The sequence below is a fragment of the Streptomyces sp. CB01881 genome (assembly GCF_002953255.1).
In the GTDB taxonomy this organism is placed as follows: domain Bacteria; phylum Actinomycetota; class Actinomycetes; order Streptomycetales; family Streptomycetaceae; genus Kitasatospora.
The window spans coordinates 1158703-1274045 of sequence record NZ_CP026498.1; the positions used below are offsets into that span (position 1 = coordinate 1158703).

At 73.9% G+C, this 115343-nt stretch carries 90 protein-coding genes (1 of these 90 running past the window's edge); 64 read left to right on the forward strand and 26 right to left on the reverse strand.

Annotation, left to right across the window (positions count from 1 at the left end; translation table 11 throughout):
• Positions 1-7588 (reverse strand): SDR family NAD(P)-dependent oxidoreductase (locus C2142_RS05105; protein WP_194235755.1); only part of this gene is annotated, 7588 nt, incomplete at its 3' end.
• A 908-nt stretch (positions 7589-8496) separates the two neighbouring features.
• Between C2142_RS05105 and C2142_RS05110 the strand changes: the two genes are divergently transcribed.
• From C2142_RS05110 to C2142_RS05130, 5 genes are all read left to right on the forward strand, one after another.
• Positions 8497-10098 carry an acyl-CoA carboxylase subunit beta gene (locus C2142_RS05110; protein WP_148641277.1) on the forward strand — a complete coding sequence of 534 codons (1602 nt, stop codon included), beginning with the start codon at positions 8497-8499 and terminating at the stop codon, positions 10096-10098.
• Positions 10099-10174: 76 nt separating this feature from the next.
• Entirely contained in the window at positions 10175-10378 is a 204-nt protein-coding gene (locus C2142_RS05115) for an acyl-CoA carboxylase subunit epsilon (protein WP_148641278.1), read from the forward strand.
• Between the two features lie 111 nt (positions 10379-10489).
• Positions 10490-11167 (forward strand): TetR/AcrR family transcriptional regulator, encoded by a 678-nt coding sequence (locus tag C2142_RS05120; RefSeq protein ID WP_148641279.1) that lies wholly within the window; start codon positions 10490-10492, stop codon positions 11165-11167.
• A gap of 136 nt (positions 11168-11303) precedes the next feature.
• Entirely contained in the window at positions 11304-11498 is a 195-nt protein-coding gene (locus C2142_RS05125; protein WP_148641280.1) for a DUF1918 domain-containing protein, read from the forward strand.
• 49 nt (positions 11499-11547) lie between these two features.
• A complete protein-coding gene (locus tag C2142_RS05130) occupies positions 11548-12321 on the forward strand; it encodes a DedA family protein (protein ID WP_148641281.1) in 774 nt (257 codons plus the stop codon).
• Here C2142_RS05130 and C2142_RS05135 read toward each other — a convergent pair.
• Positions 12318-13058 carry a PIG-L deacetylase family protein gene (locus tag C2142_RS05135; protein ID WP_148641282.1) on the reverse strand — a complete coding sequence of 247 codons (741 nt, stop codon included), beginning with the start codon at positions 13056-13058 and terminating at the stop codon, positions 12318-12320. The genes C2142_RS05130 and C2142_RS05135 overlap by 4 nt on opposite strands.
• 243 nt (positions 13059-13301) lie before the next feature.
• Here C2142_RS05135 and C2142_RS05140 point away from each other — a divergent pair, with 243 nt between their 5' ends.
• Positions 13302-14321 carry an NADP-dependent oxidoreductase gene (locus tag C2142_RS05140; RefSeq protein WP_148641283.1) on the forward strand — a complete coding sequence of 340 codons (1020 nt, stop codon included), beginning with the start codon at positions 13302-13304 and terminating at the stop codon, positions 14319-14321.
• Positions 14322-14409: 88 nt separating this feature from the next.
• Positions 14410-14802 (forward strand): MerR family transcriptional regulator, encoded by a 393-nt coding sequence (locus C2142_RS05145; protein WP_148641284.1) that lies wholly within the window; start codon positions 14410-14412, stop codon positions 14800-14802.
• Between the two features lie 11 nt (positions 14803-14813).
• On the opposite strand, the gene C2142_RS05150 is transcribed toward C2142_RS05145, so the two are convergent.
• The gene (locus C2142_RS05150; protein WP_148641285.1) at positions 14814-15446 is read right to left on the reverse strand and encodes a TetR/AcrR family transcriptional regulator; all 633 of its coding nucleotides are present in this window, start codon (positions 15444-15446) and stop codon (positions 14814-14816) included.
• A gap of 111 nt (positions 15447-15557) precedes the next feature.
• Between C2142_RS05150 and C2142_RS05155 the strand changes: the two genes are divergently transcribed.
• Both C2142_RS05155 and C2142_RS05160 read left to right on the forward strand, forming a co-directional pair.
• Positions 15558-16352, forward strand: a complete 795-nt coding sequence (locus tag C2142_RS05155) for a hypothetical protein (RefSeq protein WP_148642193.1) — start codon at positions 15558-15560, stop codon at positions 16350-16352.
• Between the two features lie 69 nt (positions 16353-16421).
• On the forward strand, positions 16422-17933 hold the full coding sequence (locus C2142_RS05160) for a serine hydrolase domain-containing protein (protein ID WP_148641286.1): 1512 nt from the start codon (positions 16422-16424) through the stop codon (positions 17931-17933).
• 42 nt (positions 17934-17975) lie between these two features.
• On the opposite strand, the gene C2142_RS05165 is transcribed toward C2142_RS05160, so the two are convergent.
• Positions 17976-18692 (reverse strand): DUF2625 domain-containing protein, encoded by a 717-nt coding sequence (locus C2142_RS05165; protein WP_148641287.1) that lies wholly within the window; start codon positions 18690-18692, stop codon positions 17976-17978.
• A gap of 107 nt (positions 18693-18799) precedes the next feature.
• Between C2142_RS05165 and C2142_RS05170 the strand changes: the two genes are divergently transcribed.
• Together C2142_RS05170 and C2142_RS05175 are read left to right on the forward strand one after the other, a co-directional pair.
• Positions 18800-19414 (forward strand): helix-turn-helix domain-containing protein, encoded by a 615-nt coding sequence (locus C2142_RS05170; RefSeq protein ID WP_148641288.1) that lies wholly within the window; start codon positions 18800-18802, stop codon positions 19412-19414.
• Complete coding sequence (locus tag C2142_RS05175; protein ID WP_148641289.1) at positions 19411-20700, forward strand: MFS transporter; 1290 nt, start codon at positions 19411-19413, stop codon at positions 20698-20700. The genes C2142_RS05170 and C2142_RS05175 overlap by 4 nt, the downstream gene beginning before the upstream one ends.
• 263 nt (positions 20701-20963) lie before the next feature.
• Here the strand turns inward: C2142_RS05175 and C2142_RS05180 are convergent, their stop codons facing one another.
• The gene (locus tag C2142_RS05180) at positions 20964-21539 is read right to left on the reverse strand and encodes an NAD(P)H-dependent oxidoreductase (RefSeq protein ID WP_148641290.1); all 576 of its coding nucleotides are present in this window, start codon (positions 21537-21539) and stop codon (positions 20964-20966) included.
• Positions 21540-21667: 128 nt separating this feature from the next.
• On the opposite strand from C2142_RS05180, the gene C2142_RS05185 reads away from it, so the two are divergent.
• Positions 21668-22264 (forward strand): MarR family winged helix-turn-helix transcriptional regulator, encoded by a 597-nt coding sequence (locus tag C2142_RS05185; protein WP_206670892.1) that lies wholly within the window; start codon positions 21668-21670, stop codon positions 22262-22264.
• Here C2142_RS05185 and C2142_RS05190 read toward each other — a convergent pair.
• Positions 22239-24077 (reverse strand): glycoside hydrolase family 15 protein, encoded by a 1839-nt coding sequence (locus tag C2142_RS05190; RefSeq protein WP_148641291.1) that lies wholly within the window; start codon positions 24075-24077, stop codon positions 22239-22241. The two genes, C2142_RS05185 and C2142_RS05190, sit on opposite strands and share 26 nt — an antisense overlap.
• 263 nt (positions 24078-24340) lie before the next feature.
• On the opposite strand from C2142_RS05190, the gene C2142_RS05195 reads away from it, so the two are divergent.
• A complete protein-coding gene (locus C2142_RS05195; RefSeq protein ID WP_148641292.1) occupies positions 24341-25285 on the forward strand; it encodes a DUF5996 family protein in 945 nt (314 codons plus the stop codon).
• A gap of 5 nt (positions 25286-25290) precedes the next feature.
• Here C2142_RS05195 and C2142_RS05200 read toward each other — a convergent pair whose 3' ends face one another.
• Positions 25291-25650: a UBP-type zinc finger domain-containing protein gene (locus C2142_RS05200; RefSeq protein WP_148641293.1), complete on the reverse strand. Its 360-nt coding sequence runs from the start codon at positions 25648-25650 to the stop codon at positions 25291-25293.
• Positions 25651-25883: 233 nt separating this feature from the next.
• On the opposite strand from C2142_RS05200, the gene C2142_RS05205 reads away from it, so the two are divergent.
• The 5 genes from C2142_RS05205 (at position 25884) to C2142_RS05225 (ending at position 32901) form a co-directional block, all read left to right on the forward strand.
• Positions 25884-26792 (forward strand): NAD(+)/NADH kinase, encoded by a 909-nt coding sequence (locus C2142_RS05205; RefSeq protein ID WP_241002388.1) that lies wholly within the window; start codon positions 25884-25886, stop codon positions 26790-26792.
• Positions 26793-27251: 459 nt separating this feature from the next.
• Positions 27252-27716 (forward strand): helix-turn-helix transcriptional regulator, encoded by a 465-nt coding sequence (locus C2142_RS05210; RefSeq protein ID WP_148641295.1) that lies wholly within the window; start codon positions 27252-27254, stop codon positions 27714-27716.
• 10 nt (positions 27717-27726) lie between these two features.
• Positions 27727-28134: a VOC family protein gene (locus C2142_RS05215; protein ID WP_148641296.1), complete on the forward strand. Its 408-nt coding sequence runs from the start codon at positions 27727-27729 to the stop codon at positions 28132-28134.
• Positions 28135-28445: 311 nt separating this feature from the next.
• Entirely contained in the window at positions 28446-30776 is a 2331-nt protein-coding gene (locus C2142_RS05220) for a collagenase (protein ID WP_241002389.1), read from the forward strand.
• A 130-nt stretch (positions 30777-30906) separates the two neighbouring features.
• Positions 30907-32901 carry an FUSC family protein gene (locus tag C2142_RS05225; protein ID WP_241002390.1) on the forward strand — a complete coding sequence of 665 codons (1995 nt, stop codon included), beginning with the start codon at positions 30907-30909 and terminating at the stop codon, positions 32899-32901.
• A gap of 125 nt (positions 32902-33026) precedes the next feature.
• Here C2142_RS05225 and C2142_RS05230 read toward each other — a convergent pair whose 3' ends face one another.
• Positions 33027-33479: a DUF1801 domain-containing protein gene (locus C2142_RS05230; protein WP_148641297.1), complete on the reverse strand. Its 453-nt coding sequence runs from the start codon at positions 33477-33479 to the stop codon at positions 33027-33029.
• A gap of 196 nt (positions 33480-33675) precedes the next feature.
• Complete coding sequence (locus tag C2142_RS05235; RefSeq protein WP_148641298.1) at positions 33676-35094, reverse strand: amidase; 1419 nt, start codon at positions 35092-35094, stop codon at positions 33676-33678.
• Between the two features lie 134 nt (positions 35095-35228).
• Between C2142_RS05235 and C2142_RS05240 the strand changes: the two genes are divergently transcribed.
• The 10 genes from C2142_RS05240 (at position 35229) to C2142_RS05285 (ending at position 47503) form a co-directional block, all read left to right on the forward strand.
• The gene (locus C2142_RS05240; RefSeq protein WP_148641299.1) at positions 35229-35783 is read left to right on the forward strand and encodes a hypothetical protein; all 555 of its coding nucleotides are present in this window, start codon (positions 35229-35231) and stop codon (positions 35781-35783) included.
• Positions 35784-35825: 42 nt separating this feature from the next.
• Positions 35826-36794 (forward strand): carbohydrate kinase, encoded by a 969-nt coding sequence (locus tag C2142_RS05245; RefSeq protein ID WP_148641300.1) that lies wholly within the window; start codon positions 35826-35828, stop codon positions 36792-36794.
• A gap of 389 nt (positions 36795-37183) precedes the next feature.
• Positions 37184-38977 carry a beta-galactosidase family protein gene (locus C2142_RS05250; RefSeq protein ID WP_148641301.1) on the forward strand — a complete coding sequence of 598 codons (1794 nt, stop codon included), beginning with the start codon at positions 37184-37186 and terminating at the stop codon, positions 38975-38977.
• 238 nt (positions 38978-39215) lie between these two features.
• The gene (locus tag C2142_RS05255; protein ID WP_148641302.1) at positions 39216-39563 is read left to right on the forward strand and encodes a GntR family transcriptional regulator; all 348 of its coding nucleotides are present in this window, start codon (positions 39216-39218) and stop codon (positions 39561-39563) included.
• Positions 39560-40594: a DUF1648 domain-containing protein gene (locus tag C2142_RS05260; RefSeq protein ID WP_241002391.1), complete on the forward strand. Its 1035-nt coding sequence runs from the start codon at positions 39560-39562 to the stop codon at positions 40592-40594. Before C2142_RS05255 ends, C2142_RS05260 begins: the two co-directional genes overlap by 4 nt.
• A gap of 320 nt (positions 40595-40914) precedes the next feature.
• A complete protein-coding gene (locus tag C2142_RS05265) occupies positions 40915-42993 on the forward strand; it encodes a SpoIIE family protein phosphatase (protein ID WP_148641303.1) in 2079 nt (692 codons plus the stop codon).
• A gap of 117 nt (positions 42994-43110) precedes the next feature.
• A complete protein-coding gene (locus C2142_RS05270) occupies positions 43111-44019 on the forward strand; it encodes an Lrp/AsnC family transcriptional regulator (RefSeq protein ID WP_148641304.1) in 909 nt (302 codons plus the stop codon).
• Positions 44020-44169: 150 nt separating this feature from the next.
• Positions 44170-45609 (forward strand): APC family permease, encoded by a 1440-nt coding sequence (locus C2142_RS05275; protein WP_194235756.1) that lies wholly within the window; start codon positions 44170-44172, stop codon positions 45607-45609.
• Entirely contained in the window at positions 45606-47252 is a 1647-nt protein-coding gene (locus tag C2142_RS05280) for an amidohydrolase (protein ID WP_194235757.1), read from the forward strand. The genes C2142_RS05275 and C2142_RS05280 overlap by 4 nt, the downstream gene beginning before the upstream one ends.
• A 26-nt stretch (positions 47253-47278) precedes the next feature.
• Positions 47279-47503 carry a hypothetical protein gene (locus tag C2142_RS05285; RefSeq protein ID WP_148641305.1) on the forward strand — a complete coding sequence of 75 codons (225 nt, stop codon included), beginning with the start codon at positions 47279-47281 and terminating at the stop codon, positions 47501-47503.
• 109 nt (positions 47504-47612) lie between these two features.
• On the opposite strand, the gene glmS is transcribed toward C2142_RS05285, so the two are convergent.
• Together glmS and C2142_RS05295 are read right to left on the reverse strand one after the other, a co-directional pair.
• Entirely contained in the window at positions 47613-49439 is a 1827-nt protein-coding gene (gene glmS / locus C2142_RS05290) for a glutamine--fructose-6-phosphate transaminase (isomerizing) (protein WP_148641306.1), read from the reverse strand.
• 54 nt (positions 49440-49493) lie between these two features.
• The gene (locus C2142_RS05295; protein ID WP_148641307.1) at positions 49494-49796 is read right to left on the reverse strand and encodes a hypothetical protein; all 303 of its coding nucleotides are present in this window, start codon (positions 49794-49796) and stop codon (positions 49494-49496) included.
• A 237-nt stretch (positions 49797-50033) separates the two neighbouring features.
• On the opposite strand from C2142_RS05295, the gene asnB reads away from it, so the two are divergent.
• The 8 genes from asnB to C2142_RS05335 all read left to right on the forward strand — a co-directional run bounded on the left by asnB (position 50034) and on the right by C2142_RS05335 (position 61162).
• Complete coding sequence (gene asnB, locus C2142_RS05300) at positions 50034-51884, forward strand: asparagine synthase (glutamine-hydrolyzing) (RefSeq protein WP_148641308.1); 1851 nt, start codon at positions 50034-50036, stop codon at positions 51882-51884.
• Positions 51885-52099: 215 nt separating this feature from the next.
• Entirely contained in the window at positions 52100-53227 is a 1128-nt protein-coding gene (locus tag C2142_RS05305) for a hypothetical protein (RefSeq protein WP_148641309.1), read from the forward strand.
• 140 nt (positions 53228-53367) lie between these two features.
• Positions 53368-54789, forward strand: coding sequence for a pyridoxal-dependent decarboxylase (locus C2142_RS05310; protein ID WP_148641310.1), 1422 nt, complete (start codon positions 53368-53370; stop codon positions 54787-54789).
• A gap of 77 nt (positions 54790-54866) precedes the next feature.
• Entirely contained in the window at positions 54867-56303 is a 1437-nt protein-coding gene (locus C2142_RS05315) for a GNAT family N-acetyltransferase (protein ID WP_174315589.1), read from the forward strand.
• Positions 56304-56621: 318 nt separating this feature from the next.
• The gene (locus C2142_RS05320; RefSeq protein ID WP_148641311.1) at positions 56622-57884 is read left to right on the forward strand and encodes a MurT ligase domain-containing protein; all 1263 of its coding nucleotides are present in this window, start codon (positions 56622-56624) and stop codon (positions 57882-57884) included.
• A 43-nt stretch (positions 57885-57927) separates the two neighbouring features.
• Positions 57928-58656 (forward strand): glutamine amidotransferase, encoded by a 729-nt coding sequence (locus C2142_RS05325; RefSeq protein WP_148641312.1) that lies wholly within the window; start codon positions 57928-57930, stop codon positions 58654-58656.
• 361 nt (positions 58657-59017) lie between these two features.
• Complete coding sequence (locus C2142_RS05330; protein ID WP_148641313.1) at positions 59018-60043, forward strand: 6-phosphofructokinase; 1026 nt, start codon at positions 59018-59020, stop codon at positions 60041-60043.
• Positions 60044-60166: 123 nt separating this feature from the next.
• A complete protein-coding gene (locus C2142_RS05335; RefSeq protein ID WP_148641314.1) occupies positions 60167-61162 on the forward strand; it encodes a 2-hydroxyacid dehydrogenase in 996 nt (331 codons plus the stop codon).
• Positions 61163-61184: 22 nt separating this feature from the next.
• Here the strand turns inward: C2142_RS05335 and C2142_RS05340 are convergent, their stop codons facing one another.
• Positions 61185-61712 (reverse strand): RNA polymerase sigma factor, encoded by a 528-nt coding sequence (locus C2142_RS05340; protein ID WP_241002392.1) that lies wholly within the window; start codon positions 61710-61712, stop codon positions 61185-61187.
• Positions 61709-62959, reverse strand: a complete 1251-nt coding sequence (locus C2142_RS05345) for a protein kinase (RefSeq protein WP_241002393.1) — start codon at positions 62957-62959, stop codon at positions 61709-61711. The genes C2142_RS05340 and C2142_RS05345 overlap by 4 nt, the downstream gene beginning before the upstream one ends.
• 579 nt (positions 62960-63538) lie before the next feature.
• Between C2142_RS05345 and C2142_RS05350 the strand changes: the two genes are divergently transcribed.
• From C2142_RS05350 to ccrA, 4 genes are all read left to right on the forward strand, one after another.
• A complete protein-coding gene (locus C2142_RS05350) occupies positions 63539-72358 on the forward strand; it encodes a non-ribosomal peptide synthetase (protein ID WP_148641316.1) in 8820 nt (2939 codons plus the stop codon).
• Positions 72351-76139 carry a type I polyketide synthase gene (locus C2142_RS05355; RefSeq protein ID WP_148641317.1) on the forward strand — a complete coding sequence of 1263 codons (3789 nt, stop codon included), beginning with the start codon at positions 72351-72353 and terminating at the stop codon, positions 76137-76139. Before C2142_RS05350 ends, C2142_RS05355 begins: the two co-directional genes overlap by 8 nt.
• A gap of 26 nt (positions 76140-76165) precedes the next feature.
• A complete protein-coding gene (locus C2142_RS05360) occupies positions 76166-76381 on the forward strand; it encodes an MbtH family NRPS accessory protein (RefSeq protein WP_148641318.1) in 216 nt (71 codons plus the stop codon).
• Between the two features lie 83 nt (positions 76382-76464).
• Complete coding sequence (gene ccrA, locus C2142_RS05365; RefSeq protein WP_148642201.1) at positions 76465-77628, forward strand: crotonyl-CoA carboxylase/reductase; 1164 nt, start codon at positions 76465-76467, stop codon at positions 77626-77628.
• Here ccrA and C2142_RS05370 read toward each other — a convergent pair.
• From C2142_RS05370 to C2142_RS05380, 3 genes are read right to left on the reverse strand one after another with little or no spacing between them, the layout of a single operon-like run.
• The gene (locus tag C2142_RS05370; RefSeq protein WP_148641319.1) at positions 77612-78394 is read right to left on the reverse strand and encodes a 4'-phosphopantetheinyl transferase superfamily protein; all 783 of its coding nucleotides are present in this window, start codon (positions 78392-78394) and stop codon (positions 77612-77614) included. The two genes, ccrA and C2142_RS05370, sit on opposite strands and share 17 nt — an antisense overlap.
• Entirely contained in the window at positions 78391-79866 is a 1476-nt protein-coding gene (locus C2142_RS05375) for an AMP-binding protein (RefSeq protein ID WP_148641320.1), read from the reverse strand. The genes C2142_RS05370 and C2142_RS05375 overlap by 4 nt, the downstream gene beginning before the upstream one ends.
• Entirely contained in the window at positions 79866-80114 is a 249-nt protein-coding gene (locus tag C2142_RS05380; protein ID WP_148641321.1) for an acyl carrier protein, read from the reverse strand. Before C2142_RS05380 ends, C2142_RS05375 begins: the two co-directional genes overlap by 1 nt.
• A 351-nt stretch (positions 80115-80465) precedes the next feature.
• Between C2142_RS05380 and paaA the strand changes: the two genes are divergently transcribed.
• From paaA to C2142_RS05425, 9 genes are all read left to right on the forward strand, one after another.
• Positions 80466-81515 carry a 1,2-phenylacetyl-CoA epoxidase subunit PaaA gene (paaA, locus tag C2142_RS05385; RefSeq protein ID WP_148641322.1) on the forward strand — a complete coding sequence of 350 codons (1050 nt, stop codon included), beginning with the start codon at positions 80466-80468 and terminating at the stop codon, positions 81513-81515.
• On the forward strand, positions 81512-81856 hold the full coding sequence (gene paaB, locus C2142_RS05390; protein WP_148641323.1) for a 1,2-phenylacetyl-CoA epoxidase subunit PaaB: 345 nt from the start codon (positions 81512-81514) through the stop codon (positions 81854-81856). The genes paaA and paaB overlap by 4 nt, the downstream gene beginning before the upstream one ends.
• A complete protein-coding gene (gene paaC / locus C2142_RS05395; protein WP_148641324.1) occupies positions 81846-82646 on the forward strand; it encodes a 1,2-phenylacetyl-CoA epoxidase subunit PaaC in 801 nt (266 codons plus the stop codon). Before paaB ends, paaC begins: the two co-directional genes overlap by 11 nt.
• 86 nt (positions 82647-82732) lie before the next feature.
• Positions 82733-83242: a 1,2-phenylacetyl-CoA epoxidase subunit PaaD gene (gene paaD, locus C2142_RS05400; RefSeq protein ID WP_148641325.1), complete on the forward strand. Its 510-nt coding sequence runs from the start codon at positions 82733-82735 to the stop codon at positions 83240-83242.
• A gap of 6 nt (positions 83243-83248) precedes the next feature.
• Positions 83249-84346, forward strand: coding sequence for a 2Fe-2S iron-sulfur cluster-binding protein (locus tag C2142_RS05405; protein WP_148641326.1), 1098 nt, complete (start codon positions 83249-83251; stop codon positions 84344-84346).
• Positions 84347-84403: 57 nt separating this feature from the next.
• On the forward strand, positions 84404-85177 hold the full coding sequence (locus C2142_RS05410) for an SDR family oxidoreductase (RefSeq protein WP_148641327.1): 774 nt from the start codon (positions 84404-84406) through the stop codon (positions 85175-85177).
• A gap of 18 nt (positions 85178-85195) precedes the next feature.
• Positions 85196-86032 (forward strand): tryptophan 2,3-dioxygenase family protein, encoded by an 837-nt coding sequence (locus C2142_RS05415; protein ID WP_148641328.1) that lies wholly within the window; start codon positions 85196-85198, stop codon positions 86030-86032.
• On the forward strand, positions 86025-86954 hold the full coding sequence (locus C2142_RS05420; RefSeq protein WP_241002394.1) for an alpha/beta hydrolase: 930 nt from the start codon (positions 86025-86027) through the stop codon (positions 86952-86954). Before C2142_RS05415 ends, C2142_RS05420 begins: the two co-directional genes overlap by 8 nt.
• A gap of 80 nt (positions 86955-87034) precedes the next feature.
• Positions 87035-88246: an aminotransferase class V-fold PLP-dependent enzyme gene (locus C2142_RS05425; protein WP_241003116.1), complete on the forward strand. Its 1212-nt coding sequence runs from the start codon at positions 87035-87037 to the stop codon at positions 88244-88246.
• A gap of 675 nt (positions 88247-88921) precedes the next feature.
• On the opposite strand, the gene C2142_RS05430 is transcribed toward C2142_RS05425, so the two are convergent.
• The 4 genes from C2142_RS05430 to C2142_RS05445 are packed head-to-tail and all read right to left on the reverse strand — an operon-like array spanning position 88922 to position 93784.
• Entirely contained in the window at positions 88922-90403 is a 1482-nt protein-coding gene (locus tag C2142_RS05430; protein WP_148641330.1) for an ATP-binding cassette domain-containing protein, read from the reverse strand.
• Positions 90400-91251, reverse strand: coding sequence for an ABC transporter permease subunit (locus C2142_RS05435; protein WP_148641331.1), 852 nt, complete (start codon positions 91249-91251; stop codon positions 90400-90402). Before C2142_RS05435 ends, C2142_RS05430 begins: the two co-directional genes overlap by 4 nt.
• Positions 91248-92192 carry an ABC transporter permease gene (locus C2142_RS05440; protein ID WP_277347321.1) on the reverse strand — a complete coding sequence of 315 codons (945 nt, stop codon included), beginning with the start codon at positions 92190-92192 and terminating at the stop codon, positions 91248-91250. Before C2142_RS05440 ends, C2142_RS05435 begins: the two co-directional genes overlap by 4 nt.
• Before the next feature lie 32 nt (positions 92193-92224).
• Positions 92225-93784, reverse strand: a complete 1560-nt coding sequence (locus C2142_RS05445; protein WP_148641332.1) for an ABC transporter substrate-binding protein — start codon at positions 93782-93784, stop codon at positions 92225-92227.
• 391 nt (positions 93785-94175) lie between these two features.
• On the opposite strand from C2142_RS05445, the gene C2142_RS05450 reads away from it, so the two are divergent.
• The 9 genes from C2142_RS05450 (at position 94176) to C2142_RS05490 (ending at position 104170) form a co-directional block, all read left to right on the forward strand.
• Positions 94176-95165 (forward strand): TauD/TfdA family dioxygenase, encoded by a 990-nt coding sequence (locus C2142_RS05450; protein ID WP_148641333.1) that lies wholly within the window; start codon positions 94176-94178, stop codon positions 95163-95165.
• A gap of 53 nt (positions 95166-95218) precedes the next feature.
• The gene (locus C2142_RS05455; RefSeq protein ID WP_206670894.1) at positions 95219-96208 is read left to right on the forward strand and encodes an ornithine cyclodeaminase family protein; all 990 of its coding nucleotides are present in this window, start codon (positions 95219-95221) and stop codon (positions 96206-96208) included.
• Complete coding sequence (locus tag C2142_RS05460) at positions 96199-97536, forward strand: Y4yA family PLP-dependent enzyme (protein WP_148641334.1); 1338 nt, start codon at positions 96199-96201, stop codon at positions 97534-97536. Before C2142_RS05455 ends, C2142_RS05460 begins: the two co-directional genes overlap by 10 nt.
• A 37-nt stretch (positions 97537-97573) precedes the next feature.
• Entirely contained in the window at positions 97574-98605 is a 1032-nt protein-coding gene (locus C2142_RS05465; RefSeq protein WP_148641335.1) for a cysteine synthase family protein, read from the forward strand.
• Positions 98606-98628: 23 nt separating this feature from the next.
• Complete coding sequence (locus C2142_RS05470) at positions 98629-100056, forward strand: MATE family efflux transporter (RefSeq protein ID WP_148642205.1); 1428 nt, start codon at positions 98629-98631, stop codon at positions 100054-100056.
• Positions 100057-100265: 209 nt separating this feature from the next.
• Positions 100266-101225: an ATP-binding cassette domain-containing protein gene (locus C2142_RS05475; RefSeq protein ID WP_148641336.1), complete on the forward strand. Its 960-nt coding sequence runs from the start codon at positions 100266-100268 to the stop codon at positions 101223-101225.
• Entirely contained in the window at positions 101222-102070 is an 849-nt protein-coding gene (locus C2142_RS05480; protein WP_148641337.1) for an ABC transporter permease, read from the forward strand. Before C2142_RS05475 ends, C2142_RS05480 begins: the two co-directional genes overlap by 4 nt.
• Before the next feature lie 94 nt (positions 102071-102164).
• Positions 102165-103496 carry a sensor histidine kinase gene (locus C2142_RS05485; RefSeq protein ID WP_162002410.1) on the forward strand — a complete coding sequence of 444 codons (1332 nt, stop codon included), beginning with the start codon at positions 102165-102167 and terminating at the stop codon, positions 103494-103496.
• Complete coding sequence (locus tag C2142_RS05490; protein ID WP_148641338.1) at positions 103493-104170, forward strand: response regulator transcription factor; 678 nt, start codon at positions 103493-103495, stop codon at positions 104168-104170. The genes C2142_RS05485 and C2142_RS05490 overlap by 4 nt, the downstream gene beginning before the upstream one ends.
• Positions 104171-104448: 278 nt before the next feature.
• On the opposite strand, the gene C2142_RS05495 is transcribed toward C2142_RS05490, so the two are convergent.
• Complete coding sequence (locus C2142_RS05495; protein ID WP_148641339.1) at positions 104449-105621, reverse strand: CopD family protein; 1173 nt, start codon at positions 105619-105621, stop codon at positions 104449-104451.
• A gap of 842 nt (positions 105622-106463) precedes the next feature.
• Between C2142_RS05495 and C2142_RS05500 the strand changes: the two genes are divergently transcribed.
• The 4 genes from C2142_RS05500 to C2142_RS05515 all read left to right on the forward strand — a co-directional run bounded on the left by C2142_RS05500 (position 106464) and on the right by C2142_RS05515 (position 109237).
• Entirely contained in the window at positions 106464-107387 is a 924-nt protein-coding gene (locus C2142_RS05500; protein WP_148641340.1) for a MarR family transcriptional regulator, read from the forward strand.
• A 96-nt stretch (positions 107388-107483) separates the two neighbouring features.
• On the forward strand, positions 107484-107894 hold the full coding sequence (locus C2142_RS05505; RefSeq protein WP_162002411.1) for a roadblock/LC7 domain-containing protein: 411 nt from the start codon (positions 107484-107486) through the stop codon (positions 107892-107894).
• A 97-nt stretch (positions 107895-107991) separates the two neighbouring features.
• Positions 107992-108396 carry a hypothetical protein gene (locus C2142_RS05510; protein ID WP_148641342.1) on the forward strand — a complete coding sequence of 135 codons (405 nt, stop codon included), beginning with the start codon at positions 107992-107994 and terminating at the stop codon, positions 108394-108396.
• Between the two features lie 73 nt (positions 108397-108469).
• Complete coding sequence (locus C2142_RS05515; RefSeq protein ID WP_148641343.1) at positions 108470-109237, forward strand: helix-turn-helix domain-containing protein; 768 nt, start codon at positions 108470-108472, stop codon at positions 109235-109237.
• Between the two features lie 78 nt (positions 109238-109315).
• Here C2142_RS05515 and C2142_RS05520 read toward each other — a convergent pair whose 3' ends face one another.
• Together C2142_RS05520 and C2142_RS05525 are read right to left on the reverse strand one after the other, a co-directional pair.
• Positions 109316-109732: a VOC family protein gene (locus C2142_RS05520; protein WP_148641344.1), complete on the reverse strand. Its 417-nt coding sequence runs from the start codon at positions 109730-109732 to the stop codon at positions 109316-109318.
• 451 nt (positions 109733-110183) lie between these two features.
• Entirely contained in the window at positions 110184-111740 is a 1557-nt protein-coding gene (locus C2142_RS05525) for an MFS transporter (protein ID WP_148641345.1), read from the reverse strand.
• An 87-nt stretch (positions 111741-111827) separates the two neighbouring features.
• Between C2142_RS05525 and C2142_RS05530 the strand changes: the two genes are divergently transcribed.
• Together C2142_RS05530 and C2142_RS05535 are read left to right on the forward strand one after the other, a co-directional pair.
• Positions 111828-112259: a MarR family transcriptional regulator gene (locus C2142_RS05530; RefSeq protein WP_241002395.1), complete on the forward strand. Its 432-nt coding sequence runs from the start codon at positions 111828-111830 to the stop codon at positions 112257-112259.
• A 179-nt stretch (positions 112260-112438) separates the two neighbouring features.
• Positions 112439-113203 (forward strand): response regulator transcription factor, encoded by a 765-nt coding sequence (locus tag C2142_RS05535; protein ID WP_148641346.1) that lies wholly within the window; start codon positions 112439-112441, stop codon positions 113201-113203.
• 183 nt (positions 113204-113386) lie between these two features.
• On the opposite strand, the gene C2142_RS05540 is transcribed toward C2142_RS05535, so the two are convergent.
• The 3 genes in view from C2142_RS05540 to C2142_RS05550 are tightly spaced (at most 58 nt apart) and all read right to left on the reverse strand, a layout consistent with a single transcriptional unit that may run on beyond the window.
• Positions 113387-114211 carry a thioesterase family protein gene (locus C2142_RS05540; RefSeq protein ID WP_148641347.1) on the reverse strand — a complete coding sequence of 275 codons (825 nt, stop codon included), beginning with the start codon at positions 114209-114211 and terminating at the stop codon, positions 113387-113389.
• Positions 114212-114269: 58 nt separating this feature from the next.
• Complete coding sequence (locus tag C2142_RS05545) at positions 114270-114800, reverse strand: DUF4188 domain-containing protein (protein ID WP_148641348.1); 531 nt, start codon at positions 114798-114800, stop codon at positions 114270-114272.
• A 31-nt stretch (positions 114801-114831) separates the two neighbouring features.
• Positions 114832-115343: the 3' portion of a response regulator transcription factor gene (locus C2142_RS05550; RefSeq protein ID WP_148641349.1), read on the reverse strand. 259 nt of this gene lie beyond the right edge of the window; the window shows 512 of its 771 coding nt (coding positions 260-771); its start codon lies off the right edge, out of view; it ends in the stop codon at positions 114832-114834.

A 115343-nucleotide genomic window follows, 5' to 3' on the forward strand; every position in this document is an offset into this window, starting at 1 on the left:
ACGGCCCTTCCTCCACCGTCCGGCCCAGCAACTCCTCCGAACCACCACCCGCAACCACCACCGGCTCCGCGACAGCCACCGGCGCCGCAACCGGCACCGCAGCCGGAGCCACTACCGGCGCCGCAACCGGTGCCACGGACTCCCCGAGACCCAGCAGCTCGGTCAGCCGCTCCGCCTGGTTCTCCGAGAAGTACCCCGCCAACTCGTCGATCGTCCGGTACTCGAAGAACAACGTCCCCGGAATCGACTCGAAGTCCTTCCCCAGAAGACGCATCAACTCCATGATCTGGATCGACTCGATCCCGTACTCACCCAACTCCGCAGCAGCGTCGATCCGCCCCTTCGGAATCCGGAACACCTGCGACAGACGGTCCTTCAGATACTCCACCGTCCGGCCCAGCAACTCCTCCGAACCACCACCCGCAACCACCACCGGCTCCGCGACAGCCACCGGCGCCGCAACCGGCACCGCAGCCGGAGCCACTACCGGCGCCGCAACCGGTGCCACGGACTCCCCGAGACCCAGCAGCTCGGTCAGCCGCTCCGCCTGGTTCTCCGAGAAGTACCCCGCCAACTCGTCGATCGTCCGGTACTCGAAGAACAACGTCCCCGGAATCGACTCGAAGTCCTTCCCCAGAAGACGCATCAACTCCATGATCTGGATCGACTCGATCCCGTACTCACCCAACTCCGCAGCAGCGTCGATCCGCCCCTTCGGAATCCGGAACACCTGCGACAGACGGTCCTTCAGATACTCCACCGTCCGGCCCAGCAACTCCTCCGAACCACCACCCGCAGCCGGCACCGGCTCCGCGGCCACGGCGACGGGGACGGTCACGCGCGCCTGGACCGACGGGCGGACCGCCGCGGCGGCCACCGCCCGCGCCGCCGGGGCCTTCGGGGCCGCCTTGGCGCGGTCCGCGCCGGCCACCCGCAGCACCTTCTCGATCTTCGCCCGCTCGCCCTTGGTCACCACGACCTGGGTCTCGCCGGAGACCAGGATCTTCAGCAGCGCCTGGATGCCCTCGGCCGTCCTGAGGCCGCGCATGCCGGAGTAGTCGTAGTAGAGGGTCTTGGCGGTGCCGTCCTGCTCGATGTCGCCGAGCATCCCGCCCTCGTCCCAGTACGGCCAGTTGACCGAGATGCTCCGGCCGTGGCGCAGGCCCTCGGCCCGCAGCGCCTCCCGCTGGTGGGCGTAGGCGTCGAGGAAGCGGTTGGCGGCGGCGTAGCTGCCCTGCCCGAAGTCGCCGACGTAGGCGGCGATGGACGAGAAGAGGACGAAGAAGTCCAGCGGGTCCTGCCCGGTCAGCTCGTCCAGGTGGACGGTGCCGTGCAGCTTCGGCGCCAGGACGGCGTCGAAGTCGGCCTGGCCGGCCTCCATGACGCCCGTGCTGCCGACGATGCCGGCGCTGTGGAAGACGCCGTCCAGGCTGCCGAAGCGCTCCCGCGCCGCGGACAGGGCGCGGCCGACGTCGGCGCGGTCGGCCACGTCGCAGGCGAGGTAGAGGACCTCGGCCCCGGCCGCCTCCAGCGCGGCGAGCTTCTCCCGCCGCTCGGCGTCCGGCTCGCGGCGCCCGAGCAGGACGAGCCTGGCCCGGCACTGCTGGGCGAGGTAGGTCGCGAGGTGCAGCCCCAGCGCGCCGGCGCCGCCGCTGATCAGGTAGACGCCGCCCTCCTTCAGGGGCAGCGGCGAGGCCGCGGGCTTGCCGCCGGCGGTCCACGGCCGGAGGACCCGCTCGGAGCGGGTGGCACCGGTGTGCCGGATCTCGTGCCCGCCGCGGGCGGTGGGACCCTCGGTCAGGTGCAGTTCCCGCAGCACGCCGGCGGCGACGGCCTCGGCGACGGCGGCCGCGTCGAGCTGGAGGGTGTTCATCCGGAACAGGTGGTTGACGGGCGTCATGGCGCGGGCGAACCCGGAGAGTGCCTCCGCCGCCGCCCGGGCCGGCTCCTGCGCACCGGGGCCCTGCTCGCCCGGCAGCACGGCCAGGTACTGGATCTCGTGCTCGACGCCGGCCTGGTGCACGGCCCGGAAGAGGTGGCGCAGGCTCTCCAGCCCGAGGGTGAGGTCGGACTGACCGGGCGTCAGTGCCCAGAGGTCGGCGATCTCCCGGGGCAGCCGGCCGCGTTCGCCGAGCGTGCGCAGCAGGCGGTCGAAGTCGGCGCCGCTGCGGCGGTCGACGGTGAAGACGCCGGGGGACGGCTCCGCGAAGGCCTGGCCGGCCGTCACCCGGACGACGGGGCCGCGGCGGGCGGCCGCGATCCGTGCCGGGCGCGCCTCGTCGTCGTCGAGGACGAGCAGGACGCCGTCCGCGCCGGCGGGGGCGCCGGACTCCTGCGGGGTGCCCTCGGTCCAGCGCGGGACGTAGAGGTGCAGCTCCTCGTCCTTCTTGGCCGCGAACTCCTTGAAGACGAGGCCGGTGGCGCGCACGCACTCCGCGCCGCTCTCGTCGCAGATCGCCAGGTTGACGCTGACCGCGCCGTCGCGCGCGATCCGGTGGATCGTGGCGTGGCAGTAGGAGGTGCTCGGGATCGGGGCGAAGACGACGAGCTCTTCGAGGCTGAACGGGATCCTCAGCACGCCGTCCTGGTGGCCGATGCCGCGCAGGGTGTTGAGCGCGGCGTCGAAGAGCGAGGGGTGCATGGTGAAGGCGGGGTACTCGCCCTCCAGGCCGTCGCCGAGCACGATCCGGGCCAGTGCCTCGGTCTCGCCGCAGTGCAGCGTCTCGATGGCCTGGAAGGTCTCGCCGTAGCCGAAGCCCAGCTCCCGGAAGCTCGCGAAGATCTCCGCGTTCTCCTGGCGGCCGGTGCACCGTGCCAGGATGCCGGGGATGTCGATGCTGCCCCGCACCCGCGAGGGCTGCTCCGCGGCGTAGTTCGCGCGGCCCTGCGAGAACACCGTCCGCCTGCCGTCGGTCTCGGCGTAGACGAGGTAGTCCAGCGTGTCCTGCTTGAGCGGGCTCAGCTCGATGTTGACCGTCCGGGAGTCCTCCTCCATGACGATCGGGTGGCCCCAGATGATGTCCTGCAGCGTCACGGCGTCGGAGCCGCTGGACAGCCGGGCGGCCGTGTACGCCATCTCCATGTGGGCGACACCCGGGAGCAGGATCTTGCCGTCCACGACGTGGTCGCGGAGGAAGAACTCGTCCTTGGACAGCTGCTTGCCGAACCGCTGGGCCTGGAGCGTGGACTCGTTGGCGTCCAGCAGCGGGTGCAGGCGCGGGCGCGCGCCCTGGCCGGCCGCCGCGAGGGCGGGGCGGGGCGCGTCCGCCCCGGCCCAGTAGGTCTCGCGTGCGAAGGGGTAGCCGGGCAGCGACACGGGCAGCGGCGGCCGGTCGCCGAAGAGCCGCTCCCAGGCGAGCTCGTAGCCCTGGCAGTAGAGGTCGGCCAGGGCGCGGACGGTGTCCTGGTAGCGGCCGCGGTCGCCGGCCGCACCGGCGGCGCGCCCGATCAGCTCGTTGCCGTACTCGGTGAGGGCGACCTGGGGCTGGAAGTCCCGGCCGGCCGTCCCCCGGAAGAGCTGGGGGGCCTTCTTGCCGTCGAGGAACTGCTGGAGCAGCTGCGCGGCCTCCTCGCGGGTGGCGGCGACCAGCGCGCAGCGGTGCGCGAAGTGGTGCCGGCCGCCGAGCAGGGTGGCGCTGATCCCGTCGAGGCCGGGCTCCGCGGCTCCGCCGTCCTTCAGGAGGGCGAGCAGCTCCGCCGCCCTGGTCCGCAGCGTCTCGTCGGTCTTGGCGGAGAGCACGAGGAGCTGGGAGGGCCGGTCACCGGCGCCGGAGCGGACCGGTTCGGCCCGGTAACCCTCCACCACGACATGGGCGTTGGTGCCGCTGATGCCGAAGGAGCTGACCGCGCCGAGCCGCTTGCGGCCCGGTGCGTCCTTCCAGGGCCGCGCCTCCCGGTTGACGTAGAAGGGGCTGTCGGCCCAGTTGATGTAGTCGCTCTCCTGCTCGCAGTGCAGGCTCGCGGGCAGCGTCTCGTGCCGCAGGGCCTGCACCATCCCGATCAGGCTGACCACGCCGGAGGCGGCCAGGGTGTGCCCGACGTTGGTCTTGACCGAGGTCAGCGCGCAGTACTGCTTCTTGTCGGTGTAGCGGCCGAAGACGCCGGCGAGGGCGTTCACCTCGATGGGGTCGCCGAGGCGGGTGCCGGTGCCGTGCGCCACCACGTGGTCGATGCCGGCCGGGTCGATGCCGAACCGCTCGTAGACGGTGCCCAGCAGGGCGGCCTGCGCGGGCTGGCTGGGCGCGGTGATGCCGTTGGTCCGGCCGTCGTAGTTGACGCCGCTGGCCCGGATGACGGCGTGGATCCGGTCGCCGTCGGCGACCGCCTTCGCCAGGGGCTTCAGCACCACGACGGCGACGGCCTCGGCCATCACCAGGCCGTTGGCACGCTTGTCGAAGGCGTAGCAGACGCCGTCCTCCGACAGCATGCCGGACCGGGTCGCGTGCTCGAAGAACGTGGACGTCGACAGGAGGTTGACGCCCGCCGCGACCGCGGTGTCGCACTCGCCGGTGCGCAGGCTCAGGCAGGCCTGGTGCACGGCCGCCAGGCCCGCCGAGCAGGCCGTGTTGATGCTGAGCACCGGGCCCGAGAAGTTCAGGAAGTATCCGAGGCGGGCGGCCAGGATGCCGTCGTGGCCGGAGGTGAGCGTCTCCTCGTCCCCGGTGAGGCGCTGGTAGTCGCCCTGCTCGGCGCCGACGAACATGCCCATGGTGTTGTCGCGGAGCTGCCGGGCCCCGTAGCCGGCGTCCTCCAGGGCCCGCCAGGACTCCTGCAGCAGCAGGCGCTGCCGCGGGTCCATGGTCTCGGCCTCCTTGGGGGAGATCTCGAAGAACAGCGGGTCGAACTCGGCCGCGCCGGGCAGCCAGCCGCCCTTGACGCCGGTCACGTCGAGGGGGCCGCGCCAGCTCTCCAGCCGGTCCGCGGGTATCCGCCCGATCGCCTCCCGGCCCTCGGCAAGGAGGTTCCAGAACTCGTCGACCGTCCGGGCCTGCGGGAAGCGTCCGCTCATCCCGATGACCGCGATGGCGTCGTCGTCGGCGGAGGACGCACCGGGCGTGCCGGGGGCGGCGGGGGCCGCTTCGGCCCGGACGGCCCGGGGACCGGCCTCGGCAGCAGCCTCGGCGGCGGGGGCGTTGTCGGCGCGGGAGTTGTCGACGGGGGCGTCGGCCCCGGCGTTCCCGGCGTCCCCGGCGTTCCCGGCGGCCTCGGTGGCGGGGGCGCCGACGGCCTCCGTGTAGGTGCGCCGGACGGCGTCCCGGTGGTCGCGGACGAGGTGGTCCCGGAGCATCTCCAGCGTGAAGTAGGTGTAGAAGAGCTCGGGCGTGACGTCGATCCCGAAGTGCTCGCCCACCCGCAGGGCCAGTTGTGTGTTGCCGACTGAGTCGAACCCGAGGTCGGTCAGCCGGTCCTTCGGGTGGATCTCGTCCGCCGCGAGCTTCAGGACCCGGCCCGCGATGCTCCGGAGATCCGCCTCGACACTCTCTTCGACGCCCAAACCTGCCCACTCCCAGTGGCGTGCGTTGCCGCCCGCATCCGATGCTGGTTCTTCGTGCCCGGCCTCGTGCCGGGTCTCTTGGTGCCCGTCCTCTTCGTGCCGGGTCTCTTCGTGCTCGGCCGCTCCCTGCCCGGCCGCTGCGCCCCCGGCTGCCCCGGCCCCGGCCGGGGCCGGCACGCCGTCGGCGACGTCCGGGGTGATCCAGAAGCGCCGCCGGTCGAACGCGTAGGTCGGCAGGCGGAGCCTGCGCGCCCCGGCGGACCGGAAGAGGTCCGCCCAGGGGAGGCCGTCCCCCTTCGTGAACGCCTCGGCCAGCGCCAGGAGTTGTTCCGTGTACTCGTCCGCGGGGACCTCCGCGCCGAGGTGGAACGCCTTCGACACCTCGCGGCGCGGCCCCTCGGGGCCCGGCGCTGCGGCCTGCTCCCCGTCGGCCGGGGCCGGCTGCCCGGCGGAGCCCCGGTCGTGGAGGCAGTTCCTCGCCCGTCCGGCCTCCAGCAGGCGTTTCAGCTTCACCCGTAGCTCGTCGGCGCTGCGCACGACCAGCGCCGTCCGGCGGTCGAGGTGCTCGCGCCCGAGGAGGAGCGTGGCGCTGAGGTCCGTCAGGTCGACCCCGGGCCACTCCCGGTCGAGCCACCCGGCCAGGTCGCGGAGCCGCTGCTCCAGCGCCGTGGTGGTCCGGGCGGAGAGGCAGATCAGGTAGCCGGGGCGGGGCCGGCGGGTGGCCGCGGTGCGCGGCGGCGCCTCCTCCAGCACGACGTGCGCGTTGGTGCCGCCGAAGCCGAAGGAGCTGACGCCGGAGCGGCGGGGAAGGGGCTCACCCGCCTCCGAGAGCAGCGGCTTCCAGGGGCGCAGGGATTCCACGATGTGGAACGGCGTGCCCTCCAGACGGATGCGCGGGTTCAGGGCCCGGAAGTTGTGCAGGCCCGGCAGCTGCCCGTGGCCCATCGCCAGCAGGACCTTGATGAATCCGGCGATCCCCGCGGCGGCTTCCAGGTGGCCGATGTTCGGCTTCACCGAGCCCAGGCCGCAGTGGCCGGACGGCCCGGACTCCGCCTCCGTGCCCGTCCCGGACGCCTCGGCGTCGCCGCGGGCCGCCCGGAACCCCTTCACCAGGCCCTGGATCTCCACCGGGTCGCCGGTGGGCGTCCCCGTCCCGTGCGCCTCCACGTAGCCGATGGTGTCCGGGGAGATCCCGGCCCGGCGGATCGCGTCCGCGATGACCTGCGCCTGCGCCTCGTCGTTGGGGTAGGTCAGGGTGCGGGTGCGGCCGCTGTGGTTGGCGGCGCTGCCCTTGATGACGCCGTGGATGGTGTCGCCGTCGCGGACGGCGTCGGCGAGGGGCTTGAGCAGGACGAGGCCCGCGCCCTCCCCGCGGACGTAGCCGTCGGCCCGCTCGTCGAAGGTCTTGCAGGAGCCGGTGGGGGACAGCATGCCGGTCTTGGAGAAGGAGACGTTGCGCCCCGGGGTCAGCACCAGGTTGATCCCGCCGGCGAGCGCGACGCCGCACTCCTCCTGGTTCAGCGACCGGACGGCCAGGTGCAGGGCGTGCAGGGAGGCGGAGGACGCCGTGTCGACCGCCACGCTCGGCCCGCGGAAGTCGAAGAAGTGGGAGATCCGGTTGGCGATGACCGCGCCCGCGGTTCCCGTGGAGTGGTGCGCCGCGACCTCGCGCAGCTCCCGCTCCTGGAGTTCCTTGTAGTCCAGATTGTAGGAACCGAGGAAGACCCCGACACTCGTTCCCGCCAGCGCTTCGGGCCGCACCGCGGCGTCCTCGATACAGGACCAGGCGAGTTCCAGCATGATTCGCTGCTGCGGGTCCGTACTCTCCGCCTCCAGCGGGGAGAGACGGAAGAACGCCGCGTCGAAGGCGTCCACGTCCGTGAGGAAGCCGCCCCATTTGCTGACACCCCGACGCACCGGTCCGTCACCGGGATCGCCGTCCGGAGAAGGTAATTTCCTCCAGTCCCAACGGCTCCGGGGGACTTCGTCGATGTGTGACCGGCCGTGTTTCAGGTTGTCCCAGAACTGTTGGTAGTTCTCCGCCCCGGGAAACCTGCACGCTATGCCGATGACGGCAACGTCGTTCTTCTGCATGGGAAGACCCCTCTTGACATCCCCGGTGTCCCGGCCGTAACGGACGGCGGCCGTGGCGGTGCCACGGCCGCGGGCGCGCCTCGGTGTCGAGCGTCAATTGCACGTGCCGGAGCCGGAACTCCGCACGGGGATCAACAGGCACACCTCGCCGGCCTCATCGCCGGCATCCGCCGAACCGGTGCCTGGATCTCGCCTGACCACGCCTTTTTGGCGCGACGCAACCCGACCCGCCCTGGGTGACGATCAGTCGGATTACATGTCGGTTCGTGTTTTGATGCGCTCCCAACCGCCGCGGTCCTCTTTTGCGCAGCCGTCGGCCCGCGCTTGCCGAATGCCCACCAGATGTGGGGCATTCCGTCCGCCGGCAGTGCGGGACAGGTCCGCACGGGCCGGGTTAATCCGTGGTGTCCGGTGAGTCAAGACCCTGAGGTGACCGCTTCCGGCCATGCAGGACCCTCCCTCTCTTGTCGACACCATGGACATGCCCTTCCCGGAACAGAATCCTGCAAGATCTAACCGGGCGTCAAGTAAACGATTGGTGCTCTGTGCTGACGAAGGGTGGACAGGGAGCGACGGAATCCGTCCCCCGGGCCACTGCGACGGCCACCAACTTCCCGCCCTCGCAACCGATCCGATCCGGCCCCTCCGCCGCCGGATCACCGGGCGGCCGGCCCGAAGAATCCCGCCGACGAGCCGGCCCGGGGCATTCGACCGCTGATTTCGGGCGAAGGTGATGCGGTATCAGCCAGAGGACTCGACAACAGCCGCACAGGGCTGCGAACTTGATCAACAGTCCGACATCGCGCCTCCTGGTTCAGTAGTGTGCATGACCGAAGAAGTGTTCGCCCAGCGGAGCGGATCACCGCCTGCGGGCTCGGACGGTTCCCTCACCCTTGGAGTGGTTCGAGATGACGGTTGTGCATGAGGCGCCGGTCGGCGACGAGATCCCCGAGATCCCGGCCGACGCCCACGGGCGGGTCGCCGAGCTGCACGAACTGCGCGAGCAGGTCCGCCGCGGCCCCAGCGAGAAGGCCACCGAGGCCCAGCACGCCAAGGGCAAGCTGACCGCCCGCGAGCGGATCGACCTGCTGCTCGACGAGGGCTCGTTCCGCGAGGTGGAGCCGCTGCGCCGGCACCGCGCCACCGGCTTCGGCCTGGAGGCGAAGAAGCCGCACACCGACGGCGTCATCACCGGCTGGGGCACCGTCCACGGCCGCACCGTGTTCACCTACGCCCACGACTTCCGGATCTTCGGCGGCGCGCTGGGCGAGGCCCACGCCCAGAAGATCCACAAGATCATGGACATGGCCATCGCGGCCGGCGCCCCGCTGGTCTCCCTCAACGACGGCGCCGGCGCCCGCATCCAGGAGGGCGTCACCGCCCTGGCCGGCTACGGCGGCATCTTCCAGCGCAACACCCGCGCCTCCGGCGTCATCCCGCAGATCTCCGTGATGCTCGGCCCCTGCGCCGGCGGCGCCGCCTACTCCCCGGCGCTCACCGACTTCATCTTCATGGTCCGCGAGACCTCGCAGATGTTCATCACCGGCCCCGACGTCGTCCAGGCCGTCACCGGCGAGAAGATCAGCCAGAACGGCCTCGGCGGCGCCGACGTCCACTCCGGCGTCTCCGGCGTCTCCCACTTCGCCTACGACGACGAGCAGTCCTGCATCGAGGAGGTCCGCTACCTCCTGTCGCTGCTGCCCCAGAACAACCGCGAGATGCCGCCCACCGCCGTCAACGACGACCCCGTCGAGCGCCGCAACGACTCCCTCCTCGACCTGGTGCCCGCCGACGGCAACCGGCCCTACGACATGCGCAAGGTCATCGAGGAGATCGTCGACCACGGCGAGTACCTGGAGGTCCACGAGCGCTGGGCCACCAACGTGCTCTGCGTCCTGGCCCGCATCGACGGCCACGTCACCGGCATCATCGCCAACCAGCCCCAGTCGCTGGCCGGCGTCCTGGACATCAACGCCAGCGAGAAGGCCGCCCGCTTCGTCCAGATGTGCGACGCCTTCAACATCCCGCTGGTCACCATGCTCGACGTCCCCGGCTTCCTGCCCGGCGTCGACCAGGAACACGACGGCATCATCCGCCACGGCGCCAAGCTCCTCTACGCCTACTGCAACGCCACCGTGCCGCGCATCCAGCTCATCCTGCGCAAGGCCTACGGCGGCGCCTACATCGTCATGGACTCCCGCTCCATCGGCGCCGACCTCTCCTTCGCCTGGCCGACCAACGAGATCGCCGTGATGGGCGCCGAGGGCGCCGCCAACGTGATCTTCCGCCGCGACATCAACGGCGCCGAGGACCCCGAGGCCATGCGCGCCCAGAAGATCAAGGAATACAAGAGCGAGCTGATGCACCCGTACTACGCGGCCGAACGCGGCCTCGTCGACGACGTCATCGACCCCGCCGAGACCCGCCAGGTCCTCGCCTCCTCGCTCGCCATGCTCCGCACCAAGCACGCCGACCTGCCCAGCCGCAAGCACGGCAACCCGCCGATGTAGCAGCGCCGTTCAGCCGGCCTTCAGTTCCCGCGCCACCGTCCACCCACCACGCATCCGCCGGGGGAGAAACCGGATCATGGCCGTACCCGTCGAACCTCTCGTCCGCATCGTCCGTGGCTCGCTCTCCGACGAGGAGCTCGCCGCCCTGACCGCCGTGCTGATGGCCCGCGCGGCCGACCGGCAGGCCGCCGCCGCGCCGGTCGAGCCGATCGCCACCTGGCAGCGCCGGGAGCGCCGCCCGGCCTACTTCTCGCCGGTCAGCTGGCAGCAGGCCGCCTGAGGACGGCCCCGGCCCGCCGTTCACCGTCGCGGCCGGCGGGCCGAGGCCGGATGTGGCAGTACTCACGTTCGTGATTGGCCGCGGCGGCGCCGGATGCGGCACAGTGGCCCCATGAGCGCGGACACGAGGAGTCACCACGCCCCCGGGCAGCGCGCCGCCGGACGCCGGCGGCCGGTGCAGCAGCGCAGCCAGGAGCGCTACGGCCGGATCCTGGACGCCTGCGCCGGACTGCTCGACGAGGTCGGGGCCACCGCGCTCACCACCAAGGAGGTCGCGCACCGCGCCCAGGTGCCGATCGGCACGCTGTACCAGTTCTTCGCCGGCAAGGAGGACCTCCTGGCCGCGCTCGCCGGCCGCAACCTCGACCACTACCTCCAGCGCCTCGACCGGCGGCTGAGCACCGGGGTCCCGCCCGGGCCGGCCGGGTTCACCGACCTCGCCGTGGACGAGTTCGTGGCGATGAAGCGGACCGTGCCCGGCTTCGGCCAGGTGGACTTCGGGCTGGCCGACGCCGCCGTGCCCACCGGGGTCCGGGACGACCGGCACCTGATCGACGCCGAGCTGGACAACAACACCGCCGTCGCCCTGCGCCTCCAGGCACTCGGCGGCGAACTGTTCGCGGCGGCGGACCCGGCGGTGGTCACGCTGCGCCTGCGGGTGGCCCTGGAGGCGGCGGACGCCGTGCTCAAGCTCGCCTTCCGCTGCGACCCGGACGGCGACCCGGTCATGATCGCCGAGTCCAAGCGGCTGGTCCGCCGCTACCTCGCCGAACCCGCCGGCCCGCGCTGAGCGACGGCCCGGCCGACCGCGGCGCCGGTTCCCGCACCGGGCCTGCACACCACGCCGTTGCGAGCCCGCGCGGACCGCAGCAGAGTGGAAGCAGAACGGCCGCCCGCGCGGCCACCGCTACCCGAGGAGCAAGACCATGCACGCAGCGGTAGGTGACCAGCTCCACATCCACAGCAGGTCGGTGGGCATGGTCGACCAGAAGGGCGAGATCATCGAGGTGCGCGGCGCCGAGGGCGAGCCGCCGTACGTGGTCCGCTTCGAGGACGGCCACACGGGCCTGATCTACCCCGGTCCCGACTGCAACATCGAACCCCGCCAGGCGCTCCGCTGACCCAGGCGGCCACCACCCCGCGTGCCTGCGGCGCGGGGTGGTGACTCACGTGTCCGCCCCCGCCTCCGCCCCCGCCCCCGCACTGCCCGGCGCGCTCGCCGGGCTCGCACCACTGCTCGACCAGTACGGCTACCTGGCCGTGGCGCTCTTCGTCCTGCTCGACAACTGCGGCATCCCGGCGCCCGGCCAGACCGTCCTGGTGCTCGCCGCCGTCTACGCGGGCGCCGGGCACCTCAGCCTCGCCGCCGTCGTGGCGATCGCCTTCACCGCCGCGGTCGCCGGGAACAGCCTCGGCTACCTGATCGGCAGCACCGGCGGCCGCGCCTTCGTCCACCGCTGGGGCCGCTACGTCCTGCTCACCCCAGCCCGGATGGCGCGCGCCGACGGCTTCTTCGCCCGGCACGGCGGCAAGGTCGTCACGATCGCCCGCTTCGTGGACGGCCTGCGCCAGACCAACGGCATCATCGCCGGCACCACCGAGATGCCCTGGCGGCGGTTCCAGCCGTTCAACCTGCTCGGGGCTGCGCTCTGGGTCGGCGTCTGGTCCGCCTTCGGCTACCTGGCCGGCGCCAACATCGGCGCGGTGTACCGGACGGCGGTCCGCTACCAGCTCTGGCTGCTGATCGCCCTCGTCGTCCTCTGCGCGGCCCTCGTCGTCCGCCACCTGCTGCGCCGCCGCAGGCCGGACGGCGGACGGCGCGAGCAGGCGGACGAGAGCTCCGGGGGCCCGAAGGGCGGGCGCGCGGACGCAGGCCCGGACGCGGACGCGGGGTCCGAGGGCCGGGAATCCGAAGGCCCGGAGGGCGAACGCCCGGGGCCCTAGCGGAGCGGGAACACCTCGAACGGGACGGCGAAGCGCGTCCCGAGCCGGCTGCCGACGCCCCGGCCGAAGCCCTCCAGGAACTCGCGCGGGTCGCCCATCGCGCCGCCCAGTCCGGCCAGGTACGCCTTGTGCTCGGCCAGCGAGGCGACGCCCTGCTCGAAGTGGTCGGTGGTGTCCACGGCGTGCCGGGCGTCGGGCGAGGCGACCGCCCAGACCTCGCGCACGCCGTTCCACGGCTCGTGGCCCTCGGCCGTCAGCTCGCGGAACACCCACCGGTTGCCGGCGTCCCGCACCGCGTCCAGGGTGGCCCGGCCGACGGCGATGTGGTCGGCCTGGTTGAGGAAGGTCCCGCCGTACGTCTCGCGGAAGTTGCTGGTGATGACGATGTCCGGGCGGTGGCGGCGGACGGCTCGGGCGATGTCGCGGCGCAGCGGCAGCCCGTACTCCAGTACGCCGTCCGGGTGACCGAGGAACTCGACGGTGTCGACGCCGACCACGGCGGCCGAGGCGATCTGCTCGGCCTCGCGCAGCGGCCCGCACTCCTCGGGGCTCAGCGAGTCGATGCCGGCCTCGCCGCTGGTGACCATCAGATAGACGACCTTCTTGCCCTGCGACGTCCAACGGGCGACGGCGGCGGCGCCGCCGTACTCCATGTCGTCGGGGTGGGCGACGACCGCCAGTGCGGTCTGCCAGTCCTCGGTGACGTGCTCGAACGGCTCGGGGGCCTGCTCGCTCATGGTGGTGCTGCCTCTCCGTGGTGCACGCGGTGCAGTCGGCGCGGTCCTGGCGCCCATTGCAGTCATACGGTCGTACCGATGGTGACTCTAGAAGATCACCGATCCCCTCGTCCGCCGAACGCTCCGTCAGACTCCCTCCCACGAGGGCTCGCTGTGTCCTTGCCCCTGACCCGCAGGTCAGGGGTTAGCGTCCCGGCACCCGCAGCGGGACGGCCGCTGCCGTGTTCCTCCTGGAGTTCCACCATGCCGCTCCCGACCACCGCCCGCGAGGTCCGGCTCCGCACCGCCCCCGACGGGCTGCCCACCCCCGCACACTTCGCGCTCGTCGAGACCCCGCTCGCCGCGCCGGGCGGGGGCGAGGTGCTGGTCCGCAACCGCGCCTTCCTGGTCTTCCCCGGCCTGCGCACCCTCATCGGCGGCGAGCTGGGAGACCTCCCGCTCCCGCGGATCCTCCCCGGCCATGCGCTGTTCGGCCCCGCGCTCGGCGAGGTGCTGGCCGCACCGGCGGGCGGCCCGCTGCGCCCGGGCGACCTGGTCACCCACATGCAGGGCTGGCGGGACCACGCCGTGGGCGACGCGGCCGGGTTCACCCCGGTGGACGGCACGCTGCCGGACCCGGTCGCCCTGCTCTCCCCCGCCTCCGCCGGGTACGGCGGGCTGACCCGCTCGGCCGGCGTACGGGCGGGCGACGTCGTGCTGGTCACCGGGGCGGCGGGCGCGGTCGGCACGATCGCCGGACAGGTGGCCCGGCTGCTCGGCGCCTCGCGGGTGATCGGCACCACCGGCTCACCCGCCAAGGCGAAGCGGCTGACGGCGGAGCTCGGCTTCGACGCGGTGCTGGTCCGCGGTGCCGGGCCGATCGGCGAGCAGCTGGCCGGGGCCGCGCCGGACGGCATCGACGTGCTGCTGGACACCGTCGGCGGCGAGCAGCTCACCGCCGCCGTCGGCGCGGCCCGGCCGGGTGCACGGTTCGCCCTGGTCGGGGCGCTGGCCGGGCAGATGGCGCCGGACCGGCGCGGCGGCAGCTCCCCGGCGGTGGTCGACACCTTCCGGCTGCTCAGCCAGGGCGTCACGGTGCGCGGGTTCCGCGGCCAGGACCACCCCGGACTGGAGGCGGAGTGGCGGCAGCGGTTCGGCGACTGGCTGCGCACCGGGGAGCTCACCTTCCCGTGGACGGCCGTGCCGGGCCTCAACCGGGCCCCGGAGGCGTTGCCGCAGCTGATCGAAGGCCGTACGTTCGGAGCGACGATCGTCGAGGTGTAGACGTACGGGCGGGTGGACGGGCAGCCGGGCACCCAGGTGAGCGGGTGGACGGGCAGCCGGGTGGCCGGAACCGGCGGTGGGGGGACGGATGCGGATCGGTGATGCGGCGGCAGCGGCGGGAACCACACCCCGGGCGCTGCGCTTCTACGAGCAGCGCGGACTGCTGCCGCCACCGGTCCGCACGGCCACCGGCCAGCGCGAGTACGGGCCGGCCGAGGTGGCCCGGGTGCGGGCGATCCGCGAGCTGCTGGCGCTCGGCCTGACCGTCGAGGACGTCCGCAGCCGCGCCCACCGGCTCGACCTGCTCACCGAGTACCCGCCGCGCAGCTGCGCCTCCACCGGCGACGCCGGGCCCGAGACCTTCGCCCCGGTGATCGAGCAGCGGCCGGCCGCCCTGGACGCCGAGATCGCCCGGCTGACCTCGCTGCGCGAGAAGCCGGCCCGGCACGCCGCCACCGGGGGCGGCCGGAGAGCGGCGTAGCGCCCCGCGCCTCAGCGTGCAGGGCGGAGCAGGGTCCCGATGCCGGCGCAGAGCAGGTCCAGGCTGCGGGCGAACTTCTCGTCCGGGTCGTGGGCGGCCGCGGCGGCCACCGTCCGGGGGAAGCTCCGGTGGAGGGCGGCGACGTCCTCGGCGGTGACCGGAACGGCCGGTGGCTCACTCTGCTCCTGGAGCACGTAGCCGGTGACGTGGCTGAGCACGGTGTCGGCGGCGGTCCCGCGGTGTTCCGGGGGCACACCGGCCTCGGCGAGGGTGGCGAGCAGCCGCTCCATCAGGGCGAGCGCGCCGGGGCTGAGGGTCTTCGGGCTGCCCGCGAGCATGATCGCCCCGCCGGGGTGCCGGCGGATGCTCTGCCGCAGGGCGACGGCCTGCGCCGTGACCCGCGCCGGCCAGTCGGCCTGCGCGGGCAGTGCCGCCAGGGCGGCGGTGCCGGCCTCGTACGCCTGCCGGGCCACCCGGTCGGCCATCAGCTGGAGCAGTGCGGCCTTGTTGGGCACGTGGTAGTAGAGGCTGCCGGCGTGGACGTCGAGCCGGTCCGCGACCTGCCGCATGGAGAGGCCGTGGTAGCCGGTCTCGGCGAACACCGTCATCCCCGCGTCGATGATCCGGTCTGCGGTCAGCTTCACGGTCGCAGTCTAGCGAGCCCGGCCAACTTTCAAACAGTGTTTGAAAACGGGCCCGGCCGCGCTACTGTCATGATCAGCAAAATCGCACGGGCTCGGAGGGGGGCGGTGACGATGGACATCCTCATGTTCAACGTGACCACGGCGGCACTGATGGTGCTGATGTTCAACGGCGGTCTGGCCCTGGTCGGCCGCGGCACACTGGGCCGGCGGCGGATCCCGTGGGCGGGCGTCGGCCTCACCGGGCTCGCGCTCGCCGGGGTGGCCGTCCAGCTCGGCTGGTCGGGGGCGATGGGGGCGCTCGACGCGGACCCCTCGAAGTCCGGCTGGTGGCGCGTGGTCACCTCCGTCTTCATGCAGAACGGGGGCTTCGGCGGAGCCGCGTGGAACATCGCCACCCTCGCCGCCGTCGCGGCCCTCGCCGACTGGTTCTGGGGCGCGCCGCTGACGCTCGGCCTGTTCGCCGCGGGCATCCTGCTGCCCGAGCGGATCGACGCACTGTGGGGCCAGACCTCCCACAGCACGGACCCCCGCAACTTCGCCGGCAGCTCCGGCGCTACGTACTTCCTGGGTGCGACGCTGGCCGCGGCACTGCTGCTGCACGGCGGCACCGGCGAGCGCGCCGGCCAGGGCGCCGGCCAGGGCGCCGACGACGAGAGTGTGCGCCGCAGGGCCGTCCGCAACAACCGGCTGCTCGCACTCGGCGTGCCGGTGCTCGGGCTGGCGATGTGGTTCGCCCAGGAGAACGGGCACGGGCTGGTCTCCGCTTACGGCTTCGCCCTCGGCGCACTCGCCTGGGCCGCGTTCCGCACCGTCCTGCGCCCGGACCGCGACCTGGTGCAGCCGCCGCGCACGACCGTCGGCTCGCTCACCGGGCTCGTCGGCCGACGGGCCCGGAGCGCCGGCTAGCCGACCGGCCCCGCCCGCGCCACCGCCCGCGCCACGTGCGCCGTTCCACCGTGACCACGAGGGAGAAGCATGTCGGAGAACCTGCGCCGGGAAGTGTCGAGGCTCGTCGACCAGGAGGTGGCCAGAATCCTGGAGGAGACCGACCGCGGGGTGACCCGTACGGTGAACCGCGCGCTCGGCGTGGACGACGGTGCCCCGGCGTTCGACACCGCCCGTTGGCAGGCCCGGCTCGGCGAACTCCTCGCCGCCCACCACATCCCGGGCGCCGCCCTGGCCGTGCTGGCCGACGGCGAGATCCACGAACTGGCCGCCGGCATACTGCACACCGGCACCGGCGTCGAGGTGACCCCGGACTCCGTGTTCCAGATCGGCTCCGTCAGCAAGGGCTACACCGCCGCCATGGTGGTCCTGCTCGCCGACGCCGGGAAGCTGGACCTCGACGCGCCGGTCACCGACGTCCTGCCGGACTTCGCGGTCGCCGATGCCCGGGCCACCCGGACGATCACGCCGCGGCAGCTGCTCAACCACACCAGCGGCATCGAGGGCGACTACGTCAACGACACCGGCCGGGGCGACGACTGCCTCGCCCGGTACGTCGAGGGCGCGCGGGCCGTCGGCCTGACCAACCCGCCCGGCGTCACCATGTCGTACTCCAGCACCGCCTACAACGTCCTCGGCCGGATCGTCGAGGTGGCCACCGGCCGGACGTGGGACGAGGCACTCAAGGAGCTGCTCCTCGACCCCATCGGGCTGGAGCACACCATGACCCTGCCCGAGGAGGTGCTGCGCTTCCGCGCCGCGATGGGGCACATGGGCGAGCCGGGCGAGAGCCCCGTCCCCACCCCGCTCTGGAACATGCTGCCGCGCTCCGCCGGCCCGTACGGCGGGATCAGCGCGACCGCCGCCGACGTGGCACGGTTCGCCCGGGTCTTCGTGGACGGGGGCACGGCGCAGGACGGCACCCGGGTGCTGCCGGCCGCCGTGGTCGACGCGATGCTGACCCCCGAGGTCGAGATGCCCGACCAGTGGTTCCTCGGCGCCCACTGGGGCCTGGGCTGGGGCCTGTTCGAGTGGGACGGCGCGCGCGGCTTCGGCCACGACGGCAGCACCTTCGGCCAGCTCGCCTACCTGCGCACCATCCCGGAGAAGGGCCTGGCCATCGCCCTGCTGACGAACGGCGGCGGCGCCGCGCCCAAGGTCTTCGAGGCGCTCTGCCGCGAACTGTGCGCCGAACTCGCCCAGGTCGCCATGCCCGGGTTCGAGCCGGCCGCCGAACCCCCGGCCGTGGAGACGGTGCCGTTCCTCGGCCTCTACAAGCGCGAGGGCTTCCTGATGACCATCGCCGAGGGCGACGGCGGCCGGGGCACGCTCCGGCTGACGTACGAGGGCGCCGACGGCCTGGCGGGCACCTTCGACCCGCTGGTCTGGCACCTGACCCCGGTCTCGCACACGCCCGCGAAGACGGTGTTCGCCGGGCGCCGCAACGAGAGGGACGCCTGGATACCCGTGGTGTTCTACGCCCTCGCCGACGGCAGCCGGTACGTGCACTTCGGCGTCCGGGCGACGGCCAAGTCGGCGTAGCCACCCCAGGCAGCTCTGCCGGCCGGCCGTGGGGGCCGGCCGCTACCGGCCGGCCCCCACCCGCCCGAGGAAGCCGGGGTCGGCCACGCCCAGCTGGGCGCAGAAGTCACCCGCGATGCCGAGGAGTTCGGCCATCGGCACCGGCTTGCGGGTGGTGCCGGCGAGATCCTCCCGGGCCTGCTCCGTCCAGAGGAACGGGTAGACCGCCACGCCCTGGTGCGCGGCCAGCCCGGCCGTCTCCTCCCGCCAGCCCGGCCAGCGCAGGCTCTCGTAGAACTGGTCGAGCGCCCCCGACAGCAGCCACTCCAGCCAGGCCGCGTACCCTGCGCCGAGCGCCTCCCACTCCAGGCTGTCGGGCGCGAAGTAGACGATCTCCCCCGGTGCCCCGGGCCGCTCCGGTTCCATGCCGTTGAGCGCGAAGACCCCGCCGAGGACGTCGTGGGCGACGACCAGCCCGTCGGCCGGCCGCCAGTCGGGCTCGACGGCCGCGGGGAAGGCGTTGACCTCGGCCAGCGACGGCAGCCCGCCCGGCCCGCCGTAGACCCGCAGCCAGCCGCCGTCCACCAGCAGGCCTCCGCTGTGGGCGACCATCGCGCCGAGGAACGACCTGGTGGTGACCTGGAGTTGTTCCAGCCCGACCGGTCCGCGGGCCGGGTCGGCCGGGCAGACCTCGACCTCCGCGCCGCCGCCCCCGAACAGCTCCTCCAGCACCGGCCAGGCCGGGTCGTCCACCTCTGTCAGCTCCGCAAGTGATCGCACCCCGGCATGATCGCAGAACCGGGACCGCGGACCATCATCGCCATGTTGCAGAGAACTCTCTGCAGACACATCTATGCAGAGAACTCTCTGCAACTTACGATGGCGTCATGACCGACAGCCCCGAACAGCCCACCCCGCACGCCCCGCACGCCCGGCCGCAGCGCCGGATCGACGCCCGGAGCCTTCGCGGACTGGCCCACCCGCTGCGAATGCAGATCTTCGAACTGCTCAACCTGGACGGCCCGTCCACCGCCACCCGGCTCGCCGAGCGGCTCGGCGAGAACACCGGCACCGTCAGCTGGCACCTGCGCCACCTCGCCGAGCACGGCTTCATCGAGGAGGAGACCGGCCGCGGCACCAAGCGCGAACGCTGGTGGCGCCGGGTGCCCGGCGCCAACCGGCTCGAAACCGCGGACTTCCGCGACGACCCCGAGACCCGCGGCGCGCTCTCCCTCTACATGCACGAGCTGGTGCAGCAGTACTTCAACCGGGTCATCTCCTACATCAACGAGGAGTGGGAGGACGAGTGGCGCGGCGTCGGAACCATCTCGGACTGGAGCAAGCTGCACCTGACACCTGCACAACTCCAGGCGCTCAACGATGAGTTGGCGGAGGTCATCGCCCGCCACGCCCCGGAGCCGGACACCGCGCCCGACCCGGGCGCGCTGCCGGTCGTGGTGCAGCTCCAGTCCTTCCCGCGCCGGACCAGGGGCACCGAGTGAGCCGCGGTGCACGCGGCGGACTGCTGCGCCGCAACCGCGACTTCCGCCTGCTCTGGTCCGGCGAGACCGCCGGGAAGTTCGGCGCCTCCGTCACCGGAGTGGCCCTGCCACTGATCGCCGTCTCCGACCTGGACGCCTCCACCCTGCAGATCAGCCTGCTCAACGCCGCCGCCTGGGCGCCGTGGCTGGTGATCGGCCTGCCGGCCGGTGTCTGGGTGGACCGCTTAGCCCGCCGGCCCGTCATGCTGGCCACCGCCGCCGTGTCACTGCTGCTGTTCCTCGCCGTCCCGGTGGCCGACCGGCTCGGCCACCTGAGCATCGGCCTGCTGCTAGCCGTCTCGCTGCTGACGGGCACCGCCGCGGTCTTCTTCCAGACCGCCTACACCGCCTACCTGCCCGACCTGCTCGACCCCGTCGACCAGCCCGAGGGCAACGCCAAACTGCACGGCAGCGCCTCCGCCGCCCAGATCGCCGGCCTCGGCTCCGGCGGTCTGATCGCCCAGTTCGCGGGCGCGGTGAACGGCATGCTCGCCAACGCCGCCACCTTCCTGGTCTCACTCGTCTGCCTGGCCCGGATCCGCCACCGCGAGACCCCGGCCCCGCGCAGGGAACGCGCGTTGCGACGCGAGGTCGGCGAGGGCCTGCGCCTGGTGGCCGGGGACCGCTGGCTGCGCACGCTGACGCTGTTCGGCGCCGCCTCCAACCTGGCGCTGATGGGGTACCAGTCGATCCAGGTCGCCTTCCTGGTCCGCGAGGTCGGGCTCGCCTCCGGCACGGTCGGCGGGCTGATCGCGGCCGCGGCGAGCGGCGGCATCGCCGGGGCGTTCGCCGCCCGCCGGGCCGCCGCCCGGATCGGCACCGCCCGCGCGATGCTCCTCTTCGAACTGGGCCTGTCCGGCCTCGCCCTGCTGATCCCGCTCACCACTGACGGCGTCGGCGTGCTGCTCTACCTCGCGGGCGGATTCAGCGTCTCCGCCGGGGTGGTCGCAGGCAACGTCCTCAAGTCGGGCTTCCTGCAGAGCTACTGCCCGCCCGGGCTGCTCGGCCGTATCACCGCCAGCGCCGCCGTCCTCAACTACGGCACCATCCCGCTCGGCGCCGTCCTCGCCGGCGTCCTCGGTACGACGCTCGGCCTGCGCCCCGCGATGTGGCTCACCGCCGCCGGCGTCCCGCTCGCCGCCCTGATCCTGCTGTTCTCCCCCGTCGGGCGCACCCGGGACTTCCCCGCCGCCGGCACGCCCAGGACCGTCGGCACGTCCGCCCCCAGCACCTCGACCCCGGCCTGACCTGCGCACCGGCGCCTCGCCGGCTCGCCGCCCCGCCGCCTCACCGAAGACGGGGCCGGCGCACCGAATCCGCCGACCGTCCGGCGGAGTTGTCGCTCGCGCGAAGTCACGACCAGAGCGCAGCGCCTCTCGCCAGCCGTCGCCGGTCGGCCGTCCCATCGACCTCATCGACACCGAGTGACCGTTGTTGGCGGTCGGCTCCGGCTCCGGCTCCGGCTCCGGTCAGGGTGAGGGAAGGTCCGGGCACACGGCTGCCGTTCCGCTCACGCCGCGACGGGTGACGGGACGCGGAGCGGCGCCAGTGCGGTGCTCCAGGCGATGACCTGGTCGAGCATCGTGTTCAGGGCGGGCAGGTTGTAGTCGCCGGGCTTGAAGACGTGGTAGCCCTCGAACTCGGTGATCAGGGACAGCGCGACCTGCTGGCGCACGTCGGCCATCTGGAGCTCGGCGGCGACCAGGCGCAGCTGTTCGACGGCGCGGACGCCGCCGACCGCGCCGTAGGACACGTAACCGACCGCCTTGTTGTTCCACTCGGCGTAGAGGAAGTCGAGCGCGTTCTTCAGCACGCCGGGGATGCCGTGGTTGTACTCCGGCGTCACGATGACGAAGCCGTCGAACGATGCGATCTCGTCCGCCCACCGCCGGGTGTGCTCGTTCCGGTAGTCCCCCAGGGACGGTGGCACGGGCTCGTCGAGGTGCGGCAACGGGTGGTCGCGGAGGTCGATGAGTTCGAACGCGACGTCGGTGCGGCGCGATGCGATGTCGAGCACCCACTTGGCGACCTGTTCGCCGTTGCGGTTGGGGCGGGTGCTGCCGAGGATGATGCCGATCTTGAGCATGACGGGCCTGGCCTTCCTCGTTCGCGGTGCTTGGCGTGACTGGCACCTGCGGAGTTCGTGCTGCCCGGCAGATCGTCTGCGGAGCAGACAATCTCGCCAACAGCGGGCCGCTGCCTATCATTCCTGGTATGGGCAGCATTCCTCGTACGGGCAGCGATCCTGGTACGGGCAGCGGGACGCAGACCACGCCGACAGCCGGGTGTCCCGACCTCACGGAGGACTTCGGCTTCTCGCTCATGGCGGTGGCGCATGCCTACCGGACTGCCGTCTCCCCGGTGCTCGCGGGCGTCGCCCAGGGTGCCCGCGGTTTTCAGACGCTCGCGGCCGTGGTCGAGGGCGACGGGCCGAACCAGGTCGCGCTGGCCGGCTACCTGCGGATCGACCGCACGGTGATGACCTACCTGCTCGACGACCTGGTGGCGGCGGGCCTGGTGGAACGCCGGCTCGACCCTGCCGACCGGCGCCGGCGCAGGATCGTCGCGACCCCCCTGGGCGTCGAAACCCTCCGTGACCTTCAGCGACAGGTGAGGGCGGCGGAGGACGCGCTGCTCTCCGTCTTCGACGAGGACGAGCGGGCGGTGTTCCGGTCCCTGCTCGCCCGGCTCGCCCGCACCGTCGCGGAGGGCGAACCGGGCGGCCTGTCCTGCGAGGTCGGCGCCGACTCCTGCGACGTCGGCGCGGACTCCTGCGACGCCACCGTCAGCCCAGGGCGCGGTCCAGGTTGAACGCGGCGCTGATCAGCGAGAGATGGGTGAACGCCTGCGGGAAGTTGCCGAGTTGTTCGCCGGTCCGGCCGATCTCCTCGGCGAACAGGCCGACGTGGTTGGCGTAGGTGAGCATCTTCTCGAAGGCCAGCCGGGCCTCCTCCAGCCGGCCCGCCCGGGCCAGCGCCTCGACGTACCAGAAGGAGCAGATCGAGAACGTGCCCTCGGCGCCCCGGAGTCCGTCCGGACTGGCCTCCGGGTCGTAGCGGTAGACCAGGGAGTCGGAGACCAGGTCCGAGGTGAGCGCGTCCAGGGTGGAGAGCCACTTGGGGTCGGTGGGCGAGATGAACTTGGCCATCGGCATCATCAGCAGGGACGCGTCGAGGACCTTGTCGTCCAGCCCCTGGACGAACGCGCCGCGCTCGGCCGACCAGCCGCGGGCCATGATCTGCCGGTAGATCGCGTCGCGGGACTGCCGCCAGCGGGGCAGGTCGGCGGGGAGCCCGCGGCGGTTCGCCACCCGGATCGCCCGCTCCAGCGCGACCCAGCACATCAACCGCGAGTACACGAAGTTGCGCCGGCCCCCACGGGTCTCCCAGACCCCCTCGTCGGGCTGGTCCCAGTGCTCGCAGAGCCAGTCCACCACGGCGCCGACCTCGTCCCAGTGACCGCTGCTGATCGGCTGCCCCCACTTGTCGTAGAGATAGACGGAGTCGATCAGCGCGCCGTAGATGTCCAGCTGGAGCTGCCCGGTGGCGGCGTTCCCCACCCGGACCGGCGCGGACCCTAGGTAACCCTCCAGGTGGGACAGCTCGTACTCGGGCAGGTCGCAGCTCCCGTCGATGCCGTACATGATCTGCAGCGGGCCGGTCTCCTTGGTGCCCCGCATGATCCCGTGCTCGGAGATGAAGCCCATGAACGCCTCGGCCTCCGAGGTGAAGCCCAGGCGGAGCAGGGCGTAGATGCAGAAGGCGGCGTCACGGACCCAGACGTAGCGGTAGTCCCAGTTGCGCTCGCCGCCGATCTGCTCGGGCAGGCTGGTGGTCGGTGCGGCGATGATCGCACCGGTGGGCGCGTAGGTGAGCAGCTTCAGCACGAGCGCCGAGCGGTGCACCATCTCCCGCCACCGCCCGTGGTACTGCGAGCGGGACAGCCAGTGACGCCAGAACCGGACGGTCGCCTCGGCCTGCTCCTGCGCCTCGGCACGCGGACACGACCGGGCCGGGACGCCGTCGCCGATCCGGTCGAGGGCGAACACGTGCGACTCGCCCTCAAGGAGCTTGAAATGCGACCACACGTCCGCCCCCTCGCCCTCCAGGGGTGCGGTGGAACTCAGCGCGAGCGTCAGCGACGGCGAGCGGAACACGGCCTCGTGGCCTTCGAGGTGCACGGTGTGCGCTTCGGCGCCGTAGCCGAAGCGCGGGGCGATCCGCGCCCTGAACGGGAGCACCCCGCGGACGCACACCACCCGGCGGATCAGCCGGTGCCGGCCCGCCTCGCGGGACTCGTCGACGACGGGCATGAAGTCCTGGATCTCCGCCACCCCGTCCGCGGCGAAGAACCGGGTGATCAGGACGTTGGTGTCGGGGAAGTAGAACTGCCGGGTCCGGGCCGGCACGTCCGCGGACAGTGCGAAGCTGCCGCCCCGGTCGGCGTCGAGCACGGACGCGAACACGCTGGGTGCGTCGAAGCGCGGGCAGCAGTACCAGTCGATGGTGCCGTCGGTGGCGACGAGCGCGGCGGTACGGAGATCACCGATCAGGCCGTGCTCGGAGATCGGCGGATACCGGGAACCGTCCGGCTGACCGAATCCGCCGCTGCCGTACTCCGCCATGGCCGCCTCCTCACCCGGTGGTGCGGGGCATCGAGCCGAACCTCTTGTCCCATGCTAGGTCGCGGCATGTCGGAGCGCCGAAGCGAACCGGCAGGCCGCACCTCGCACGCGAGGGCGGCGACCCGGTACGGAAGCTCGTCGCGGCCCGGCGGGCCGCGACCCGTCCGAAGCCGCTGCCAGGGCACTGCATCCGGCCTCCGTCTGCACCGTCCGGGCCACCGTGGTCATCATGGAACTGCGGCCGACGGACAGGAGGATGCGCGATGGAACTGTTCCCACCGATGCCGCTCGCCGAGTGGCGGGACACGAAGGAGACGCTGCACCGCTTCGCGCAGGTGGTGGGCAAGATCCGCCTCGCGGCGAGCGTGCGGCGCAACCACTGGTGGAACGTCCCCTTCCACCTCACCGGGCGCGGGATCACCACCCGGCCCATGGGACTGGTCGACGGCAACCCGGTCTTCACCGTCGACTTCGACTTCGTCGACCACCTGCTGGTCGTCGCGATGGCGGACGGCAGGGCGGAGTCCTTCCCGCTCCCCGGCCAGTCCGTCGCCTCGTTCTACCGGCAGACCCTGGAGACGCTGGCGGCATTGGGCGTCCGGGTGGAGATCCGGGTCCCCCGGCCCTACCGGCTGGCCGACTCCGACCGGCCGTTCGCCGAGGACTTCGAGCACGCGACCTACGATCCCGCCTGGGCGAACCGCTACTGGCAGGTGCTCGGCCAGGTCGGGCTGGTGCTGGAGGAGTTCGCGGCGCGCTTCTCGGGCAAGGTCAGCCCCGTCCACCTCTTCTGGCACTCGCTCGACATCGCCCACACCCGGTTCTCCGGAAGCGCCCTCGACCAGCCGTCGCAGGTGGACCCGGTGACCCGCGAGGCGTACTCCCGGGAACTGATCAGCTTCGGCTTCTGGTCCGGGGACGCCGACCTGGGCGAACCGGCCTTCTACTCCTACACGACTCCCGAGCCGGCGCACCTGGCCGAGGACCCACTCACTCCCGCATCCGCCCGGTGGACCGGGCTCAACGACAGCCACCTGGCGGTCCTGCGCTACGACGACGCCCGTACCGAGCCCGATCCGAGAGCGGCCGTGCTCGCCTTCTACGAGAGCGCGTACCAGGCCGGAGCCGCCCGGGCCGGCTGGGACGTCGGCCGCCTCGCCTGCCCGGGCGGGATCACGGACCCGCGGCTGCCGGCCCCGCCGCTCTGAGCACGTCAGTGCAGGTGCACCTGCCAGTCGGCGGGGACCTTGCCACTCGGGCCGGGCACCGGCTGCGAGTCCGGGTGCGCGGCGGGCGCCGCCAGTTCCGGCCCCTCGTAGTACTGCTCGGTCTCGACGTTCCACAACCACGCCTCACCGGGCTCGAAGCTGGCCAGGAACGGGTGCCCCGCCTCCCGGGCATGCCGCGTGCCGTGTTGCGAGGGCGAGGAGTCGCAGCATCCGATGTGCCCGCACGCGGCGCAGCGCCGCAGGTGGAACCACCACCCCGGCCCGTCCCCCGCCAGGCACTCCACACACCCCTCTCCGCTCGGCCGCGCGGAGGGGTCAATCCCCCGGATCGGGCTGTCAGCCATGGGACACGCCTCCCGATGAGGGCTCGGCCGGTCGCGCCGGTCCGGCACGTCGAGGCCCAAGCCGTCGGACCGTCTCTCCGAATCCCAACCAGCCGGCGCGCACGGGGATTCCGTGCCGGACGGCGGCGGGCGGTCCTGACTTCCCGGGTCGGGCCGTGCCCACGGGAGGCGGTTGCGCCCCGACGTGACCACGAGGGCCCGGCGGTGACCTTGAAGGTGGCGACCGGCTGTGCGTGACTGGAGGGAGCAACAGTGGCCCGGCCGACATCGAGGTGCTCCGGATGGGATTCATCGGCACGGTGGGGCTGGTGCTCCACCCCGAACGCACCTGCGCGCCCACCGTGGAGGCCGTGGTCCGTTGGAGCCGGGCCCGGGGGACGAAGGTCCTGGGGCTGGCGGCGGAGGTGGCACGGATCGGCTGCGAGGCCATTCCGGTCGAGGCCGAGGAGATGACCACGAGCGCCGACCTGATGATCAGCCTCGGCGGGGACGGCACCATGCTGCGCGCCATGCGGCTCGCGACCGGGGGCCACGCGCCCGTCCTGGGCGTCAACGTCGGACGCCTGGGCTTCCTCGCCGAGGTCGACATACCGGAACTGCCTGCCGCACTGGACGCCATCGACGCCCGCCGCTTCACCGTGGAGGCCCGCTCCGGCGTCCACGCCCGCTTCGGGGCCGCCCAGGAGACGGCACTCAACGACGTCGTGCTCCTGCGCAGCCCGGGGCACAAGTCCGCGGCGGTCGCCGTACGGGTCCAGGGCGAGCCCTTCGTGGCCTACACCGCCGACGCGGTCGTGGTCGCCACGCCGACCGGCTCCACCGCGTACAGCTTCTCCGCCGGCGGCCCGATCGTCTCCCCCAACGCGGAGGGGCTGCTGATCACCCCGGTGGCTCCGCACGCCGCGTTCAACCGCTCCGTCTTCCTCTCCAGTGGCGAGCGGCTCGACCTGGAGGTCCTGCCGCACAGCGGCGACCTCGCCGTCGAGGCGGACGGCCTCCTGGCCGGCCACGTCTCACCGGGCGCCGTCATCGAGGTGACCATGCTGCCCGCCGCCGCACGCGTCGTCCGACTCGGCCACACCACGTTCTACCAGCGGGCCCAGCGCAAACTCCGGCTCACCGGCTCGGCGGAACACGGCTGATCCCCGGTCCGGTTCGGGCGCCCGGGCAGTGGTCCGGGTGGCACCGGCGCATGGCTCCTCCCCACCCCGGTCACGTCCGGCGTCCGGGCACGTGCCCGGACGCCGGACGTGACCGGGGTGGTCAGCCTCGCGGGGCCAGGGCGGCGTCGGCGGGGGCCGGGGTGGTGGTCTTCACGCAGTACTCCTGCTTGCCCCAGATGCCGTCGCAGTACTGCCGGCTCTGCATGTGCCAGTCGGGTCCCAGGATCTGGCACCGCGTCCCGACCGGGAATCGGGCCCTGCCCGCCCGTCCTCGCCCTACATGTCGGCTCGCGCACTGCCAGCCGTCGGAGCAGGCGGTCGGAGCCGGAGCCGGGACGGCGGGGCCTCGGCGCCGCCGCCCCGGAGACCGCGGGCCGGCGGCGTCGGCGCAGCCCCGGGGCGGCCCGCAACGGCCGTACCGGTCCGTACCCTGGTCCCATGACCCCGGAGGAGCTGGCCAACCTCGCGCACCTGCGGCGCGCGCGGGACCTGATCGACCGGGAGTACGCGCGTCCGCTCGACGTGCCCACGATGGCCGGCCGCGCGCTGATGTCGCCGGCACACTTCTCGCGGCAGTTCCGGGCGGCCTACGGCGAGACCCCGTACGGCTACCTCATGACCCGCCGGATCGAGCGCGCGATGGCGCTGCTGCGCGCGGGCACGAGCGTGACCGACGCCTGCATGACGGTCGGCTGTACGTCGCTGGGCTCCTTCAGCTCGCGCTTCACCGAGGTGGTGGGCGTCGCCCCGAGCGTCTACCGCGGCCGTGAGCACGCCGCCGTCACGGCGATGCCCGCCTGCGTGGCGAAGCAGCGCACCCGCCCCACGCGCGGCGGACCGACGGGCGGACCGACGGGCGGATCGAGCAGGAATCGAGAAGCGGACGAGAAGTCCGCCGCCTAGCGTTGCCCGCATGGACATCGCACTTCAGTACTTCCACATCACCGTGAACGACCTGGACGACTCGCTCTCGTTCTACCGCGACGCGCTCGGCCTGGACGTCCGCAACGACGTCGCCTCGGGCGGGCACCGCTGGATCACCCTCGGCAGCGCGGCCCAGCCGGACCTGGAGTTCGTGCTCTCCGAGCCGCACGCCGGCCGCTCCCAGGCCGACGGCGACGCCCTCCAGGCGCTGCTCACCAAGGGCGTGCTGCCGATGATCGTCTTCCGCACCGACGACCTCGACGCCACCTTCGAGAAGGTCCGGGCCTCCGGGGCCGAGGTGCTCCAGGAGCCCATCGACCAGGCGTGGGGTCCGCGTGACTGCGCCTTCCGCGACCCCTCCGGCAACATGGTGCGGATCTCGCAGGCGAAGAAGTAGCACCGGCCGGACATCCACGGCGGCCGGCCCGCCGCCCGCGCAGCGCGGAACCGAAGAGGCCCCTCAGCCCCCAGGCGGTTTCCAGGGGCCTCTTCGGCTGCCCACCGGGAGGGGTCGGCTACAGCACGGATGTGTAACGGACCTCCCACCCTCTTGTTAATGCTATTTCACATTACTATGTTACACATCACATTGCTGACACAGGTCGGCCCCTCCCGCACCCCAACTGTGGCGAGGAAACGCCTGCCGCCTCCTCCCCCGGCAGACGTCGCACCACGCGCACCCCCCACACCTTCACCGGAGGAACATCAGTGCCCCCCACCACGTCCGTTCGCAACGCCCTGCTCTCGGCAGCCCTCACCGCCGCCCTCGCCGTGCCGCTCATCCAGAGCGCCCAGGCCGCGGCCCCCTCGGCACCCGTCGCGGCCCAGGGCGCCGCTTCGGCCCAGGCCGCCCCGGCCCCGGCCGACCAGGCGGCGCACCGCGCCGCCCCCGGCGGGACGGGCTCGGCCGGCCCCCAGGGCTGGCCCGGGGCCGCCGCGCTCCAGCCGACCACCGGCAGCCAGCCGGGCGACCCCGCCGCCCCGGCCCTCGCGGACGTCGCCGGCCAGGCCACCACCTGCACCCCGGAGGCGTTCACCTCCCTCTCCCCGGCCGCGCTCGCCGACTTCCTCTCCGACCGCAGCCACACGTACCAGAAGTGCCTGCGCCCGCTGCTGGTCAATTGGAACGTTCAAACCGCCAAGGTGATGACGCCCGCGCACGTCCAGGCCGTCGCCAACCGGATCACCGAGCTCGCCCCGCGCTTCGACGGCGCCAACAACCTCAACCAGCAGGAACTCTGGTACTTCCTGCACGTCGCCGTCCTCTTCGACTTCGGCCACGCCGAGATCGACATCTCCGACGCGGCCAGTGCCGGGGCGATCGACCGGGCCATCCGCGCCTACACCGCCAACCCCCGCGTCCTCGATCCCACCACCACCAACGGCGACACGATGGGCGAGCTGCTCCAGACCAGCACCGCCCCGGGCCTGCGCGTGGCCCGTCTCCCGCTGGTCAAGCAGATCCTGCGGCTGTTCGCCCCGGGGAGCCCCGTCGTCGGCGACCACGGCTGGAACTGGGCCGTGCAGGGCGCCCTCCAGATCAACTTCCAGGGCATCGAGAACGTCGGCGAGGACCCGCAGGGCCTCTTCCGCGCCGCGGTCGCCGCCGACGCCGACTACCGCCAGGCCTTCCGCGCGTACGCCGGGTACACCCACCTCAAGGGCACCGACAGCGAGTGGGCCGCCGGCGACGCGATGCTGGAGTACGGCCGCTTCGCCGGTATCGCCGCCCTCAAGGCCGAGTTGACCGCCGACATCGGCCCCACGCTCCAGCAGGCCACCGGCGTCTTCGGCCGGCTGAGCCGCCCCTGGGGCAACCTCGTCGGCACGGTCAACAACCTCGGCCTGTGCGGCCAGTACAACGTCTGCCGCGAGGTCCTCAAGCAGGAGTTCTTCCCCCACACGTACACCTACGACAACGGCTCGCTGGTCGTCCGCACCGCCCTCGACCGCGCCACCGCCGACCAGCTCTACTACGCCACCAAGCAGGTCAAGGCCCAGTTCTTCCGCGTCCTCGGCACCGACCAGCCGCTCGCCGGCGACAACCACCCCGTGCTGACGGTCCAGCTGTACGACACCAAGTCCCACTACCAGGCGCTGCAGTCCCCGCTGTTCGGCATCGGCGACGTCAACAACGGCGGCATGTTCCTGGAGGAGCAGTCCAGCTTCTACACCTACCAGCGGACCACCGCCGAGTCCTACTTCAGCCTGGAGGAGCTCTTCCGGCACGAGTACACGCACTACCTCAACGCCCGCTGGGCGATCCCCGAGGTCGGCTACACCAAGCGCTGGCCCAGTGCCGCCACCTTCGCCATGAACGAGGGCACCGCCGAGTACTTCGCCGGCTCCACCGGCAAGGACGGGGTCAAGGCCCGCAAGTACATGGTCCGCCAGATCGGCTGGGACGACCAGGCCGGCACCCCCCGCCTGAGCGTCGACCGGATCCTCCACGCCACCTGGGAGAGCGAGGGCTTCTCCGCCTACCCGTACGCGGCGACGTTCTTCAACCTGCTCGGCGAGAAGCACCCCGACCAGCTGGCCGAGATGTACCGGCTGCTGCGCGCCGACGACCTCGACGGCTACAACGCCTGGCGCGACCGCCTCGGCCACGACGCCGCCCTCCAGCGCGAGTACACCGCCTACCTCGACGCCGAGATCCCGCTCGCCGACTCCCTCTACGTCCCCGTCACCAACTACACCGCCAACGGCAGCCTGAAGTACGCCTGGGCCTCCGAGGTCCAGAACGCCTTCGCCGCGGCCACCCAGAACACCCCGGTCTGCAAGGACAACGCCGACTGGAACAACAAGATGCGGTTCAGCTGCACCGGCCGCATCACCGCCAACCTCACCAACCCCGCCGACGCCGGACAGGTCCGCAAGGACATGGCCGCCACCATCGACCACTACCTCCTCTCCCGCGGCGGCGCCGCCGCCAACAACCTCGCCGACATGAACTGCTGGTTCGGCAAGGTCGACGTCTGGCCCACCGGCCGGGCCGGCAGCGCCGACTACTCGTGCGAGGGCCCGCTGCGCCGGTAACCGCACACCCGCACACCCGCACCGGCCCCGGGACGGACACGGGACCCGTTCCCGTGCCCGCCCCGGGGCGCGTGGCGCACCGGCCACCCGGCGCCGAGCCCGGGCGGGCCCGGCGCCGTACGTTGTTCCTGTGGCACGGAGCGAACGAGCCGGCCGGCTCGCACCCCCCAGCTGGCTCACCGCGGGCCTGCGGCCGCACTCGGCGCCGATCCCGTGGGCCGCCGTCGCCCGGGCCGCCGTCGCGCTCTCCGCGCCGCTCGCGGTCGGGATGGCCGCCGGGAACCCGGGCCAGGGCGCACTGGTGTCGATGGGCGCGCTCTCCGCCGTCATCGGCGACACCGCCGACGCCTACCGGATGCGGCTGTTCAACATCGCCGTCCCCCAGCTCTTCGGCGCCCTCGGCGTCACCCTCGGATCGCTGGTGCACGGGCAGGGGTGGACGGCCGTCGCCGTGCTCACCGTGACCGCGCTGGTCTCCGGCATGATCTCGTCGATCGGCGCCGTCGCCTCCGCCTCCGGGCTGCTGCTCCTGCTCAACGCCGTGGTCGGCGCCGGCCTGCCGATGCCCTCGCCCTGGTGGAAGCCGCCGCTGCTGCTCACCCTCGGCGGGCTGGTGGTGCTGCTGCTCACCCTGTTCGCCTGGCCGCTGCGCGGCGGCGTGCCGGAACGGACGGCGGTCGCGGCGACGTACCGGACCGTCGCCGACTTCCTCCAGGCCGCGGGCACACCCGCGCACGACGAGCGGCGGCAGGCCGTCACCCACTCCCTCAACGAGTCCTACGACCTGCTGCTCGCCCACCGCACCCGCCGGCACGGCCGCTCCCCCGGCCTCGCCCGGCTGATCGCCCAGCTCAACTCGGTGATCCCGGTGGTCGAGGCCGGCTCGGCGGCCAAGCTGCGCCCGCCCTCGCTCGGCCCGCTGCCGGAGGCCTACCCGGCGGCGGTGCGGGAGCTGGCCGCCACCGTCGAACAGGGCCGGCCCGACGCGCGCGCGCTGGACCTGCCGCCGCCCACCGGCCCCTCCGAGCGTGCCATCGACCAGGCGCTGCGGTACGCGGCCGCCGTCGCCGCCGAACCCGCCCCCGACCCGTTCGGCCCGGCCGACCGCATCGGCCGCCCCGCCGCGTTCCGGGTCCGGGCCCGGCGCACCGCACGCGCGGCGCTGCTCTCCGGGGCGTCCTGGCGGTACGGCCTGCGGCTGGCACTCTGCATCGGACTCGCCCAGGTGCTGGTCTCGACGCTGCCGGTGCCCCGCTCCTACTGGGTGGCGCTGACCGTCACCTTCGTCATGAAGCCCGACTTCGGCTCCGTCTTCTCGCGCGCCGTGCTGCGCGCATTCGGCACCGCGGCCGGGCTGCTGATCGCTATCCCGGTCCTCGCCGAGGTGCCGCGCGGGTGGTGGGACGTGCCGATGACGGCCCTGCTCGCGATGCTGATCCCGGCCTTCTCGGTGAAGGGCTACGCGTTCCAGACCGCCGCCATCACCCCGGTCATCCTGATCCTCTCCGACCAGCTCAACCACCAGGGCTTCCAGCTGGTGCTGCCCCGGCTCCTCGACTCCCTGCTCGGCTGCGCGATCTCGCTGATCGCCGGCTACCTGCTCTGGCCGGAGTCCTGGCACACCCGGATCGGCGACCGGCTCGCCGACGCCGTGGCGGACACCGCCTCGTACGTCACTTTGGCCTTCGCCGCGGCGCCCGGGCGGGACCAGGCCGTACGGCTGCGCAACCGGCGCCGGCTCTACCGCGACCTGTCCACCGTCCGCTCGGAGTTCCAGCGGGCGCTCACCGAACCACCGCCGACCGGGGCACTGGCGGCCGCCTGGTGGCCGCTGGTGATCGCGGTCGAGCGGATCGTGGAGGCCACCACGGCCACCCGGGTCCGGATCGACCACGGCGACCCGGCGCCGCCCGCGGCCGAGGTCGCGGCCATCACCCGGGAGCTGAGCGAGCTGGCGGAAGCCCTGCACGCGGGCGCGGAACCGGCGGCCCCGCCGACGAAGGCCGGCCCGGACGGCCGGGACGGCCCGGACGGCCCCGAGGAGCAGCCGGACGGTGTGCTCGCCCCGCTGCACCAGGAGGTCCGGGCGGCCCTGGCGATCGCTGCCCCCGACCCCCTGGGCTGAGCACGCTGCGGCATACGCCCGTCGGGCCGGCCGGGCCGCAGCACGGTCGGGTCGCAGCACGGGCCGGGTTCCAGGACGGTCCGCGGCGGGCGGCACACCCGGCTGCGGGCTCCCGGGCGGGCGCCTCAGCTCACCGCCTGCTTCACGAGCGCACCGATCCGCTCCTCCACCTCGGGCGTCACCTCGGTCAGGGCGAAGCCGGCCGCCCACATCGTGCCCTCGTCCAGCTTCGCCTGGTCGCTGAAGCCGAGCGTGGCGTAGCGCGCCTTGAACTTCTCCGCGCTCTGGAAGAAACAGACGATCTTGCCGTCCAGCGCGTAGGCGGGCATCCCGTACCAGAGCTTCGGCGCGAGGACCGGGACGACGGCGGTGATGACGGCGTGGACCCGCTCGGCCATGACCCGGTCCGAGTCCTGCATCTCGGCGATCTTCGCGAGGACGTCCCGCTCCGCCTCCGCGGCCTTCTCCGCGGCCGAGGCGCGGCGCGAGGCCTTCTTCAGCTCCTGGGCGTGGTCCTTCATCGCGGCCCGCTCATCGGCCGTGAATCCCTCGTGCCTGCTGCTCGCGGTGTCGCTCATGGCGGTTTCCCCCTGGAGGATCTCGACGTGCGGATCTTGGAGGGGACCATATCCCGGCTCACTGACAACGCGTCAGCCGGTAGGCCACCGACCGCACTCCGTCCCCGCCGCCACCCCCACCGGGCCCGCCGAGAAGCAGGCCCGCAGGGCTGACGGGCGAGCAGGCCGACGGGCGGACACCCGGCCTGACGAACGGTCAGACGGCCGTGTCCTGGTCCTGGATCCGCCGCCAGGGCCGGTCCGCCTCCAGGGCGAAGGCCAGTTCCAGCAGCAGCCGCTCCTGGCCGTGCGCCGCCGACAGGTGGACGCCGATCGGCAGGCCGTTGCCCGCGGCCTCGGCGGGCAGCGCGATCGCCGGTGCGCCCGTCACGTTGTTCACCGGCGTGAACGCCACGTAGCGGTGCAGCCGGTCCAGCAGCTCCTCGAACGCGACGTTCGGGCTCAGGTGGCCGATCGGCGGGGCGACGTGCGCGAGCACCGGCGAGAGGATCACGTCGTGGTCGCGGAACAGGCCCGCGTACGCCGCCTCGGCCTGCCGGAGCCGGCGCAGCACGCCCGGCAGCCGGTGGAACTCGCGGTGGAAGGAGCGCCGCAGCCCCGACGTCAGTCCGTCCAGCTTCCGGGCCTGGAAGCCCGGGTCCAGCACGAGCCGGCCGGTGGAGGCGATCAGGAAGGCGATGTACCCCCAGTAGGCCGTGAAGTCCCGGGAGAACTCCTCGGCGAACGGCAGGACCGCCGGCGTCACCTTGTGCCCCATGGCCTCCAGTCGCCCCGCCGTCCGCTCGACCGCGTGCCGGGTCGGGGCGTCGGTGACCGCCACCGGGGAGTCCACCACCAGCCCGATCCGCAGCGGCCGGTCACCGGGCCCCTCCACCAGGCCGATCGGCGGCAGCGACGGGTTGCGGTGGTGCTGCTCGGCCGCCGCGAAGAAGGCGGCGGTGTCGCGGACCGAGCGGGTGACCACGCCGTCGGTGACCAGGTCGATCGGCAGCCGCCGGCCCTGGTCGTTGGGAACGGTGCGGCCCCGGGTCGGCTTCAGCCCGACCAGCCCGCAGCAGGCCGCCGGGATGCGGATCGAACCGCCGCCGTCGTTGGCGTGCGCGATCGGGACGACGCCCGCCGCGACCAGCGCCGCCGCCCCGCCCGAGGACGCCCCGGGCGAGTGCGAGGGCCGCCACGGGTTGCGCACCGGCCGGGCCTCGGCGAACTCGGTGGAGGCGTTGAGGCCGAACTCCGGCAGCCGGGTCTTGCCGAGCACGGCCAGGCCGGTGCCGAGGAACTGCTCGGCGAAGCCGGCCGTCCGCCGCGCCGGCTTGGCCCGGAACGCCGAACTCCCCTGCCCGGTCGGCATCCCCCGCAGGTCCACGTTGTCCTTCAGGTAGCTGGGCACCCCGAACAGCGCGCCCCGGTCACCGGCCGGCGCGCTCCGCGGCCGCCCGTACGCGGCGAACGCGACCGGCGCCAGCGCCGCGTCGACCCGCTCGGCCCGCGCCGCGGCGGCCGCCGCCAGCTCCGCCGGGCTCACCGCACCGGCCCGCACCAGGGCCGCCAGCGCCACCGCGTCGTGCTCCCCCAGCGCATCGTCCCCGAACGCGTGGACCCGCTCATCCGCCATGCGAACTCCCCATCCCTACCGGCCGGTAATGCGCGCGAGTTCCGCAGTCTAGGCGCGGACGGTCCGTCCGGACACCCCGTCGCCCACTCGGGAACGGCTACCGCCGGCCGGCCCCGACCGGCCATGATGGCGCCGTGACCGACAGGACGAACGAGACGGGCCGGGCCGCGTCCGAGGCGCTGGGCCTCTGCGTGGTGGCCAACGTCGCGCAGGAGACCGACCACGGCGAGGGCGGGCTGGAGATCCGCGCCGGCCTCCGGCACTTCGCGCCCGGGGCCAAGCTCTGGATCGCACCGCCGCGGTGGTGGAACGGCCATGTGACCGTGGCCGGGCGGCACCGGGGCAACGGCCGCCGCTACACCACGATCGTCGTCCGGGAACGCTTCCTGGAGAACTTCCGGGTCGGCGCCGTCCACAGCCCCGCGCTGCACCGCGCCCTCGGCGGCGAGTCCTGGAGCGCGGAGGAGGCAGAGAGGTACGTGCGGTACCGGGCCGTCCCCCGGCTGACGGCCCAGGTCCGGAGGGAGGGCGAGGAGTTCTTCCGGTACGCGACCGCGGTCACCGACCCGCCACCCATGGAACTGGAGCACGAGGGCGTCACCTACCACCTGGCACACTTCAACGCCAGGCGCGCCCACTACTCGCCACTGCCGCCACCGGTCGAGCCCTCCCCGCCGGTCGGCGGCTGAGGCCGTCGGGCGCCTCCCCTCCGTCTCCCGAAGGTGGTCACCATGCCCCAGCGCCCGGTCGCGGTCATCGGCGAGTGCGTCGCCGACGCGTTCGCCGAGCCCTCCGCCGAGCACCGGCCCGGCGAACTCGCCCTGCGCGTCCTGCCGGGCGGCGGCCCCGCCAACACCGCCGTCGCCCTGGCCCGGCTCGGCACGCCCACCCGCTTCCTCGGCCGGATCTCCGCCGACCCGTTCGGCGCCCTGTTCCGGCAGCACCTGAGCGCCTCCGGTGCCGACCTCGGCGGCTGCGTGGACGCCGCCGAGCCGAGCACGCTGGCCGTCGCCTCCTTCGACCCGCAGGGCCAGGCGAGTTACACCTTCCACGCCGAGGGCACCGCCGACTGGGCGTGGACCGCCGACGAACTCGCGGCCCTGCCGCTGGCCGGCGCCGACTGCCTGCACACCGGCTCGCTCGCGCTGGTCCGCGAGCCGGGCGGCCCGCGGATCGAGGAGCTGCTCGCCCGCGGCCGGGCCGGCGCGACCGTCTCGATCGACCCCAACGTCCGCCCACTGCTGGTCGATCCGGCCGTCTACCGCGCCCGGCTCCCGCACTGGTGCACCCTGGCCGACATCCTGCGGCTGAGCGTCGACGACCTCGACCTGCTGATGCCCGGCGTCACCCCCGAACGCGCCTGCGACGCCTGGCACCTGGCGGGCGTCCGGCTGGTCGTGATCACCCTCGGGAGCCGGGGCGCCCTCGCCTCCCTGGACGGCGAGCGGCTGACCGTCGCCGCACCCGCGACCACCGTGGTCGACACCATCGGCGCCGGCGACTCCTTCACCGGCGGCCTGCTGCACCACCTCGGCGGACTCGGCCGGCTCGGCGGCCGGCTCGACGGGCTGACGGTGGAGGAGGTCGGCGACGCCTGCCGCTTCGCCGCCCGCGTGGCCGCCCTGACCTGCGCCGTCGCCGGGCCCAACCCGCCCTGGCAGGCGGACCTCCGCGGGGACGCCGGGGCGGCCGTCCGGTAGCCCCGCACCCTGGGACCCCGTCGATCGAATGATCCATGTGATCAGATCGTGACAGCGGCCAGCCATCCCCCGAAGCCCGGAAAATTCGGGCCGAAAGCCTCTCTTCGGCCACATCCGGCCCTCCCGGCCGCCGATCACATCGGATCACTTGATCCCATTCCCTTGACTCCGATCGAATGCCCGCCCCAAGACGGCGTGCATTCGCCCCCACCCTCGCGGTCCGCGGGCCACCACGCCCCGTCCCGGACCGCGAGTCCACCGCACCGCGCGCCCACCCCGGGACGGCCGGTCGCCCGCCCCGGCTCGCCCGGGCCGCCGGACCGGCGCTCCGCCCGGCCCGCCCACCTATCCTGCCCAGCAGCCCGAGTTCCCACCGAAAGCCGGTCCCCATGCTCGACTTCGACGACACCGGATTCCGCCGCGGCGGCGCGCCACACCGGATCATCTCCGGTGCCGTGCACTACTTCCGCATCCACCCCGACCTCTGGGACGACCGCCTGCGCCGGCTGCGTGCCCTGGGCGCCAACACCGTCGACACCTACGTCCCCTGGAACTTCCACGAACTCCCCTCCGGCGAGTACGACTTCACCGGCTGGCGGGACCTCGGCCGGTTCACCGAACTGGCCCGGGCCAACGGCCTCGACGTCATCCTGCGCCCCGGCCCGTACATCTGTGCGGAGTGGGAGTTCGGCGGCTTCCCGGCCCGGCTGCTCGCCGTCGACGGCCTGCGGCTGCGCTGCGCCGACCCGGCCTACCTGGCCGAGGTCGACGGCTGGTTCGACGCCGTGGTGCCCGAGATCCTGCCGCTGCTGGCGAGCCGGGGCGGTCCGGTGGTGGCCGTCCAGGTCGAGAACGAGTACGGCAGTTACGGCAACGACGCCGCCTATCTGGCCCACCTCCGCGACGGCCTGATCGCCCGGGGCGTCGACTGCCTGCTGTTCACCGCCGACGGCGCCGAGGACACCATGCAGCAGGGCGGCACGATCCCCGGCCACCTCGCCACCGCCACCTTCGGCTCCCGGCCCGCCGAGCGGTTCGAGGTGCTCCGGCGTCACCAGCCCAAGGGCCCGCTGACCGCCATGGAGTTCTGGATCGGCTGGTTCGACCACCTCGGCGAACCGCACCACGTCCGGGAGGCCGGGGAGTCCGCCCGCGCGCTCGACGACCTGCTCGCCACCGGTGCCTCCGTCAACCTCTACATGGCGCACGGCGGCACCAACTTCGGCTTCTGGGCCGGCGCGAACCACACCGGCACCCAGCCGGAGGACGCCGGCCACCAGCCCACCGTCACCAGCTACGACTACGACGCGCCGATCGGCGAGGCGGGCGAACTCACCGCCAAGTTCCACGCGTTCCGGGCCGTCATCGGCAAGTACGCCCCGCTGCCCGAGACGGAGCTTCCCGAGCCGCTGCCGCGCGTCACCCCGCAGCGGATCGACCGCCCGACCGGGCGCGCCCGTCTGCTGGCCGCCCTCGACACCCTGTCCGCCCCGCTGCACCGGGCCGCTCCCGAACCGATGGAGAAGGTCGGCCAGTCGCTCGGCCTGATCCACTACCGCACCCGCGTCCCCGGCCCGCGGGCCGCGCTGCCGCTGCGGATCGACGGCATCGGCGACCGCGCCCACGTGTTCGCCGACGGGGTGCCGCTCGGCGTCCTGGACCGCAACGCCCCCGACGGGACCCTGTCGTTGGAGACCGGCCCGGCCGGCACGACGCTCGACATCCTGGTCGAGGCGCTCGGCCGGGTGAACTACGGGCCGCTCCTGGAGAACGACCGCAAGGGCATCGGCCGCGGGGTCTCGCACGGCCACCAGCGCCTGTACGACTGGGAGATCCGGCCACTGCCCCTGGCGGACCTCGGCGGACTCGCCTTCTCCGGCACCGTCGGGGCGAGCGACGGCGACCCGGTCTTCCACCGCTTCGAGGCCACCCTCGACGCACCCGCCGACGCCTTCGTCGCCCTTCCCGGCTGGGGCCGCGGCCTGCTCTGGCTCAACGGCTTCCTGCTCGGCCGCTACTCCCACCAGGGCCCGCAGCGCACCCTCTACGCCCCGGCCCCGCTCTGGCGCGCGGGCGCCAACGAGCTGGTGCTCCTCGAACTGGAGACCCACGCCGAGGCGGTGGAACTGCGCGACCGGCCCGACCTCGGCCCCACCGCGGCCGCCCCCAGCGTCGACTACTGAGCCGCCGCCAGCCGCCGGGCGGCACACGACGGCACGGCCCCGCCCGGCCGGTTGCCCGCGGACCCCTCCGCGGGCAACCGGCCGCCCCCATGGCGGCACCCCCACGCACGCCTGCCGCCACCGGCTCCCGCCCTGCAGCACGCCGCCCAGTGCCCGACAGCACACCCGATGCCCCGCAACACTCCGACCGATGCCCGGCAGCTCGCCCGGAACCGATGGTGCTACTGTCGCTAGCATCATGCTGCTGAAGCTCGATCTCGCGGACAGCCGCCCCCTGCACGAGCAGGTGGCGGGTGCGATCCGACGCGCCATCGCCGAGGGCGAGTGCGCGCCCGGCGACCGGCTGCCGCCCGCACGGGAGCTGTCCCGGGCGCTGGGCGTCAACGCCAACACCGTCCTGCGCGGCCTGCGCGCACTCCGGGACGAAGGGGTCCTGGAGTTCCGCCGCGGCCGCGGCGTGACGGTGGCCGCCGGCGCCGACCAGCGGGCCGAACTGGCCGCCAAGGCGGCCGCCTTGGTCGCCGAGGCCGCGCGGCTGGGCTACAGCAGGGCCGATCTCGTGGAACTGATCAGGAGGCTGCCGTGAACGGCGGGGGGAACCGGATACGTGGTGCGTGGTGGAGCGCGGCCGCCTGGACGGCCGGGGTCCTGGCGACCCTGGTCGCGATGCCGCTGGCGGCGGCCGGCCGGCTGCCGGACGAGATGGCCACCCACTGGGGCTCGAACGGCCACCCGGACGACTCGATGCCGTTCTGGGCGGTGCCGCTCTTCCCGGCCGGACTCTGGGCGGTCACGGTACTGGCCCTCGCCCTCACCGCCCGGTGGACCGGCCCCGCGGCACGGTCCTGGGCCGGCGTGGTGCTGCTCTCCGGAGGTGTCCTGCTCACCGGCGCCCAGGCGTCGATCGTGCACGCCAATCTCGACCGGACCACCTGGGCGGACGCCGCCCCGGTCGGCTTCGAGGTCGTCGTCATCCTGGCCGCTTCGGCGCTCGCCGGTCTGCTCGGCCACCTCGCCGGTCGTCGCGCCACCACCGCGGAAACCGCCCGGAGCGGCGGAACGGCTGACGGAACAGCCGGCGGAACGGACGGCGGACCGACCGGCGGACCGAACGACGGCCCCCGGCTCGACGTCCCCGCCGGCGAGCGCTTCGCCTGGCTCTCCCGCACCGTCAACCCCTGGCTCCAGCTCACCGCGACCCTGTTCGGCCTGGCCGCCACCGTCGGCGCCGGCGCCGCGGCCGCCGGCCTGGCCGACGTGCTGTGGGCGGTCGCCCCCGCACTCGCGGTCACCGGCGTCGCGGTGTCCGCCTGCTCCACCGTCCAGGCTCTGGTGACGCCGAAGGGCCTGGAGATCGCCTTCGGCCCCGTCGGCTGGCCGGTGCGCCGCTGGCAGCTGGACGCCATCGAGTCGGCCCGCTCCGAGCAGCGCACCCCGGCCCAGGTCGGCGGCTGGGGCTACCGCCTCAGCGGCCTCGGCACCACGGTGATGCTCCGCCGCGGCGACTGCCTGGTCATCCACCCGCGCAGGGGCTCCGACTTCGCCGTCAGCGTCGACGACGCCGAGCGCGGCGCCGCGCTCCTCAACTCCATGACGGCCCGGCCCGCCGGACGCTGACCGGGAACCGCCCCGCACTCCCCCGGCCCGCCGGACGCCGACCCGGACCCGGAGCCACCCCGCACTCCCCCGCCACGCCCACGGCCGCCCGGAGCACCTCACCGTCGCGACACGCAGGCCGACCGGAGCACCTCACCGTCGCGACACGCAGGCCGACCGGGCGGCTCTGCGGCGCGCGGGCAGCCGCTGCGCCGGTAGCGTGCGGGGGACGGCCGCTGTCGATCACGCTGCTCGCCCGCCGGGCCGTCGATGCCGTCGATCACCGACCGGCCGCCGCTGCGCGAGCCCCGGCCGTGCACCACCGAAGGGGACGAGACGGGTTGCCCGAGCCTCAGCTGACTCCGGAGGTCTTCGACCGGGCCATCGTGGCGATCGCCCTCACCGCGGGGCCGGAGCACCGCCTGGTCTACCGCAACGACGCCTTCCTGGCCCTCTTCGGCCCGCGCCCGACGGGGGTGCCGATCCGGGAGGTGTTCACCGAGCCGGGGGTGGACCGGTTCTTCGAGACCCTGGACCTGGTCCGCGCCGACGGGACGGCCCGCCAGGTCACCACGCCGCGCACCGTCGAGACCGCCGAGGACGACCCGGAGAGCCACCGGCACTTCGTCTACAGCTGCTCGCCGGTCTCCTCCCGCTTCGGGCCCGGCGTCCTGGTGAGCGCGATCGACACCACCGCCGAGGTGCACTCCGCCCAGCGCGCCGAGCGGCTGTCCACGGACCGCCTGCACGCGCTCCAGCGCTACGAGGCGCTGATGTCGGCCGTCTCCCAGCTGGTCTGGCTCACCCGCGCGGACGGCACCATGGTCGAGCTGGTCCCGGGCTGGGAGGAGCTGACCGGGTACCCGTGGCGGGGCACCATGGACGAGAGCTGGTTCGAGCTCATCCACCCCCGGGACCGGGAGGGCCTGGCCCGGCGCTGGCTCGACGCGGCGGAGGGCGAGCCGACGATGTTCGAGCACGGCTTCCGGGTCCGCACCGTCTCCGGCGAGTACCGCCACGTCGCCTCGCGGGCCGTGCCGATCGTGCGGGACGGGCGCCTGGTGGAGTGGATCGGCGCCACCTCCGACATCGAGGACCGCTGGCGCAACCGGCTGCGCGAACGCCTGCTCGCCCGGGCCGTCGCGGTCACCGAGGCCCCCCGCCCGGAGGACGCCTTCGCGGCCGTCGCCGGCCTGGTGGTGCCCGACCTCACCGACGCCTGCACGGTGTTCGTGCTCTCCGGCCGGGAGTACTCCTCGCAGCCCGGGGAGATCCGCGGCACCCGGATCGCCTCCACCGCCCGGCCCGGCCTGCCCCCGCTGCCGCCGCTGCGCCAGCAGAGCTTCCTGCTCGGGCCCACGGCCCGCCGGGCGGTCGCCGAGCAGGCTCCCGCCCTGCTGACCTTCCCGGCCGGCCACGTCCCGCCCGGGCTGGTCCCCGAGGAGTCGTCCCGCTGGCTGGCCCGGGCCCGCGCCACCAGTCTCACCCTGCTGCCGATCGTCCTCGACGGCGTGACCGTCGCCCTCGCCGCGGCCGCCGGCTGCGACGACACCCCGCCACCCGGCCGCGCCGACATCGAGCTGCTCCAGGACGTCCTCCAGCGCGCACAGCTGCCGCTGCGCCAGAGCCTGGAGCTCCAGCGCACCCGGGACGTCGCCCTCGTCCTCCAGCGGGCGCTGCTCACCGCCCCGCCCGCCGTACCGGGCGCCGAGCTCACCGCCCGCTACCAGCCGGGCAACCGCGCCGCCGAGGTCGGCGGCGACTGGTACGACGCCTTCGTGCTGCCCGACGGCTCCCTCGCCCTGACCATCGGCGACGTGGCGGGCCACGACCTCACCGCCGCCACCACCATGGGCCAGCTGCGCAGCATGCTGCGCTCCATCGCCTACAACCGCACCCACCTACACACCCCGGCCGACGCCCTCACCGGGCTGGACACCGCCGCCGACGGACTCGGCGTCGCCGTCTTCGCCACCGCCGTCCACCTGCACCTCGCCCGCGCCACCGGGACGGACGGCGGTTGGCTGGCGGCCTGGTCCAACGCCGGCCACCCGCCGCCGCTGCTGCTCCCGGCCGACGGCGCGCCGCGCTTCCTCGACGCCGGGGAGGCCGACGTCCCGCTCTGCGTGGCCCCCGCCGAACCACGGCACACCCACCGCGCGCCCGTCGGCCCGGGCGACACCCTGCTGCTCTACACGGACGGGCTGGTCGAGGTCCCCGGCGAGAACCTGGCCACCGGCCTGGCCCGGCTGGCCGCCGCCGCCGGGCGGGCCCAGGGCCTGCCGCTGCCGGACCTCTGCGACCGGCTGCTCGCCGGGGTCCCGGACGCCCTCGACGACATCGCCCTCATCGCCTTCCGCGCCGCCGTCCCCGAGCCCGCCACCCCCGAGCCCGCCGCAGCCGAGCCCACCGACGCCTGACGCCACCCCGGCCGCGCCCCGGAAACCCCGAACCGCCCCACCCCGCCCCGCCCCGCCCCGCAGGGCGGTAGATTGCCGGGACTCCCCGCCGCGCCCCAGGAGCCCCAGGAGCCCCCCGTGCTCGACACCACCGACGCCGCCCTCGTCCGCGAACTGCAGCACGACGGCCGGGTCAGCTACCAGCGGCTGTCCGAGCTGCTCGGCATCTCCCGCGAGGCGGCCCGGGCCCGGGTGCAGCGGCTGCTCCAGCGCGGCGAGGTGCGGATCGTCGGCATCGTGCCGCCCGCCGTCGCCGGGATCACGGCGGTGGCCCACGTGTCGCTGGACGTCGCCGGTCCCGGCCGCCCGGTCGCGGCGATGGCGGCCGGGCGGCGGTCGACCAGCTTCGTCTCCTGCACGGCGGGCCCGCAGAGCGTGCTCGCGGAGGTCCGGGTCGCCGACGGGGCCGCCCTGGAGCGCGAGTTCGCGGCGCTGCGGGCGATTCCGGGCGTGCGGGGGCTGGAGGTGTTCCGCTGTGCCGAGCTGGTCCGGGACGCCTACTCGCCCGAGGTCGCGGGCCTGCGGGCGGGGCCGCCGCCCGAGCTGGACGCGGCGGACCGGCGGCTGCTCGGCCTGCTCCAGCTCGACGGACGCGCCAGCTTCGCCGCGCTCGCGGAGCGGATCGGCCTCTCCCAGCCGGCGACCCGGGCGCGGGTGCTGCGGCTGCTGGAGGAGGGCGCCGTGCACGTGACCGGGCTGGTGGAGTCCCGCGCGCTGGGCGTGCGCGAGGCGGCGGGGGTGGGGCTGGGGGTGCGGGGGCCGGTCCGGCCGGTGGCGGAGGCGGCGGCCACGCTGCCCGGGGTGAACTACGTGGCCACCGGCTACGGGCGCTTCGACGTGGTCTGCGGCCTGGACGCGCCGGACCGGTCGGTGCTGCTCACGGGTCTGGAGGCGGTGCGCGCGCTGCCGGGCGTCTCCCGCTCGGAGTCGTGGGTGCACCTGGACATCGTGAAGGAGTCCTACACCTACGATCTGCCCATCGACTAGGCGATTCCGTCGCCTGTAAACGGTCTCACAACTGAATCGCCCACCTGGGCCACCTTCGCAAGCTAATCGTTTCCAAACCACTCTTGACGCTTTCTTTTCGCACGCCTTCAATGGCCGGACACCTTCCCCCGCGAGAGATCCGGTCCCCCGATGACGTCTTCTTCTCCCCCACCGCCGCAGGTCGAGGCGCTGCCGCGCTCCCTGGGCGTGTTCGGCGGGGTCCTGCTGACCCTGTCCTGCGTCACGCCCGCGTCCTCGCTCTTCATCGTCGTGCCCCCGCTGCTCCAGTCGCAGGGCAGCGGCGCGGTGCTCAGCCTGCTGGTGGCCGCCGTGCTCTCGCTCGGGGTGGGCCTCTGCTACGCCGAGCTCGGCACCCTGGTGCCCAGCGCCGGCGGCGAGTACTCGATCGTGGGCCAGGTGCTGGGCCGGCTGGCCGGCTGGCTGGTGTTCGTGATCTCGATCGTCTCGCTGCTGGTGATCCCGCCGATCATCGCGCTGGGCACCGCCGGCTACCTGGGCTCGGTGCTGTCGCTGGACCCGGCGGTCGCCGGCGGCGCGGTGATGGCCCTCGCCGTCGCGGTCGGCGTCCTCGACATCAAGTCGAACGCCCTGATCACCGGCGTCTTCCTGGGCCTGGAGGTCCTCGCCGCCGGCGTCGTCACCGTCCTCGGCCTGACCCACGTCCACCAGCCGGCCTCGACCCTGGTGCACGCGGTCGTCCCGGACGGGCAGGGCGGCACCAGCCCGTTCACCGCGGGGCTGCTGATCTCGGGCCTGGCCGTCGCGATCTTCACCTACAACGGCTTCGGGACGGCCGTCTACCTGTCCGAGGACCTGCGCGACCCGCGCCGCTCGGTCGCCCGGACGGTGCTCTGGTCCCTGCTGGCCGGGGTCCTCGTCATCACCCTCCCGGTGATCGCGATCTGCCTGGGTGTCAGCTCCCCGGACCAGCTCGCCGCGGGGGACCTGGTCGCCATCGTCGACGGCTGGGCCGGCAGCGCCGTCGGCACCTTCGTCAGCCTCTGCATCGCCGCCGCCATCCTCAACGCCGTCATCGTGATGGTGATCCAGAACGGCCGGGTGCTGTACGCGTCGGCCCGCGACCGGACGTGGCCCGGCCCGGTGAACCGCGCCCTGGGCACCCTGCATCCCCGCTGGGGCTCCCCCTGGGTGGCCACCCTGGCGATCGGCCTGCCCGGCGCCGTCCTCGCGCTGACCGTGCCGATCGACGCGCTGCTGGGCTTCACCGGCGTGGTCGTCGCGGTGATCTACCTGCTGCTCGGCGTCGCCGCCCTGGCCGCCCGGCGGGGCCGCCACCGCGCCACCGACGCCTGGCGGATGCCGCTCTGGCCCGTCGCACCGGTGATCACCACCGTGGTCCTCGGCTACACGCTCACCCAGCAGGCCGGGCGCGACCTGCTGATCACCCTCGCCGTCCTGGTCGTCGGCGTCCTCTACTGGTTCCTCTACCTGCGCCCGCGCAGCGCCACCCACTGGGTGCTCAGCCTCCCCGCCGACCAGGCCGGCCCCGCGGACGCCTCCTCCGCCACCGCCTCCTCCGCCTACGCCGCCACCTCGGAGACCTCGTGAACCACCCCGCCGAACTGATCGTCCACAACGCCCACGTCCACACCGTCGACGACCGGCGCCCCCGCGCCGAGGCGGTCGCCGTGCGCGACGGGCGGATCGTCTGGGTCGGCGACGGCGACGGCTGGCGCGAGCTGGCCGGCCCGGGCACCGAGGTGGTGGACGCCCGCGGCCGACTGCTGGTGCCCGGCTTCGTGGACAGCCACAACCACGTCCGGCTCGGCTCCGACTCCGCCTGCGTCCAGCTCGCCGGCGCCGGCGACCTGCCCGGGATCGGCCGCCGGATCGCCGACTGGCTGCGCCGCAACCCGGAGGCGGACTGGATCGAGGCCGAGGCCTTCGACTACACCGCGATCCCCGGCGGCCGGATGCCCACCGCCGCCGACCTCGACCCGTACACCGGCGGCCGGCCCGCCTTCGTGCTCAGCTACGACGTGCACACCGCCTGGCTGAACACCGCGGCCCTGCGGCGCCTCGGCATCACCGCGGACACCGGCGAGCTCGCCTTCGGCACGGTGCAGAAGGACCCGGCCACCGGCGAGCCGACCGGGTTCCTCACCGACTTCGCGGTCCGCGGCCTCTCCCGCGACGGCCACCGCGCGCTGCGCGCCGCCGGCGTCCCGTGGGCCCACCCCGACCGCCAGTACGGCCGGCTCGCCGCCAGCCTCGACCTGGCCGCCCGCTACGGCATCACCACCGTCGTCGAGCCGCAGAACTCCCTCGACGACCTGGCCCTGTACGAGCGGGCGATCGCCGAGGGCCGGCTCCGTTCCCGCCTGGTCGCCGCGCTCTTCCACCCCCGGGGCACCACCGACGCGGAGCTCGCCGAGTTCGCGGCGGCGGCGCGCCGGCACGACACCGACCGCTTCCGGGTCGGCCCGCTGAAGCTGTACATCGACGACGTCGTGGAGCCGCACACGGCCGCGCTGCTGGAGCCCTACGCGGGCCACCACAGCCACCGGGGCGAGACCTTCTACCCGGCCGGGGAGTTCGCCGAGGTGCTGGCCCGCCTCGACGCGGCCGGCTTCCAGGCCTTCGTGCACGCCACCGGCGACCGCGGAATCCGCACCGTGCTGGACGCGGTCGAGCACGCCCGCCGGGTCAACGGCCCCCGCGACGCCCGCCACCAGGTGGTCCACGTCGAGTGCCTCGACCCGGCCGACGTGCCGCGCTTCGCCGAGCTGGGCGTGGTCGCCTGCATGCAGCCCCGGCACTGCTCCCCGGACATCGCCGGCCCGGGCAAGGACTGGGCCGAGGCGGTCGGCGAGCACCGCTGGTCCAAGGCCTGGCCGATGCGCAGCCTCCAGGACGCCGGCGCGGTGCTGGCCTTCTCCAGCGACTGGAACGTCGCCGAGATGGACCCGCTGGTCGGCCTCTACACCGCCGTGACCCGCCAGGGCCTGGCCGGCGGCGAGGCCTGGATGCCCGACGAGACCGTCACGCTGGCCGCCGCCCTACGCGGCTACACCCTCGGCAGCGCGCACGCGAACTTCCTGGAGGACCGCCTGGGATCGATCACCCCCGGCAAGCTCGGCGACCTCGTCCTCTTCTCGGACGACCTCTTCGCCCTGGAGCCGAAGGCCTTCCTGGACACCCGCGCCGACCTCACCGTGGTCGGCGGCGAGGTGGTCCACCGGGCCGGCTGAGCCCGGAGGGGCGCATACTGGCAGTAATGACGAACCAGCCCGTGCCCAGGCGCCATCTGCCCACCAGCCCCTTCCGCGCGAAGGTGCCACCACCGCCCAAGCACTTCGCCCTCGACGACCGCGTCTCCCACGACGAGTACGGCCTCGGCCGTGTCGTCGCCGTCGAGGACGGAGCCACCGCGATCCTCGTCGACTTCGGCTCGCAGGAGAAGAGGATCACTGCACCCTTCGCCAAGCTCTACCTGCTCTAACGCCCCCCGTCCGCTCCGACGCCGCCGGCCAGACCGGTAGCACGGTACTCCGCAGGCCCGCCCGGCCCCAGCAGCCCGGCGGGCCTGCGCACGTCCGGCCCGGCGCGCGCTACTCGACCGTGACGCTCTTGGCCAGGTTGCGCGGCTTGTCGACGTCGCGCTTGAGCGCCACGGCGGCGTGGTAGGCGAGCAGCTGGAGCGGGATGTTGAGGAGCAGCGGGTCGAGCTCGGGCTCGCTCTTGGGCACCAGGATGCAGTGGTCCGCGAGCTTGGCCTCGGGCCGGCGGTGGGCCACGGCCACCACCCGGCCGGAGCGGGCCTTGATCTCGCCGAGGGTGGTGAGGTTCTTGTCCAACAGCTCGTCGTCGGGCACCAGGGCGACGGTCGGCAGCTCGGGGCTGATCAGCGCGAGCGGGCCGTGCTTCAGCTCGCTGGCGGGGTAGGCCTCGGCGTGGACGTAGGAGATCTCCTTGAGCTTCTGCGCGCCCTCGCGGGCCACCGGGAAGCCGCGGACCCGGCCGATGAACATCATGCCCTCGGACTCGGCGTACTCGGCGGCCAGTTCGGCGATGCCGTCGCTCTGCGCGAGGATCTCCCGGATCTGGCCGGGCAGCGCCTTGAGGCCGGCCACGATGCGGCGGCCGTCGGCGGGCGAGAGGTCGTGGATGCGGCCGAAGTGCAGGGCGAGCAGCGCGAAGGCGACGACCGTGGAGGTGAACGCCTTGGTGGAGGCGACCGAGATCTCGGGCCCGGCGTGCAGGTAGATGCCGCCGTCGCACTCCCGGGCGATGGCGCTGCCGACGGTGTTGACGACGCCGAGCACCCGCCCGCCCTTGCGCTTGATCTCCTGGACGGCCGCCAGGGTGTCGTAGGTCTCGCCGGACTGGCTGACCGCGACGTAGAGGGTGTCCGCCTCGATCACCGGGTTGCGGTAGCGGAACTCGGAGGCGGGCTCGCTGTGCGCGGGGATCCGGGCCAACTCCTCGATCAGCTGGGCGCCCATCTCGCCGGCGTAGTAGGCGGAGCCGCAGCCGAGGATCTTGACCCGGCGGATCTCGCGCAGCTCGCGGGCGTCCAGGTTGAGGCCGCCGAGGTGGGCGGTGTTGAACCGCTCGTCGAGCCGGCCGCTGAGGGTGCGCTCGACGGAGCCGGGCTGCTCGTGGATCTCCTTGAGCAGGAAGTGCTCGTAGCCGCCGGTGTCGTAGGAGTCGATCTCCCAGTCCACGGTGGACGGCTGGCGGTGGGTGGTGCGGGCGTCCTCGGTGAAGGTGCGGAAGCCGTCGGCGCGGACGGTGGCCAGCTCGCCGTCCTCCAGGTGGACGACCTGGCGGGTGTAGCGGACGAGCGCCGAGACGTCGGAGGCGGCGAACATCTCCTTCTCGCCGATGCCGAGCACGATCGGGCTGCCGTTGCGGGCGACGACGATCCGGTCGGGCTGCTCGGCGTCGAGCACGGCGATGCCGTAGGTGCCGACCACCTTGCCGAGCGCGGCGCGGACGGCCTCCTCCAGTTCGATGCCCTCGGCGGCGTGCGCGGCGATCAGGTGGGCGAGCACCTCGGTGTCGGTCTCGGAGCGGAAGACGGCGCCCTCGGCGGTGAGGCGGGCGCGCAGCTCGTCGGCGTTCTCGATGATGCCGTTGTGGACGACGGCGATCCGCTCGGCGTTGTCCAGGTGCGGGTGGGCGTTGGCGTCGCTGGGCACGCCGTGGGTGGCCCAGCGGGTGTGGCCGATGCCGGTGGTGCCCTTGAACCGGGCGGGCACGGCGGCGGCGAGGTCGGCGACCCGGCCCTTGACCTTGCGGACCTTCAGTCCGCCGGTGCGGCCGCTGACGGCCACGCCGGCCGAGTCGTAGCCGCGGTACTCCAGCCGGGCCAGGCCCTCCAGCAGGAAGGGGGTCGCGTCCTTGGGGCCGATGTAGGCCACGATTCCGCACATCTGGGTGACTCCTTCGAATGACAGAGGGGGTGGCTTCGCCGAGCAGGTCGGTGCTCAGCCGTAGACGATCCGGCGCAGTTGCCGGGCCGAGAGCCCGGGGGCCGCGACCCGGCGGGCGGGAAGCTCCTCGGCGAGCCGGGCGAAGATCCGCTCGTTGGTCAGGCCGCGCGCCTGGAGCTCGCCGTGGCGGCGGCGGACGTACTCCTCGGTCGTCTCGGAGAAGTACGCCAGGACCTCCGCGACCACCCGCGCCGCCTCCCGGGGCCCGAGCGGGCTGGTCCGGGTGAGGTGGGCGAGCAGCTCCTCGTGAGGGTGGTGCGAGGGGTGGGGGTGCGGGACGCCGGGTGAGCTGGACACGAGTGAGGAGCCTAGGCCGGACGGACCGGGAAGATCAAAGATCCTGCCCGAATTCGGGCAGATCCCGAGGCTTTCGGCCCAAGGGTCGTCACCGGACGCCCGGCCCGCCCGCCCCGGCGGGCGGGGAGGACGTTCATCGCCTTGTCGACACACCCTTGTAGCGGCACCGGATCGCCACGTAGCGTGATTCTCCGCATACGCATCGGAGATGCGTGCCGGAAGACCGGAGGCTTGCTGATGTGCGGGATCACCGGATGGGTCGCCTTCGACCGCGACCTCACCACCGAACGCCCTGTGCTCGACGCGATGACGGCCACCCAGCTCTGCCGCGGCCCTGACGCCGGCGGGGTCCACCTGGAGCGGCACGCCGCGCTCGGCCACCGCCGCCTGGCCGTGATCGACATCGAGGGCGGCACCCAGCCCATGACGGTGGAGCACGACGGCCGGGTGCTGGCCGCCCTCACCTACAGCGGGGAGGTGTACAACCACCGCGAGCTGCGCGCCGAACTGGCCGCGGCCGGGCACCGCTTCCGCACCCGCAGCGACACCGAGGTGGTGCTGCACGCCTACCTGGAGTGGGGTGAGGGCCTCGCCGAGCGGCTGAACGGCATGTTCGCCTTCGCCGTCTGGGACGCCCGCAGCGAGGAGCTGCTGCTGGTCCGGGACCGGATGGGCGTCAAGCCGCTGCACTACCACCGCGCCCGGCACGGCGTGGTCTTCGGCTCCGAGGCGAAGGCCGTACTCGCCCACCCCGACGTCCGGCCGGTGGTCGACCTCGACGGGCTGCGCGAGCTGTTCGCCGTCACCAAGACCCCGGGGCGCTCGATCTACCGGGGCGTCGTCGAGGTGCCGCCCGGCCACGTGGTCCGGGTCCGCCGCGAGGGCGTCTCGATCCGCCGCTACTGGGCACTGGAGGCCCGCGAGCACACCCACGACCTGGACGCCACCGTGGCCACCGTCCGGGCCCTGCTCGACGACATCGTCCACCGCCAGCTGGAGTCGGACGTCCCGCTCTGCTCGCTGCTCTCCGGCGGCCTCGACTCCAGCGCCGTCACCGCGCTCGCCGCCAGGCAGCTGCGCGCCGCCGGAGCCGGCCCGGTCCGCTCCTTCGCGGTCGACTTCACCGGCCAGAGTGAGCACTTCCGGGCCGACGAGGTCCGCTCCACCCCGGACGGCCCGTACGCCCGGCTGCTGGCCGAGCACGTCGGCGCCGACCACAGCGTCGTCGAGCTGGACAGCGCCGAGCTCAGCGACCCGGCGCAGCGCGCCACCGTGCTGCGCGCCCGGGACGCGCCGGGCGGCTTCGGCGACATGGACATCTCGCTGCTGCTGCTCTTCCGCGGCGTGCGGCGGCACTCGACGGTGGCGCTGTCGGGCGAGTCCGCGGACGAGCTGTTCGGCGGCTACCGCTGGTTCCACGACCCGCAGCTGGTCGCCGCCGACGACTTCCCGTGGGCGGGCGCGGTGGCCCAGCTGGGCGGCACGGGCACCGGGCCGCGCGAGCAGCTGCTGGACCGGGGCCTGGTCGGCAAGCTCGACGTGCACGAGTACCGGCGGGCCCGCTACCGCGAGGCGCTGGCCGAGGTCCCGCACCTGCCGGACGCCGACCCGGTGGAGCGGCGGATGCGGGAGATCTCGTACCTCAACCTCACCCGCTTCGTCGGCATCCTGCTGGACCGCAAGGACCGGATGAGCATGGCCAACGGCCTTGAGGTCCGGGTGCCGTTCTGCGACCACCGGCTGGTCCAGTACGTCTTCAACACCCCGTGGGCGATGAAGAGCTTCGACGGCCGGGAGAAGAGCCTGCTGCGCGCCGCCGTCCGGGACGTCCTCCCGGCGGCGGTCGCGGACCGGCTGAAGAGCCCGTACCCCGTCGTCCAGGACCCGCGCTACCCGGCGCTGCTGCGGGCCGAGCTGGCCGAGCTGGCCGCCGACCCGGGCGCCCCCGTCCTGCCGCTGCTGGACCGCCGGGCGCTCGTCGACGCGCTCGCCCCGGACACCGACCCGCAGTCCGTCCGGCTCGGGGTCGACCTGGCGCTGGACCTCAACACCTGGCTGACCGAGTACCGGGTCTCGCTGGAACTCTGAACGGCCGTCACCCCCGGACGGCGCGGCGCGGGCACCCGGACGGCGCGGCGCCGTCCGGGTGGCGACCCCCGGCCATCCCGCTTCGCCGGGTGGGAACGGCGTGCGGTAGCGTCGCCGACACCTCCCGAATGGCGGCCGATAACGCGGATTCGCAGCCGCGTGCCGTCAGGATGGGGAGCGAACCGTCCGTCTCGATCCGCCGGGGGATCTCCGTCATGCAACCGCGAGCGTTCGCGATTCTCACCGCTCTCCTGCTGGGGGTCCTGGGCCTGGGATCGGTGGCCGTCACCGACTGGACGCCCGCCACCGGCACCCAGGCGGCCGCGTCGGCCGCCCCCGGCGCGGCGGGCTCGGGCGCACCGGCCGCAGGCACCGTCCAGACCGCCGGGGCGTCGGCCACCCCGACCGGCGACCCGGCGGTCTGGACGCGTTCGACGCTGCGGAACAAGATGATGGCCGAGATGGAGGCCACCGACCCCGGCGTCGCGCTGGCCGACCTCGACAAGATCACCAAGGAGAAGCCGTACACCGTCCGGTTCTGCCACCCGATCGCGCACGAGCTCGGGCACCAGGCGGTCAAGCGGTACAACGCCGACTTCCAGAAGGTCATCTCCTTCCCGCACGAGACGTGTGCGGCCGGCTACCTGCACGGCGCGGTCGAGGAGATGCTGAACGCCTCCACCCAGCCCGAGGTGGACCTGCTGAAGCTCTGCGCGCCCAAGAACAGCGGCCCCTGCATCCACGGCGTCGGCCACGGCACGATGTTCGTCGCCAAGCAGGACGTGGCCAAGGCCCGCGACCTGTGCAACAAGTTCACCACCGACCAGAACCGGATCCGCTGTTCCGAGGGCCTGTTCATGCAGCTCTTCGGGCCGGACGAGGAGGACGAGACGGCAAAGGCGAACCTGCCCGCCGACAAGCTCGCCCAGGACCCGCTCTACCCGTGCAAGGACCAGCCGGCGCTGTTCCAGTCCGCCTGCTACTTCTACGCGCCGACCTTCTACCTCTCCTCGCACGACTACCCGAACCACCCCGAGGTGTACGGCGACGCGCTCAAGTGGTGCCTGGCCGGCAAGGCCTCCGGCGGCGCGGTGGACTGCAGCCGGGGCGTCGGCTCGCGGACCATGAAGTACAACCTGGACCGCGAGGACTGGGCCGCCCAGCAGTGCGCCACCGCCGCCGACGGCTGGCAGCGCAAGGCCTGCGCCGAGGGCCTGGTCAGCTACTACACGGTGAACTACACGGACGCCGGTGCGGCCGGACGGCTCTGCGCCAAGATCACCAACAAGGAGATGCAGGGCTACTGCCGCTCGGCGAGCGGGCTCTCCGCCTCGCTCGACTGACCGCTCCCCGCCCCGGCCCCCGGGCCACGTCCCGCCCACCGGGCCCGCGCCGCACGGCGCGGGCCCGGTTCCGTAGGATCGGGCCGACCCGGGTGCGCCGAGGACGCCGCGCCGCCAGGCCCGCACCACCTGGAGCCGCCGTGACCTCCGAGGACTTCCGCGCCGCCGCGCACACCGCCGCCGACCTGGTCAGCGACTACCTCGCCGAACTGCCCGCCCGCCCGGTCTGGCGGCCGATGGACGACGAAGCCCGCCGGACCCTGCTGGACGCGCCGCTGCCGGCCGCCGGCCGCCCGCTGACCGAGCTGCTCGCCGCGATCGGCCGGGACGTCCTGCCGCACCCGATGGGCAACGGCAACCCGCGCTTCTTCGGCTGGGTGAACTCCGCGCCCGCGCCGGCCGGCGTCCTCGCCACGCTGGCCGCCTCCGCGATGAACCCCAGCTCGGCCGGCGGCGACCACGCCGACGTCCACCTGGAACGGGCGGTGGTCCGCTGGATCGCCGAGCTGGTCGGCTTCCCGCACCCGGCCGGCGGCGGGCTGCTCACCTCGGGCACCTCGATGGCGACCATCGTCTGCCTGGCCGCCGCCCGCAACCGGGCCGCCCGCGAGGCCGGGTGGGACGTCCGCGAGGACGGCCTCGCCGGGATGCCGCCGCTGGTCGGCTACGTCACCGGCGAGACGCACTCCTGCGTCCGCAAGGCGGCCGAGCTGCTGGGCCTGGGCAGCAGGCACCTGCGCACCGTCGCCACCGGCCCGGACGGCCTGCTCGACGTCGACGACCTGCGGGCCGCCATCGGGCGCGACCGGGCCGCCGGACTGCTGCCGTTCCTGGTGGTCGCCTCGGCCGGCACCGTCGGCACCGGCGCGGTGGACGCCTTCCACCCGGTCGCCGACCTCTGCGCCGAGCAGCGGCTCTGGCTGCACGTGGACGGCGCGTACGGGGCTTTCGGCGTGCTGGACCCGGCGATCGCGCACCGCTACGCCGGGATGGAGCGGGCCGACTCGCTCGCCCTCGACCCGCACAAGTGGCTCGGCGTGCCGGTGGACTGCGGCTGCGCACTGGTCCGCGACACCGGGGAGCTGCGCGGCACCTTCAGCCTCGTCCCCTCCTACCTGCGCGACGAGGCGGCCGGCGCGCTCGGCTGGTTCTCCGAGTACGGCACCGAGCAGACCCGCCCGTTCCGCGCCCTCAAGGTGTGGGCCACCATCGCCCACCGCGGCCGCGACGGCCTCTCCCGGGACATCGCCCGGTGCACCGCCCTGGCCCGCAGGCTCGGCGAACTCATCGAGAAGGACGATGAGTTGGAGCTCCTCGCCGAGGTGCAGACGTCGATCGTGGCGTTCCGTCACCGCGCCGCCGGGCGGGACGAGGCCGCCCTCGACGCCGTCAACCGGGAGCTGCCGGTGGCGGTGCAGCGGCGCGGCCGGGTCTTCGTCACCGGGGCCCGGCTGGACGGCCGCGAGATGCTGCGCGCCTGCCTGCTCAACGCCGCCACCACCGAGGCCGACCTCGAACTGCTGCTGGCCGAGGTGAAGGCCGCCGCCCGCGAGCTGCCTTAACCCGGGCCCGGAGACATTAACCGACAGGTCACGGAGGATTCGTGATCGCGAAACACCGGAGCGGCAGATTTGTCGGCATGGAGCACACGGAGCAGCTGACGACGACCGAACCGACCGCATCCTCGACGCCGACCCCCTCCCGTGCCCAGCGGCGCGGCGCCCGCACCCACCGCTGGCGCCGCGACACCGTGGAGCTCGCCGCGGTCTTCCTCTCGGTGACCGCGGCCGACCTGGTGGCCAAGGTCGTGGTGCACGGCCCGGACGGCCCGGTGGTACTGGCCGGCTCCGCGGTCGCCCTGGTGGCCACGGCGCTCTTCCACACCTGGTGGTCACACCGCCATCAGCTGCACGGGCCGCCGGCCCCGGACGCGCCCGCGCCCCCGGCCGTGCCGGGAACGCCGGGAGCGTCCGGGGAGCCGCTGAAGGGGCCGCTGCACGACTTCGAGCAGACCACGCTCTGGCGGGTGCGCACCACGGTGCAGGACTCCCCCGGCAGCCTGGCCCGGGTGTGCACCGCCTTCGCGCAGCGGCAGGTCAACATCGTCTCGATGCAGTCGCACCCGCTGCCCAGCGGCACCGTGGACGAGTTCTTCGTCCGCGCACCGCAGTCGCTGACCCGGGCGGACCTGGCCGCACTGGTGGCCGCCGCCGGCGGGCACGACATCTGGAGCGCCCCGGCCGACGCGCACGACCTGGTCGACGTGCCCACCCACGTGCTGGCGCTGGCGACCCGTACCGCGCTGGACGCCGCCGAGCTGCCGATCGCGCTGCGCCAGCTCTTCGGGCAGTGCACCATCCGGCAGTACCCGGGCGCGGCCGGGCGCGGCGGCGCCGGCGTGGACGGGCACGTGATGCGCCTGCCGGTGCCGTCCGGCGACCTGATCGAGCTCAGCCGCCCGCAGCTGCCGTTCACCCCGACCGAGTTCGCCCGGGCGCAGGCCCTGGTCGAGCTGGACACCCTGCTCGGCCCGCGGGTCCCGGACGTCCGGGCCCGGCTGGCCCAGCCCGCCGGGGCCGACCTGACCGTGCGGCGCGCGGACGCCGGCGACAAGGAGGCGGCACTGGCCATGCACCGCCGCTGCTCCTCCGACACCCTGCGCAAGCGCTACCACGGCCCGGTCCGGGACGCCGACCGCTACCTGGACCACCTGCTGGACGCCCGGCACGGCCAGGCCCTCGCGGTGGAGGCGGCGGACGGGCGGATCGTCGCCCTCGGGCACCTGATGTGGGACGGCGACGGCGCCGAGGTCGCGGTGCTGGTCGAGGACGCCTGGCAGCGGCGCGGGCTGGGGCTGGACCTCATGCGGCGGATGGCGGCGCTGGCCCTGGAGGCGGGCGTGGAGACGGTGTACGCCGTCACGCAGTCCTCCAACACCGGACTGATCGCCACCATGCGGAAGCTGGCCGCCCCGCTCGACTACCAGGTGGAGGAGGGCACCCTGGTGATCACGGCGCACCTGGCCGAGGCGGCCGAGGAGCTGCCCGCGCCCTGGCCGACCCGGCCGGGCCGGTAGTCGTTTCTTCACCAGATCCTCACGGGACGCCCCGGGCCGGACGGCGATCGCGCCGTCCGGCCCCGCCGCGCCCCGGCCCGCGGGGAACCGCAGGCCCCCGGAACGGCGTCCCCAGCGGCGAAGGGCCCGTCCGTACACCGTCTTTACTGACGCCGCGTCAGGGCCCGCCGACGGCCCCGGCAGGGCCTCCGGAGCAGGCGGCACGGGGTCCGGATCGCCGAGCCGGGCGGCGGAGTCGGTAGGCTGGCCCCGTCCCCGCCGCCCAACGGCCCGTTATCCGGCCCCGGGCGGTGCCGCAGCAAGGAGGAACCACTGAGCATGGCAGGCACCGAATCGGAGCCCACAGGCGCACGCGACGCCTCGCTGCCGGCCCGCGCCAAGATCGCGGTCACGGCCGGCAAGGTGGCCGCCGCCGTGTCCCGTAAGGCCGGCCGCGGAAGCGGCTCGGTGATCGGCGGCAAGGTCGCCCTCAAGCTCGACCCCGACCTGCTCGCCACGCTCGCCGACCACCTGGACGTCGTGCTGGTCAGCGCCACCAACGGCAAGACCACGACCACCCGGCTGATCGCCGAGGCGCTGCGCGCCGCCGGCCCGGTGGTCTCCAACGCCCTGGGCGCCAACATGCCGGCCGGCATCACCTCCGCCCTGGCCGGCGGCTCCGAGGCCCGCTTCGGCGTCATCGAGGTGGACGAGAAGTACCTGGCCGGGGTCGCCCGCGACACCCGCCCGAAGGCGATCGCCCTGCTCAACCTCTCCCGCGACCAGCTCGACCGCGCCGCCGAGACCCGGATGATGGCCGAGAAGTGGCGCGAGGGCCTCCAGGACACCGAGGCCGTGGTCATCGCCAACGCCGACGACCCGCTGGTGACCTGGGCCGCCTCCTCCTGCAAGAAGGTGGTCTGGGTGGCCGCCGGCCAGGCCTGGAAGGAGGACGCCTGGTCCTGCCCCGCGTGCGGCGGCGTGATGCAGCGCCCCGGCGAGGACTGGTTCTGCCAGGACTGCGGCTTCCGCCGTCCCAACCCGCACTGGGCGCTCCAGGGCACCCACGTGATCGACCCGCAGCGCGGCGCCTGGCCGATCTCGCTCCAGCTGCCCGGCCGGGCCAACCTGGCCAACGCCACCAGCTCCGCCGCCGTCGCCGCCGTCTTCGGCGTCGCCCCGCAGGTCGCGCTGGAGCGGATGCAGTCGGTCACGGCCGTGGCCGGCCGCTACGACGTGGTGCAGTACCAGGGCCGCGACATAAGGCTGCTGCTGGCCAAGAACCCGGCCGGCTGGCTGGAGACCTTCTCGCTGATCGACGGCCCGCCCGCGCCGGTCATCCTCTCCGTCAACGCGCTCGACGCCGACGGCACCGACACCTCCTGGCTCTGGGACGTCGACTACGAGCGCCTCGCCGGGCACCCCGTCTTCGTGATGGGCCAGCGCAAGCTGGACCTGGCCGTCCGCCTGGAGGTCGCCGGGCTGCAGTTCCACGTGGTGGAGTCGCTGGAGCAGGCCGTCCGGATGGCCCCGCCCGGCCGGATCGAGGCGATCGCCAACTACACCGCCTTCCAGCAGCTGCGGAAGGTCGTGGCCGGCTGATGCCCGGCCCAGCAGCCCACTTCACGATGGAAGGCCTTCGAGGATGAGTGAGAGCAGCCTGCGCGTGGTCTGGGTCTACCCGGACCTGCTCAGCACCTACGGCGACCGGGGCAACGCCCTGGTCGTGGAGCGCCGGGCCCGCCAGCGCCACCTCAACGTGACCCGGATCGACGTCCGCTCCGACCAGGCGGTGCCCACCAGCGGGGACATCTACCTGATCGGCGGCGGCGAGGACCGCCCGCAGCGACTGGCCGCCGAGCGGCTGCGCAACGACAGCGGCCTGGTGCGGGCCGCCGAGAACGGCGCGATCATCTTCGCCGTCTGCGCCGGCTACCAGATCCTCGGCCACGAGTTCATCAACGACCTCGGCGAGCGCGAGCCGGGCCTCGGCCTGCTCGACGTCTGGACCGCCCGCGGCGAGGGCGCCCGGTGCGTCGGCGACGTGCTGGCCGACGTCGACCCGCGGCTCGGCCTGCCGCAGCTGACCGGGTTCGAGAACCACCAGGGCGTGACCCACCTCGGCCAGGGCGTCCAGCCGCTGGCCACCGTCACCGCGGGCCGGGGCAACGGCACCGGGGACGGCACCGAGGGCGCCTGGCGGGACACCGTCTTCGGCACCTACCTGCACGGGCCGGTGATGGCCCGCAACCCCGCCGTGGCGGACATGCTCATCAAGCTGGCACTGGACGTCAACGCCCTGCCGCCGGCCGACACCACCTGGTACGACGCGCTGCGCGCCGAGCGCATCGCGGCCACTTCGCGCCCCGCGTAACAACGCGTCGTGCGCCGGTCCGCCCCGACCGGGTGCCCGCGATGCGGTCACCCGGTCCACGGACGGGCCCGGACGTACGACAATGGGGTTGCCGGCTGCACACCCTCCTCGGCAGCAGGCTGCACTTCCGCGCGGGGGCGCCGACGGCGCCGCTCCCGCGTCGGCTCCTGCCCGGCCGGACGCAGGGGCCGTATGCTCGACTTCGCGGCCGGTTTCGGATGTTCTGTCCGGATCGGCCGGTCCTTCACCCCACGGTCATCTCCCCGCCATCACGGCGTGGAACGGGGCCGCTACGGTGACGGTTCGTCGTCCCAGCCTGTAGTCCGGCCGTTCCTCGGTTCTGCTCGGGAGTTGCAAAGCAATGCGTATTGGAGTGCTGACCAGCGGCGGTGACTGCCCCGGCCTGAACGCGGTGATCCGCTCCGTGGTCCACCGGGGGGTGGTCGACCACGGTGACGAGATCATCGGGTTCGAGGACGGCTGGCGAGGTTTCCTGGAGGGCGTGCACCGCCCCCTCACCCTGGACTCGGTGAGCGGCATCCTGGCCCAGGGTGGCACCATTCTCGGCTCCTCCCGGGTGCAGCCGAGCCACCTGCGCGACGGCGTCGAACGCGCCAAGCGGTACTGCGCGGACCTCGGCCTGGACGCCGTCATCCCGATCGGCGGCGAGGGCACCCTCAAGGCCGCCAAGCTGATGAGCGACGCCGGCCTGCCGATCGTCGGCGTGCCGAAGACGATCGACAACGACATCGCGTGCACCGACGTCACCTTCGGCTTCGACACCGCCGTCTCGGTCGCCACCGAGGCCCTGGACCGGCTGAAGACCACCGCCGAGTCGCACCAGCGCGTCATGGTCGTCGAGGTCATGGGCCGCCACACGGGCTGGATCGCGCTCAACGCGGGCATGGCCGCCGGCGCCCACGCGATCGTCGTCCCGGAGCGCCCCTTCCACATCGACAAGCTCACCGCCGTCGTCCGCGAACGCTTCGACCGGCAGAAGAAGTTCGCGATCGTGGTCTGTGCCGAGGGTGCCAAGCCCGAGGCCGGCACCATGCACTGGGAAGAGGGCAGCAAGGACATCTACGGTCACGAGCGGTTCACCGGCATCGCCACCCAGCTCTCCCGCGAGCTGGAGCACCGCCTCGGCAAGGAGGCCCGCCCGGTGATCCTCGGCCACACCCAGCGCGGCGGCACCCCGACCGCGTACGACCGGGTGCTGGCCACCCGGTTCGGCTGGCACGCCGTGGAGGCCGTCCACAAGGGCGCCTTCGGCCACATCACCGCACTGCAGGGCACCAACATCAACCTGGTGCCGCTGGGCGAGGCCGTCGCCGAGCTGAAGACCGTGCCGCAGGAGCGCTACGTGGAGGCGGAGACGGTCCTCTGACCCTCCCCTCACCCCCCGCCGGCCCCGGGCGTCCGCCCGGGGCCGGTGTCGTTCCCGCACGCCGCCCGCGCCCGCGGGCTAGCGTGGCCGGTGGAGCAGACCACCACGGGAAGGATGCAGCCGATGGAGATCCTCGCGTACGGCGTTCAGGCCGACGAGCGGCCCCTGCTGGAGCAGGCGTTCACGGGCCGGCACGAACTGCGCTGCCTGAGCGTCTTCCTCAACCGGGACACCGCCCCGCTGGCCGCCGGCTACCCGGGCGTCAGCAGCAGCGTCAACGACGTCCTCGACGCCGGCACCCTCACCCTCCTCGCGGCCGGCGGCACCAAGCTGATCGCCCAGCGCTCGACCGGCTTCAACAACATCGACCTGGAGGCCGCCGCCGAACTCGGCCTCACGGTGGCCCGGGTCTCCCACTACAGCCCCTACGCGGTCGCCGAGCACGCGTGGGCGCTGGCCCTGGCCGTCAACCGCCGGCTCGCCCGGGCCGCCCTCCGCTGCCGGGAGTTCGACTTCCGCCTCGACGGCCTGCTCGGCCGCGACGTCCACGGCATGACGGTCGGCGTGATCGGCACCGGCAAGATCGGCGAGTGCTTCACCCGGATCGCCCACGGCTTCGGCACCGAGCTGCTCGGCTGGGACATCGCCGAGAACCCCGCCTGCCGCGAACTCGGCATGACCTACACCGAGTTGCCCGACCTCCTCGCCCGCGCCGACCTGATCAGCCTGCACGTCCCCCTGCTGCCCGCCACCCACCACCTGATCGACGCCGCCGCGCTCGCCCGGATGAAGGACGACGCGATCCTGGTCAACTCCAGCCGCGGCGGCCTCGTCGACACCGCCGCCCTGGTGGAGACCCTGCGCGCCGGCCGGCTCTCCGGCGTCGGCCTCGACGTCTACGAGGAGGAGACCGGCGTCTTCTTCTACGACCGCTCCGTCGAGGGCATCAGCGACGACACCCTCGCCCGCCTGGTCACCTTCCCCCACGTCCTGGTCACCTCGCACCAGGCCTACTTCACCCGCACCGCCGTCGGCCAGATCATCGACGCCACCGCCCGCAACATCGAGGACTTCGGCGCCGGGCGCACCAACGAGAACACCCTGGTACCGAGGAGCTGACCCCGCGACGAGCCGGACCGGGTCAGCAGATCGGAGTGGCGTTCCAGTGCTGGCGGAAGCGGCGCCGGGCCCGGTGCAGGCGGGAGCGGACGGTGCCGACCGGGAGCTGCAGGGCCTGCGCGATCTCCTCCTCGCTCAGGCCCAGCACCCTGAGCGAGAGCACCTGTTGGTGCTGACGGGAGAGGCGGTCCAGGATGTCGTCGATGTGCACGACGTCCAGCGGGTTGGCGTCCTGGGTGACCTCGGGGAGCGCGTCCGCGGTGGAGTCCACCGAGAGCCGGGCGGCGCGCACCGCCTCACGGACGGCGATGGCGCGCACCCAGCCGTAGAACGCCCCGGTGTCCCGCAGGCCGTGCACGCCGCGGTAGACCGCGAGCAGGGCCTCCTGGGCGGCGTCCGGGCCGTGCCGCCTGGCGATCGGCGTGCACACCCGGGAGACGTAGGGCGCGATGTGGGCCAGCAGGTCGTTGAGCGCCCGCCGGTCGCCGGCCTGCGCCCGCGCGAGCAGCGGCGCCGCGGTCGCGGCCGGGCTCGTGTCGACCGCCGTCACGACGCGGCGCTCCCGGTCGGCCCGCCGAGCGCGGCGAGGTCCAGGAGCGTGGACTGCACGTCGTCCCGGAGGACCGCCATGAAGGGGGCGCTGAAGCACTCGGTCCAGTACGGGAACTCCACCGCGAGGCGCCCGTCGAAGGTGGTCACACAGGCCATCAGCGGGCTGCGACCGGCCTGCGGGAAGTACTGCTCCCGCGCCGGCACCAGCCGCACGTCGAGCAGCTCCAGTCCCTCGGGCAGCGGCGGGGCCGCGACGGCTCCCATGTTGGTGGCGATCACCGTGCCGGCCATCAGCGGCGGGAACTCCGCCACCCGGGGCATGATGCGCACCTCCAGCAGCGGTTCGCCGGCCTCCAGGGCCCTGCGCAGCCCGCCGGTCACCGTGCGGGCCAGCTCCACCGGCTCGCTGTCCGGGGCGACGTCGAGCGCCTGGACGTTGGAGGTGACGGCGGCGATCATCTGGTCGCGCGGCACCGGGGGCGCCATCCGGGAGCGCACGTCGACGGGCGACAGGCAGCCGAGCGTCCGCGGGCCCTCACCGGGCAGCCGCCGCCGGGCGGCGACCAGCAGGGCGCCGGCGATCAGCCCCTGCACCGAGACGCCGAACGCGGCTGCCGTGCAGCGCAGTTGAGCGGTCCGTTCGACACTCAGCCGCAGTCGGGCAACCTCGATCCGGCCACCCTCGGCCCCGCCCGCAGCGTCGTAGGGCACCAGCTCGACCGGACGGGCCCGGGCGGCGGCCACCCGGCGGTCGAAGTACCGGGCGACCTCCTCCTCGGGGCAGGGCGGCAGTTGCTCGGTCAGCGGCGCCGGCCAGTCGGTGCGCCACGACTCCGGGGGCGTACCGGGTGCGGCGAGCAGTTGCGCGTAGCGGTCCCAGAGCGCGTGGTGCAGTGCGATGGCGCTGTGGCCGTCGGTGATGGCGTGGTCGATGACCAGCACCACGGTGTCGGTACCGGCGCCGCGCAGCAGCGTGGCGCGGACCAGCGGGCCGCCCACCGGCAGCGGGGCGTTGAGTTCGTCGGCGTAGCCGTCGTCGGCACTCTCCCGCACCACCAGGCGCGGCGGGGTGTCGAGCTCCTGGAGGACGAATCCGGTGTCCTCGCGTGCGATGCGGCAGCGCAGTGGCGGGTGTTTGGCGGTCAGGTCCGCGAAGGCCGCGGTGAGCACCTGCGGGTCGACCCCGCCCGACACCGCGCAGGAAATGACGGCCCGGCTCCGCTGGCCGACGTAAAGCGTTTCCACGGGGCATAGCAAGCGCTGCATGGTGAGCCTTTCAAGCTGTGGAACAGAGCACTGTTCGGTCCTGCGGACGGCGACCGGATCAGGTTCGGCCGAATCCGCATTTCCGCAGCACAATTCGTATCCCCCGTAGCTGCGACGGACCCGCCGAAGGGGTCCGCGCGCTCAGCTTTTCACCTGGTCACGTATGCGCCAAGGTCGCCTCTCAGACATGGCCGAATCACGTCTTTCAGCGCGTTCTCGGCCAAATCCGCCCCGGTACGGGAGCCGGGAGATCCACATCCGAGCTGGCCGAACGCATCAGTTGTCCACTTCTGTCCCAGCCGTCCCCGCCGAAGTTGACCTTGACCTGACAATGGCGGCTCCTGATAATGAGGCTCTGAGTGATCACCGTCGCCAATGCATTCACCAGTGCGATGCCTCTCCACGTCGGGCTCCGTTGGGCCCGAATTCACCCCTCTCTTTCCTTGAGCTTTCCTCGGGTACGCCGGCAGCTTTCCTCGCGCGCGCCCCCGACTCCCGCTCGATCACATCGGCCGGTCTCTCCGGCGGTATTCCCGCTCCGCGCTGAAGGTTGGTGCCATGTCAGTCCATGAGGAAGAACTCCGGCCGCTGTCGGGCGCCCAGGAAGGAATCTGGTTCGCCCAGCGGCTCGACCCGGCCAATGGCGCCTACAACACCGCCGAGTACGTCGAGATTCACGGCCGCATCGACCCGGTGCTCTTCGAGACCGCCCTGCGGCGCACGGTGGCGGAGGCCCAGACCTTCGCGCTGCGCTTCCGTGACACCCCGGACGGCCCGTGCTGCGTGCTGCCCGCCGAGCCGGCCGACTGGCCGCTGCACCGGGTCGACCTGAGCGCGGAGCCCGACCCGCGGACCGCGGCCGAGGCGTGGATCCGCGCCGACCTGGCCGCCGCCGTGGACCTGGAGAGCGGCCCGCTGTTCACCCACGCGCTGTTCACGCTGGGCACCGACCACTACGCCTGGTCCCTGCGCGCCCACCACATCCTGCTGGACGGCTACAGCTACAAGCTGGTGGCCCGCCGGCTGGCCGAGACCTACAGCGCGCTGGCCGCGGGCGGCGAGGTCCCGCCGGATCCGTTCGGCCCGATCGGCCCGCTCCTGGAAGCCGACGCCGCGTACCGTTCCTCGGAGCGCTCCGCCCGGCACCGCGCGTACTGGACCGAGCGCCTCGCCGACGCGCCCGCGCCGGTGCGGCTGAGCGGGCGCACCGCGCCGCCGGTCTACCCGTTCCGCCGCCGCGCCACCGTGCTGCCCGACGCCGAGGGCCTGGCGGCGGCCGCCGGCCGGTTCGGCGCATCCCGCACCGACCTGCTGGTGGCCGCGGTGGCCGCCTACCTGCACCGGGCGACCGGCGCGGAGGACCTGGTGCTCGGGCTGGCCACGATGAGCCGCCCGGGCTCGGCCGCGCTGCGCACGCCGGGCACCACCTCCGACATCCTGCCGCTGCGGGTCACGGTGAGCCCGGGCACCACCGTGGGCGAGCTGGTGCGCGAGGTCACCGCCGAGCTGGCCGCCCTGCGGCGCAACCAGCAGTACCGCGGCGAGTACCTGCGCCGTGACCTGGGCCTGCTCGACGGAGGCCGGCGGCTGTACGGGCCGGTGGTCAACCTGATCCCGTTCAGCGAGGACCTGCGCTTCGGCGAGCACCCGTGCACCTCGCACCACCTCACCGGCGGCGCCGTCGAGGACCTGCAGATCAACGTGCGCCCCGCCGAGGACGGTCCCGGGCTGTGGCTGGCCTTCGACGCGAACCCCGCGGTCTACACCGAGCAGGAGCTGACCGCGCACCAGCAGCGCTTCGTGCACCTGCTCGACCAACTGGCCACCGCCGAGCCGGGCCTGCCGCTCGCCCGCACCTCCCTGCTGCTGCCGCACGAGCACCGGCAGCTGCCCGAGCTCACCCCGGCGCCGCCGCTGCCCGCCGCCCTCACCGCAGCGGCCCGCGCCACCGTGCCGGCCCGGTTCGAGGAGCAGGCGGCCCTCGCCCCGCAGGCGCCGGCCGTCACCGACGAGCGGGGCACCCTGACCTACGCCCAGCTGAACGACCGGGCCAACCGGCTCGCCCGCCTGCTGGCGGCCCGCGGTGCCGGCCCCGGCCGCCTGGTGGCGCTGGCCCTGCCGCGCACCGCCGAGCTGGTCACCGCCGTCCTCGCCGTGCTCAAGACTGGCGCCGGCTACCTGCCGCTGGACCCGGCCCAGCCCGCCGAGCGGCTGCGCCTGGTGACCGAGGACGCCGCGCCGCTGCTCACCGTCACCGAGACCGGCAGCGTCGGGAAGCTGCCCGCGGACGGCCGGCCGCCCGTGGTGCTCGGCGCCCCGGAGGACGAGCGGGAACTCGCCGCGCTCTCCCCCTCCGACCTCACCGACGCCGACCGGACGGCGCCGCTCACCCCGGACACCGTGGCGTACGTCATCCACACCTCGGGCTCGACCGGCCGGCCGAAGGGCGTGCCGGTCCCGCACGGCAACGTGCTGCGACTGTTCGCCGCCGCCGCCGAGCGCTTCGCGTTCGGACCCGAGGACGTGTGGACGCTCTTCCACTCCTACGCCTTCGACTTCTCCGTCTGGGAGTTGTGGGGCGCGCTGCTGCACGGCGGCCGCCTGGTGGTCGTCCCGTACGCGGTCTCCCGTGCGCCGGGGGACTTCCTGGAGCTGCTGCGGCGCGAGCGCGTCACCGTGCTCAACCAGACGCCCTCGGCCTTCCACCAGCTGGTGCGGGCCGACCAGGAGGCACCCGCCGAGGCCGCGCCGCTGGCCCTGCGCTACGTCGTCCTCGGCGGCGAGGCGCTGGAGGCCGCACACCTGCGCCCCTGGCTGGACCGGCACGGGGACCATGGCCCGGAACTGGTCAACATGTACGGCATCACCGAGACCACGGTGCACGTCACCCACCACCGGGTGACCCGGGAGGCGGTCGAGGAGCCCAACCCGCGGGGCACCATCGGCGTCCCGCTCGCCGACCTGCGCGTGTACGTGCTGGACCACTGCCTGCAGCCGGTGCCGCCCGGCACGGTGGGCGAGATGTACGTCGCCGGTCCCGGCCTGGCGCTCGGCTACCTGGACCGGCCGGGGCTGACCGCGCAGCGCTTCGTCGCCGACCCGTTCGGTGCACCCGGCTCCCGGATGTACCGCACCGGCGACCTCGCCCGGCGCGCCGAGGACGGCACCCTGGAGTACCGGGGCCGGGCCGACCAGCAGGTCAAGATCCGCGGCTTCCGGATCGAGCCCGGCGAGATCGAGGCCGCCCTGGTCGGTCACCCCGCGGTGGCCCAGGCGGCCGTGGTGGCCCGCGAACTGGGCGGCGACCGGGTGCTGGTGGCGTACGTGGTGCCGGCGCCCGCCGAGCGGCCCGACCCGGGCGCGCTGCGGGCCCACCTGGCCGGGCTGCTGCCCGAACACCTGGTACCGGCCGCCTGCGTACTGCTGGAGGCGCTGCCGCTGACCGGCAACGGCAAGCTGGACGCGGCCGCGCTGCCGGCGCCGGACTTCGCCGCAGCGGCCGGCGGCCGGGCCCCGGACACCGCCGAACAGGCTCTGGTCTGCAGGCTGTTCGAGGAGGTGCTGGGCCTGCCCGGGGGCAGTGTCGGCCGCGACGACAGCTTCTTCGCCCTGGGCGGCCACTCGCTGAGCGCCACCCGGCTGCTCTCCCGGCTGCGCCTGGAGACCGGTCAACAGGTGCCGGTGGCGGCGTTGTTCGACGCCCCGACGCCCGCCGGGGTGGCCGGGCGGCTGACGCCCGACGGTCCGCGGTCGTGGGCCCGCCCGCCGCTCGCGCCCGCCGTGCGTCCCGAGCTGCTGCCGCTCTCCCACGGACAGGAGAGCATGTGGTTCCTCAACCGGATCGACGCCTCCGGCGCCACCTACAACATCCCCCTGGTGGTACCGCTGGCCGGCGAGCTGGACGTCGAAGCGCTGCGTGCGGCGCTGGCCGACCTCGCCGACCGGCACGAGAGCCTGCGCACCCTGCTGACCGAGACGGAAGGCCGGCCCCGGCAGCGGGTGCTGCCCGCCGGGGAGCGCGCCCCGCAGCTGACGGAGGTCGACTGCCCGGCCGAGGAGGTCGCCGCGCAGCTCACCGCCACGCTGCGCCACCGCTTCGACCTGGCGGGTGAACTGCCGCTGCGCGCCTGGCTGCTGGGCACCGGCCGGGACCGCGTCCTGGTCCTGGTCCTGCACCACAGCGCCGGTGACGGCTGGTCGCTGCGCCCGTTGGCCGACGACCTGTCCGCGGCCTACGCGGCCCGGGTCGCGGGCCGGGGCCCGGGGTGGCGCCCGCTGCCGGTGCAGTATGCCGACTACGCGCTCTGGCAGCGCCGCCTGCTCGCCCCGCCGCCGGCCGGGACAGGCCTGCTGGAGCAGCAACTGGCCTTCTGGCGCCAGGCGCTGGCCGGCCTGCCGGAGGACGCGGGACTGCCTGCGGACCGGCCCCGTGGCGCCCGGCCCGGCGACCGCGGCGCGGCCCGCACGCTGACCGTGGACGCCGAGCTGCACCGGGCGCTGCTGCGGCTCGCCGAGGACGGCGGGGCCAGCCTGTTCATGGTGCTGCAGGCCGCGCTGGGCGCGCTCCTCACCCGGTGGGGCGCCGGCCCGGTGGTCGCGATCGGCACGCCCGTCGCCGGGCGTACCGATCCGGCGCTGGACGACCTGGTCGGCCTGCTGACCAACACCCTGGTGCTGCCCACCGACGCCTCCGGCGACCCGGACTTCCGCACCCTGCTGGCCCGGGTGCGGGCCGTCGACCTGGCCGCCTACGACCACCAGGACCTTCCGTTCCCGCTGCTGGTGGAAGCCCTCAACCCGCCCCGGCACCCGGCCCGGCACCCGCTGTTCCAGGTGATGCTGGCGCTGCAGAACGCGGGCGAGGCCGTGCTGCGGCTGGGCCCGGTCACGGCGCCGCTGCGGCCCACCGCGACCGGCACCGCCAAGTTCGACCTGTTCCTCGACGTGGTCGAGCGGTCCGACGAGCACGGCGCCCCGGCCGGCCTGGACTGCCATCTGGAATACGCCACCGAGCTGTTCGACGCCGCCACGGCCCAGGGCCTGGCGCAGGCGCTGCACCGGCTGTTGGCCGCGGTCGCCGCCGACCCGGCGCAGCGGCTCGGCGCGCTGCCCGCTCCCCCGCCCCCGCACGGCGCGGCCGATCCGGCCCGGCCCGACTCCGACCCGGCGGCGCCGGAGCGCGCCGCGCTGGCCGCCGGCGGGCTGCGCGCAGCGGCCGCCGTCCGCGAACCGGACGGCCGGCCGAGGCTGTTCGCGGTGCCCGCCCGCGCGGGGGCCGCCGAGCAGGCCGCACGGGCGCTCGGCACCGACGCCCGGCTGACCGCGGTCGGCACCCTGCCATACGACGCCGACGGCGCGCTGGACACCGCCGCGCTGCTGAGCCTGCCGCCGCTGGACCGGGTGACCGCCGGGCAGTGGCAGCGCGCACTGGCCGCGCTGCCCGGCGTCCGCGCGGCCACCGTCGGACTCGAGGACGCGCCCGAGGAGCTGGGCACCCGGCGACCGGCCGCCGCCCGGCGCCGCCCGGCGGTTGAGCAGTCGGCCGAGGCGGCGGCCGCCGCGGACGCGCCCCTCGCGGTGAGCACCGGCCCCGAGCTGCCGGAGCCGACGGTGGGCAGCTGGGCGGCGGCGCTGCGCCGCGCCGCCACGGCCGGGGAGCACGCGGAGGTGGTGCACGTCCGCACGGACGGCTCGGAGACCCGGCGCAGCTACGCCTCGCTGGTCCCGGAGGCGTCCCGGGTGCTGGGCGGGCTGCGGGCCCTCGGGCTGCGCCCCGGCGACCGGGTCATCCTGCAGTGCGAGGACACCGAGGACTACCTCGCCGCACTGTGGGGCTGCATCCTGGGCGGCATCACGGCCGTCCCGCTGACCGTGCCCGCCTCCTACGAGGCCCCGTCGGCGGCGCTGACCAAGCTGGAGGGCATCTGGCGGATGCTGGGCATGCCGCCGGTGGTCACCACCACGGCCGGCGAGCCGGGGCTGCGCGGCCTGGCGGAGCGGCGCGGCTGGCCGGAGCTGCGACCGGTCACGGTGGACGCGCTGCGCCGGGGCCCGGAGGACCTGGACTGGTACCAGGCGCGGCCGGACGACCTGCTGCTGATGCTGATGACCTCGGGCAGCACCGGCCTGCCCAAGGCGGTGCGGCTGACCCACGGCAACGTGCTCAGCCGCTCGGCGGCCGCCGCCCTCACCAACGGCCTGTCGGCCGCCGACGTCTCGCTCAACTGGATCCCGCTGGACCACGTGACCGGCGTGGTGATGTTCCACCTGCGCGACGTCTACCTGACCTGCCGTCAGGTTCATGCGCCGACCGGCTGGCTGCTCCAGGACCCGCTGCGCTGGCTCGACCTGGCCGACCGCCACCGGGTGAGCGTCACCTGGGCGCCCAACTTCGCCTTCGGCCTGGTGGCCGAGCACGCCGACCGGATGGCCGGCCGCCGCTGGGACCTGTCGCCGATGCGGCTGGTGATGAACGCGGGCGAGGTCGTGGTGGCCGCCACCGCCCGCGGCTTCCTGCACGTGCTGCGCCCGTTCGGCCTGCCGCAGGACGTGATGCACCCGGGCTGGGGCATGTCCGAGACCTGCTCGGTGGTCACCGACGTCAGCCTGCCGGGCGAGCCGACCGGGGCCGACGAGTCCTTCGTCAGCTGCGGCCTGCCGTACCCGGGCTTCGCGATGCGGATCGTGGACGGCACCGACCGGGTGCTGTGCGAGGGCGAGGTCGGCCGGCTCCAGGTCAGCGGTACCTCGGTGACCTCGGGCTACCACGACAACGCCAAGGCCAACGCCGAGTCGTTCACCGCGGACGGCTGGTTCGAGACCGGCGACCTGGCGTTCCTTCGCGCCGGTGAGCTGTACATCACCGGCCGCGCCAAGGACGTCATCATCGTCAACGGCGTCAACCACTACAGCCACGAGATCGAGGCCTGCGTCGAGGAACTCGCCACCGTGGTGCGCAGCTTCACCGCTGCGGTGGCCGTGCGCCCGGATCCGTCGGCGGGCACCGACGAGCTGGCGCTCTTCGTCCACCTGGCCGACGGGGTGGACGCCGCCGCGGCGCTGCGCGAGATCCGCGGCAAGGTGACGCGGGAGATCGGGGTGAGCCCGGCCCACCTGCTGCCGATCGCGGCGGCCGTGATCCCCAAGACCGAGATCGGCAAGATCCAGCGCACCCAGCTGCGCAAGCGCTTCGAGGCCGGGGAGTTCGACGAGGTGCTGCGGCAGGCGGAGGTGCTGCTGGGCACCGCCGCCACCGTCCCGGACTGGTTCCTGCGCCCGGTGTGGCAGCCGGCCCGGCCGCACCGCGCGCCGGGCGGCACCCCCGGGCACGTCCTGGTGCTGGCCGGCCGCGGCGAGCGGGCCTGCGCCGTGGCGGAGCGGGTGGCCGCCGGGCTGCGGGCGGCGGACGGCCGCTGCACCGTGGTGACGGCGGGCCCCGGCTTCGAGCGCGCCGACGCGGCCCGCTACCGGGTCCGGCCCGACGACGAGGCCGACCTGGCCCGGCTGCTGGACCGGCTCGCGCAGGACGGCCGCACGGTGGACGCCGTACTGCACCTGGGCGCGCTGGACGGCGCCGACCGCGAGCCCGACAGCGTCGCGGAGCTGGTCGAGGCTCAGCGCGACGGCGCGCAGTCGCTGCTCGCGCTGGCCCGGGCGCTGGCCGCCCGGGCCGCCGCGCACCGCACCGACCGGCTGCCGCTGGTCTTCGCCACCTCCGCTGCCCACGCGGTGCTGCCGGCCGAGCGGGGCGGCTACCTGCACGCGGCCGCCGGTGGGCTGCTGCGCACGCTGCGCGAGGAACTGCCCTGGCTCGGCGCCGTCCACCTCGATCTGGCGGCGGACGTCGACGCCGAGGCGGCGGCCGGGGCACTGCTGAGCGAGCTGGCACTGCCGCCCGGTGAGCCGGAGGTCGCCTACCGGTCGGGAGTCCGCCACCTGCGCCGGCTGGAGCCGCTGCCCGAACAGCCGCTGCCCGAGCGACCGTTGCCCGAACAGCCGTCGGCCGCCGAGCAGAGCGCTGACCCCGACGCGCCCGGCTTCGTCCTGGTCAGTGGCGGCCTGGGCGGGGTCGGCACGGAGCTGGCCGCCCACCTGCTGCGCACGGCCGGCACCCGGCTGCTGCTGGTCGGCCGTACCGCCCTGCCCGACGAGCCCGACCGGGAGCGGGAACCGGCCGCGGGCGGCCCGGCCGCCGACCGGATCGAGGCGTACCGGCGGCTGCGCGCGCTGGGCGAGGTCCGCTACGAGGCGGCCGACGTCACCGACCCGGTGCAGCTGCGGGCCGCGGTGGACCGGGCACGCGACGCGTGGTCGGCGCCGCTGGCCGGCGTGCTGCACCTGGCCGGCGACCGGGACGAGGCGCCGATCACCGAGCTGGATCCCGAGCGCTGGCGGTCCGCGCTGGCGGCCAAGGTCGAGGGCGGCTGGGTGCTGCACCGGCTGGCCGCGGAGCTGGGCGCCTCCTACACCGCCTTCTCCTCGGTCAACGGCTTCTTCGGCGGCTCGCTCAACGCGGCCTACGCGGCGGGCTGCGCCTTCCTCGACGCGCTCGCGGTGCGCCACGGGCGCGACGGACGCCCGGTGCGCAGTCTGGCCTGGAGCGCCTGGAAGGGACGCGGGATGAGCGAGGGCTACCGGTTGGCGGCGCTGACCGAGGCCCGCGGCTACCGCGCCCTCGATCCGGTGGCGGCCCTGCGCTCGTACGACCTGGCGGCCTCGCTGTCCGAGCCGCACCTGCTGATCGGCGCGGACCGCACGGCGCCCTGGGTGCGCGCGCACCTGGCCGGCCCGGCCCGCCCGGTGCAGCGGCTGGCCGGCCGGGTGGTGCTGGCCGACGGCGCCGACCTGGGAGCGGTGTGCACGGGCGCCGCCGAGGCGGCCCGGACGCTGGACGTCGACGGGCACTGGGTGCTGCGGGCCGCGGGGTCCGCCGAGCCCGGCGCGGCCGGGGCCCCGGACGGCACGGCGGACCGGCTGGAGGAGACCATCGCCGGGCTCTGGGCCGGGGTGCTGGGCCGGGAGCGGATCGGCCGGGACGAGAACTTCTTCGACCTGGGCGGCAGTTCGCTGCTGCTGGTGGCCGCGCAGGCCGGCGTGAACGAGGCGCTGGGCACCGACCTGACGGTGGTGGACCTGTTCGGCCACCCGACGGTGCGCGATCTGGCCCGGCACCTCGCCGAGAGCGGCGTGCGCACCACCGACGGCACCGCGCCCGCCGACGGCACGCCGGAGAGCGGCGCCACCGGCCGGCCGGCCGGGCCGACGGCACCGGGCGCCCCCTCGGCTCTGGACCGGGCCCGCCAGCAGGCGCAGCGGCGGCGCACCGCGCAGGCCGCCCGCCGTACCAATGCACAGCAGAAGGGCGACAACCATGGCTGACGAGCAACTGGCCACCACCGACCCGACCACGGGCGACGATCCCCCGCTGATCGCCGTCATCGGCATGGCCGCCCGGTTCCCGGGCGCGGCCGACGTCGCCGAGTTCTGGGCCAACCTGGCCGCCGGCCGGGACTCCATGCGGCCGGTCGGCGACGAGGAGTTCCTGGCCGCGGGCGGCGACCCGGCGGACCTGGCCGACCCCGACCTGGTCCGCACCGTCTCCGTCCTGGAGGGCATCGACCGGTTCGACGCCGCGTTCTTCGGCTACAGCCCGACCGAGGCCGCCGTGGTGGACCCGCAGCAGCGCCTGCTGCTGGAGACCGCCTACCACGCGGTGGAGGACGCGGGGTACGCCGGCGGCTTCGGCGACCGGCAGGTCGGGGTGTACGCGGGGGCGGGCGACAGCCGCTACTACCCGGCGCACCTGCACCCGCAGTACGCCGGCCGGCCCGGCTCGGTCGCCCTGGTGCACGCGGCCACCAGCAACTCGCTGGGCACCCTGGCCACCCGGGTCTCCTACGAGCTGGGGCTGACCGGGCCGAGCCTGTCACTGCAGACCGCCTGCTCCACGGCCCTGGTGGCCGTCCACCAGGCCTGCCAGGACCTCATCGACTACCGCTGCGACACCGCCCTGGCCGGGGCGGTGTCGGTCAACCCCTCGGCGCTGCTGGGCTACCGCTGGGTGCCCGGCGGCCCGTTCTCGCCGGACGGGTACTGCCGGGCCTTCGCCGCGGACGCGGCCGGCACCTCCTCCGGTGACGGGGTGGGCGTGGTGGTGCTCAAGCGCCTGGAGGACGCGATCGCCGACGGCGACCGGATCCGGGCCGTGGTGCGCGGCTCGGCGGTGAACAACGACGGCCGCCGCAAGGTCGGCTTCACCGCGCCGAGCCCGGCCGGCCAGACCGAGGCGGTCCTCGCCGCGCAGCTGGCGGCCGGCATCACCGCGGACACCATCGGCCTGGTCGAGGCGCACGGCACCGCGACCGCGATGGGCGACCCGATCGAGGTCGCGGCGCTCACCGAGGCGTTCCGGCACAGCACCGACGAGCGCGGCTACTGCGCGCTGGGCTCCGTGAAGACCAACATCGGGCACCTGGGCGCGGCGGCGGGCATCGCCGGTTTCGTCAAGGCCGTCCTCGCCCTGGAGCACCGGCAGGTCCCGCCCAGCCTGCACTTCGAGCGGCCCAACCCGCTGATCGACTTCACCGCCACCCCGTTCCGGGTGCCGACCGCGCTGGAGGACTGGCCGGCCGGCCGGCACCCGCGCCGCGCCGCGGTGAGCGCCTTCGGCGTGGGCGGCACCAACGCGCACGTCGTGCTGGAGGAGGCGCCGGCCGTCCCGGCGGACTCCCGGGCGCCGGAGCAGGAGCGCTGGCGGGTGCTGCCGTTGTCGGCCCGCACCCCGGACGCCCTGCGCGGCCAGGCCGACGCGCTGGCCCGGCGGCTGGCGGACGACCCCGGGCTACGGCTGGCCGACGTCGCCCACACGCTGACCGGGCACCGGCCGGCGATGCGGCTGCGCTCGGCGGTCGCCGTGCGCAGTGCCCGGGAGGCGGTGGGCGCGCTGCGCGCGCCGCTGCCCGAGCCGGTGGAGGTGGCGGACGGCGCGCCGCGGCCGGTGGCGTTCCTGTTCCCCGGCGGTGGCACCCAGTACGTGGGCATGGGCACCGAGCTGTACCGGGCCGGCGGGGTGTACCGGGACGCGGTGGACGAGTGCGCCCGCATCCTGCGGCCGGGGCTCGGCGGGGACCTGCGCACCGCGCTGTTCGAACAGGTGGACCCGGCGGCCGCCGAGGCGTTCCTGGCACTGGTCGTCACCCAGTACGCGCTGGCCGCGGAGCTCGCCGAGCGCGGGGTGCGCCCGGACGCGATGATCGGGCACTCGCTCGGTGAGTACACCGCGGCCTGCCTGGCCGGGGTGTTCACCCTGGAGGAGATGCTGCCGCTGGTCCACGAGCGGATCCGGCTGATCTCCGCCTGCGGCGGTGCCACCGTCGGGGTGGCGCTGGGCGAGCCGCAGCTGCGGCCGTTCCTGACCGACGGGGTCTCGTTGGCCGCCGTCAACGGCCCGGCCGCCTGCACGGTCGCCGGCCCGGTGGCCGCGGTGGCGGAGCTGGAACGGCGGCTGGCGGAGGCGGGGGTGACGTTCCGCCGCCTGCGGATGCCGGCCGCGGCGCACTCCGCCGTGCTGGACCCGGTGCTCGGCGAGCTGGCCGGGCACCTGCGCTCGGCCCCCCTGCGCCCGCCGCGCATCCGGTACGTCACCAACGTCACCGGCGACTGGGCCACCGACGCGCAGGCCGGCTCGGTGGAGCACTGGGTCGCCCACACCCGGCAGACCGTGCGGTTCGCCGACGGCGTCCGGACGCTGTGGGAGCGCGGCAACCCGGTGCTGGTGGAGATCGGTCCCGGGGACACCCTGCTGAAGCTGGCCGGCGCCGCGCTCGGCGAGCAGGCCGCGGTGGTGGGGGTGACCACGATGCGGCACGCGAAGGCCGAGAGCCCGGACGGGCAGGTACTGGCGGCCGCCCTCGGGCGGCTGTGGAGCGCCGGCGTGGCCGCGCTGCCCGAGCCGGACCCGGCCGAGCAGGTGCGTCCGGTCCCGCTGCCCGGCTACGCGTTCGACCGCCGGCGGTACTGGATCGACGCCCCCGGGGCCCGCCCGGCCGGGGCGGCGGACGGCCCTGCCGGGACCCCCGCCGGACGCTCCCCGCGCCCGTACCTGACGACCGAGCAGGTGCCGCCGCGCACCCCGCTGGAACAGGCGGCCACCGAGGTCTGGGAGGCGGTGCTGGGCGTCGAGGGCATCGGCGTCGACGACAACTTCTTCGACCTGGGCGGCGACTCGATGCGCGGCGTGCTGCTGACCGGCCGGCTGCGCGAGGCCGGGGTGCTGGACGTGCCGGCCGCCGCGCTGCTGTCGGCCCCGACCGTGGCCCGGCTGATCGCGGCCGCGGGCCGTGGCGGCGGCCCCGAGGCCTTCGCACCGCTGCTGCCGCTGCGCGCCGAGGGTGAGCAGACCCCACTGTTCTGCGTGCACCCGGGGGCGGGCGTGTCCTGGCGGTATTCCGGGCTGCTGCCCCACCTCGGCGCCGACCAGCCGGTCTTCGGCATCCAGGCCCTCGGGCTGGACGGGCGGCGGTCACCGGCCACCGACGCCGCGGCGATGACCGACGCGTACGTGGCGCTGCTGCGCGAGCAGCAGCCGCACGGCCCGTACCGGCTGCTCGGCTGGTCGTACGGCGGTTTCGTCGCGCACGCCATTGCCTGCGCCCTGCAACGGCAGGGCGAGCAGGTGGAGTTGCTGGCGATGCTGGACGCACCGCAGCCGTACGGCCTGCACTGGACCCAGGAGCAGATCGAGTCCCAGGTGGCGGCGCTGCTGCTCCGGGTGGCGGGCCTGGAGCCGGGCGACGGACCGCTGCCGACCGTGGCCGGGGTGCTGGCGCGGCTGTCCGGGACCGACGGCGGGACTTCGCCGGTGACCGGGGCGGAGGCCGAACGGATCGCCGAGGTGATGCGCAACAACCTGCGGATCGCGCCCGGCTTCGCGCCCGGGGTCTTCGACGGCGACGCGCTCTTCTTCACCGCGAGCGCGGACCGGCCCGCCGCGGACGGGGCGGTCGACCCGTCGCTGAGGCCCGGCAAGGCCGAGGCCTGGCGTCCGTACGTCACCGGCACCCTGCACGACCATCCGGTCGACTGCGGCCACTACGGCATGACCGAACCCGGGCCGATGGCCGAGATCGGCGCGGTGCTCGCCGCCGCGCTGAAGTCGTGAACGACCCCGTGAGACAGGAGAGACCCGTGAGCAGTCCGTTCGAGGACCGCGGCGACGAGGCGTCGCACGTGCTCCTGGTGAACGCCGCAGGAGAACACTCGCTCTGGCCGGTCTTCGCCGAACTCCCGGCCGGCTGGCGGCAGGTGCTGCCGGCCGCCTCCCACCGTGCCTGCCTGGCGGCCGCCGAGCACGCGGCCGCCGCTTCCACCCCCGGTACCACCACCCGAGGAGTCTCCCGGTGATCCAGCCGAGCCAGGTCCCCTTCGCCGAGAAGGACCTCTACGAACTGGGCGACGCCCCCGAGTTGGGGCACACGCCGCGGCACATGTACGCCTCGCTGATCCGCCGGGAGCGCTACGGCCGCCCCGCGGACGCCTTCCGCACCGAGGTGGTGGACGTGCCGCCGGTCGGCCGCAACCAGGTGCTGGTGAAGGTGATGGCGGCCGGCGTCAACTACAACAACGTCTGGGCGGCGCAGGGTTACCCGCTGGACGTGATCGCGGCGCGGCAGAAGCAGGGCGCCACCGAGGACTTCCACATCGGCGGCTCCGACCTCTCCGGCGTGGTGTGGGCCACCGGCGAGGGGGTGCGGCAGTTCAGGCCCGGCGACGCGGTGGTGGTGCTCGCCAGCACCTGGGACGAGCACGCCGAGGACATCCGGCTCGGCGCCGACCCGGCGACCTCCGCCAGCCAGCGGGTGTGGGGCTACGAGGAGAACTACGGCTCCTTCGCGCAGTTCGCGGTGGTCGGCGAGTACCAGTTGCACCCCAAGCCCGCCCGGCTGTCCTGGGCCGAGGCCGCCTGCTACCTCGCGACCGCGGCCACGGCCTACCGCCAGCTGTTCGGCTGGGAGCCGCACACGGTCCGGCCCGGCGACCCGGTGCTGATCTGGGGCGGCGCGGGCGGCCTGGGCAGCATCGCGATCCAGCTGGTCCGGCACGCCGGGGGCGTCCCGGTGGCGGTGGTCTCCAACGAGGAGCGCGGCGAGTTCTGCGTGCGCCTGGGTGCCCACGGCTGGATCGACCGGCGCGACTTCGACCACTGGGGACGGCTGCCGGACGCCACCGACCAGGAGGCGATGGCCCGCTGGCTCCAGGGGGCCCGGGCGTTCGGCCGCCGGTTCTGGGAGGTGCTGGGCGAGCGGCGGGCGCCGCGGATCGTGCTGGAGCACTCCGGCCAGGACACCATCCCGACCTCGATGTACCTGTGCGACAACGCCGGCATGGTGGTCATCTGCGGCGGCACCACCGGCTACAACGGCGACGTGGACCTGCGGTTCCTGTGGATGCGGCAGAAGCGCCTGCAGGGCTCGCACGTGGCCAGCGCCCGGGAGGCGCGGGAGGTGTCCGCGCTGATCGAGCAGGGGTTCGTCGACCCGTGCCTGTCGCGCACCTTCGACTTCGAGGATGTCGGGCTGGCGCACCAGCTCATCCACGACAACCAGCACCCGCCGGGCAACATGGCGGTGCTGGTCAACGCCGGACGCTAGCGGGCAGCGCCGTCCAGCAGAACACCCCGTCGCCCGCGGCGCTGATCCGCACCAGCGCCGCGGGCGGCGGTGCACCCGGTGCCCGGGCCGTACCCGGCGGGCGCGGCACGCCGGGCGCGCCCGGCAGAATCGGCCGCAGCCGCAAGGCCCGCGGCCGGGCGCCGGCCGGCGGCGGGTCGGCGGTCAGGCGGGCCACGGTGAGCGTGCCGAAGGTCTCCGGCTGCAGGCCGCACAGCAGTTTGAAGGCCGCCTCCTTGGCGGAGAACAGGGCCAGCAGCCGGTGCTGCGCGCCCGGCGTACCGGCGTCGCCGGCCCAGGCGCGCTCCGGCCCGGTCAGCACCAGGCGTGCCGCGGCGGCCGGCAGCGGGCGCAGCTCCAGGTCGCAGCCGACCGCGGCGTAGCGGCTGAGCGGCGCGGCGACGGCCACCGCGAGCCCGGCCGAGTGGCTGATGGACAGTGCCCAGCCGGCCGGCGCCAGCGGGCGGCGCCCGGCCCGCCCGATCTCGCCGCCCGGGCCCCCGGCCGCGCGCAGCGCCCGCCGCGCGGCCCACCGGCCGGCCAGGAACTCGCGGCGGCGGGTGGGCGGCATCCCGGCCGCGGCCCGTGCCTCGCCCGGCCCGGCGGGCGTGACGTCCACGTGCCCGGCGTCGCCGTCCCCGTCGGCCCCGGCGACGGCCCAGGCCAGGGAGAGGCCGCGGGCGGCCAGTGCAGCACGAAGCGGCGGCAGGTCGTCCAGGACCTGCCGCCGTGTGAGCTCCGCGGTCACGCCCGGAGCAGCTTCTTGACGATCTTTCCGGCCGGATTGCGCGGCACCTGCTCGATGAACTCGATCCGCGCCGGGCGCTTGTACGGCGCCAGCCGCTCGGCCAGGTGGCGCTGCAGTTCGGCGCGGCCGGTGCCCGCCGCGGCGACCACGTAGGCCAGCGGCACCTCGCCGTAGTCGGCGTCGGGCACGCCGACCACGGCCGTGTCCTGCACCGCCGGGTGCTGCAGCAGCGCCCGTTCGATCTCGGACGGGTAGACGTTCTGCCCGGCCCGCAGGATGAGGTCCTTGGTGCGGTCGACCAGGTGGATGCGGCCGGCCCGGTCGATCCGGCCGAGGTCGCCGGTGCGGATCCAGCCGTCCGTCGTGGTGATCTCGGCGGTGGCGTCCGGGTTGTGCAGGTATCCGTGCATGACGCCCGGCCCGCGGACCACGATCTCGCCGATCGCCTCCGGCGCCACCTCCTGCCCGTCGGCGCCGATCGCGCGCACGGACATGCCGGGGATGACCCGGCCGGCGGGGACGATCTCGCCCACCGCGTCCGGGGCCGGGTGCTCCTCCGGGCCGAGGGTGACGAACGGGCCGCCGACCTCGGTCATGCCGTAGACCTGCCGGAACCCGCAGCCCAGCCGCTCGGCGGCCGCCACGTACACCTCGGGAGGCATCGGCGCGGCGCCGTACATCACCTCGCGCAGGGTTCCGAGCTCGGTGCGTTCCAGGACCTTGGCCTGCAGCATGAAGCGCAGCATCTGCGGGACCAGCCAGATGTGCGTGGCGCGGTGGGTCTCGATCGCGGCCAGCGCGCGCTGCGGGTTGAAGCCGGGTATCAGCACGGCGGTGGCCCCGGCGGCCAGGTAGGTCAGTGTGACCACCATGCTGCCGTGGTAGAGCGGGCAGCAGTTGACCAGCACCATGTCGTCGGCCGGCCTGCTGACGGCCAGCCAGCCGAGCGCGATGGCCCGGAACGACCGCTGGTCCACCACGACGCCCTTGGCCCGCCCGGTGGTGGCCGAGGTGTGCAGGATGGCGACGGGGTCGGTGTCCGCGACCTCCGGCAGCTCGAACTGCGGGGCCCCCGCACCGAGTTCCGCGAAGGCCGGCTCGTCCAGGGCGATCCGCCGCGGCACCGGAAGGTCCGCGAAGCGCTCCAGCAGCGCCGTCTCGCCGATCAGGGCGGCCGGCTCGACCCGCTCCACGATCTCGGCGACCTCGGACACCGTGAGACTGTGGTTGAGCGGCACGAACAGCGCGCCGATCCGGGCCAGCGCGAAGTAGGTCTCAAGCACCTCGACGCGGTCCAGCGAGAGCACCACCACCCGGTCACCGGGGGCGATGCCGAGAGCCGCCAGCCCCCGGGCGAGGCGGACGGTGCGCTCGTGGAACTGGGACCAGGTGACCGAGCGGCGCTCGTCCACCAGCGCCACCCGGTCGGGGAAGCACTGCCGGTTGCGTTCCGCCAGCTGGCTGAGCCACATCACGCACCGCCGGACTGCTGGACGGCGCTCCGCTCCTCGACGAAGCGCTCGTAGTCACCGATCGTGGCGAGCTTCTCCATGTCCTCGGCGGTGACCTCCACGCCGGTGCGCTGCTCGATGAGCAGGACCAGACGCACCAGGTCTCCGCTGTCGATGCCGCTGGCCGCGAGGTCGACGTCGTCACCGATCCCGTCGGTGTACTCCGAGGTGCCGGTCAGTTCCACCAGCATCGACCTGATCAGGCTCATGGTTTCCCTTTCGCTGTGCGCTCGTTCGCTTCATGCGCTTGTTCACTTCGCCGTGGGCCCGTCCGCCGCGCCCGTCCGCCGCGCCGCTCGTCGGCCGTCGGTCGCCGAGCAGCCGAGCAGCCGAGTAGCCGAGTAGCCGCCGCGAGCGGTGGCTCCTGGCACTGCCCTCACCTCTGGAAGGAGGGACGCCACGGGTCCGGCACTCCCCACCCCGTGCGTGACCTTCATCACGCCCGCGGATCCGCGACGCCGGGGATAGCCCGCGCCGATCGGCGCCTCTTTCTGTTTCGGAGGCGCCGATCGCGACGATGCGGCGCCCGGACCGGCAGGGGAACTGAAGGAGTGGCCAACATGACCGGCGGGCATCAGCCGACGCGGCACGCGCCGACCACCGGGCAGGGCGAACAGAGCGGTCAACTGCCGCAGAACGACGCGGAGTTGCTCGCACAGTTCGAGGCGCTGGTAGCAGCCGGCGAGACCGTCGAGCCCCGCGACTGGCTGCCCGACGGCTACCGGCGGATGCTGATCCGGCAGATCGCCCAGCACGCACACTCGGAGATCATCGGCATGCAGCCGGAGGGCGCCTGGCTGACCCGCGCGCCGACCCTGCACCGCAAGGCGGCCCTGCTGGCCAAGGTGCAGGACGAGGCCGGGCACGGCATGTACCTGTACTCGGCGGCGGAGACCCTGGGCGTGGACCGCGCCGACCTGATGGACGCGCTGCACCGCGGCCAGCAGCACTACGCGGCGACCTTCGACCACCCGGCGCTGACCTGGGCCGACACCGGCGCCATCGCCTGGCTCACGGACGGCGCCGCGGTGGTCAACCAGGCACCGCTGACCCGTACGTCCTACGGCCCCTACGCGCGGGCGATGCGGCGGGTCTGCCAGGAGGAGGCGTTCCACGTGCGGCAGGGCTACGACCAGTTGCTGGCGCTGAGCCGGGGCACGCCCGAGCAGCACCGGATGGCCCAGGACGCGGTGAACCGCTGGTGGCTGCCCGCGGTCGCCCTGATGTTCGGCCCACCGGACACCGAGGCGGGCGGCGCGGGCGTGGCCGTCGGCTCGGCGGTCTCCCGGCGGGCGATCGCCTGGGGCATCAAGCAGCACACCAACGACGAGCTGCGCCAGCGCTTCGTGGACCTGGTCGTACCGCAGGCCGCCAGCCTGGGCCTGGCCCTGCCGGACCCGGCGATCCGCTGGAACCCCGAGCGCGGCCACCACGACTTCGGCCCGGTCGACTGGCCCTGCTACCGGCAGGCGCTGGCGGAGGGCACCCACTGCGCGCGGCGGCGCCTCGCGCACCGGGAGGCGGCCCACCGGGACGGCGCCTGGGTGCGGGAGGCCGCCGAGGCGTACGCGGGCCGCGGCGGCGACGAGACGGCGGAGGTGGCGTCATGACCAGCGGGAACGGCAGCCCGTCGGCGTCCTGGGAGGTGTTCCTGCGCGCCAGCCGCGGACTGGCCCACCAGCACGTCGGCTCGGTCCGCGCGGCGGACCGGCAGCTGGCCCTGGCCACCGCGCGTGACCTGTTCGCCCGCCGCGGCGAACCGCAGTCCCTGTGGGTGGTCCGCTCGGACCAGGTGCACGCGGTCTCGCCGCAGGAGAAGGACCCGTACTTCGCCGGCGCGGCGGACAAGCCGTACCGCTACCCCGGCCACTACACCCCGCTGGGCGGTCCCGAGTCGTCCGCGACGCCCGAGCCGCCCGAGTCCACGGAGGGTGCGAGCCATGACCGCTGACACGACGGCCGGTACCGCCGTCGGGGCGACGGTGGCGCGGGAGCACGACCTGGCCCGCTGCGCGCTCGGCCTCGGCGACGACGCACTGATCCTGGCCCAGCGGCTGTGCGCCTGGATCACCCGGGCGCCGAGCATCGAGGAGGACCTGGCGCTGTCCAACATCGCGCTGGACCTGCTCGGCCACGCCCGGATCCTGCTGACCCTGAGCGGCCGCCTGGACGGCACCGGCCGCAGCGAGGACGACCTGGCGTACCTGCGCGACGGACGCGAGTTCCGCAACACGCTGCTCACCGAGCTTCCGGGCGGCGACTTCGCCGTCACGGTGGCCCGGCAGCTGCTCTACACGCACTACGCGCGGTTGTACTACGCCGAGTTGGCGAGCTGCGCGGCCCCGGAGCTGGCCGCCTTCGCCGGGCGCGCCGCAACGGAGGTGGGCTACCACCGGGCGCACGCCGACGGCTGGACGGTCCGGCTGGGCCTGGGCACGGCCGAGAGCCGCCGCCGGATGCAGCACGGCCTGGAACTGATGTGGCCGTACGCCGCCGAGTTGTTCGAGGCGGACGAGGCGGTGGCGCGGCTGGACGCGGCGGGCCTGGTCCCCGCCCCGGACAGGGTGCGCGAGCGCTGGCAGCGCGAGGTGGCCGAGGTGGCGGCCCGGGCGGGCCTGCGCGTGCCCGAGCCGTCCTGGTCGGCCGGCGGCGGCCGGGACGGGCGCCACTCGGAGGAGTTCGGGCTGCTGCTGGCCGAGCTCCAGTCGGTCCACCGCCAGTACCCGGGAGGCACCTGGTGAGCGGCCCGGCACCGGCCCGGCCGGGCTCCGCGGCCGCCGGGTCACCGCAGTCGCGGCCACCCGAACGGCGACCGGCCGAACGGCGAATGACCGAACGGCGGCCGTCCGAATGGCAACTGGCCGAACTGCGCTCCGCCGTCGAGGAGTTGCCCGATCCGGAGCTGCCCATGGTGACCCTCGGCGACCTGGGCGTCGTGCACGCGGTCCGGATCGGCTCGGACGGCACGCCGGAGGTGGAGCTCACCCCAACCTTCCTGGGCTGCCCGGCGATGGAGGTCATCGAGCGGGCGGTGCGCGGCGTGCTCGCCGAGGCCGGACACCCGGCGGGCCGGGTGCACCGGGTGCTGGTCCCGGCCTGGAGCACCGACCGGATCAGCGAGCGGGGCCGGCGCCGGCTCGCCGAGCACGGGATCGCCCCGCCGGGGCGCCCGGCCGGGGCCGAGGTCCGGGCGGTGACGGTGGCGCTCGGGCCGCCCTGCCCGCACTGCGGTTCGCAGGCCACCCGGCCGCTGAGCCCGTTCGGGGCCACCCGCTGCCAGGCGATCCTGCTGTGCACGGCCTGCCGCGAGACGTTCGCACAATTCAGGGCGGGGTGAGGCGAGGTGCTGAGCGCGATCGACGAGACCGACCGGCCCGCCGGGCCGCAAGGTTGGCACGCACTGACGGTGAGCGGGCTGGACCACCTCACCGACGACACCGTGGCGGCCACCCTCGCGGTGCCGGACCGGCTGGCCGGGGCCCTCTCCCACCGTGCCGGGCAGCACGTGGTGATCCGCCACCGGCAGGGCGAGCGCGAACTGCGGCGCTGCTACTCGGTCTGCCCGCCGCCGTTCGACCCCGGCCGGCTGCGGCTGATCGTCAAACGGGCGAGTCCGGACGGCTTCGGGGCGTACGCGACGACCCGGCTGGCGGTGGGAGACCGACTGCTGGTCTCCCCGCCGGCCGGCACCTTCCAGCTGGCCCCCGCACCGGTCACGCACCACGTGCTGCTGGCCGGCGGCACCGGCATCGCCCCGCTGCTGGCGATGGCCGCGGCCGCGCTGCGCGACGACCCGCACTGCCGCGTCTCACTGCTGTACGCCGCCCGCGGCGCCGGCTCGCTGCTGCTGGCCGACGAGCTGGCCGACCTGAAGGACGCGTACCTGGGCCGGTTCACCCTGCTCCAGGTCTTCTCCCGGGAGCGCCGGGAGGCGGACCTGCTCTCCGGCCGGCTCGACGGCGCCCGGCTGCGGCGCCTGCTGTCCGCGCCGGGCACCGAGTTCGACGCCGCCACCGCCTTCTACCTGTGCGGGCCGTGGGGGCTGGTGACGCTGGCCCGGACCGCGCTCGCCGAGGCCGGCGCGGCCGAGCGGCAGATCCGCCTGGAGCTCTTCTCGCCCGAGGGGACGCCCGCCGCGGTTCCGGTGCCGCCGGCCGGCCGCAGCGTCCAGGTGACCGCGCGGCTCGGCGGCCACACCGCCGGGGCGCGGATGCTGCCCGGCGACCGCACGCTGCTGGACGCGGTTCTGCGGGTCCGGCCGGACGCACCGTACTCCTGCCGGGTCGGGCTGTGCGGCAGCTGCCGCGCCCGGGTGGTCTCCGGCTCGGTGGTGCTGGACAGCCAGTACGCGCTCGACCCGGCCGAGGTGGCGGCCGGCTACACCCTCACCTGCCGTGCCCGTCCGCAGACGGATGCGGTCGAACTCGACTTCGACGCCTGAGACTTCGGGCGTCCCGACCGCCGGCCCCGGCTGGGCCGGCGCAGAGAGGAATCCTTCATGACGTCGACCAGACTCACCGACCGGACCGCGCTGGTGACCGGCGGCAGCCGCGGCATCGGCCGGGCGATCGCGCTGCGGCTGGCCGCCGAGGGCGCGCTGGTGGCCGTGCACTACGGCCACGACGAGCAGGCCGCACAGGACACCGTCAAGCAGATCGAGGCGGGCGGCGGCCGGGCCTTCGCCCTGCGCGCCGAGCTCGGCGTGCCGGGCGACGCCGAGGCCGTCTGGGACGGCTTCGACCGGGGTCTGGCGGCGCTCGGCGCGCCGGCCGGTGTGGACATCGTGGTGAACAACGCGGGCGTCACGCTTCCCAAGCCCATCGCGGACGTCACCGAGGAGGACTACGACCGGGTCTTCGCCGTCAACACCCGCGCGCCGTTCTTCATCCTCCAGCGTGCCCTGCCCCGGCTGCGCGACGGCGGCCGCATCGTCAACATCTCCTCGGGCGCCGCCCGGATCGCCTACCCCGCGATCGCCGCCTACACGATGACCAAGGGCGCGCTGGACGTCCTCACCCCGGCCCTGGCCCTGCAGTTGGGCCCGCGCGGCATCACCGTCAACACGGTCGCGCCCGGCTTCACCGAGACGGCGATCAATCCGACCCTCGCCGACCCGCGGATCCGCAGCACCCTCGCCGCGCACTCGGTCTTCGACCGGCTCGGAACACCCGCCGACATCGCGGACGTGGTGGCCTTCCTGGCCGGCGACGACGCCCGCTGGATCACCGGCCAGTGGATCGACGCGACCGGCGGCGTCCACCTCGGCCTCTGACACTCTGGAGCCCAACAGATGATCAACCAAACGCCCGTCCCCGGGGACGCCGCCGAGCTGGCCGTCTTCGCAGGCACCTCGCCGTACGAGGACTACGTGCACGCCTCGGTGCTCGGCTCGCTCCAGCAGCCGCTCACCGACGCGCCCGACGAGATGGGTTTCCTGGTCACCACCCAGGTGATGGAGCTGTGGTTCAAGCTGATCGTGCACGAGTGGCGCGCGGCCTGCGACGCGTTCGCCAAGCAGGACCTGCCGGCGGCGCTGGACGCACTGGAGCGCAGCCGCCGTGCCCACCTGTCGCTCAACGCCACCTGGACTCCGCTGGCCGCGCTGACGCCGGTGCGCTTCAACGGCTTCCGGGCCGCCTTCGGCCAGGCCTCGGGAGCCCAGTCCGTGCGGTACCGGATGATGGAGTTCCTGCTCGGCGAGAAGTCCGGAGCGGTCCTGGACGCCCACCGCGGCGACCCGGTGGAGCACGCCGAGCTGGGTGAGCACCTGCACGCCCCCACGCTCTGGGACGAGGTGCTGCACTTCCTGCACTCCCAGGGCCACGAGGTACCGCAGGCCGTGCTCCGACGGGACGTCACCCAGGCCTACGAACCGGACGAGGGCGTCGTCGAGGTGTGGCGGCGGATCTACCGCGGACCGCAGCACGATCCGCTCCTGCGGTTGGCCGAACTGCTCACCGACATAGCAGAGTTGGTCCAACGCTGGCGCACCGACCACCTGCTGGTGGTGCGGCGTGCGATGGGCGCCAGGCCGGGCAGCGCCGGCACCTCCGGGCTGGACTGGCTGGACCGCCGCGCGCGGCGCCAGGTCTTCCCCGAGCTGTGGACGGTGCGCAGCGATGTCTGACCCGATGTCCGACGCGACCACCACGACGACGGCCGGCTCGACGACGGCCGGCTCGAAGGCGACCTCCTCGGCGCCGAGCGGCAGGACGATCTCCGCCTTCGCCGCCGAGGAGGAGCGGCGGGTGCTCGGCCTCAGGCCGGTGCTGGCCCCGGTCCACGGCCGCTACGGCGACCACCCGCACCAGGTCTACGACCTGTGGCCGGCCGAGGGCGGCCACGACGACGCGCCCCTGGTGATCCTGCTGCACGGCGGCTACTGGCGCTACGACCGGATGCACTTGACGCCGTTCGCCGCCTACCTGGCGGGGCAGGGGCTGACCACCGTGCTGCCGGGCTTCCGCCGCTCCGGCGGCGCGGGCGGCTACCCCGAGACCTTCGACGACATCGCGCGGATCGTGGACACCCTCCCGGCCGGGCGGCCGTACGTCCTCGCCGGGCACTGCTCGGGCGGGCACCTGGCGCTGTGGGCCGGTGCCCGCGCCCTGCTGCCGGCCGACTCCCCCTGGCACAGCACCGAGCCGCCCACCGCGATCCTCGCCCTGGCCCCGCTCACCGACCTCCGGGCCACCATCCGCGACCGGCTCAGCGAGGACGCGGCCCTGCAGCTGCTCGGCGGCCCGGAGGCCGCACCCGAACGGCTGCCGCTGGTGGACCCGGTCACCCTGCTGCGCGGGCCGGGCACCACCGGGGTGCGCACCGTCCTGCTGCACGGGGCGGTCGACGAGGAGGTGCCGGCGGGTCAGTTCACCGACTACGCCGCCGTCCACCGAGACCTGGAGGTCGTCGTGCTGCCGGACACCGGCCACTACACCCTGATCGAGCCCGGCGCGCCGGGCGCCCGTGCGGTTGCGGATCAACTGCACCGCCTGGCAGCGGAGTTCGCCCCCGGGAAGGCCGTTGGGAGCGCGGGGAGCACGGCGTGAGCAGCACCGCCGAACACCTCGCCGAACACCTCGCCGAACGCCTCACCGAACCCGAACGCCTCGCCGACCGAGCCGCCGCACTGGACGCCGCTGACCCGCTGTCCGGCCTGCGCGAGCGCTTCCTGCTCCCGCCGGGCGTCGTCTACCTGGACGGCAACTCGCTCGGCGCACTGCCCGCGGCCGTCCCGCCGGTGCTGGCGGACGTGGTGCACCAGCAGTGGGGCACCGGTCTGATCCGCTCCTGGAACGACCACGCCTGGTGGCAGGCCCCGCTGCGGGTCGGCGACGCGATCGGACGGCTGATCGGCGCGGCCCCGGGGCAGGTGGTGGTCGGCGACTCCACCAGTGTGCAGCTGTTCAACGCGCTGAGCGCGGCGGTCCGGCTCCGCCCCGGCCGGCCGCTGCTGGTCGTCGACCGGGACCACTTCCCCACCGACCGGTACCTCGCCGCCTCCGTCGCCCGGCTCCACGGCCTCCGGCTCCGTGCGGTGCCGGCCGACGCGCTGGCGGGCCTGCTGTCCCGGGAGGGTGAGCAGGTGGCCGCCGTGCTCGGCGCGCCGGTGGACTACCGCACCGGCGTGCTGACCGACCCGGCGCCCGTCACCCGGGCCGCCCACGACGCGGGCGCGCTGACGGTGTGGGACCTGTGCCATGCCGCCGGAGCGCTGCCCCTCGACCTGGACGCGCTCGGCGCCGACCTGGCCGTGGGCTGCGGCTACAAGTACCTGTGCGGCGGCCCCGGCGCCCCGGCCTTCCTCTACGTGGCCCACCGCCACCAGGCCGGCTTCGACCACCCGCTGACCGGCTGGAACGGCCACGCCGACCCGTTCGACCCCACCGAGGAGTACCGTCCCGCCGAGGGCATCGCCCGCGCGCGGATCGGCACCCCGCCGATGCTCTCCCTGCTCGCGCTGGAAGCCGCCCTCACCGTCTTCGACGGCGTCGACCCGGCCCGGCTGCGCGCCAAGAGCCTCTCGCTGACCGGCTTCCTGCTCGACTGCGCCGACGACCTGCTCGCCCCGCTGGGTTTCACCCCCGCCACTCCGCGCGAACCGGGCCGGCGCGGCAGCCAGGTCGCCCTGCGCCACCCCGAGGCCTACGCCCTGGTCCAGGCCCTGGCCGCCCGCGCGGTGATCGGCGACATGCGCGCCCCCGACCTGCTCCGCTTCGGCGTCAACGCCCTCTACGTCTCCCACGCCGACGTGCTGCACGCCATGACCACCCTGCGGGAGATCGCCGCCGGGCGCGCGCACCGGCCGCACCTGGCCGGGCAGCGGGCCGTGGTGACCTGAGGCGCGACCGGTGGACCGAACGGCCGTCCCGGCGTCCCGGCCTGCGCCGAGCGGCCGGTCGGCACGGGGTCGGTGCGCCGGCGACCGGGGTCACGGCCGGGGGAGGCTTCGCCGTGGCGTGGGCCACCACGGCGAGAAGGCCGGAGGAGCCGGCCACGGGGCCGACGCCCCGGCCGATGACGAGCACGGACACGGGCACCGTGGCGGCACCGGTGTCCTCAGGGTCCAGGTGGCCGCTGTCGCCGGGCCGCGGATGTGCCGGGTCGTAGGCGGTGGCGTCGGGACCGGCCGTCCGTCGCGTGCCGCCCACCCGGCGGACGTGACAGCGGGGCCGGGCGTCCGGACGGCCCGGGCAGGCCCGTGGCCGTTCGTGGTCAGGCAGGTCACAGTGTTCATGCCACCCTCCGCATGCCTCGACGGTGGTGCCGGTCGCGAGCATGGACGGCCGCGGGGTGCCGGGAGATCCGGCCAACGCCTCGGCGGGCCGCTCGACCCGGTGGCCGACCAGCCGTCCTGCCATTCACGCTAGCGGCCGCGCAAGGGCGGACGGTGGTACCCGGGACGGAACCTCCCGGTCGGGGCGGCACCTCGGTACTACGCCGAACGGGGACGGCCGCACTGCCGCGCCGTCACCGTGCGGAGGCGGCGGGATTCCGTGGCCGGTGCGGTGCCTGATCAGCGCACGCTGTCCGCCGGGTGCCGGCTCGCGAGCGGCGCGGGACGTGGACCCGCGAGGGACAGGACGTGGTCGGCGCGGCCGGTGAGCAGTGGAAGGTCGTGGCTGACGAGGACCACCGCCAGGCCCCGGCCGGTGCGCAGATCGCCGAGGAGGTCCATGAGCGCCGAGGCGGTGTCGGTGTCGAGGGCGGAGGTGACCTCGTCGCAGAGCAGGACATCGGGTTCGGCGGCCAGCGCGCGGGCGAGGGAGACGCGCTGGCGTTGTCCGCCGGACAGCTCGTGGGGGTGGCGGTCCGCGTAGTGCGAGGGCAGGCCGACGGCGGTGAGCAGTTCGGCGACGCGCTCCCCGCACCGGGCGGCGGGGAGGCCGAAGTGCAGCTTCAGGGGCCGGGTGAGGGTGGCGCCGATGGTGTGGGCGGGGTTGAGGGCGCCGAGGGGGTTCTGCGGGACGAGCTGGATGCGGCGGCGCTGGTCGCGGGCGCGCCGTCGGTGCGAGGCCGCCAGCGGGCGGTCGTGGAGCGTCATGGTGCCGGTGTCGGGCGCGTGGAGTCCGGCGAGGGTGCGGACCAGGGTGGTTTTGCCGCAGCCCGACGGGCCGACCACGCCGGTGAGCGTGCCGGGGGTCAGGTCGAGGTCGAGGTCCGCGAGGACGGTGCGGCGGGTGCGGCCGCTGCCCGTGTGGGCGCCGAGCGACCGCACGCTCAGAACGGGGCGTTCGGCCTTGGTGTGCCGGCTCCCGGGCTCGGCGGGCGCGGCCGCCGGGGCGGCCGGTACGGTCGCCGGGCGGGCCGGGGCGGGTGACGGGGCCTGCGCGGGCCACAGGGCGAGGACTTCGTCGGCGCAGCGGGCGACGAAGTCGGGGTCGTGGCTGGTGAGGGCGACGGCGATGTCGTCGCGGTCGGCGATGGTGCGCAGCAGGTCGGCGATGTCGTCGCGCAGGGCGGCGTCGAGGCCGGCGGTGGGTTCGTCGAGCAGGAGGATCCCGGGCCGTCGGGCGAGGGCGCGGGCGAGGGCGACACGCCGCTGCTGACCGCCGGAGAGGCCTGCGGGGCGGCGGTGCCGGAGATGTCCGTCGACCGGTAGGCGGACGGCACGCAACAGGTCCGGCACGGAGGTCCCGCGCCGGTCGGCGGCGGTCTCGGTGATGAGGCGGTCCACGCGCATGCGCGGGTTGAGGCCGGAGCCGGGGTCCTGGCCGACGAAGGCGAGCCGGTGGCGGCGGAGGCGGCGGAGTTCCTCGGGTGGGAGGGCGAGGATGTCGTGGCCGAGGACGTCGACGGTGCCGGCGGTGACGCGGGCGCCGGGTGGGAGGGCTCCGGCGAGAGCGCGCAGCAGGGTGGTCTTGCCGGCGCCGGAGGGACCGGTGATGGCGTGGACGCGGCCAGGGGTGAGAGTGAGGCCGGCGTCGGTGAGCAGGGGTGTGTCCCCGAGGGCGATGGACAGGCCGGTGGCGCGGGCGGCGGGGGCGGCGGTGCTCACAGCGGTGTCTCCGGGATGGGCCGGGCGGGGGCGAGGGCTTCGGCGGCGAGGTTGACGCTGATGGCGAGCAGGCCGATGGCCAGGCACGGTGCGCCGACGGCCCAGGGGTTGAGGGTGATGCCCGGGGCGTTCTCGCGAATCATCAGGGCCCAGTCGGCTTCCGGGGGTTGGGGGCCGAGCTGGAGGAAGGCGGCGACGGAGACGATGTAGACGCCTTCGACGAAGCGCAGGCCGAACAGGGCGAGGAGGGTGGAGCGCAGGTTGGGCAGGACCTCGCGGACCGTCAGGTGCCACAGGCCCTCGCCGCCCGCAGCGGCGGCCTCGACATAGCCGGTGGCGGCGATGGGGGCGGCTGCGGCGGAGACGATCCGTACGGCGTAGGGGATGCCCAGGAGGGTGGCGGCGGCTGCGACGGCGAGGCGTCCGCCGCCGGGCCAGGCCAGGGCGATGAGCATGATGGCGAGGACGGAGGGCAGGAGGATCGTCAGGTCGGCGGTGCGTTCGATCCACCGGCCGACGGCGGGGCGCAGGGCGGCGAGGATGCCGAGGGCGGTGGCGGCTGCGGTGACGATGAGGGCGATGGCCAGGGCGGTGGCGATCAGGGGTGCTCCGCCGCTCAGGAGGCGGCTGAGGACGTCGCGGCCGAGCTGGTCACCGCCGAGCGGCGCACCGGCGCCGTCCCCGGCGTAGGGGAAGGTGACGGGGGTGTCGATGGGGTGGGGGGCGAGGAGCGGTCCGGCGAGGGCGAGGACGACCAGGAGCAGTGCGGGGACGGCGCGGACGAAGACGCGTCCTTTCCGCCGGGCGGCGGGCGGGGAGGCCGCTGCTGTCGGGGCGTCGGCGGTCATCGGCGCTCTTCTCCGAGGGTGGTGGTGCGGATGAGGTCGGCGAGCAGCAGGAGCAGGCTGATGGCGGCGCCGGCTGCGGCCACGACTCCGGCGACCAGCGCGGTGTCGCGGTCGCTGATGGCTCCGGCCAGGAGGGCACCGATGCCGGGGTAGTTGAAGAGGGTCTCGACGACGACGGTGCCGCCCAGGAGCATGCCGGCGGAGGTGGCGATGCCGACGGCGATGGCGGGCAGGGCGCCGGGGAGCATGTGGTGGCTGAGGACGCGCCGGCGCGGCAGGCCGTCGAGGACGGCTGCCTGGACGTGCGGCAGCGCGGCCTGGTCGGCGAGGGCTCCGCGCACGATGCGGGTGTTCCAGCCGATCTGGGGGATCGCGAGGGAGAGCAGGGGCAGGGCGAGCATGGTCCACGACTCGGGTCTGCCGTCGGGGCCGGTGAGTGTGACGGCGGGCAGCCAGCCGGTCCACTGGGACAGCAGGAGCAGGAGGGCGACGGAGACGACGAACTCCGGGAGCGCGAACGCGGCGGTGGAGACCGCGTCGATGGTGCGGTCGGTGCGTCCGCCCGGGCGCAGCGCGGCCCAACTGCCGAGCGCGAGCGCGCCGATGGTGCTCAGGGCGAGGGCGAGGGTGCCGAGTAGCAGGGTGTTGGGGAAGGGCCCGGCGAGGACGTCGGTGACGTGCCGGCCGCGTGCGGTGGTGCCGAGGTCGCCGGTGGGCAGGCCGGTCATCCAGTCCCAGAAGCGCTCGGCGACCGGGCGGTCGAGCCCCAGGGCGGTGCGGCGGGCGGTGAGGTCGGCGGCGGTGACGCCGCGGTCGGCGGTCGCGCCGGCGGCGTCTCCGGGGAGGAGCTCGACGGCGGCGAAGACGCCGGCGAGCAGGACGACGAGCATGGCCAGGCGCCGTGCCACCTGCCGGGCGGCCCGGCCCGCATCGGGGAGGATGCGGGCCGGGAGACTGTGCGACCGGAGCGTGGTCAACGCGCCAGCCAGGTCTTTTCGAGCTGGACGCGGCCGTAGCCGGGGAGCTTGGGCAGGTCGCGCACGGCGGCGCCGACGAGGTCGATGCCGTCGGCCATGCCCCACAGCAGGTAGCCGGACTTGGCGAACTCGATCTCCTGGAGCTGGTGCAGCAGCTTGCCGCGCCCGGCGGCGTCCGCCGTGGCCATGGCCGTGCGGTAGGCCTCGTCGAAGGCCTGGTCCTTGAAGGCGGCCTCGTTCTGGCCGGCGTCGGAGAGCATCGTCTTGGACGCGAAGAAGACGACCGAGTCGTTGGTGCCCCAGTACGTGGTGTAGAGCGGGGCCTTGAGCCAGGTGGCGTCCCAGAAGATCTTGGAGTCCTGCTTCACCACGTTGATCTTCACTCCGGCCTCGCGGGCCTGGGTGGCGAACAGGGTCGCCGACTCGGCCAGGCCGGAGATGTCCTCGGTGGTGATCAGGTCGTAGGTCTTGGAGGTGTCGAAGCCTGCGTCCGCGAGCAGCTGCTTGGCCTTGGCGAGGTCACGGGTGCGCTGGGGGATGTCCTTGGCGAAGGCGGGGTCGCCGGTGCCGAGGATGTCGTTGCCGACGCTGCCGTAGCCTGAGAGGACCTGCTTGACCATGGCGTCGCGGTCGACCGCCAGCTTGAGGGCCTCACGCACCCGCGCATCGGCGAAGGGGCCGTCGGCGGTGCGCATGACGATCGGCATCGCCATGTCGTTGGGGCGGCGCAGGATCTGGACGTCCTTGCGGGCCTCGGCGGTGCGGGCGGCGACGGCTCCGACGTTGGAGGCGACGTCGATCTGCCCGGCGAGCAGGGCGTTGGCCATGGCCTGGGGGCTCTCGAAGAGGCGGACCTCGACGGCGTCGAGGAGGACCTTGCCGCCGTACCAGGTGTCGTTGCGGACCAGGCGGGCGTTGCCGTCGCGGTACCAGTCGAGCTTGAACGGGCCGGTGCCGGGGGCGCCGGCGACCGCGTCGTCCTTGGTGTCCTTCTTGAGGACGAAGGTGGTCAGGCGGGTCAGCAGCGGCAGGTCCGCGTTGGGGTAGTCGGAGACCAGGACGACGGTCTTCGCGTCCTCGGCCTTGATGCCCTCGGGCTGGATGCCGGGCAGGCGGCTCTTGCCGGCCGGGGTGTTGCGCAGGCGCTGCAGCGACCAGACGACGTCGTCGGCCGTGACGGGTGTGCCGTCGTGGAACGTCGCGCCGTCAGCGATCGTGAAGCGCCAGGTCTTCAGGTCCTCCGACGGCTTCCAGGAGGCGGCCAGGCGCGGGACGGTGTTGGCGGTGGCCCCGGGAACGGCCAGCGTGTCGTAGAGCAGACTGATGATCAGGTAGTCGCTCTCGTTGGCCTGCGATCCGTGCGGGTCGCGGGTGATCGCCGAGGCCTTGCCGAGAGCACCGACCTTCAGCGTCCCTCCGGCGCGGGGCTGCGAGGAGGCCGTACCCGCGGATGCGGCGTCCTCGGACCCACCCGTGCCGCTGCTGCAGGCGGCGAGCGCGCCGGCCACCCCGACACCGGCACCGGCCCACAGCAGCTGTCGTCTGGTGACGCCCACGTTCGTTCCTCGATTCGGGTCGAGCTCAACTTGCTTAGGTTTACCTACCCTAAGTTCGAGACGGGCCGCAAGCCGCCCGACGGAGCGCACCCACTTCCGGGCCATGCGCCCCTCCGCCCCAAAGAGGCACTTGAGCTGGGAAGTTGACCCTGCGCAGCACGTGCACCTCCCCCCGGAACCGGGACTGCGCAAATGTAGACACCGAAATGTGGACGCCAGCCAAGTAAGGCTTGCCTTACTTCGAAGTCGTTGTTACGTTTCCTGTCGTCCGGCCGTTCGAGCCGCCCCGGACCCCACGCCTCCCCCGCTGCTCCCGCCTGCCGTCCCGCACCGGCGCGGTGATGCCGCGTGCCCGCACGCCCTCTCTCCCCTGTCCCCGGAAGGCCCCGCCGTGCCCACCTGCCCTGCCCCGGTACGCCATCTCGACACCGCCGCCGCCGCGGAACTGACCGCCACCGCCGCCAAGCTGCTGGACTTTCACGGCTCCGCGACCAGCCCCCACCTGCTGGCCGACCTGCCCGTGATGTGCGCCCAGCTCAGCGACGGACTCCGGCACGCGCTGCGCCCGGTGGACACCGCCGACGGCCTGTTCGTGCTGCGCGGCCTGCGCCCGGACGACGTCGAACTCGGCCCCACGCCCGGCCACTGGTCGACCGTCGGCGACGCCGGCGCGCTGTGGGACGTGGTGCTCCTGCTGGTCTCCGCGCTGATGGGCACCCCGATCGCCTGGGACGGCCAGCAGGACGGCCGGTTCGTGCACAACATCGTCCCGTCGCCCGGCCACGAGAGCGAGCAGACCGGCGCCTCCAGCTCCGTCCTGCTCACCCCCCACACCGAGGACGCCTTCCACCCCGGCCGCGCCCACCTGCTCCTGCTGTGCTGCATGCGCAACCACGACGACATCGCCACCACCGCGGCCAGCGTGCGCCTGGCCGACCTCGCCGACGAGGACGTCGCCCGGCTGAAGCGTCCGGTCGCACCGATCCTGCCCGACGACGCCTACGAGCAGGCCCAGAAGTTCGCCGGCCGCCCCGCACCGGTGCCCACCCTCTTCGACTCGCCCCAGGGCCTGACCATGCGTTACGACCCGGCCTACACCCCGCTGGAAGAAGCCGACGAGGCGTGGCGGGAAGCGTACGGGCGCCTCGGACAGGAGCTGGCCCGCGTCTCGGTCGCGGTGAGCCTGCGGCCCGGCGACGTCCTGGTCGTCGACAACGACCTCGTCGTCCACGGCCGCGTCCCCTTCCGGGCCCGCTACGACGGCACCGACCGCTGGCTCAAGCGGGCCTCCGTGCGCGTCGAGGGCCGCCCCACCCGCCCGGTCGCCGAACACGACGAGCACGGCTACGGTCAGGCCGCCCTCACCGCCTGGGCCTCCTGACCAGCCCTCCCGCCTTCCAGACGCCGCCTCACCCATCCGAAAGGGCACCCCACGTGGACCGGGACGACACCACCCTGCGCGTACTCTCCACCAGCGACCTCGCCGGCCTGGACATCACCCTGGCCGACGTCGTCGACACCGTCGAACAGGCCTACCGCAACCTGGCCGCAGGCCAGTCCGACAACCCGCGCAAGCTCACCGTCAAGCCCGCCGACGGGCACTCCGTCTCCTACGCCATGCTCGGCCGCGACGGGGCCCGCAACGTCGTCGCCATCAAGACCTCCTACAAGCACGGCCTCGACAAGGGCCGCGACGAGCAGCACTACTACACGACGCTGACCGTCTACGACGACGTCACCGGTCTGCCGGTCGCCATGATGGACTGCTCCCGCATCGGCTCCCTCCGCACCCCGGCCGTCTCCGCCCTGCTGGCCCGCGAGTGCGCCGCCCCCGACGCCTCCACGGCACTGGTGATCGGCACCGGCACCCAGGGCCGCCTCGCGCTGCCGTTCCTGCTCACCACCCTGCCGAAGCTGGAGCGCCTGCTGCTGTCCGGCACCCACCCCGACGGCATCACCGCCGTCCGTCAGGAGCTGGAGCGCCACTTCCCCGGCCGCGAGCTGGAGTTGGTCACCGACCTCAAGCGCGCGGCGCGCGACGCGGACATCGTCGTCGCCACCGCCGGCGGTCACACCCCCGCCGCCGTCGAGGCCGACTGGCTGAAGCCCGGCGCAACCGCGATCCTCGTCGGCCACGGCCTCGCCCCGTCCACCCTGCACCGCGCCGACCGGGTCATCGCCACCAGCGAGGCCCAGATGCGCGTCACCGGCACCGACATGGCCGACGCCGACGGCAACCTGCCCGCCGTCGACCTGGAACTGCCCGTCGTCATCTCCGGCGTCTCCAAGGCCCGAACCGCCCCCGACCAGCGGATCTTCGCCTACAACAGCGGCCTCGTGGTCACCGACATCGCGCTCGGCCACCGCTTCGCCCAGCTCGCCGCCGACCAGAACCTCGGCACCGAGGTGGCCCTGTGGCGCTGACCCTGCCCGCCCACCCCGACCCGCTCGCCGAGCGCATCCACGCGAGCGGCCTGCTCCAGGAACTCGCCCACGGCCTCGGCGGCGGGTTCCACTACCTGCTGCCGGAGCGGTTCGACGCCAACCTCGCCGCGTTCCGCACCGCCCTCACCGAAGCCGGGGTGAGCGGCAAGGTGTACTTCGCGAAGAAGGCCAACAAGGCCGCCGCGTTCATCGAACGCTGCGCCCGTGCGGGCGCCGGCGTGGACGTGGCGAGCCCGGGCGAGCTGCGCGAGGCGCTCGGCCACGGCGTACGCGGCGAGGACCTCGTCGTCACCGGCCCCGCCAAGGCCGAGGCACTGCTGCGCGTCGCGGCCCTCCAGGGCGCGCTCGTCGCCGTCGACTCCCTCGACGAACTGGAGCGCGTCCTGCACCTGGACACTCCCCGGCCCGTCCGCATCCTGCTGCGCCGCTTCCCGCCCGCCCAGCCCGGAAGCCGCTTCGGCCTCGACGACGACCAGCTCGACGCCGCGCTGCCGCGCTGCGCCTCGGCGGGTGCGCGGGTCCGGATGGAGGGCTTCAGCTTCCACCTGTCCGGCTACGAGGTGCAGCCCCGCACCGACCTCGCCGGCGAGCTCGTCGAACTGTGCCTCAAGGCCAGGGCGCTGGGACTGCAGGCCGACCGGATCAGCATCGGCGGCGGCTTCGCCGTCGACTACGTGCCCGCCGGTTCCTGGGAGAGGTTCCTCTCCGACCAGGGCCCCGACGACTACCACGGTGGCAAGGCCTTCACCGCGGGCGACTTCTACCCCTACCACTCGCCCGTCGCCGGCCCCGACGCCCTGCGCGCGATCCTCGCCGCCCGTCCGGGCGGAGCCGGTGACCCACTGGCCCAGCGGCTGCGCGAGGCGGGCGTGATGCTGCTGCTGGAGCCCGGACGCGCACTGCTCGACCGGGCCGGGTCCTCCGTCTTCCCCGTCCAGGGCGTCAAGGACCGTGCCGGGTACGGCATCCTCACCGTGGACGGCACCAGCCTGAGCCTGTCCGAGCAGTGGTTCAACAGCGAGTACCTGCCCGAGCCGCTCCTCCTTCCGCGGTCCCCCGGCGAGGACGCCGAGGAGTTCCGGGCGTGCGTCGGCGGGGCCAGCTGCCTCGACTCCGACCTCCTGAGCCGGCGCAAGATCGCTTTCCCCGCCCGGCCCCGCCCCGGCGACCTCCTCGTCTACCCCAACACCGCCGGCTACCAGATGGACTCCAACGAGTCCCCCTTCCACGAGCTGCCGTTGCCGCCGAAGGTCGTCATCGACCACCCGGACGGCTCGGTTCGGCCGCGCTGGCGCCTCGACCGCTGACCCCCCCGCACACCACGTTCTGACGGAGCTTCACGCCATGACCGACGCCTTGACCCGCCCCCCGGTGGTCAGCCGGATATCCGACCTCATCGGCTACACCCCGCTGTTCGAGCTGGCCCGCGCCGACAACGGCGCCCGCCTCCTGCTGAAGCTGGAGATGTTCAACCCCACCGGCAGCGCCAAGATCCGCATGGCCCGGCAGATGGTGCTCGACGCCGAGGAGCGCGGGCAGCTGCGCGAGGGCGGCCACATCATCGAGTCCACCTCCGGGAACACCGGCCTCGGGCTCGCCGTGGTCGCCGCCGAGCGCGGCTACCGCTTCACCGCCGTCGTCGACAACCACGCCGCCGCCGACAAGCTGCGCGGCATGAGGGCGATGGGCACCGAACTCGTCTACGTCGACGCCGACACCGACGGCGAGGAACTGCACACCGCCGCCCGCGAGGAACTCGCCGAGGAGATGGCCCTCGGCAAGGACAACACGTTCTTCACCGAGCAGCACAACAACCCCAGCAACGCGGTGGGTTACCACGCGGTCGGCCGGGAGATCGCCCAGGCCCTCGACAACCGGGTCGACGTGCTGATCGGCGCGGTCGGCACCGGCGGCGGCCTGTGCGGCACCGCCCGCGAGCTCAAGAAGTACGTGCCGGGCGTCGCGGTCGTCGGAGTCGAGCCGAAGGGCTCCATCGCCTTCGGCCCTCCCGCCCACGACTACTACCAGTCCGGCACCGGCACCCCCGAGGGCGCCACCATCGGCCTGCTCGTCGACTACGACCTCATCGACGAGGGTGTCAAGGTCGGCGACATCGAGGCCTTCGCCACCGCCCGCGTCGTCGCCCGCCGCACCGGACTGCTCATCGGCGGCTCCGCCGGAGGCGTCGTCCACGACGCCCTGGCCCGCCTGACGACGCTGCCGCCGGACGCCGTCATGGTCGCGTTCATCAACGACGGCGGCGAGAAGTACATGGACACCGTCTTCAACGACGACTGGATGATCGCCCGCAACCTCATCGACGAGGCCGTCGAGGCCGACATCGACGAGTCCCTCTCCAAACTCCGCACGCCCTGACCCCAAGAGACGTGACAACCGCCATGCAGCAGCTGACCACCCTGGCGCGCGACAGCCGCGCGCTCGCCGCCCTCGCCGTCCCGCTCGCCCTCACCCAGCTCGCCCAGGTCGCCCTCACCACCACCGACACGATCATGATGGGTGTCCTGGGTACCGAGGCGCTGGCTGCCGGCGGCCTCGCCCTGGTGATCTTCAACCAGCTCCGCACCATGGGCGTCGGGCTGGTGACCTCCGTCGGCAACCAGGTGGCAGCCGCAGCAGCCCGCGCCGAGCGCGCAGCCGACAACGAGGCCGTCGCCGTCGCGGGTGCGGACGGCGACGAGGTGCGCGGCCTGGTGCGAGCCGCGATGGCTGTCGCCACCCTCGCCGGCCTGGCCGGGGCCGTCCTGATGGTCCTCATCGGCCAGGCCGCCACCTGGCTCGGCCAGGACGCCGCCATCGCCCACCGCGCCCAGGGCATGCTCGCCGCCCTCGCCCCCGGCCTCGTGCCCTGCCTGTGGTTCCAGGCCGTCCGCCAGTTCACCGTCGGCATGCGACGCCCCCAGGCCCTGCTGCAGATCACCCTCGCCTCCGTCGCCGTCAACGCCGCCCTCAACTGGGCCTTCATCCACGGCACCTGGGGCCTGCCGCAGCTCGGCCTCACCGGCATCGGCGTCGCCACCAGCAGCGTCTACCTGTTGTCCTTCCTCGCCCTCTACGCCTCCGCGCGCCGCGACCCGCAGCTGGCCCCGCTCCTCAGCCCGGACTTCTGGCGCGCCGACGCGGCGACCGTCCGCCGCCTGCTCGGCCTGGGCACCCCCATCGCGGCCACCTACGGCTCCGAGGCCGGGTTCTTCTCCGTCACCGCCCTGCTCGCCGGCAGCTTCGGGCCGGCGGCGCTCGCCGCGCACACCGCCGTCAACCAGCTCGTCTACATCGTCTTCCAGGTCGCCGTCGGCCTCTCCCACGCCGCCTCCATCAACGTCAGCCGCGAACTCGCCCTCGGCGCGTACGCCGCCGCCCGCCGCATCAAGAACACCGCGCTCGCCTGCGGCGCCGCGGCCACCACCCTGGTCGGCCTTGCCTACCTCACGCTCCCGGACCTCGTCCTGCGCCCCTACTTCGACCCGGACTCCGTTGCCGACCAGCAGGGCCTGCAGATCGCCACCGGTCTGCTCTCCGTGGTCGCCGTCCTCCAGTTCTTCGACTGCGCCCAGAACATCGGCGTCGGACTGCTGCGCGGTCTCGACGACACCGGGAGCGGCTTCCGCATCACCCTCATCGGCTACTGGGCCGTCGGCCTGCCCGCCGCATGGCTCCTCGCCTACCCCCTCGGCGGCGACACCCGCGGCCTGTGGCTCGGCCTGCTCGTCGGCCTGGCCACCACCGCCGTCCTCCTCCTGCGCCGCTACAGCCGTGCCCTCACCGCCAAGGCCGCCGCGGCGCCCGAGAGCGTGGCCGCCGGAGCCTGACAGCCACCTGCAGGTCCGCACCGGGGGCGGGGAACCCGGACGGCCCCCGCCCCCCGGGCACACTCCGGACCCGTAGGTGACCGTGGTACCGCGGTACTACGGTCACGCCGATGATCGGCCCGCGGTACCACGGATCGCGCCGCCCCCGCCCCTAGCGTGGAACACGAGGGCGGCCGGGACGGCCCGGCCCCGGAGCACAGAGGTGAGCGATGATCGAGGCGCACCAGCTGACGAAGCGCTACGGCGAGAAGACCGCCGTGGACCGGCTGGACTTCACGGTCAGGCCGGGGACGGTGACGGGCTTCCTCGGGCCCAACGGAGCCGGCAAGTCCACCACCATGCGGATGATCGTCGGCCTCGACGCCCCCACCAGCGGGACGGTCCGGGTCAACGGCCGCCGCTACGCCGAGCACGCGGCACCGCTGCAGGAGGTCGGCGCGCTGCTGGAGGCCAAGTCGATCCACCCGGGCCGCTCCGCCTTCAACCACCTGATGGTCCAGGCCCACACCCACGGCATCCCGCGCCGCCGGGTCGAGGAGGTCATCGAGCTGACCGGCCTCGGCTCGGTGGCCCGCAAGCGTGCCGGGGCGTTCTCGCTCGGCATGGGCCAGCGCCTCGGCATCGCCTCGGCCCTGCTCGGCGACCCGGCCACCGTGATGCTGGACGAACCGGTCAACGGCCTCGACCCCGAGGGCGTCCTGTGGATCCGCAACCTCCTCACCTCGCTCGCCGCCGAGGGCCGCACCGTCTTCGTCTCCTCCCACCTGATGAGCGAGGTCGCGCTCGTCGCCGACCACCTGATCGTCGTCGGAAGGGGCCGGCTGCTCGCCGACACCACCGTGCAGGAGCTGGTCCGCGAGGCCGGGGGAGACGCCGTGAAGGTCGTCAGCGCCGACTCGGCCCGGCTGCGCTCGGCCCTGGCCGGAGCAGACGTGGAGATCACCGGCCGGACCGGCTCGGAGGAACTCCTCGTCACCGGCCGCACGGCCCGCGAGATCGGCCTCACCGCCGCCGAGCACGGCATCGCCCTCTTCGAGCTCACCCCCCGGACGGTCTCCCTGGAGGAGGCGTTCATGGACCTGACCAGGGACGCCGTCGAGTACCACGGCACCACCACCGCCAAGGCCGCCGACACCGTCGGCACCGAGACCCCGAGGAGCGTGGCATGAGCACCATCGCCCCGAGCCCGACGTCCAAGAGCGCCGACCACCGGCCCACGGGCCACGCCTACAAGGTGACGGCGGGCCGCGTGCTGCGCTCCGAGTGGGCCAAGCTGTGGTCGCTGCGCTCCACCTGGATCACCCTCGGCCTGGCCCTGCTCTTCCTGGTGGCCTTCGGCCTGATCGCCGCGTTCCAGTTCAAGTCGCGGATGGCCTCGGGCCGCCCGATGGACCGGGACTTCGCCCAGGCGAGCACCCTGAGCCTGTCGCTGTTCGGCACCAACTTCGCCCAGCTGGCGCTCGGCGTCCTCGGCGTGCTGGTCGCCGCCGGCGAGTACTCGACCGGCATGATCCGCTCCACCCTCGCCGCCGTGCCGCGCCGCCTGCCCGTGCTGTGGTCCAAGGCCGCCGTGTTCGGCCTGATCGCGCTGGTGCTCGGCACCGTCGGGGTGTTCGCCGTCTTCCTCGCCGACAGCCGCATCCTCTCCGGCACCCGCGCGGCGATGACCCTCTCCGACGCAGGCGTCGTGCGCGGCCTGCTGGGCGCCGGACTCTACCTCGCCCTCGTCGGCGTCATCGGCGTCGCCCTCGGCGCACTCCTGCGCTCGGTGGCCGGCGGCATCGCCGTCCTGGTGGCCACCCTGATGCTGATCCCCGGGCTGACCGCACTGCTGCCCACCTCGTGGCAGGACCACATCAGCCCCTACCTGCCCAGCCACGCGGGCGAGGCGATGTTCGCCCTCCACCACGACACCACCACCCTGTCCCCGACCGCCGGACTGATCGTCTTCCTCGGGTGGACCGTCCTCGCCCTGACCGGGGCCGCCGTGCGCCTCGTGCGCACTGACGCCTGAGGAACCGCCGGTGCGGCGGCGCGCACCCCCGCCGCCGCACCCCTTCTCCCTCGATCCGGACCGGCGCCCGGCGCGACCGGGCGACGATGGACAGGTGACAACCGTGAACGACCAGTACGCCGCCGCCCCGGGCACCGACCTGCTGTCGGCCCACCCGGTGTTCGGCCGCCTGGCCCGGTTCGGCCAGCGCGTCCGACAGGCGGACCGCAACCACCCCTGGGTCCTGGACACCGCCGTGGTCGCCCTGGTCTTCGTGCTGTTCTGCGTGCCCGACCTCGTCCGGGGCAGCGCCACCGGCCCGTTCCACGCCGACGGCGACTCCCCGCACGAGCACCGGATCGCCTTCACCCACCTGGCCCTGCCGGCCATGCTGGCCTTCCAGGCCGGCCTGGTCCTGCCCCTGCTCTGGCGGCGCCGCCGACCCGCCGCGGCCTTCGCAGCGATCATGGCCGTCTTCGTGATCCAGTGGTCGCTCGGCGCCGCACTGCGCGCGGACGTGGCCCTGCTGGTCGCCCTCTACAGCCTCGCCCTGCACGGCAGCCTGCGGAAGCTGGCCTGGGCGTGCGGCGCCATGGCCGGCGCCCTGGCCCTGGTCGCGGTCGAGCTGTCCTCCGGCGTGTCGCTCGGCGACGCGCTGTTCTTCCTGTTCAGCGCCGCGATCGCCGCGGTCGCCCTCGGCATCGCCGTGCGGATCCGCCGCGCCCAGCTCGCCGGGCTGCGCGAGCGCGCAGCCCGGCTGGAAATCGAGCGCGACCAGCGCAGCCGGCTCGCCACGGCCCACGAGCGGGCCAGGGTGGCCCGTGAGATGCACGACATCATCGGCCACAACCTGTCCGTCATCGTCACCCTCGCCGACGGCGGTGCCTACGCGGCCCAGGCGGCTCCCGACCGAGGCCGTGAAGCACTGCTCCTGATCGGGGAGACGAGCCGCCAGGCGCTCGGCGAGCTGCGCCGCATGCTCGGTGTCCTGCGCGACCAGGGCGACCAGGCCGCCGAGTTCGCCCCGCAACCGGGCATCGGCGACCTCGACGCCCTGTGCACCCGGATCCGCGCCGCCGGCCCTCAGGTCGTCTACACCGCCGCCGGCGAACTCGACCAGCTGGACCGCGGCGTCCAGCTGATGGCCTACCGCATCGTCCAGGAGGCCCTCACCAACGCCCTCAAGCACGCCGGCCCCGACACGCGGGCCCACGTCACCCTGGCTGCCGACACCGCCCGGCTGAAGGTGCGCGTCCGGGACACCGGCCCGAGCGGTCGTGACCGCACGCCCGCGCACGGCGCCACCGAGGGCCACGGGATCTCGGGAATGCGTGAACGCGCGGCGGTGTACGGCGGCACTGTCACGGCCGGTCCCGGCCCCGGGGCAGGATGGACCGTCGAGGCCGAACTCGACCTCACCCCCGACCCGACAGGCGGCCCGACGTGACCACCGTCCTCATCGTGGACGACCAGCCCCTGCAGCGCTACGGCTTCCGCATGCTGCTGGAGAGCCAGCCCGACACCGAGGTGGTCGGCGAGGCCGCCCACGGCGCCGAGGCCGTCCGGCTGACCGCCGACCTGCGGCCGGACGTCGTCCTGATGGACATCCGCATGCCCGGCATGGACGGCATCGAGGCCACCCGTCAGATCGTCGCCACCGGCGGCCGCTCGCGCATCCTCGTCCTGACCACCTTCGACCTCGACGAGTACGCCCACGCCGCGCTGCGCGCCGGGGCCAGCGGTTTCCTCCTCAAGGACGCCCGCCCCGAAGAACTCCTCGCCGGCATCCGCGCGGTGGCCGAAGGCGACGCGGTCGTGGCCCCGGCCATCACGCGGCGCCTCCTCGACACCTACGCCCACCGCCTGCCGTTCCGTCCCCCCGGCGCGATGCCCGCTCCCGACGAACGCCTGGACTCCCTGACCGACCGCGAACGGGAGATCCTCGTCGCCATCGCCCACGGTTGGACCAACGCCGAGATCGCCCAACGACTGGTTCTCGCGGAATCCACGGTCAAGACCCACGTGAGCCGGGTACTGGCCAAGATCGGCGCTCGGGACCGCGTGCAGGCTGTGATCTTCGCCTACGACCGCGGCCTGACCCACCCGAACCCGCCGGCCTGACCGCCCTTCCTCGCTCTCCCCTGCCCTCCCCGCCGGCCCTCGCCTGACGAGCGTGCCCCGGACTCGCCGGCCGGCCACGCCGGTGCGTTCCGCCACCCGCGCTCCGCCGCCCGGGCCGGCTCACCGGGCCGACGGTCCGTGCTGCTGACGTGTCCTCCGCTCGCGTCCTCGGCGCACGGGGCGCGACGACCTGCGTGCGCGTGCCCGGGTGGGGTGTGGGTGAGCCGGTCGGCTCACCCACACCCCACCCGGGCGAAACCCCGCGGAGGGTACGACCGTCAGGCCGCTGCGGACGGGAGCCCGCGGCGGGCGAGCGCGTCCGAGGCCTTGGCGGTGGCGTAGAGGGAGACGACCAGCGCGATGGCGAGAGCAGCGCCGCCGGCGAACAGGGTGCCGGAGGAAACGGCCTTCGGACTGCCCGCCTCGGTGCGGGCCGAGCCGGCGATGAACGGGAGCACGACGAGCACGGCCACGCCGAGGACCACCTCGCCCCAGACGACCTTGGGGAAGTGCCGCAGGGTCAGGTGCAGCAGGGAGACGGTGTCGTCGGTGGTGCGGGCCCGGGCGATGCGGGGCATCAGCCAGAACTGGTTGAAGGCGCCCGCGGTGACCAGGCCGGCGACCAGGAGGATCTTGACGAGCAGTGCGATGCCGTAGCCGGTGGTCCAGAGCTGGGAGATGCCGCCCACGTGCTTCCAACCGAGCCAGAGACCGGAGATGGTGACCGCGCCGACGCAGACCATGGCGACGAGGCCGAAGCGCCGCCACGTGTCGGCCCAGAGCAGCCCGGCGCCGGCGCCGAGGCGCTTGCGGGTGCCGGCCAAGGTGACCAGCAGGGCCAGTCCGCCGAGCCAGACGGTGCCGGAGACGATGTGGGCCTGGTCGAAGACCGGGTTGAGCCACGCGTCGAGGTCGGCCGGGGTTGTGGTCGGCACGCCGGCGATCAGGGTGACCGTCAGGGAGAGCGGCAGGGCGGTCAGGGCGATCCGGTCCGTGTGGCGGCGGGCGGCCGGGGTGAAAAGGGCGATCAGCGTGGCGGCGGTCGCCACCAGGACGAGGTTCTGGACCAGGTAGACGGTGCCTTGGGCGATCCAGGCGCCCTTGGCCGCAGGAGCACGCAGGTAGTCCCAGATCCGGTCCGGCGCCAGGGCGTCACCGAAGGGCATGCCCTTGCCGGCCCGGGCGACCCGCGCGGCGAGCTGGAAGTAGCCCGCGACCAGCAGGACCACGCCCGCCCAGGCGAGGTAGTGGGCGGTGCGTCTGCGCAGGACTTGGGCGTCCTCGGTGTTCGTTTCCGGCGCCCGCAGTGCCGGGCGGACCGTGGTCGCGTAGGTGACGGTGGTGCCGATGGCCCCGCTGAGACCGATGAAATAGCCGGTCTTGGTGAGGGCCCGCCAGAGCTGGGGCATGGCGTATCCGGCCGTGGTCGCGGCCAACGAGGCAGTGTGCATAAGGTGAGGCTAGCCTAAATAAGGCCAGCCTTATATCGGCTGTCCACAGTTCGGCCGATCGTCACCAATTCGTGAGCAGCGGCGCCCTGAGCAGGGCCGACGCCCGAGGACGGCGCCGGGCGCACCGACGGGAGCCTTCCTCGCCCCGGCCCCGGAGGGCCGACCCCGCGAAGGGCCAGCCCCACGGAGGGCCCACTCCGCGGAGACTCGCGGGCTGCCCGAAGAGGACACAGAAGCCGCCGTGGGCGATTCCCGGCCCGTTGCCCGACGGGAAGCGACCGGTCACCGCCGGGCCCTGCAATCCCGGCGGGCATTCGACCGGGGGCATTGTCGCCGGGATGCGCGACCGAACGGGCGACGACCGCCAGTGGTGTGAATTGGAGCTTGAGGCAGTAGGCCCAGAACGGAATTGTCCGACCGCCGCTCAGAGCCCTTGTCATTCCCGCGTCATTTCCATGGAAATCAGGTTGCCGGGCTGTCGACCCAGGCGAATCCGTACGACCGCAGGCCGCCGGAGGCCGGTGCCCACCCGTCGACGTGTTCCGACGGCGGCACTCCGGCATCCGGCATCCGGCCTGCGGACAAGATCCGCCAGAATGGAATGTCAATATCTCATCAACGATGCACAAGGAGTCGCTCCGAACGGACAAGCGTTCAATTCCCGCCTGTCCAACCGAAACCCTGTCCCTGCGACTACAGTGCGATTCCTGAGCCGACTTCCGGGGGCGTCGGCGGCAGGCGTCCATGAGAACACGGTCGATAGCGGAGACATGTCAGAAATCGGTATACCGACGCACCGGAATCCCGGTCCCCGTACGGGGGAAGCCGGCTCCGCGAGGGTATTGCCGCTGTCCGCGGCCTCGCGGCCGGGCGGCGCGGGGCTGGACTTCGCCAGGGTGCTGATGGAGGTCCCGCACGGCCGCCTCTCCGGGACGCTCCTCGTGACGGGTGACCCCGGCGGCCGCTTCCACCTCGAAAACGGCGTCATCCTGGAGGTCACCTCCCCCGGTTCGCCGGGAGTCGAGACCCTCCTCCTGCGCTCCGGCCGTGTCACCGAGACCGACTGGGCGTCGGCGGTCCGCTCCGGGGCCGCCGGGTGGCGCGTGGGCGCCGAACTGGTCGCCCGGGAACTGGTCGGCTCGGCCGAGCTGCAACTGATCTGCGCGATGGCGGCGCTGGACGGGGCCCTGGCGATGGGAATGGGCCGGATCGACCGGGTCGCGCTCGATCCCGAGCCGCCGGCCACCTGCTTCGCCGCACCGGAGGGCATCGAACCGGAGTGGCTGAGCCGCGAGAGCGAGCGGCGGATCAGGGCCCTGGGCGGACAGCCGGTCTCACCGTTCCGCGACCGGTTGTCGCGGACCGACGCCGGGACCCGGCTCCTGGACGACGGGATCGCCGGCGAACGGCGGGACATCCTGCAAAGGGCCAACGGCAGGCGCAGTTCCCGCGACATCGCCTTCCTGCTCGGACGGGGCCTCTACGCCGTGACGGTCGAGGCCTCACGCCTGCTGCACGAAGGGCTGGTCGACGTCGCGCCCCCGGCCCTGGGGGCGGCCGACGGGCCCGCCCCCGCTCCGGAGTACGGACGGAACCCGGAGCCGACCGGTCAGCCGGGCCGCACCGAGGAAGCGTCGCGGCTGCCGCGGCGCCGGCCGGGGACCAGCGGGATCACCGGCGTCCTTCCCCTGCGCCCCGTCTCCGGCCCCTGGCGGCCCCCGACGGCGCTCACCGCGGAGGACCGGCGGTTCGGCAGCGCGCAGTAGCAGTCACCGCGGACGTACCCGGCGCGTGCCGGGTGGACGAACGGACCGGGCGGCGACGGCTCGTCGGCGCCCGGCGACCCAATCAACGGGAGAACCGTGACAGACAGACATGACCAGCTGGCCGCAGAGGTGCGGGTGCTCCGGGACCGCGTCGTCGGAGTCACCGACGTCGTGGTGGCCTCCGTCGACGGGCTGGTGATCACCTCGGAGACGGACGAGACCGCGGGGGCCGAGGGCCTGGCCGCCCTCACCGCGGCCTCGTTCAGCATCGCCCGCCGCGCCGGCAGCATGAGCAGCAAGGGCCGGCTCCACCACACCGTGTCGCAGTTCACCGACGGCTACCTGGTCGCCCGGGCCGTGGGCGACATGGCGCTGATCGGGGTACTCGGCGACGCCGGCATGGACGTGCAGCGACTGCAGGCCGAGGCCCAGGAGTCCGCGGAGCGGATCAGCGTACTGCTGACCGCGGCGAGCGGCAAGGACGAGGCCGGCCATCCCCACCAGTAGCCGGGTTGTCGACCACGGTGTCGACAACAGTGCCATTCCAGGACGACACGGAGAAGGAGCGCAAGTGAGCGGGTCGGAAGCAAGAGGGTCCCGGAGCATGGCCGAGAGGATCGCGAGTCTGGTGAAGACCCTGCGCGCCGAGGTTCCGGACTGCGTGGCCGCGGGGGTCATCGACATGTCCACGGGCATGCTGCTGTCCGTGGAGACCGTGGACTCGCACCCGCCGGAGGTCCTCGACATGCTGGCGGCGGCCACCCTCGACCTCTTCCAGGGCCGGAACGTGGTGATGATCGAGGGCATCTTCAAGGAACGGCGCGGGGTCGTCAGCGACCGCCACTACTTCCAGGAGATCCTCGTCAACAGCGACAACCTGGCACACCTCTTCCTGCGGATCGACAGCACCGACGAGATCGTCGCCGTGGTCGTCTGCCGCAAGACGGTCAACGTCGGCATGCTGTTCGCCCAGGCCCGGAGAGTGCTCAAGGACCACGGCCAGCTGTGACCACGCTGCACGGCCCGGCCGGCGTGCCCCGCTCCCGGCGGGCGCGCCGGCCGGGTGGCGTAGCCTTCGTCACGTGTCCTTCGAGTACGCGGAGCGCGCGTCCCGGCTGCCCGGCGCGGTCGTGTGGACGCGGGGAGCCGCCGGGCGGCCCGGCGACGGCGGGTCGGTGTCCGCACAGGCGTCCACGCGTGGGTCCATACAGGCGTCCGTGCACGCGCCCGCGCCGCCTTCCGTACTGCCGGACGGCTGCATGGACCTGTTGTGGACCCGGGGCCGGCTCCTCGTCGCCGGGCCCGACACCCGTGCTCACCGCCCCGGTGTCGGCGGTGAGGGCCCGTGGGCGGGTGTCCGGTTCCACCCCGGCACCGCCCCGGCCCTGCTCGGCGTGCCGGCCGACGAGCTGAGGGACCAGCGCGTCGGCCTCGCCGACCTGTGGCCCGGCGCCAGGGTCCGCCGTCTCACGGAACGCGTCGACGCGGCGCCGGACCCGGCCGCCGCCCTGGAGGACCTGGCGGTGCTCCTCGCGGCCGAGGCCGAGCCCGCCGACCCACTGCTCGGAGCCGTCGTGGCATCCCTGGAGGCCGGCCGCTCCGTCACGGCGACCGCCGAGTCGGTGGGTCTGGGCGCACGACAGCTCCACCGCCGGTCCCTGGGCGCCTTCGGCTACGGCCCCAAGACCCTGGGCCGGATCCTCCGCCTGCAACGCGCCCTCGCCCTGGCCCGCTCGGGCGTCCCCTTCGCGCAGACCGCCGCCGTGACGGGCTACACGGACCAGGCCCATCTGGCACGCGATGTCAGGGAGTTGACCGGGGAGTCGCTGAGCGGCCTGGTCGGACGCTAGGGCCCGCCGTCGTCCACCCGCTCGCCCGTCCGCCGGGCGGGCGAGCCGGCGGGCCGGGGTCCGTCTCCGGCCCCCGGCTCACCCGGCCGCGTCCGGCAGGGGTGCGAGGAGGTCGACGCCGTTGCCGTCCGGGTCGTGCACCGTGGCGTAGCGCTGGCCCCAGAAGGCGTCCCACGGCTTCAGCTCGCCGTGGTACCCGGCCGCGATCAGGTCCTCGTACACCGCGTCGACGTGCTCAGGGTCCGTGCAGCGGAACGCCAGCCCGGTCCGCCCGCCCCCGGCCGGCGGGCGCCACGACGGGTGGAAGGACCGGACGGTCTCCTCGGTGTCGAGGACGAGGAGGAGACCGCCCGGCAGTGCGGCCTCGACGTGCGGCTGGTCCTCGCAGCCTTCGGGGAACCCGACCCCGAGGCGCCGGTAGAAGGCCAGCGACGCGGCCAGGTCGGAGACGACGAGACCGATGAAGGCGAATTGCGGTGCTTGTGCGGTGTTCATGACCGGCAGCCTAGGCAGCGGGCGGGCGACGGGTCTTGGAGAAAACGGACATCCGGCGGTCAGCGGAGCCGAGTGGTGCGGAGCCCGGTGATGCGATGGCCGTTCGGGCGATCGCCGTTCGTGCGACGGCCGGTGCGCCGGGTGAGGGCGAGCAGCGTCGCGTGGACCGCCCAGGCCACCGGCGTCCCCACGGAGGACAGACCCAAGGACAGCCGGACCTGACGGTAGGTCAACTGCGTCCAGCCGGCGCCGATCCGGCCTGCCGGCCGCGCACGGCCCCTTCGCGGACGGGTCCGGTCGCGTACGGGCCGATCACGCGGGTCCGGTCGCACACGGGGCCGATGACGCGCGGCCGATCACGCGCGGCGCCGGTCACGCACGGGCCGTCGTGCGGCAGGAGGCCCTCTCCCCCCACGGAGACAGGGCCTCCCCCGCGCCGTCGCCGGCGCGGTCAGCGGGCGGCCGGCTCCAGGACGTCGTCCGGCACCGGCTCGACGGGCTTGCGGTCGGGCCGCAGCGCGATCACCAGCAGGACCGCTCCGGTGAGGGCGATCAGCATGGTCCAGGCCGCGCTGACGTGCATGGCATGGATGAACGCGTTGTCGGCGGCGTGCGCCAGTGCCGGCTCGTGGGCGGCGGCCGCGGCGTGCCGGGCCTGCTCGGCGGAGATCCGTGCCTGCTCCCGCAGCGGGCCGGGCGTGTCCTTGAGCGCGGGCTCGATCGCCCGGCGGTACACGATGGACATGATCGTGCCGCCCACCGCGATCCCGAGCAGACTACCGGTCTGCCGCACGGTGTTGGTCACGGCCGAACCGGCGCCGGCGCGCTCCAGGGGCAGGGTGCTCATCAGCGCCGCCGTCACCGGGCCGATCACCATCCCGATCGACAGCCCCTGGACCAGGTACATGATCTCGTTCCAGAAGAGCGGGGTGTCCAGTCCGAAGAACATCAGCGAGCCCATCGCCAGGCCCGCCGTGGCCAGGGCCGACGCGGTGACCGAGCGCAGCGACCAGCGCCGGGAGAGGCGGACGCCGAGCGGTGCCCCAACGATCGAGCCGAACGCCGCGGGGGAGAAGGCCAGACCGGCCTGGAGCGGCGAGAAGCCACGTGCGCCCTGGAGGTAGAAGGCGCCGTAGAAGCTCGCGGAGGTCATCGCGAAGAGCAGCATCCCGAGCGCCGCGTTGCCGCCGCCGAACATCCGCCGGGCGAGCAGCCGGGGGTCGAAACTGGGCTGCCTGGTGCGCAGTTCGACGAGTACGAAGGTGGCCAGAAGGGCCACGCCGGCCGCGATCGGCACCCAGACGCCGACCGGGGTCCAGGAGGCCACCTGCCCGGCCCGGATCAGCCCGTAGGCCAGGGAGGCGAGCCCGCTGACCGACAGCAGCAGTCCGGCCGGGTCGAGCGGACGCCGGGTGGGGCTGCGGAAGTTGGGGACGAGCATGGTGATCCCGATCAGCGCCAGCACCACGACCGGGAGGTTGATGAGGAAGACCGAGCCCCACCAGAAGCGGTCGAGCAGGAGTCCGGACAGCAGCGGGCCGGCGGCGATCCCGACCCCGGCGGACGCCGAGGAGATGCCGATCGCGGTCGCCCGCGCCGGACCGGTGAAGGTCCACATGAGCACGGCCATGGCGGCGGGCATGATCAGGGCGCTGCCCAGGCCCATCGCGGCCCGGCCGGCGATCAGCTGGCCCGCGTCGGTGGCGTAGGCCGCCCACAGCGAGGAGCCGCCGAAGACCACCATGCCGATGGCGAGCACGGTCCGGTGCCCGAAGCGGTCGCCCAGGGCGCCCGCGCCGAACATCAGGGTGGCGAAGACCAGGGTGTACGAGCCGGTCGCCCACTGGAGTTGGGCGGGGCTGGCGCCGAGACCGCGGACCGGGTCCGCGAGGGTCTCGAAGGTGGTGGTGAGGATGCTGTTGTCCAGCCAGATCAGCAGCGAGGACAGGAGGAGCACGGCGAGGATGAGCTGCTGCCTGGTCCTCGGCAAGGTCGGGGGCGTCGTCATGAAGGCCTTCGCATAGGATCGACAAGAACCTGACGGGCTCAGTATGCACAACCGTCAGGAACCTGTCGATTCTGAGGAGGCGGAACGTTGGATTCCCACGGGGCGGCTGTCGGCTCGCTGACCTTCCTGGTCCGCAAGGTCTGGCTGAACATGAGGTCGGCGATCGCCGCGGAGCTCAAGGCGTTCGGGCTCTCCACGTCGCAGTACGCCACGCTGCTGATGGCCGAGTCGCAGCCCGGGCTGTCGGCCTCGGACATCGCCCGGGAGGTGGCGAGCTCCCGTCAGGCCGCCAACGAGATGCTCGTCGGCCTCGAACAGGAGGGCCTGATCGAGCGGCGCCCCAATCCGACCGACCGGCGCAGCCAGCAGATCCACGTCACCGAGGCCGGACAGTCCCGCCTGTCGGAGGCCCGCACCGCCGTCGACCGCTGCGAGGAGGAGTTGGAGGCCGCCTTCTCGGCGGAGGAGCGGGCCGCTGTCCGGCACTGGCTGGAAGGCGTCTCCAAAGCCTGCCGCTGAAGCCCTTCCGCGGTGCGGCGCGGGGCCGGGAAATGGGGGCCACCGCGCCCGTTCCGGCCCCCCGGCCGGACCGGAAGGCGTATAGCCAGGTTTGACCGAAGTCCGACTTGAGCGGCCCTTGTCAGACGACTACAGTTTGACCAGGAACGAGCCAGAGCCAAACTCATGGGGGAATTCGGATGCTGGCATCCTCGGGCAATGACCGGGCAACAGGCAATGATCGGAGCATTCTTTCCGCCGCCGAGCAGGACGGCCTTATCGAGCAATTTGGGAATGCGGGCCAGATGCGCATAGCGGCCCTGCAGTCCATCACCCGGTCCCGGCATGCCGTGATCATCTCGGCACCCAGTTCGGAATGGTACAGCGGGGAGCGCCTCCAGATGGCGCGGGAAATACTTCAGGACGGGGTGCGGCGAAAACTCTCGGTCCGGGTGCTCTACCACCGGGACGATCTTCCGCACTGGTGCACGCCGGAGTACCTGCTGTCCGCCGGGGACCGTGGCATCCAGGTGCGGGTCACCGACACCAGACTCCAGGAGCTGGCGATCGTGGACTCCCAGGTCGCCTTCATGCGCACCCAGGTGAGCCTCTCCCAGGAACAGTGCATGGCGGTCTGGGCGCCGCCGGTCATCAAGAACATCCAGTCACTGCTCACCGCGGCCTGGAACGCCGCGAGCGAGCCGATGAGTTACCTGCGGAACCTCCGGTCGGATTTCGACGAAATGGACCGGCAGGTCATCCACGCACTGGCCTTCGGCCACAAGGACGAAGTGGCCGCCAGAAATCTCGGCCTGTCGCTGCGCACCTACCGGAGGCGGGTGGCGGAAATCATGTGCCGACTCGACGCGAATTCTCGGTTCCAGGCCGGCGTGCACGCGCTCCGGGACGGCCTGCTGAGGCCCGGAGACCCTGACGGGGAATTTTCGTACCGGCACTCCGCCTGATCCTCCACCGCATGCCTCCCACCCGTCGGCAGACCGGGTGGGAGGCATGTGTTCGTTTTCTGGAGAATGCGCGGAGGCATTCCACGCGGCGGCCCCGCGATGTCGCGCGGCCGCTGCGGCTCCGCAGGACCGGACGCCCGGCGTGGCCCCACCGGGTCAGGCACCCGGCGTGACCCCGCAGGGTCAGGCACCGGCGCCCGTCCACCAGGTCGGGGGCACCTGGACCGCGCCACCGGGCGCCGCCGGGCGCAGGATCTGACGGGTCTGCCGGCCGACGGCGAGCAGGGTGCCGTCCGCACTCCACATACTGCTGGACTCCACGGCCCAGCTGTCGCTCGCCTGATCGGTGTTGACCCGTACCAGGGCCCAGTCGCCGCTCCCGGCGAACGACAGGCCGTCGGCGAAGTGCACCGAGTACTCGGCGGTCGGCACCGACACCAGCTCGGAGGTCGCCGCGTAGACCGCCGGCGGCATCGCGTCCAGCAGGACCAGCGCCGCCCCGGCCGGGCTCAGGTCGGGCTCCCGGAGCCGGATCCAGGCCGTCATCTCCGGCTTGGTCCCGCCGCCGAACGGCCGCTCCTCCCCCGCCATCCTGGTCTCGAAGTGACCGGTGTACGGGAACATCCGGGCCGGGAACCCCGCGTCCGGGCAGTCCTCGGGCGCCGGTACGACCGGCGCTGCCGGCGCCTGCAGGGTCGGCTTGTCCCCCGCGGTGCCGAACAGGGCCGTCGCCAGGGCCACCGGACGCTCGTGCTGCACGAGCGTCGAACGCACCACGGCACTCGTCCGCGACTGGCGGACCACCTCGGACCTCACCACCAGCGGGCGGTCCGACACCGGTGCGAGGAACGAGCTGTGCACCGCCCTGGGCGCCAGGTCCCCGGTCAGCTGCTCACCGGCGTGCCGCAGCATCATCGTGGACACCCGGCCGCCGAGCGCGCCGGCCCACGTCCGCCAGGACCTGTCGATGGGCGGCAGGGCGTTCTCGGTCGTGGTGGATTCGTTCATCTCTCGTTCCCTTTCGTCGGACCGGCCGTCGGGAGCCGGGGTGCCGCGTCGGCACGCCTCAGGCCGCCGGGTCGCCCGGCGGGCGTACACCGGCGGGCAGGTGGTCGTCGGCGGTCCGGCCGAGCCGGCGCGCGGCCGAGTGGCCCTTGCTCTGCACGGGCTTCAGCGAGCCGGCCCGGGCGAGCCCGATGCGGCCCATGTTGGCGTAGACGGTTTCGTACTGTCCGTCCTTCACCAGGTAGGTCTCGTGCCAGATGCCGACGTCCCCGGACGCGTGGACGGCCTGGTTGTACCGCCGCCAGGACGGCAGGTGCGGGTCGTCGGTGTTCCGGGCGAACGCCTCCAACTGCTCGAAGCTGCGCCAGTACTGGACGACCGCGGGACCGACTCCGGCGATCAGCGCGAAGTAGCTGCACAGCGCCCCCTTCTCGGGGTGCTCGCGCAGGTCCTTCACCATGCCGAACATCGACCGGAAGACCGGCCACCACTTGTGGATCCGCCAGGGGCGGTTCACGTGCATGCCGATCAGGAAGACGACGAAGTCACCCTCGATGTCCGCGGTGTAGCGGCCGCGGTGGACCTCTGACATGAGTCGCTGCTCCTTCTCTCGTACGGCCGGCTCACAGCGTGAGGAGACCCGACTCGATGGCCCGGACCACGGCGAGGGTGCGGTTCGGACAGTTGAGCTTGGCCAGGACGATCCCGACCAGGCGCTTGACCCCGTGCTCGGAGATGCCCAGCGAACGGGCGACCTGCCGGTTGCTCAGCCCACCCGCGATCAGCCGCAGCACCTGGAGTTCGCGTGCCGTCAGCGAGACCGCCGCCCGCCTCGCCGCCGCCTCGTTCGCGGCCTGGTCGGGCGCCGTCACGGAGCGCCGCACCAGGGACTCCGAGACGTGGAACCGCCCGGCCGCCACGTCGGCGACCGCCAGGCCCAGGGTCTCCGGGCGGAGGTCCGCCCAGTCCAGGAAGCCGTGCGCACGGTCGGCCCACGACTGCTCGACCACGGTGGCCGGGTCGACCAGGATCAGGACGCGGATGTCGTTGGTGCGCAGGGTGTCGGCGGTCTCCTCGGAGAGCGGGCCGACCGCGTCGCCGGACGAGATGATCAGCTGACCGCCGGAGAGGCCCG

What these genes read in the sequence shown, in the direction of transcription:
- C2142_RS05110 (WP_148641277.1), top strand. Translation starts at nt 8,497, where the DNA reads ATGACGGTTGTGCATGAGGCGCCGGTCGGCGACGAGATCCCCGAGATC.
- C2142_RS05115 (WP_148641278.1), top strand. Translation starts at nt 10,175, where the DNA reads ATGGCCGTACCCGTCGAACCTCTCGTCCGCATCGTCCGTGGCTCGCTC.
- C2142_RS05120 (WP_148641279.1), top strand. Translation starts at nt 10,490, where the DNA reads ATGAGCGCGGACACGAGGAGTCACCACGCCCCCGGGCAGCGCGCCGCC.
- C2142_RS05125 (WP_148641280.1), top strand. Translation starts at nt 11,304, where the DNA reads ATGCACGCAGCGGTAGGTGACCAGCTCCACATCCACAGCAGGTCGGTG.
- C2142_RS05135 (WP_148641282.1), bottom strand. Translation starts at nt 13,058, where the DNA reads ATGAGCGAGCAGGCCCCCGAGCCGTTCGAGCACGTCACCGAGGACTGG.
- C2142_RS05140 (WP_148641283.1), top strand. Translation starts at nt 13,302, where the DNA reads ATGCCGCTCCCGACCACCGCCCGCGAGGTCCGGCTCCGCACCGCCCCC.
- C2142_RS05145 (WP_148641284.1), top strand. Translation starts at nt 14,410, where the DNA reads ATGCGGATCGGTGATGCGGCGGCAGCGGCGGGAACCACACCCCGGGCG.
- C2142_RS05155 (WP_148642193.1), top strand. Translation starts at nt 15,558, where the DNA reads ATGGACATCCTCATGTTCAACGTGACCACGGCGGCACTGATGGTGCTG.
- C2142_RS05160 (WP_148641286.1), top strand. Translation starts at nt 16,422, where the DNA reads ATGTCGGAGAACCTGCGCCGGGAAGTGTCGAGGCTCGTCGACCAGGAG.
- C2142_RS05170 (WP_148641288.1), top strand. Translation starts at nt 18,800, where the DNA reads ATGACCGACAGCCCCGAACAGCCCACCCCGCACGCCCCGCACGCCCGG.
- C2142_RS05180 (WP_148641290.1), bottom strand. Translation starts at nt 21,539, where the DNA reads ATGCTCAAGATCGGCATCATCCTCGGCAGCACCCGCCCCAACCGCAAC.
- C2142_RS05185 (WP_206670892.1), top strand. Translation starts at nt 21,668, where the DNA reads ATGGGCAGCATTCCTCGTACGGGCAGCGATCCTGGTACGGGCAGCGGG.
- C2142_RS05190 (WP_148641291.1), bottom strand. Translation starts at nt 24,077, where the DNA reads ATGGCGGAGTACGGCAGCGGCGGATTCGGTCAGCCGGACGGTTCCCGG.
- C2142_RS05195 (WP_148641292.1), top strand. Translation starts at nt 24,341, where the DNA reads ATGGAACTGTTCCCACCGATGCCGCTCGCCGAGTGGCGGGACACGAAG.
- C2142_RS05200 (WP_148641293.1), bottom strand. Translation starts at nt 25,650, where the DNA reads ATGGCTGACAGCCCGATCCGGGGGATTGACCCCTCCGCGCGGCCGAGC.
- C2142_RS05210 (WP_148641295.1), top strand. Translation starts at nt 27,252, where the DNA reads ATGACCCCGGAGGAGCTGGCCAACCTCGCGCACCTGCGGCGCGCGCGG.
- C2142_RS05215 (WP_148641296.1), top strand. Translation starts at nt 27,727, where the DNA reads ATGGACATCGCACTTCAGTACTTCCACATCACCGTGAACGACCTGGAC.
- C2142_RS05230 (WP_148641297.1), bottom strand. Translation starts at nt 33,479, where the DNA reads ATGAGCGACACCGCGAGCAGCAGGCACGAGGGATTCACGGCCGATGAG.
- C2142_RS05235 (WP_148641298.1), bottom strand. Translation starts at nt 35,094, where the DNA reads ATGGCGGATGAGCGGGTCCACGCGTTCGGGGACGATGCGCTGGGGGAG.
- C2142_RS05245 (WP_148641300.1), top strand. Translation starts at nt 35,826, where the DNA reads ATGCCCCAGCGCCCGGTCGCGGTCATCGGCGAGTGCGTCGCCGACGCG.
- C2142_RS05250 (WP_148641301.1), top strand. Translation starts at nt 37,184, where the DNA reads ATGCTCGACTTCGACGACACCGGATTCCGCCGCGGCGGCGCGCCACAC.
- C2142_RS05255 (WP_148641302.1), top strand. Translation starts at nt 39,216, where the DNA reads ATGCTGCTGAAGCTCGATCTCGCGGACAGCCGCCCCCTGCACGAGCAG.
- C2142_RS05275 (WP_194235756.1), top strand. Translation starts at nt 44,170, where the DNA reads ATGACGTCTTCTTCTCCCCCACCGCCGCAGGTCGAGGCGCTGCCGCGC.
- C2142_RS05285 (WP_148641305.1), top strand. Translation starts at nt 47,279, where the DNA reads ATGACGAACCAGCCCGTGCCCAGGCGCCATCTGCCCACCAGCCCCTTC.
- glmS (WP_148641306.1), bottom strand. Translation starts at nt 49,439, where the DNA reads ATGTGCGGAATCGTGGCCTACATCGGCCCCAAGGACGCGACCCCCTTC.
- asnB (WP_148641308.1), top strand. Translation starts at nt 50,034, where the DNA reads ATGTGCGGGATCACCGGATGGGTCGCCTTCGACCGCGACCTCACCACC.
- C2142_RS05305 (WP_148641309.1), top strand. Translation starts at nt 52,100, where the DNA reads ATGCAACCGCGAGCGTTCGCGATTCTCACCGCTCTCCTGCTGGGGGTC.
- C2142_RS05315 (WP_174315589.1), top strand. Translation starts at nt 54,867, where the DNA reads ATGGAGCACACGGAGCAGCTGACGACGACCGAACCGACCGCATCCTCG.
- C2142_RS05320 (WP_148641311.1), top strand. Translation starts at nt 56,622, where the DNA reads ATGGCAGGCACCGAATCGGAGCCCACAGGCGCACGCGACGCCTCGCTG.
- C2142_RS05325 (WP_148641312.1), top strand. Translation starts at nt 57,928, where the DNA reads ATGAGTGAGAGCAGCCTGCGCGTGGTCTGGGTCTACCCGGACCTGCTC.
- C2142_RS05330 (WP_148641313.1), top strand. Translation starts at nt 59,018, where the DNA reads ATGCGTATTGGAGTGCTGACCAGCGGCGGTGACTGCCCCGGCCTGAAC.
- C2142_RS05335 (WP_148641314.1), top strand. Translation starts at nt 60,167, where the DNA reads ATGGAGATCCTCGCGTACGGCGTTCAGGCCGACGAGCGGCCCCTGCTG.
- C2142_RS05350 (WP_148641316.1), top strand. Translation starts at nt 63,539, where the DNA reads ATGTCAGTCCATGAGGAAGAACTCCGGCCGCTGTCGGGCGCCCAGGAA.
- C2142_RS05355 (WP_148641317.1), top strand. Translation starts at nt 72,351, where the DNA reads ATGGCTGACGAGCAACTGGCCACCACCGACCCGACCACGGGCGACGAT.
- ccrA (WP_148642201.1), top strand. Translation starts at nt 76,465, where the DNA reads ATGTACGCCTCGCTGATCCGCCGGGAGCGCTACGGCCGCCCCGCGGAC.
- C2142_RS05375 (WP_148641320.1), bottom strand. Translation starts at nt 79,866, where the DNA reads ATGTGGCTCAGCCAGCTGGCGGAACGCAACCGGCAGTGCTTCCCCGAC.
- C2142_RS05380 (WP_148641321.1), bottom strand. Translation starts at nt 80,114, where the DNA reads ATGAGCCTGATCAGGTCGATGCTGGTGGAACTGACCGGCACCTCGGAG.
- paaA (WP_148641322.1), top strand. Translation starts at nt 80,466, where the DNA reads ATGACCGGCGGGCATCAGCCGACGCGGCACGCGCCGACCACCGGGCAG.
- paaB (WP_148641323.1), top strand. Translation starts at nt 81,512, where the DNA reads ATGACCAGCGGGAACGGCAGCCCGTCGGCGTCCTGGGAGGTGTTCCTG.
- paaC (WP_148641324.1), top strand. Translation starts at nt 81,846, where the DNA reads ATGACCGCTGACACGACGGCCGGTACCGCCGTCGGGGCGACGGTGGCG.
- paaD (WP_148641325.1), top strand. Translation starts at nt 82,733, where the DNA reads ATGACCGAACGGCGGCCGTCCGAATGGCAACTGGCCGAACTGCGCTCC.
- C2142_RS05410 (WP_148641327.1), top strand. Translation starts at nt 84,404, where the DNA reads ATGACGTCGACCAGACTCACCGACCGGACCGCGCTGGTGACCGGCGGC.
- C2142_RS05415 (WP_148641328.1), top strand. Translation starts at nt 85,196, where the DNA reads ATGATCAACCAAACGCCCGTCCCCGGGGACGCCGCCGAGCTGGCCGTC.
- C2142_RS05420 (WP_241002394.1), top strand. Translation starts at nt 86,025, where the DNA reads ATGTCTGACCCGATGTCCGACGCGACCACCACGACGACGGCCGGCTCG.
- C2142_RS05435 (WP_148641331.1), bottom strand. Translation starts at nt 91,251, where the DNA reads ATGACCGCCGACGCCCCGACAGCAGCGGCCTCCCCGCCCGCCGCCCGG.
- C2142_RS05465 (WP_148641335.1), top strand. Translation starts at nt 97,574, where the DNA reads ATGACCGACGCCTTGACCCGCCCCCCGGTGGTCAGCCGGATATCCGAC.
- C2142_RS05470 (WP_148642205.1), top strand. Translation starts at nt 98,629, where the DNA reads ATGCAGCAGCTGACCACCCTGGCGCGCGACAGCCGCGCGCTCGCCGCC.
- C2142_RS05475 (WP_148641336.1), top strand. Translation starts at nt 100,266, where the DNA reads ATGATCGAGGCGCACCAGCTGACGAAGCGCTACGGCGAGAAGACCGCC.
- C2142_RS05480 (WP_148641337.1), top strand. Translation starts at nt 101,222, where the DNA reads ATGAGCACCATCGCCCCGAGCCCGACGTCCAAGAGCGCCGACCACCGG.
- C2142_RS05495 (WP_148641339.1), bottom strand. Translation starts at nt 105,621, where the DNA reads ATGCACACTGCCTCGTTGGCCGCGACCACGGCCGGATACGCCATGCCC.
- C2142_RS05510 (WP_148641342.1), top strand. Translation starts at nt 107,992, where the DNA reads ATGGCCGAGAGGATCGCGAGTCTGGTGAAGACCCTGCGCGCCGAGGTT.
- C2142_RS05520 (WP_148641344.1), bottom strand. Translation starts at nt 109,732, where the DNA reads ATGAACACCGCACAAGCACCGCAATTCGCCTTCATCGGTCTCGTCGTC.
- C2142_RS05525 (WP_148641345.1), bottom strand. Translation starts at nt 111,740, where the DNA reads ATGACGACGCCCCCGACCTTGCCGAGGACCAGGCAGCAGCTCATCCTC.
- C2142_RS05535 (WP_148641346.1), top strand. Translation starts at nt 112,439, where the DNA reads ATGCTGGCATCCTCGGGCAATGACCGGGCAACAGGCAATGATCGGAGC.
- C2142_RS05540 (WP_148641347.1), bottom strand. Translation starts at nt 114,211, where the DNA reads ATGAACGAATCCACCACGACCGAGAACGCCCTGCCGCCCATCGACAGG.
- C2142_RS05545 (WP_148641348.1), bottom strand. Translation starts at nt 114,800, where the DNA reads ATGTCAGAGGTCCACCGCGGCCGCTACACCGCGGACATCGAGGGTGAC.